This window comes from Flavobacterium sp. WG21 (genome assembly GCF_000335775.1).
GTDB classification, from domain to species: domain Bacteria; phylum Bacteroidota; class Bacteroidia; order Flavobacteriales; family Flavobacteriaceae; genus Flavobacterium; species Flavobacterium tructae.
This window is the reverse complement of sequence record NZ_AMYW01000007.1, coordinates 1-115,343: the sequence shown is the minus strand read 5'-3', so window position 1 is coordinate 115,343 and position 115,343 is coordinate 1. Positions and strand designations below refer to the sequence as shown.

At 35.9% G+C, this 115,343-nt stretch carries 98 protein-coding genes and 3 tRNA genes (1 of these 101 running past the window's edge); 34 read left to right on the top strand and 67 right to left on the bottom strand.

All coding sequences use genetic code 11. From position 1 onward, the window contains the following. The 10 genes from C245_RS0107905 to C245_RS0107860 all read right to left on the bottom strand — a co-directional run. Positions 1-308, bottom strand: the 5' portion of a protein-coding gene (locus C245_RS0107905; protein WP_017496050.1) for a DUF1772 domain-containing protein. The gene continues 199 nt to the left of window position 1, outside the view; the window shows 308 of its 507 coding nt (coding positions 1-308); it begins with the start codon at positions 306-308; its stop codon lies beyond the left edge, outside the window. Between the two features lie 113 nt (positions 309-421). Next, on the bottom strand, positions 422-1,003 hold the full coding sequence (locus tag C245_RS0107900) for a TIGR00730 family Rossman fold protein (RefSeq protein ID WP_017496049.1): 582 nt from the start codon (positions 1,001-1,003) through the stop codon (positions 422-424). Then, positions 1,003-1,530, bottom strand: coding sequence for a GNAT family N-acetyltransferase (locus tag C245_RS0107895; protein WP_017496048.1), 528 nt, complete (start codon positions 1,528-1,530; stop codon positions 1,003-1,005). Before C245_RS0107895 ends, C245_RS0107900 begins: the two co-directional genes overlap by 1 nt. 30 nt (positions 1,531-1,560) lie before the next feature. Beyond that, on the bottom strand, positions 1,561-2,091 hold the full coding sequence (locus C245_RS0107890; protein ID WP_017496047.1) for a GNAT family N-acetyltransferase: 531 nt from the start codon (positions 2,089-2,091) through the stop codon (positions 1,561-1,563). A gap of 29 nt (positions 2,092-2,120) precedes the next feature. After that, positions 2,121-3,227: an MBL fold metallo-hydrolase gene (locus C245_RS0107885; protein ID WP_017496046.1), complete on the bottom strand. Its 1,107-nt coding sequence runs from the start codon at positions 3,225-3,227 to the stop codon at positions 2,121-2,123. A 2-nt stretch (positions 3,228-3,229) separates the two neighbouring features. After that, positions 3,230-3,652, bottom strand: a complete 423-nt coding sequence (locus tag C245_RS0107880) for a DUF1801 domain-containing protein (protein WP_017496045.1) — start codon at positions 3,650-3,652, stop codon at positions 3,230-3,232. Between the two features lie 72 nt (positions 3,653-3,724). Further along, positions 3,725-4,093: an ester cyclase gene (locus C245_RS0107875; protein ID WP_017496044.1), complete on the bottom strand. Its 369-nt coding sequence runs from the start codon at positions 4,091-4,093 to the stop codon at positions 3,725-3,727. Positions 4,094-4,162: 69 nt separating this feature from the next. Further along, positions 4,163-4,843, bottom strand: coding sequence for an aspartate/glutamate racemase family protein (locus C245_RS0107870; RefSeq protein WP_017496043.1), 681 nt, complete (start codon positions 4,841-4,843; stop codon positions 4,163-4,165). 19 nt (positions 4,844-4,862) lie between these two features. Next, complete coding sequence (locus C245_RS0107865) at positions 4,863-5,285, bottom strand: hypothetical protein (protein ID WP_017496042.1); 423 nt, start codon at positions 5,283-5,285, stop codon at positions 4,863-4,865. 77 nt (positions 5,286-5,362) lie between these two features. Next, the gene (locus tag C245_RS0107860) at positions 5,363-5,851 is read right to left on the bottom strand and encodes an SRPBCC domain-containing protein (protein WP_017496041.1); all 489 of its coding nucleotides are present in this window, start codon (positions 5,849-5,851) and stop codon (positions 5,363-5,365) included. A gap of 263 nt (positions 5,852-6,114) precedes the next feature. Between C245_RS0107860 and C245_RS0107855 the strand changes: the two genes are divergently transcribed. Next, positions 6,115-8,622, top strand: a complete 2,508-nt coding sequence (locus C245_RS0107855) for a M14 family zinc carboxypeptidase (protein WP_026109943.1) — start codon at positions 6,115-6,117, stop codon at positions 8,620-8,622. 102 nt (positions 8,623-8,724) lie between these two features. On the opposite strand, the gene C245_RS0107850 is transcribed toward C245_RS0107855, so the two are convergent. From C245_RS0107850 to truA, 12 genes are all read right to left on the bottom strand, one after another. Continuing rightward, positions 8,725-9,156: a GNAT family N-acetyltransferase gene (locus C245_RS0107850; protein ID WP_017496039.1), complete on the bottom strand. Its 432-nt coding sequence runs from the start codon at positions 9,154-9,156 to the stop codon at positions 8,725-8,727. Next, positions 9,153-9,812 carry a DUF2306 domain-containing protein gene (locus C245_RS0107845; RefSeq protein ID WP_017496038.1) on the bottom strand — a complete coding sequence of 220 codons (660 nt, stop codon included), beginning with the start codon at positions 9,810-9,812 and terminating at the stop codon, positions 9,153-9,155. Before C245_RS0107845 ends, C245_RS0107850 begins: the two co-directional genes overlap by 4 nt. 65 nt (positions 9,813-9,877) lie before the next feature. After that, entirely contained in the window at positions 9,878-10,267 is a 390-nt protein-coding gene (locus C245_RS0107840) for a DUF1801 domain-containing protein (protein ID WP_017496037.1), read from the bottom strand. Between the two features lie 64 nt (positions 10,268-10,331). Continuing rightward, positions 10,332-11,240 carry an arginase family protein gene (locus tag C245_RS0107835; RefSeq protein ID WP_017496036.1) on the bottom strand — a complete coding sequence of 303 codons (909 nt, stop codon included), beginning with the start codon at positions 11,238-11,240 and terminating at the stop codon, positions 10,332-10,334. A gap of 136 nt (positions 11,241-11,376) precedes the next feature. Further along, entirely contained in the window at positions 11,377-11,562 is a 186-nt protein-coding gene (locus tag C245_RS24770) for a SymE family type I addiction module toxin (RefSeq protein ID WP_026109942.1), read from the bottom strand. Positions 11,563-11,763: 201 nt separating this feature from the next. Next, positions 11,764-12,255, bottom strand: coding sequence for a YgcG family protein (locus tag C245_RS0107820; RefSeq protein ID WP_017496033.1), 492 nt, complete (start codon positions 12,253-12,255; stop codon positions 11,764-11,766). A gap of 149 nt (positions 12,256-12,404) precedes the next feature. Next, positions 12,405-13,151 (bottom strand): DUF2314 domain-containing protein, encoded by a 747-nt coding sequence (locus tag C245_RS0107815; RefSeq protein WP_017496032.1) that lies wholly within the window; start codon positions 13,149-13,151, stop codon positions 12,405-12,407. Between the two features lie 461 nt (positions 13,152-13,612). Further along, the gene (lpdA, locus tag C245_RS0107805; protein ID WP_017496030.1) at positions 13,613-15,001 is read right to left on the bottom strand and encodes a dihydrolipoyl dehydrogenase; all 1,389 of its coding nucleotides are present in this window, start codon (positions 14,999-15,001) and stop codon (positions 13,613-13,615) included. 312 nt (positions 15,002-15,313) lie between these two features. Further along, complete coding sequence (locus tag C245_RS23640) at positions 15,314-21,157, bottom strand: T9SS type A sorting domain-containing protein (RefSeq protein ID WP_017496029.1); 5,844 nt, start codon at positions 21,155-21,157, stop codon at positions 15,314-15,316. Positions 21,158-21,372: 215 nt separating this feature from the next. Further along, positions 21,373-21,957, bottom strand: coding sequence for an NUMOD4 domain-containing protein (locus C245_RS0107795; RefSeq protein ID WP_026109940.1), 585 nt, complete (start codon positions 21,955-21,957; stop codon positions 21,373-21,375). Between the two features lie 143 nt (positions 21,958-22,100). After that, entirely contained in the window at positions 22,101-23,855 is a 1,755-nt protein-coding gene (locus C245_RS0107790) for an ABC transporter ATP-binding protein (protein WP_017496027.1), read from the bottom strand. Positions 23,856-23,925: 70 nt separating this feature from the next. Continuing rightward, positions 23,926-24,666, bottom strand: coding sequence for a tRNA pseudouridine(38-40) synthase TruA (gene truA / locus C245_RS0107785; RefSeq protein ID WP_017496026.1), 741 nt, complete (start codon positions 24,664-24,666; stop codon positions 23,926-23,928). A 309-nt stretch (positions 24,667-24,975) separates the two neighbouring features. On the opposite strand from truA, the gene C245_RS0107780 reads away from it, so the two are divergent. Beyond that, entirely contained in the window at positions 24,976-25,470 is a 495-nt protein-coding gene (locus C245_RS0107780) for a metallophosphoesterase (protein ID WP_017496025.1), read from the top strand. Positions 25,471-25,477: 7 nt separating this feature from the next. On the opposite strand, the gene C245_RS0107775 is transcribed toward C245_RS0107780, so the two are convergent. From C245_RS0107775 to C245_RS0107765, 3 genes are all read right to left on the bottom strand, one after another. Beyond that, positions 25,478-26,389, bottom strand: coding sequence for a sensor histidine kinase (locus C245_RS0107775; protein ID WP_017496024.1), 912 nt, complete (start codon positions 26,387-26,389; stop codon positions 25,478-25,480). Positions 26,390-26,415: 26 nt separating this feature from the next. Continuing rightward, positions 26,416-27,078: a response regulator transcription factor gene (locus C245_RS0107770; protein ID WP_017496023.1), complete on the bottom strand. Its 663-nt coding sequence runs from the start codon at positions 27,076-27,078 to the stop codon at positions 26,416-26,418. A gap of 166 nt (positions 27,079-27,244) precedes the next feature. After that, positions 27,245-27,661 (bottom strand): DUF4293 domain-containing protein, encoded by a 417-nt coding sequence (locus tag C245_RS0107765; protein WP_017496022.1) that lies wholly within the window; start codon positions 27,659-27,661, stop codon positions 27,245-27,247. A 183-nt stretch (positions 27,662-27,844) separates the two neighbouring features. On the opposite strand from C245_RS0107765, the gene rho reads away from it, so the two are divergent. The 3 genes from rho (at position 27,845) to C245_RS0107750 (ending at position 31,075) form a co-directional block, all read left to right on the top strand. After that, positions 27,845-29,749, top strand: coding sequence for a transcription termination factor Rho (gene rho / locus C245_RS0107760; protein WP_017496021.1), 1,905 nt, complete (start codon positions 27,845-27,847; stop codon positions 29,747-29,749). A 199-nt stretch (positions 29,750-29,948) separates the two neighbouring features. Further along, complete coding sequence (locus tag C245_RS0107755) at positions 29,949-30,530, top strand: TetR/AcrR family transcriptional regulator (protein WP_017496020.1); 582 nt, start codon at positions 29,949-29,951, stop codon at positions 30,528-30,530. 53 nt (positions 30,531-30,583) lie between these two features. After that, positions 30,584-31,075 (top strand): thioesterase family protein, encoded by a 492-nt coding sequence (locus C245_RS0107750; protein ID WP_017496019.1) that lies wholly within the window; start codon positions 30,584-30,586, stop codon positions 31,073-31,075. A 186-nt stretch (positions 31,076-31,261) separates the two neighbouring features. Here C245_RS0107750 and C245_RS0107745 read toward each other — a convergent pair whose 3' ends face one another. The 7 genes from C245_RS0107745 to C245_RS0107715 form a co-directional block, all read right to left on the bottom strand. Then, the gene (locus C245_RS0107745) at positions 31,262-32,284 is read right to left on the bottom strand and encodes a M28 family peptidase (protein ID WP_017496018.1); all 1,023 of its coding nucleotides are present in this window, start codon (positions 32,282-32,284) and stop codon (positions 31,262-31,264) included. 7 nt (positions 32,285-32,291) lie between these two features. Next, on the bottom strand, positions 32,292-33,269 hold the full coding sequence (locus C245_RS0107740) for a DUF3667 domain-containing protein (RefSeq protein WP_017496017.1): 978 nt from the start codon (positions 33,267-33,269) through the stop codon (positions 32,292-32,294). Between the two features lie 197 nt (positions 33,270-33,466). Then, positions 33,467-34,240 (bottom strand): dienelactone hydrolase family protein, encoded by a 774-nt coding sequence (locus C245_RS0107735; protein ID WP_017496016.1) that lies wholly within the window; start codon positions 34,238-34,240, stop codon positions 33,467-33,469. Positions 34,241-34,342: 102 nt separating this feature from the next. Next, positions 34,343-36,529, bottom strand: coding sequence for a penicillin acylase family protein (locus C245_RS0107730; RefSeq protein ID WP_017496015.1), 2,187 nt, complete (start codon positions 36,527-36,529; stop codon positions 34,343-34,345). 2 nt (positions 36,530-36,531) lie between these two features. Beyond that, positions 36,532-37,395: a cyanophycinase gene (locus C245_RS0107725; protein WP_017496014.1), complete on the bottom strand. Its 864-nt coding sequence runs from the start codon at positions 37,393-37,395 to the stop codon at positions 36,532-36,534. Positions 37,396-37,410: 15 nt separating this feature from the next. Next, the gene (locus C245_RS0107720; protein ID WP_081603524.1) at positions 37,411-38,904 is read right to left on the bottom strand and encodes a M20/M25/M40 family metallo-hydrolase; all 1,494 of its coding nucleotides are present in this window, start codon (positions 38,902-38,904) and stop codon (positions 37,411-37,413) included. 20 nt (positions 38,905-38,924) lie between these two features. Next, entirely contained in the window at positions 38,925-39,377 is a 453-nt protein-coding gene (locus tag C245_RS0107715; RefSeq protein WP_017496012.1) for an Lrp/AsnC family transcriptional regulator, read from the bottom strand. A gap of 284 nt (positions 39,378-39,661) precedes the next feature. On the opposite strand from C245_RS0107715, the gene rocD reads away from it, so the two are divergent. Beyond that, a complete protein-coding gene (rocD, locus tag C245_RS0107710; RefSeq protein ID WP_017496011.1) occupies positions 39,662-40,915 on the top strand; it encodes an ornithine--oxo-acid transaminase in 1,254 nt (417 codons plus the stop codon). A gap of 241 nt (positions 40,916-41,156) precedes the next feature. On the opposite strand, the gene C245_RS0107705 is transcribed toward rocD, so the two are convergent. The 11 genes from C245_RS0107705 to C245_RS0107640 all read right to left on the bottom strand — a co-directional run bounded on the left by C245_RS0107705 (position 41,157) and on the right by C245_RS0107640 (position 61,186). Next, positions 41,157-42,554 (bottom strand): RagB/SusD family nutrient uptake outer membrane protein, encoded by a 1,398-nt coding sequence (locus C245_RS0107705; RefSeq protein WP_017496010.1) that lies wholly within the window; start codon positions 42,552-42,554, stop codon positions 41,157-41,159. Positions 42,555-42,564: 10 nt separating this feature from the next. Continuing rightward, on the bottom strand, positions 42,565-45,573 hold the full coding sequence (locus tag C245_RS0107700; protein WP_017496009.1) for a TonB-dependent receptor: 3,009 nt from the start codon (positions 45,571-45,573) through the stop codon (positions 42,565-42,567). A 394-nt stretch (positions 45,574-45,967) separates the two neighbouring features. Beyond that, on the bottom strand, positions 45,968-47,905 hold the full coding sequence (locus C245_RS0107690) for a family 2A encapsulin nanocompartment cargo protein cysteine desulfurase (RefSeq protein ID WP_017496007.1): 1,938 nt from the start codon (positions 47,903-47,905) through the stop codon (positions 45,968-45,970). After that, a complete protein-coding gene (locus tag C245_RS0107685; protein ID WP_017496006.1) occupies positions 47,889-48,809 on the bottom strand; it encodes a family 2A encapsulin nanocompartment shell protein in 921 nt (306 codons plus the stop codon). The genes C245_RS0107690 and C245_RS0107685 overlap by 17 nt, the downstream gene beginning before the upstream one ends. A 684-nt stretch (positions 48,810-49,493) precedes the next feature. Next, positions 49,494-51,149, bottom strand: a complete 1,656-nt coding sequence (locus C245_RS0107675) for an arylsulfatase (RefSeq protein ID WP_017496004.1) — start codon at positions 51,147-51,149, stop codon at positions 49,494-49,496. A gap of 191 nt (positions 51,150-51,340) precedes the next feature. After that, positions 51,341-52,603, bottom strand: coding sequence for a YeiH family protein (locus C245_RS0107670; protein ID WP_017496003.1), 1,263 nt, complete (start codon positions 52,601-52,603; stop codon positions 51,341-51,343). A gap of 80 nt (positions 52,604-52,683) precedes the next feature. Next, complete coding sequence (locus C245_RS0107665) at positions 52,684-53,403, bottom strand: thioredoxin domain-containing protein (protein ID WP_017496002.1); 720 nt, start codon at positions 53,401-53,403, stop codon at positions 52,684-52,686. Positions 53,404-53,408: 5 nt separating this feature from the next. Then, positions 53,409-54,479: a sterol desaturase family protein gene (locus C245_RS0107660; RefSeq protein WP_017496001.1), complete on the bottom strand. Its 1,071-nt coding sequence runs from the start codon at positions 54,477-54,479 to the stop codon at positions 53,409-53,411. A gap of 195 nt (positions 54,480-54,674) precedes the next feature. Next, on the bottom strand, positions 54,675-56,594 hold the full coding sequence (locus C245_RS0107650; RefSeq protein ID WP_017495999.1) for an arylsulfatase: 1,920 nt from the start codon (positions 56,592-56,594) through the stop codon (positions 54,675-54,677). Between the two features lie 28 nt (positions 56,595-56,622). After that, positions 56,623-58,095: a RagB/SusD family nutrient uptake outer membrane protein gene (locus tag C245_RS0107645; protein WP_017495998.1), complete on the bottom strand. Its 1,473-nt coding sequence runs from the start codon at positions 58,093-58,095 to the stop codon at positions 56,623-56,625. 16 nt (positions 58,096-58,111) lie between these two features. After that, complete coding sequence (locus tag C245_RS0107640) at positions 58,112-61,186, bottom strand: TonB-dependent receptor (RefSeq protein ID WP_255348298.1); 3,075 nt, start codon at positions 61,184-61,186, stop codon at positions 58,112-58,114. A 1,326-nt stretch (positions 61,187-62,512) separates the two neighbouring features. Here C245_RS0107640 and C245_RS0107630 point away from each other — a divergent pair. From C245_RS0107630 to moaA, 16 genes are all read left to right on the top strand, one after another. Continuing rightward, a complete protein-coding gene (locus C245_RS0107630; RefSeq protein ID WP_017495995.1) occupies positions 62,513-63,988 on the top strand; it encodes a nitrate/nitrite transporter in 1,476 nt (491 codons plus the stop codon). 17 nt (positions 63,989-64,005) lie between these two features. Then, complete coding sequence (locus C245_RS0107625; protein WP_017495994.1) at positions 64,006-65,598, top strand: magnesium transporter MgtE N-terminal domain-containing protein; 1,593 nt, start codon at positions 64,006-64,008, stop codon at positions 65,596-65,598. A gap of 28 nt (positions 65,599-65,626) precedes the next feature. Continuing rightward, entirely contained in the window at positions 65,627-66,676 is a 1,050-nt protein-coding gene (locus C245_RS0107620; RefSeq protein ID WP_017495993.1) for a hypothetical protein, read from the top strand. Positions 66,677-66,753: 77 nt separating this feature from the next. Further along, on the top strand, positions 66,754-68,970 hold the full coding sequence (locus C245_RS0107615; protein WP_017495992.1) for a molybdopterin oxidoreductase family protein: 2,217 nt from the start codon (positions 66,754-66,756) through the stop codon (positions 68,968-68,970). Between the two features lie 19 nt (positions 68,971-68,989). After that, positions 68,990-69,559: a 4Fe-4S dicluster domain-containing protein gene (locus C245_RS0107610; protein WP_017495991.1), complete on the top strand. Its 570-nt coding sequence runs from the start codon at positions 68,990-68,992 to the stop codon at positions 69,557-69,559. Positions 69,560-69,568: 9 nt separating this feature from the next. Next, complete coding sequence (locus C245_RS0107605) at positions 69,569-70,081, top strand: Rieske (2Fe-2S) protein (RefSeq protein WP_017495990.1); 513 nt, start codon at positions 69,569-69,571, stop codon at positions 70,079-70,081. 24 nt (positions 70,082-70,105) lie between these two features. Beyond that, entirely contained in the window at positions 70,106-70,354 is a 249-nt protein-coding gene (locus tag C245_RS0107600) for a DUF6755 family protein (protein ID WP_017495989.1), read from the top strand. 133 nt (positions 70,355-70,487) lie between these two features. Then, on the top strand, positions 70,488-71,660 hold the full coding sequence (gene glp, locus C245_RS0107595) for a gephyrin-like molybdotransferase Glp (protein ID WP_017495988.1): 1,173 nt from the start codon (positions 70,488-70,490) through the stop codon (positions 71,658-71,660). Between the two features lie 250 nt (positions 71,661-71,910). Next, entirely contained in the window at positions 71,911-72,657 is a 747-nt protein-coding gene (locus C245_RS0107590; protein WP_017495987.1) for a sulfite exporter TauE/SafE family protein, read from the top strand. A gap of 111 nt (positions 72,658-72,768) precedes the next feature. Beyond that, positions 72,769-73,341 (top strand): molybdenum cofactor guanylyltransferase, encoded by a 573-nt coding sequence (locus tag C245_RS0107585; protein ID WP_026109936.1) that lies wholly within the window; start codon positions 72,769-72,771, stop codon positions 73,339-73,341. Between the two features lie 6 nt (positions 73,342-73,347). Next, positions 73,348-74,136, top strand: coding sequence for a uroporphyrinogen-III C-methyltransferase (gene cobA, locus C245_RS0107580; protein WP_017495984.1), 789 nt, complete (start codon positions 73,348-73,350; stop codon positions 74,134-74,136). Positions 74,137-74,138: 2 nt separating this feature from the next. After that, entirely contained in the window at positions 74,139-74,375 is a 237-nt protein-coding gene (locus tag C245_RS0107575; protein ID WP_017495983.1) for a MoaD/ThiS family protein, read from the top strand. Between the two features lie 9 nt (positions 74,376-74,384). After that, positions 74,385-75,449: a HesA/MoeB/ThiF family protein gene (gene moeB, locus C245_RS0107570; protein WP_017495982.1), complete on the top strand. Its 1,065-nt coding sequence runs from the start codon at positions 74,385-74,387 to the stop codon at positions 75,447-75,449. A 133-nt stretch (positions 75,450-75,582) separates the two neighbouring features. After that, positions 75,583-76,014: a molybdenum cofactor biosynthesis protein MoaE gene (locus C245_RS0107565; RefSeq protein ID WP_026109935.1), complete on the top strand. Its 432-nt coding sequence runs from the start codon at positions 75,583-75,585 to the stop codon at positions 76,012-76,014. A gap of 9 nt (positions 76,015-76,023) precedes the next feature. Further along, positions 76,024-76,938 (top strand): bifunctional molybdenum cofactor biosynthesis protein MoaC/MoaB, encoded by a 915-nt coding sequence (gene moaCB, locus C245_RS0107560; protein WP_017495980.1) that lies wholly within the window; start codon positions 76,024-76,026, stop codon positions 76,936-76,938. Next, a complete protein-coding gene (gene moaA, locus C245_RS0107555) occupies positions 76,925-77,932 on the top strand; it encodes a GTP 3',8-cyclase MoaA (protein ID WP_017495979.1) in 1,008 nt (335 codons plus the stop codon). The genes moaCB and moaA overlap by 14 nt, the downstream gene beginning before the upstream one ends. Positions 77,933-78,208: 276 nt before the next feature. Here moaA and C245_RS0107550 read toward each other — a convergent pair whose 3' ends face one another. From C245_RS0107550 to C245_RS0107525, 6 genes are all read right to left on the bottom strand, one after another. Beyond that, entirely contained in the window at positions 78,209-78,736 is a 528-nt protein-coding gene (locus C245_RS0107550) for a hypothetical protein (RefSeq protein WP_017495978.1), read from the bottom strand. Positions 78,737-79,204: 468 nt separating this feature from the next. After that, positions 79,205-79,828, bottom strand: coding sequence for a bifunctional 2-polyprenyl-6-hydroxyphenol methylase/3-demethylubiquinol 3-O-methyltransferase UbiG (locus tag C245_RS0107545; protein WP_017495977.1), 624 nt, complete (start codon positions 79,826-79,828; stop codon positions 79,205-79,207). Between the two features lie 3 nt (positions 79,829-79,831). Then, entirely contained in the window at positions 79,832-80,545 is a 714-nt protein-coding gene (locus tag C245_RS0107540) for an endonuclease/exonuclease/phosphatase family protein (RefSeq protein WP_017495976.1), read from the bottom strand. A gap of 136 nt (positions 80,546-80,681) precedes the next feature. Beyond that, the gene (locus C245_RS0107535; RefSeq protein ID WP_017495975.1) at positions 80,682-81,938 is read right to left on the bottom strand and encodes an alginate export family protein; all 1,257 of its coding nucleotides are present in this window, start codon (positions 81,936-81,938) and stop codon (positions 80,682-80,684) included. Between the two features lie 379 nt (positions 81,939-82,317). Next, the gene (locus C245_RS0107530; RefSeq protein WP_026109934.1) at positions 82,318-82,977 is read right to left on the bottom strand and encodes a response regulator transcription factor; all 660 of its coding nucleotides are present in this window, start codon (positions 82,975-82,977) and stop codon (positions 82,318-82,320) included. Positions 82,978-83,104: 127 nt separating this feature from the next. Further along, positions 83,105-83,689 carry a DUF4202 domain-containing protein gene (locus tag C245_RS0107525; RefSeq protein WP_017495973.1) on the bottom strand — a complete coding sequence of 195 codons (585 nt, stop codon included), beginning with the start codon at positions 83,687-83,689 and terminating at the stop codon, positions 83,105-83,107. Between the two features lie 268 nt (positions 83,690-83,957). Here C245_RS0107525 and C245_RS0107520 point away from each other — a divergent pair, with 268 nt between their 5' ends. Continuing rightward, complete coding sequence (locus C245_RS0107520) at positions 83,958-84,719, top strand: META domain-containing protein (protein WP_026109933.1); 762 nt, start codon at positions 83,958-83,960, stop codon at positions 84,717-84,719. A 272-nt stretch (positions 84,720-84,991) separates the two neighbouring features. On the opposite strand, the gene C245_RS0107515 is transcribed toward C245_RS0107520, so the two are convergent. Continuing rightward, positions 84,992-86,272 carry a DUF2130 domain-containing protein gene (locus C245_RS0107515; protein WP_017495971.1) on the bottom strand — a complete coding sequence of 427 codons (1,281 nt, stop codon included), beginning with the start codon at positions 86,270-86,272 and terminating at the stop codon, positions 84,992-84,994. A gap of 553 nt (positions 86,273-86,825) precedes the next feature. On the opposite strand from C245_RS0107515, the gene C245_RS0107510 reads away from it, so the two are divergent. Next, positions 86,826-90,509: a PKD domain-containing protein gene (locus C245_RS0107510; RefSeq protein WP_157495795.1), complete on the top strand. Its 3,684-nt coding sequence runs from the start codon at positions 86,826-86,828 to the stop codon at positions 90,507-90,509. Between the two features lie 112 nt (positions 90,510-90,621). Here C245_RS0107510 and C245_RS24520 read toward each other — a convergent pair whose 3' ends face one another. The 4 genes from C245_RS24520 to C245_RS0107495 are packed head-to-tail and all read right to left on the bottom strand — an operon-like array spanning position 90,622 to position 92,500. Further along, on the bottom strand, positions 90,622-91,107 hold the full coding sequence (locus C245_RS24520) for a zinc-binding dehydrogenase (protein ID WP_232424343.1): 486 nt from the start codon (positions 91,105-91,107) through the stop codon (positions 90,622-90,624). Beyond that, complete coding sequence (locus C245_RS24360; RefSeq protein WP_198288043.1) at positions 90,996-91,601, bottom strand: alcohol dehydrogenase catalytic domain-containing protein; 606 nt, start codon at positions 91,599-91,601, stop codon at positions 90,996-90,998. Before C245_RS24360 ends, C245_RS24520 begins: the two co-directional genes overlap by 112 nt. 12 nt (positions 91,602-91,613) lie before the next feature. Then, positions 91,614-91,892 (bottom strand): putative quinol monooxygenase, encoded by a 279-nt coding sequence (locus C245_RS0107500; protein ID WP_017495969.1) that lies wholly within the window; start codon positions 91,890-91,892, stop codon positions 91,614-91,616. 2 nt (positions 91,893-91,894) lie between these two features. Further along, a complete protein-coding gene (locus C245_RS0107495) occupies positions 91,895-92,500 on the bottom strand; it encodes an NAD(P)H-dependent oxidoreductase (protein ID WP_017495968.1) in 606 nt (201 codons plus the stop codon). Positions 92,501-92,688: 188 nt separating this feature from the next. On the opposite strand from C245_RS0107495, the gene C245_RS0107490 reads away from it, so the two are divergent. Next, on the top strand, positions 92,689-93,534 hold the full coding sequence (locus tag C245_RS0107490) for an AraC family transcriptional regulator (protein WP_017495967.1): 846 nt from the start codon (positions 92,689-92,691) through the stop codon (positions 93,532-93,534). 179 nt (positions 93,535-93,713) lie between these two features. Here C245_RS0107490 and C245_RS0107485 read toward each other — a convergent pair whose 3' ends face one another. The 4 genes from C245_RS0107485 to C245_RS0107465 form a co-directional block, all read right to left on the bottom strand. Continuing rightward, positions 93,714-94,187, bottom strand: a complete 474-nt coding sequence (locus tag C245_RS0107485; RefSeq protein ID WP_017495966.1) for an RES family NAD+ phosphorylase — start codon at positions 94,185-94,187, stop codon at positions 93,714-93,716. Next, on the bottom strand, positions 94,187-94,687 hold the full coding sequence (locus C245_RS0107480) for an antitoxin Xre/MbcA/ParS toxin-binding domain-containing protein (RefSeq protein ID WP_017495965.1): 501 nt from the start codon (positions 94,685-94,687) through the stop codon (positions 94,187-94,189). The genes C245_RS0107485 and C245_RS0107480 overlap by 1 nt, the downstream gene beginning before the upstream one ends. An 89-nt stretch (positions 94,688-94,776) precedes the next feature. Continuing rightward, a complete protein-coding gene (locus C245_RS0107470) occupies positions 94,777-95,538 on the bottom strand; it encodes a C40 family peptidase (RefSeq protein WP_017495963.1) in 762 nt (253 codons plus the stop codon). 68 nt (positions 95,539-95,606) lie between these two features. Further along, positions 95,607-96,785 carry an acetyl-CoA C-acyltransferase gene (locus C245_RS0107465; RefSeq protein WP_017495962.1) on the bottom strand — a complete coding sequence of 393 codons (1,179 nt, stop codon included), beginning with the start codon at positions 96,783-96,785 and terminating at the stop codon, positions 95,607-95,609. A gap of 239 nt (positions 96,786-97,024) precedes the next feature. Here C245_RS0107465 and C245_RS0107460 point away from each other — a divergent pair. From C245_RS0107460 to C245_RS0107425, 8 genes are all read left to right on the top strand, one after another. Further along, positions 97,025-97,108: transfer RNA gene (locus C245_RS0107460), tRNA-Ser, on the top strand. A gap of 14 nt (positions 97,109-97,122) precedes the next feature. After that, positions 97,123-97,197, top strand: a tRNA-Pro gene (locus C245_RS0107455). 30 nt (positions 97,198-97,227) lie between these two features. Then, a tRNA-Arg gene (locus C245_RS0107450) sits at positions 97,228-97,301 on the top strand. 370 nt (positions 97,302-97,671) lie between these two features. After that, positions 97,672-98,112, top strand: coding sequence for a DUF3592 domain-containing protein (locus tag C245_RS0107445; RefSeq protein WP_017495961.1), 441 nt, complete (start codon positions 97,672-97,674; stop codon positions 98,110-98,112). Positions 98,113-98,662: 550 nt separating this feature from the next. Beyond that, positions 98,663-99,565: a BRCT domain-containing protein gene (locus C245_RS0107440; RefSeq protein WP_017495960.1), complete on the top strand. Its 903-nt coding sequence runs from the start codon at positions 98,663-98,665 to the stop codon at positions 99,563-99,565. Positions 99,566-99,640: 75 nt separating this feature from the next. Then, a complete protein-coding gene (locus tag C245_RS0107435) occupies positions 99,641-101,392 on the top strand; it encodes a tellurite resistance TerB C-terminal domain-containing protein (RefSeq protein WP_017495959.1) in 1,752 nt (583 codons plus the stop codon). Continuing rightward, positions 101,389-102,702 carry an ATP-binding protein gene (locus C245_RS0107430; RefSeq protein ID WP_017495958.1) on the top strand — a complete coding sequence of 438 codons (1,314 nt, stop codon included), beginning with the start codon at positions 101,389-101,391 and terminating at the stop codon, positions 102,700-102,702. The genes C245_RS0107435 and C245_RS0107430 overlap by 4 nt, the downstream gene beginning before the upstream one ends. After that, positions 102,702-104,831: a DEAD/DEAH box helicase gene (locus C245_RS0107425; protein WP_017495957.1), complete on the top strand. Its 2,130-nt coding sequence runs from the start codon at positions 102,702-102,704 to the stop codon at positions 104,829-104,831. Before C245_RS0107430 ends, C245_RS0107425 begins: the two co-directional genes overlap by 1 nt. A gap of 449 nt (positions 104,832-105,280) precedes the next feature. Here the strand turns inward: C245_RS0107425 and C245_RS0107415 are convergent, their stop codons facing one another. The 9 genes from C245_RS0107415 to C245_RS0107375 all read right to left on the bottom strand — a co-directional run bounded on the left by C245_RS0107415 (position 105,281) and on the right by C245_RS0107375 (position 113,534). Continuing rightward, complete coding sequence (locus tag C245_RS0107415; RefSeq protein WP_017495955.1) at positions 105,281-105,679, bottom strand: hypothetical protein; 399 nt, start codon at positions 105,677-105,679, stop codon at positions 105,281-105,283. Between the two features lie 162 nt (positions 105,680-105,841). Further along, positions 105,842-106,396, bottom strand: coding sequence for a YceI family protein (locus C245_RS0107410; RefSeq protein WP_026109932.1), 555 nt, complete (start codon positions 106,394-106,396; stop codon positions 105,842-105,844). A gap of 5 nt (positions 106,397-106,401) precedes the next feature. After that, positions 106,402-106,797: a hypothetical protein gene (locus C245_RS0107405; protein ID WP_017495953.1), complete on the bottom strand. Its 396-nt coding sequence runs from the start codon at positions 106,795-106,797 to the stop codon at positions 106,402-106,404. 20 nt (positions 106,798-106,817) lie between these two features. Next, complete coding sequence (locus tag C245_RS0107400; RefSeq protein ID WP_017495952.1) at positions 106,818-107,660, bottom strand: DUF5777 family beta-barrel protein; 843 nt, start codon at positions 107,658-107,660, stop codon at positions 106,818-106,820. A gap of 17 nt (positions 107,661-107,677) precedes the next feature. Then, a complete protein-coding gene (locus C245_RS0107395) occupies positions 107,678-108,073 on the bottom strand; it encodes a hypothetical protein (RefSeq protein ID WP_017495951.1) in 396 nt (131 codons plus the stop codon). Between the two features lie 273 nt (positions 108,074-108,346). After that, entirely contained in the window at positions 108,347-109,222 is an 876-nt protein-coding gene (locus C245_RS0107390; protein WP_017495950.1) for a hypothetical protein, read from the bottom strand. 311 nt (positions 109,223-109,533) lie between these two features. After that, positions 109,534-112,041: a TonB-dependent receptor gene (locus C245_RS0107385; protein ID WP_232424341.1), complete on the bottom strand. Its 2,508-nt coding sequence runs from the start codon at positions 112,039-112,041 to the stop codon at positions 109,534-109,536. A gap of 27 nt (positions 112,042-112,068) precedes the next feature. After that, the gene (locus tag C245_RS0107380; RefSeq protein ID WP_017495948.1) at positions 112,069-112,968 is read right to left on the bottom strand and encodes a FecR family protein; all 900 of its coding nucleotides are present in this window, start codon (positions 112,966-112,968) and stop codon (positions 112,069-112,071) included. Positions 112,969-113,018: 50 nt separating this feature from the next. After that, the gene (locus tag C245_RS0107375) at positions 113,019-113,534 is read right to left on the bottom strand and encodes an RNA polymerase sigma factor (protein ID WP_017495947.1); all 516 of its coding nucleotides are present in this window, start codon (positions 113,532-113,534) and stop codon (positions 113,019-113,021) included. Between the two features lie 200 nt (positions 113,535-113,734). Here C245_RS0107375 and C245_RS0107370 point away from each other — a divergent pair, with 200 nt between their 5' ends. Continuing rightward, a complete protein-coding gene (locus tag C245_RS0107370) occupies positions 113,735-114,754 on the top strand; it encodes a hypothetical protein (RefSeq protein WP_017495946.1) in 1,020 nt (339 codons plus the stop codon). Positions 114,755-115,343 lie beyond the last annotated feature (589 nt).

Below are 115,343 nucleotides of genomic sequence, written 5' to 3'. Positions count from 1 at the left end.
AGAATAACACCTGCGAAATAGATAATCGCAGCACCGATCGTCAGACTTAAAACAATCGTATTTGATTTATTAAAATAAGCCGCTGCAAAAGAAAACAGGAAAGAACCAAAAAAGACCAGAAAGAACACCGGATTCTGTATGGTGCGATTCATGTTTTGAAAAGCCCTGAGATAATTGATGTCATCCAGTTTTCCAATTCCCGGAGTTACAGCGTTGCCCCAGGTTAAAAATATTCCGGCTAAAAGCCCTGTAAATAAGGTAGCCAGCAATAATGTAATTGTTTTAGTATCCACAATAAAAGTATCCATGATTTTAGTTTTTTGTTAATACTGTAAAATTAGAACTATTGATTGGCCGATATTTGTTCCGGAAGCACTATGATTTGTCTGAAAAGAATTTCGCTGCAACTATTTTTTAGATACTAGGATTGTGTTGTATCAATCCATTTTCCGGTGGTTGGCGGAACATAATTTCTCATTTGATGCAATAAATCCTCAATAGTATCGCTCACCAGAAGCATTTCCTGATTGACAGGCTTTAATAAACCTTTCTCTACCATAACTTTGGTTAATTCAATCAGAGAATCATAAAAGCCATTGATGTTCAGAATGCCGATTGGTTTTTTATGCAAACCTAATTGTCCCCAGGTCAGCATTTCAAAAAGTTCTTCCAAAGTTCCAAAACCACCCGGTAATGCAATAACACCGTCACATAAATCATTCATTTTGGTCTTTCTTTCGTGCATGCTTTCCACAACGATTAATTCGGTCAAACCCAAATGGGCAATTTCTTTTGATCTTAAAAAGTTTGGCAGTACACCAATAGCTTTTCCGCCTTCGTTCAAAATACCATCGGCGACAGCGCCCATCAGGCCTACATTTGCTCCGCCATAAACCAACTCTATATTTTGTTGGGCTAAAGTTTTTCCAAGCAGTGCTGCCTGTTCTTTGTAAATTTTGTCGGTTCCAAAACTGGAACCACAGAAAACAGTTATTCTTTTCATTATTTTTTTAATTCGTATACAAAATTATGACGCGATGGTTCATTGTAGTAGGCAACGTTTATTTCTTCTACTTTAACAGCACCCAGTTTTTCTATGGCTTTTTGTGAACGGTAATTTTCCGCTCCAATATGAAACTGGACTTTGTCAACTGCTCTAAATGCATAATCCAGCATCATTTTTTTTACCTGAGTATTAAATCCGGTGCCCCAAAATTTTCTTCCATAGAAGGTATATCCAATAAAAACAGCTTTGTTTTCAGGATCGTATTCATAAAATCGGGTGCTTCCTGCAATTTCTCCGGTTGATTTATCGATGATCAGAAAAGCACCTTTGCTTTCCATAGCACCTTCAAAGAAATTTTGAAAAACTTCTTTTTCATAACGGTTTTTATTCGGATGCTGTTCCCAAATCAAAGGATCTGAAGCCACTTTGTACAATTTTTCAAAATCATTTTCCTGAAGCGGCAGTAATTGAACCAGATCATCTTCCAGAATTTCAGGCTGCAGATTTAAAAGAGAGGTATTCATTTTTTGAACTTTTTAAGTAATAGGTTAATTTTAGGAATTAAGCGGTAAACGAAAGCCAAATACTGCGAGTTCACCCTGCATAAAGTCTAAGTCTTCAGATCTTTTGAAACCCAATTTTTCATACATTTCCCAGGCTGTTTTCATGGCTAAAGTCGAATGAATGATCAATTGAGTACGTTTGTTATCAGCCGCTTTTTGGATGCATTCCTGCGTTAGAAGCTTACCAATTCCTTTTCCGCGGGCAGTTGGCGCAACTCCCAGTAATCGAAATCCGGCTGAGTTTTGTTCCTGAGTAGCAATTCCGCCAGAACCGTAGTTTTTCATGTCGTTAAAATAGATTACAGCACCAAGAATTGTATTGTTTTCGTCAGCAGCGACTAAAAGTTCGGTTTGCGGCTGATGGGTAAAATCGCCAATATTGGCCAGCATTTTATAATAGTTGGGCTGCTCATTTTCTTTAGGAAAACCTTCTAATTGTGAATAAACACTAATGAGTAATTTTCCAATTTCTTCAAATTCGGAAGGGAGGGCATTGCGCAGGGTATAAGCTGAAGGAATCATTTTTTATTTTATTAATTGAAGTATGCGGGTCATTTTATGCCTTTCCACCACTGTTGGAATTGCTGTTTTTCATTTTTTAGTTCTACTAATTCTCCAATCATGGGAGTAATCAACGGAATTGGATTTTCCGATAAATTATTTAATTCAGTGACTTTATTCAAAGGTTCGTCCCAGGAATGAGGTGCCAATGAAAACTTAGAAGAATGCACCGGAAATACTCTTTTGGCATTCAGATCTTTCATGGCTTTGATAACATCTTCGGGTAAATTATGAATGTATTTCCAAGCGGGATTGTATTGGCCGTTGTCAATTAGAGCGATATCAAAGGGGCCAAATTGAGTACCAATTTCTTTAAAATGGGTGTCATAACCACTATCGCCACCCAGATACATTTTAAAATCTTTGGTTTCTATTACAAACGACGTCCATAGCGTGTTGCATCGTTTAAAACTTCTGCCCGAAAAATGCCTTGAAGGAGTAGTGTAAAGCGTTAAATTCTGATCGAGTTCTATTTTTTCAAACCAGTCTTTTTCAATGATATTTTCAGTTGGAAATCCCCAAAATTCAAAGTGAGAGCCTACCCCAAGAGAACAGATTATGTGTTTGGTTTTAGGCTTCAATTGTAAAATGGTTTCATAATCGAGATGGTCATAGTGATCGTGCGTGATCAGTAAATAATCAATTTCCGGAAGATCATCAACCGTGTAAATATCAGTTCCTTTGAATGCTTTTGTGGTACCGGGAATCGGGGAGGCATTACCGCTGAAAACAGGGTCAATCAAAAAGCGTTTCCCTTCAAGCTGGATGAGATAGGAAGAATGTCCAAACCAGATTAGTACCTCTTTTTCGGGCGAAAGTTCCAGTAAATTGGTTTTGATGGACGGGATTACGTCAGATGGAGTCTTTCTGTCTACTTTTTTAAGGAGAAAATCATATAATACCTGTGGATAGCCGTAACCTTCAGCCAATTCCGGTGTATGGTTTTGATTTTCGAATTTGCCATTTTTAAATTGAGGTGATTTTTGAATCAATGTCAATCTTTCTCCTGAAGGTGCTTTACCAAACTTTGGATGCTGTAGAAAGAAGTAAAGTGTAATGCCTAAAATCAGAATTATAATTAGAAAAGGTGTAATCATTTTTATTGAGGGGGATATAGTTCTTGTAAATGCTCAACTGACACGGAAATCATTTTTTTAAGAATTTCGAGGTCAATATCGCTTAATTTCTTGACATAGATACAACCTTTTTCGGCTTTGTGTTTTCCAAATTCGGAGAGTAGCTCCTCTCTTTTTTCAGGTGATGCGTACACATAAAGTGAAATTGCAGCTTTTCTTGGTGAAAACGCCACCAATGGGGCATCGCCTTCGCGGCCGCTGGCATATTTGTAATGATAACTGCCAAAACCTATGATACTTGGTCCCCACATTTTGGCTTCAAAACCCGTTTGTTCCTGCATCAGCCTGACCAATTCAAAAGCATCATTTTTTTTGGTTGTATCTTCGACAGTATTGATAAAATCGGCAACACTGTTTTCTGTTTCTATAGTTTTATTTTGTGCCATTTTTTACAGATTTAAGACATTACTTTTGATTTTTAGATTTTTGAATCTGAATTCGGAAGAATAAAGTTTTTTTTAGAACATCCCGTTTTCATTAATCATTTCGGTAGGAATGGATTGCCCTAAATCCCAAAATTCTACAATTTTATCCAATTCAAAACGAAGGATATGTACGACAGCAAAACCAATGTCAGCAGGAGTCTGTTTCAGGTGTGAATGTACGGCAACCAGATCTTTATCTTCCAGAATATGATGAATAGTTAAAGTTTTATTGGGATTTTTTCGGGTTGATTCTTCCATAGCCAACATCAGCGTTTCGGCATCTCCTTTAAAATAAGCATTGTGATGTTTGAAATTTTCGCCGGCATGAAGACGAAAAGCTTCGTGCGAATGTCCGTTTGCGGCGAGTTTTAAAAAGTCGCGGGCGATTTCTTTCTTAGTCATGGTATTTAAGTTTAATGAGCTAACTAAGTTATGAAATTAATTGCACTAAACTGGCTTAAGTGCTTAATTTTAAGATAGTATAAACTCTACGATAGCTTGAGAATGTATTTTTGTAGTGTCAAAAACAGGTACTGAAAAATCAGACTGATTTAACAGTAACGGAATTTCGGTACATCCGAAAATGATGCCTTCGGCACCTTGCAGAATAAGTTCGTTTGCAATTTGGATATAATTTTGTCTCGAATCGGGATTGATAATTCCTCTTCCGAGTTCTTCTTTTAAAACATATTGTATGTAGTCCCGTGTTTCCTGTTTTTCGGGTATCAGGACATTCAGTCCAAAACTTTTAAGACGATCTTTGTAAAAATCCATTTCCATCGAAAATGAAGTTCCTATAAGTCCAACGGTTGTGATTTTTTCTTTTAGAATGACTTTTGCGGTCTCCGTTCCGATATGAATTAGGGGCAGTCCAATTTCATTTTCGATTTCACGGGCAAACATATGTGCCGTGTTTGCACACAAAACGACAGCATCAACACCGCTGTTTTTTAAACTTAAGCAGGCATTCCATAAGAGTTCATAGGAATGAGCCCAAGTTTTTTCCTGTACATCACCAAAGTTTAGTGAATAAATCAGGCATTCCGCAAATTGAAGTCCACCTAATTTTTTATTTACTCCTTCGTTAATAAATTTGTAGTAATCTATAGTAGAAACCCAGCTGATTCCGCCCACAAGCCCAATTTTCTTCATTATTTTATAAAGCGGAGTTTTACGATTTAGAATCTTTTTTTGCAAACAATTTTACAGCCAGATACGCTGTTGGTATATAGGCAAAGAAAAGGTCTGTGATCGTAAACCAAACCGGTGAAGGCAATGAGCACACATTTACAATTCCCCCAAGTAAAAAGAAAGCACCAATAACCAGTCCTAGTTTTGTTTTATTACTGATTGCAATTAAAACAGTTGTTCCCGCACCTGCAAACGTACCTATTGCGTGCGCCAGAAAGGGAAAAAGAAAATGTTTGGGTTCAAACAAATGCATAGTTGCTTTTAGTCCTTCCATGGTTGTGACATCAGCACCATTGGGAGGCGGAATGACAGAACTGCTCATTAATATGATAGCCATATTGACAATGCTTCCAACAAAAAGACCAAGTATAACTGCTAATGTATTTCTTAAAATAGGGTTCATAGTCATCGTTTTAGTAAAACGAATGTATGAAAATTATAGTTGGTATTGCAATTAAATGATGCTTTCGGGTTTGTTTTTTATTCTTTTTCAGAAAGTTTTTTTTCGTTTTCTGTTTGTGGTTTTCCAGTTGCGTTTGGTTCTCCTTTTCCGGTTGTAATTAGTTTAAGCAAACTATTTCCGATATAATTGGTCCAGGCGCCTCTGCAAATTTCAAAACATTCATATTCTGGTACCAAACCCACATGAGTAAAACGAAGTTCCGTTTTGCCGTCTTTTTGCGAAATTTCAAAAGTAGGATGAGTTCCCGTCCATTCTGTTTTATCTTCTGTAAACTTGAAGTAATTTTTTTCCACTAACCAGACTATTTTCTGATTCGGAATTACTTCTGTGATTTTTACTTTACAACGATGGATATCTTCGTAATGGTAGTCAAATTCATCGTTTAGTTTCGCACTATTGCCTTCGATTTCTTCCGACCACCAACCGCGCACATTCGTAACGGCATCAAAAACTTTCTGTGGAGACTGATCTACTCTTATAACTGTGGTAAAATTTGTTGCACTCATTGGGTAAGGGTTTAAAAGTTAGAATACAAATTTAGGTTTTAATTATCAAGGTGTTAGGGGTGTGAAGAGACAAGATTGAGGGGTGAATCAGACAATTAGATAATTAGACAATTAGATTATTGGATTGTTAGATTGTTGAGTTTTCGGCTTGCATTTTACATTTCACAACTCACAACTCATAACTCATAACTTTTCCTCCTAATTTTCTAAAAGAGATGAAGTTAATTGTTATTTTTAACCAACCATCTAAAACCAAATTATTTATGAAGAAAATATTCTTTGTAGCAGTTCTGCTGTTAACCATTTCTTTTTCTGCCTTTGCACAATTAAAAGCACCTTCAGAATTTATTCCGAATTACGGAAAACAAATTAGTTATTACCATCAGGTCGAAGAGTATTTTAAATATCTGACGGAACAATCGCAATCGATCAAAAAACAAAAATACGGCGCAACCAACGAACAGCGGGATCTGAATGTTTATTATATTTCGACTCCCGAAAACTTGGCAAATCTGGAACAAATTAGAAACAATAATTTAGCCGCCATTGGACTATCAGATAAAAAAACGAGTGGAGTTGAAAATAAAATTATTGTTTGGCTGAGTTTTAACGTTCATGGAAATGAGTTTGCCGGAACCGAAAGTGCATTAACCGTGGCCTACGAACTTTTGAATCCCTCAAATGAAGCCACAAAACAATGGCTCAAAAATACCATTGTCATTCTGGATCCGTGTATTAATCCCGATGGTTATTCGCGATATGGAAACTGGCTGAGAGAAATCTCGGGAAAAAAAACACATCCGGGTTTGTATGACAGAGAGCATATGGAAGTCTGGCCGGGTGGAAGATACAATCATTATCTTTTTGATTTGAATCGCGACTGGGCATGGCAGACACAAATTGAATCGCAGCAGCGCATTAAATTGTACAACCAATGGATGCCACAGGTACATACCGATGTGCATGAAATGAGTTACAATTCACCTTATTTTTTCCCACCGGCTGCAGAACCTTTGCATGAATTTATTGAACAATATCAGAAGGATTTTTATACGGTTTTAGGTAAAAATATCTCGCAGAAGTTTGACAAGGAAAACTGGATGTACAATACCAGAGAGCGATTTGATTTGTTTTATCCGAGTTACGGAGATACCTATCCAACCTATAATGGCGCCGTAGGTCTTACGCTTGAAAAAGGCGGAATAGGAGCAGGACGTGAAGTAACCATGGAAAACGGCTCTAATGTTACTATAAAAGATCGTTTGACGCAGCATGCCGCAGCAGTTTTGACCGTAGTAGAAAGTGCCGCTTCACAGAAAGAAGTATTGCTGAAAGGTTTCAGGGATTTTCATATCAATGCCCGTAAAAAAGCAAAAGGGGTTTACAATACGTATGTTTTGAAAAATAATCCTAAGCTGGAACAGCTGGTGGAGCTGCTTCAAAAGAATGATGTTGAATTTAGTTACGCAGAGGCGCCCGGAAGCGCCTCCGGATTTCATTATCAAACTAAGAAGAACGAGAGTTTTAAAATTGAGCCTAATGATTTGATTATTAAAGCAGATCAGCCAAGATCGGTTTTAACACAGGTATTGTTTGAACCCAATCAGAAATTAAATGACAGTTTATCGTATGATATTACTGCCTGGGCACTTCCTTTAGCTTATGGTGTTGACGGTTATGCGGTTAAAAATAGTGTTCCGATTAAAACAAAGAATAAAATCGAGTCTGCAGAAAAAAACATACCGGAATCCGTTTACGCCTTTTATGTTCCGTGGAATAACAGAACGTCGGCTCAGGTTGTTTCTTTGCTGCATCAGGCGGGAATTAAAGTTCGTTCGGCCATGAAAAAAGCAGTTTTCGGAACCGTTACGATCGAGCCGGGAGGATTAATTATCAGCAGAGCCGATAATCCAAAAATTACAGATTTTGAAAAGACAGTCGGCAATATTATCAAAGTCAAAACCGATTTTAGTTTTATCAGTACAGGATTTTCGACTAATTCTAAAGATATCGGAGGGGAGAATTTTACGCTACTTAAAGCGCCAAAAATACTTATGTTGTCCGGAAAAGGAGTAGTTTCAACCGAGTTTGGAGCGACATGGTTTTATCTAGATGAAACAGTTGCTTATCCGGTGAGTATTGTAGAAACGGCAAATTTAAACAGAGTTAAATTGTATAACTATAATACTTTGATTCTCTCAGACGGTAGCTATGACCTGGCGGAAGATCAGAAAAAGCAAATCGATGAATGGGTGAAAAATGGTGGAAAAGTTATTGCCATGGCCAATGCAATTTCATTGTTTCAGGACCGTGACGGGTACGCTCTGAGTTTGTTTGCTAGTAAAGAAGATAAAGAAAAATCGGAAAAAGAAGAGAAAGAGATCGAACTTAAAAAACGTTTTCTGGACTTTGAAGGTTCAGAGCGAAGAGAAATTTCGGGTTCGATTCCCGGTGCCATCATCGAAAATAAACTCGACAAAACCTATCCAATGGCTTTCGGCTTAGGGAATACGTATTTTAGTCTTAAAAGTAACGAAAGATCATTCTCATTGCTAAAAAAGGCCATCAATGTGGCGTACATTCCGAAAGATTATTTAAGCTATGGATTTGTAGGTAATGATATTAGAAAAAAACTGAACGAAACGGTAAGTTTTGCTGTGGACAAAAGAGGAGATGGAACCGTAATTTATATGATGGATAACCCGCTTTTCAGAGGTTTTTGGGAAAATGGAGTTTTACTGTTCAGCAATGCTCTTTTCCTGGTACGATAAGAAACTAAAAGTTTTATTTCCGCTCCTCAAATCTTTTTGAAGAGCGGATTTTTTTTTTGATGGATGTCAAAAAAAGGTCAGGTAGCTATTTTCTTTCTCGTTTTATTTTATACTCTCTGTCAATTCAAACAGAATATAGGGGCCGTGTTCTGATAAACCTCTTTCTTTGATGGAGAAACCTTTTTGCTGATAAAAAATAACAGCTCTACTATTGTTTTCAAGGCATTTGAGTGTAATTGGTAAATCGGTTATCTGAATGGCAGCTTTTAATAAAGCGCTTCCAATACCTTTGCTTTGATGGTCTTGATCTACATACAGATGATGAATGAAACGACTTTTCATCCAGATCGAAATAAATCCAACGACAGTTTCACCAATTCGCGCGACTAAAATTGTTTCTCCTTTGGTTAAGGAGTCAAAATCTTTGAGTTGAAATACTGACGGATCAAGCCAATAAAAAGTAGATCGCCTTTCTTGCAGGAATAAGGTTCTTAAGATGCCATAATCTGTTTTTTCGGCCGGAGTTATTTTCATTCTAAATTTATTTTAGCCTGATTTTGTTTTTTATTGAGTTTTCTGATCCAATAAACAATATAGAATCCGCCAATTGTTCCCGGAATAAACCATCCATAAATGTTGGGAATAAACTGGTTTACTACAATAAAAGCAGTGGTGGCGGAGATATAACCGCCAATCATTTTTCCTAAATGTAATTTCAGCCAGACCTTTTGAAGATTAGTTTTGTTTTGGAATAGCAGAAAATCCCGGGTTGAAAAAAGGAGTCCGACAAGACCAAGCACGGTAAGGACAATATTGATTTTTTGATTTATAAGTGGATTGTATAAAATCATTAAAATTCCCGTGATGATCATTATTCCTGAGATAATTTTATCCGTTTTTAAATTGATGTTTTTGTTTTTGAATTGCAAAGCCCGATACCCTGTTATAGTGAAGTAAGAGCTAAACAGACCAATTGAAAATAAAAAAGAACTCTCATGTTTAGGCAAGCTTGAGATAATTAAAGCCGTTAGAGCCGATAAAAGCATAGTGTAGTAAAAGAGTTTTCCGGATTTTTTATGGATGCTTTTTCCTTTTTTAGATGCTAACGAAAGGAATCCCGAAAGTAGTGCAATACCGCCAAACAGAGCATGAAAATAGATGAATATTTGTATGAGTTGTTCTTTCTCCATTTAAAATTTAAAGAGTTTTTAGGATTGCTTTTTAATTTAAAGAGTGAATATAATACTTTTTTAAATTATTTCAGACGTATTAAAACTCCCTTACGCTTGACAATGTTTTTATAGTCCCACTGAATTTCTTTTGCTTTTGCAAGCCAGCGTTTTAAATCAGATGGGTTAATTTGGTCGACTGAGGTATAGCGAAATTCTGCCGCTTTGAAAGAGCCTTCATTGGCAAGTTGTTCTTCATCAAAAGACTGACCGCTCCAAAACAATAACCGAACATCATTTTTTAGTTTGCTGTAGCCTACAATAGGATTACCCTCTAAAAACCAAACCGGATGTGCGTGCCAGATTTTATTCTCCGCATCCGTAAGGTTTTCGTCGACTAAAGCAGCCAGCCGATTGCAGATTTCCCGATCAGTGCTGCTTTGTGCATTGTTATAATCTTGTACGGCTGTATTCATGATGATAAGAGGTTTTAAGTTTTATCGATGTAATGAGCTAAAATACGTTTTTTTTAAGTTTGGGTCAGGAGTTTAAGTGGATGTGTTGATTAAAAGTAGTCGAAAAGTGACTTACAAACTCTTTGGTGTATTGTCCGGTAGGATCGAGATCAGGATCTAAAATGGTAATTTCAAGCCCGGTTAATAAATTACTCTGAAAAAGCATTGAAGTTAGTTCATTAAATTCGGCATAAGTAAGTCCGTCAGGTGTTCTGCTGTCGACGCAAGGCATTATGGTGTCATTTAAAACATCAACATCAATATGCAGCCAGAAACCATCGAGATTCTTGTTTTCTATTTCCGAAAGAAATAATTGTACGCTTTTTAAAACACCTTGGTTTCGCAAGTGGTCCAGACTAAGGTACGTGGCAGAAGAGTTGCGAATTTCATTTTCATAGGCATCATCATATTCACGGTTTCCCACACACCAGAGATTTTCTTCTTTGATATAAGGACGCAGATTTAGAATATTGGTTAGTTTGTCTGTCCCGTTTCCGGTAACTATCGAGGCTGCCATTCCGCCAACACCTCCGGTTTCGGACAAGGAAATATTCATAAAATCGGTATGTCCGTCGAGATAAAATAGTCCGTAATTCCCTTTTTGCTTTAAAGCTATAGCAGTTCCTAAAAGTATACTGCAGTCTCCGCCTAAGATAAACGGAAATTTGTTCTGAGAAAGTAAATTGTTTAACAGATAAGCTTGCTCTCTGGCATAATCGATTAGTGAATTGCTGTTGAGAATTTGAGTTTCAGGATCCCGCTTATTTGAATATTTTGGAGGATCAAGTCTTACACTATTTTTAGGGTGAATGAGTTTATGAAGATGGTGTTTCCATAACCAGTCAGGTAAGTTTTTTACGCCCGGTTCTTTTCCGGGTTGAGGTTCTTTCAAACCCAGATTCGACGGAAATTCAACAATGCATATTTCTTTCATGACCCTTTTTATTTAGTGATAAAGTTATGAAAAATAATCGCGTGTAAAAGTTGGAAAGTGCCAAGTTTGTACCGTCTTTTTTTGAAGGAAAATAGTGCTTTGAAATGTATTTGATTGAAGAGTTTTATTCGCAAAATCATTCCTTGTGAACAGTAATTATCAATTTGTTTTTCCTTTGTTCTACATTTACCATCAGTCCTGCCATGAAGCCAAGACGACCAAGCCATTTGCCTTCAAGTATTATTTGTGGAATCGTTATGGTTTTTCTGTAAGCCCGTGCTTGATGCTTTCTATGAATTTTCAGTCGTCTTAAATTTTTCATTTTCCTTGTATCTGTATGTTTTTTTAATGAATATCCAGTAGAATACAAATGTCTTTTGATTTATGGAGAATGTTGTCATATTATAAATTGACAATCCATAATTTTATAGAAACGAGTACAAAAAAAAATCCGGCTTGGTTTCACAAGTCGGATTTACTATTTTTTTCTGATGAAAGCAGTAATCAATAAAGAGCACTTTTTTTATTCCAGTTTTTTAATAAGCTGAATAGAACCTTCCTGTAAGGCTTTATAATAATCGCCTTTTTTTAGTTCCGGAAGTACATAAGCTGATACGATGTCTTTAATTTCCTGATCGCTCATTTTTGGACGCAGTTTGTTAACACCCTGAATCTGAATTTGTCTCAATTGCTTGCTTAAAACGATTAAAATAGAGGAGTCTATTTTTAGTTTAGAAACCAGATACTGTTCAAGGTCTGAAGAATAATCGGTAAGATTAGTGTATGGTGCTATTGAAGAGAGGGTTACAATAGTAATTTTAGTTTTAGTTTTAGTTTCGCCGGCTTTCAAAAAGTCGCTCAGATTTTTGGTTTGGCTTGAAGTAAGGATTTTTTCAAAATCATTTACATAATTAGTAGATTTTGCAAAAACATCAGGCGTTTCGGTTTTGGTTTGCGCAATAATCATTGCAGGTAAAAGAAGAGCGAATGTTACTACGAGCACTATTTTTTTCATGGCAGATTTGTTTTGGGTGCCGCAAAATTAATGCTTTATTATTAAAAAAAGGTCTCTTAATGGTTACTATAAATTAATATTTATTTTCATAGAAATTTCAAAAAAAAAGTCCGATTTGCTGAGACAAATCGGACTTTAGATACTAAAAACTACAACAAAGGAATTAAATGTTCCCAGTTGAGTTGTTTTGCAAAGTCAAGGGCGGTCTTGCCATTGTTGGTCTTAACTTTTGTGTCTGCTCCCGATTCCAGTAAAACTTCAACAGAAGTTTTATTTCCTGCAATGGTTTCGCGATGTAAAAAAGTATAACCAAGCTCATCTGTCGCGCTAAGTTCTTCGGGATTATTTTTGACAAAATCAATAAGGCTTTCTTTCATGTTTTTGCTCATTGGGTGTTCTATGAGGTTTTCCGGTTTTTCTTTTTGATCTGAAACAACCAGAATATCGTTGTAATCTCCAAATTCTAAACCCCAGGCTTCGTCATGATCTTCTCTTTCCTCTTCACTCATTTCTGAACGCATGGCCTGTATCGTAAAGGCTCCGTAGGTTTTTCCCTGAGACGCATATAGCCAATCGCTTATTTGATTTACGGGAATTTGTACTTCATCGCCATTATTGACATTGGTTAAATCGTTAGGCTGATTTACTAAGATGCCATAAATGGTATCACCGTCAAAATTGATATCGTTAATCCACATGTGTTCGACTACAGTTTCACCATCAATTTCCTGAGTAAAGGCTAGTTTTACGCAGGCAACGTCAAGTCCCGGAACAATTCGGCGGTATTCCCACGATAATTCTCTCCAAAAATATTTAAAGGTTTCCTGTGCTTTTTGATAGGCTTCGATCATTTTTGGATTTTCTCCGTCAGCAAAGAAGGTAGGTGTGTTTTCCATTAGGTATTATTTTAATTAAGGCTGTAAGTGTATTTTAACTCCAAGATAAAATATTTCTGATAAATGGTTTAAAATTTAACAATAAAAAATCCGAATTGAGTTTTTGATACAAAGTGATGTTATTTAATTATGCCTTTGATTTTTCATTATTAATAATAAGTCTGTTTTTGCTTTGTTTGAGAATTAGAATTTCATCGTTAATAAAACTAAGTTTTTCAAGCCATTTGCCTTTATTTTTTAATTTCCTACAAGGTTTTGAAAACCTTGCAGGAGAACTTGGTTATACTGAAAACAATTTAGCGTGAAGGATGGAAGTGGCATCCTTTTATGGCGGGGTTCGCTATAAAAGATACAGCGGACAGCCTGACCCGGAGGGACACGCCATAAAAAAATCCGACTTGCTTTCACAAATCGGATTCTTTTAAATTGAAAATTATATGTAACCGTAAAACGGTATATTTTTACAAGTGAATTACTTCGCCGTAAGCATCAGCAACAGCTTCCATAACAGCCTCACTCATGGTTGGGTGAGGGTGGATAGATTTAAGAATTTCATGACCTGTAGTTTCAAGTTTACGGGCTACAACTGCTTCTGCAATCATATCGGTAACACCTGCACCAATCATGTGGCATCCTAACCATTCTCCGTATTTAGCATCGAAGATTACTTTTACGAATCCGTCTGGAGTTCCGGCAGCTTTTGCTTTTCCTGAAGCTGAGAATGGGAATTTACCAATTTTTAACTCGTATCCTTTTTCTTTTGCTTGTTTCTCCGTTAAACCTACAGAAGCGATTTCTGGAGTTGCATAAGTACAACCAGGAACGTTTCCGTAATCGATTGGGTCTACGTGTAAACCTGCAATTTTTTCTACACAGTTAATTCCTTCAGCAGAGGCTACGTGAGCTAAAGCTTGTCCCGGAGTAACGTCTCCAATTGCATAATATCCAGGGATATTAGTTGCGTTGTAAGCGTTTACTAAGATTTTATCTCTGTCAACAGCGATTCCAACTTCTTCTAAACCGATGTTTTCAATGTTAGTTTTGATTCCAACTGCCGAAAGTACAATGTCAGCTTCAAGAACTTCTTCACCTTTTGCAGTTTTAACAAATGCTTTAACTCCTGCACCTGTTGTATCAATACGTTCAACAGATGAGTTAGTCATTACTTTAATTCCGGCTTTTTTCAAAGAACGCTCAAATTGTTTTGAGATGTCTTCATCTTCTACAGGAACTACATTTGGCATAAATTCTACAATAGTAACGTCAGTTCCCATTGAGTTGTAGAAGTGAGCGAACTCAACTCCAATTGCTCCTGAACCTACAATAATCATAGATTTTGGCTGAGTTGGTAAGGTCATTGCCTGACGGTAACCAATTACTTTTACACCGTCTTGTGGTAAGTTTGGTAACTCACGAGAGCGAGCACCGGTTGCGATGATAATATGATCAGCGCTATATTCAGTAACTTTATTGTCTTTGTCTGTAACGTCAAGTTTTTTACCTGGTTTTAGTTTTCCAAAACCTTCAATAACGTCAATTTTGTTTTTTTTCATTAAGAATTGAACTCCTTTGCTCATTCCTTCAGCAACACCACGGCTGCGTTGAACCACTGCAGGGAAATCTTTGTCGAACTCAGAAACTTTCAATCCATAGTCAGAAGCATGCTTTAGATAATCAAAAACCTGAGCTGATTTTAATAGTGCTTTTGTTGGGATACATCCCCAGTTTAAACATACACCACCTAAGTTTTCTTTTTCAACTACAGCTACTTTAAAGCCTAATTGTGAAGCTCTGATTGCTGTTACATATCCACCGGGACCACTTCCTAAAACAATAACGTCGTATTTCATTTGTTTGGTTTTTAGTATTTATTACCGATAATGAAGTTTAATTCCGAAACTCATTTATCGATTTATTCTTTTGTTATTTGTGCTTGCGAATTTAAGGATTTATTTTAAAAAATACTTTAAAATTTCTTTTCACCCTTGCCGAATTTGATCTTTTCACACAGATATTGAGAAAAGTTATAGAAAAGAATAAAGTTTAATTGGTATTTTATTTTTTTTTAATAACAAAGTAGAGAAAGATGGATCATTAATTTGTTATAAAAAAAAACACATTTTATTTTTTAAAATGTGTTTTTTAGTGAAATAGGCGAATACTTATTTAATGATGATTTTTTTTACGGTATGTGCTTCAGGGTTTTCGATAAAGATGTAGTAAACTCCTTGGGCTATTCCTTTTAAATCGATGTAATTTTCCTGAGTATCTCCTTTTAAGGATACTACTTTTACAAGTTTACCCAAACTGTCATAGATCGTTGCTTTTGTTACTGAAACGTTTGTAATGTATAACTCGCCATGAGATGGATTTGGATAAATATTGATGTTGTTAAAAACCTGCTCATTTGTTTCTAAAGTACGGCAAGTTGATGAGTATTTTGCGATTTCATCTTTTGCATCTGTCCAGGTAGCAGTTGAGAAAGAAGGATTGTCAACTTTTATACAAGTTAATTGAGTATTGTTTTTTAAATTTAAGTTGACTAAAATACCGTTGTTGCCACTTTGTAAATTCAAATCGGTTAGAAGGTTATTAGAACAGTTTACTTCTATTAGATTAGTGTTTTTTGATAAATCAAGACTTGACAGCTGATTGTTCGAACAGTTAAGATTTGTTAGCAAAGTATTGTTCGATACATCTAAAGTTGTTAACCTGCTAAAAGTTGAAGTCGATTTTTTTAGAATAATTTGTATTCCATTACAATAAAATTCTTTTAATAATTTATTTTTAGAAACATTAACACTAGTCAGCGGATTGTTTGAGACGTCCAGATAGTTTAACTGAGTATTATTCGACATGTCAACTGTAGTAATTAAATTTCCTTTACAGATAAATTTCTCTAAAGCGGTGAAGTTTTCAATTCCTTTTAAATCCGAGATGTTTGAATTTGAAATGTCCAGAACTTTAATATTAGCAATACTGGAGGTGGCAACTTTTCCATTTTTTCCGTCAGTGTCAATACCTGCAGCAATAAGAAAATCTTCAAAATTAGAATCTGTTATCAAAGTACTATTGTTGCAATCTTCACTAAATTTTGCCTTTGGATCTTTTCTTGTTGACCATTTCTCGTTTGAATAATAAGCATCATCAACCTGAATACAAGTTAAATCAGGGTTGTTTCTAAAATCTATTCTATATAAAATAAAATTAGGATCAGAGCCTGGAAATGGATCAAACCTATAATTATTACCATTTTTTAGGTTTAGATTTACCAGTTTGTTGGATTCACATTCAAGCGACCTTAGATTTTTGTTATTAGAAACATCCAGGTTCGTGAGCAGGTTGTTAGCACAATCGAATGTGCCAAGCTTAGTGTTTGCAGAAACATCTAAAACGGTTAATTTATTATTGTCACAGTAAAGGAAGTTTAAATCTATATTTTTTGAAACATTAAGATTGGTGATTAAGTTCGAATTACAGTCAAATGAACTTAGTAACAGATTGTTTGAAATATCGATACTTGTTATCTTATTTTGGTAGACTAACAATCTTGTCAATGCGGTATTTTTGGAAACGTCTATTGATGTTAGCTGATTTGTATTGCATATTAAAGATGTCAAAGCGGTATTGTTTGAAACATCTAGTACATCATATTTATTGTTTCCAGCCCATAGTTCAGTTAATTTTGTATTTAAGCTGATGTTTAAGTTAGAAATTTGATTTGAGGTACAAGTTAATGATGTCAATTTGGTGTTTTGCGACACATCCAGATTAGAAACTAAATTATAACCAAGATCTAATTTAGTTAAGGCTTTATTGTTCGAAACATTAAGGTTTGTTAATTTATTTGATGAACATTGTAAAGTGGTTAAGTTTGTATTAGCACTTACATCTAAAGTGCTCAGTTTATTGTAATAACAATTTAAATCAACTAAAGCAGTATTTTTCGATACATCTAAAGTTGTTATAAGATAATTATTGCTACAGTCCAATGTAGTTAAATGGATATTTTTTGTAACATCCAGAGCTTTTAAAGTATAATTTGCCTGACATTTTAATGATGTCAAAGAGGTAAAGTCTTCTAGACCGGTCAAATCTGTAATGTTGCTTAGAGAGACATCTAAAGACGTTACGGTTTTAACACTGGAGGTTAATACTCTTCCGTCTGGAGTTCCTGAATCAATTCCCAGCTGAATCAGTTTCTTTTCGAAATTACTGTCAGGAATAAGCGTGTACAGGACAGTCTGACATTCATTTGAGTAATTGGCAGAAGCATCTTTAGCAGCAGACCAGTTTGCCGTAGAATTTACGGCATTATCAACCTGTATACAAGTTAAATTGGGGTTTTCCTTAAAGTCTATGCTTTGCGCTGCAATCAATTGGTTGCGACCGTTTTTTAGATTTAAGCTTGTTAAAGTCGAATTGTTACAAAATAGCCCAACCATTACCGGATTAGAGGAAATATCAAGTGCCGTAAGTTTTGTATAATGAGCGCTTAGGTAACGTAAAGTTGGAATTTTGGAAATATCAAGCTGTGTAATGTAATTATTGCTGATGTTAAGATTATCCAGTTTTGTGTTTTTAGAAACATTAATTGCGGTCAATTTATTAACGTTACAGCTTAAAGAAATTAGCAATGGATTATTGGTAACATCCAGATTTGTAATTTTGTTGAATGAGACGTCGAGAACAGTCAGTTTTGTATTTTTAGAAACATCAATCGTGGTCAATTTTCCATTTCCACCTGTATCCATGTGTCCAAAATTTCCATGACAAATTAACCATTGTAGTGCTGTAAAATCTTGTATTCCGGTTAGATCAGTAATGGTTGCATTGGTTCCTAAATCTAATTTTGTCACCGAAGAAACGTTTGAAGTCAGTACTTTTCCGTCCGGGACACCTGAATCAATTCCCAGGGAAATAAGAGCATTTTCGAAATTGCTGTCAGGAATAAGAGTATATGGGCCAGTCTGACATTCATTTGAGTAATTGGCAGAAGCATCTTTAGCTGCAGACCAGTTTGCAGTAGAATTTACGGCATTATCAACCTGAATACAAGTTAAGTTAGGGTTTTCTTTAAAGTTTATGCTTTGCGCTGCAATCAATTGGTTTTGTCCATTTTTTAGATTTAAACTTGTTAAAGTCGAATTGTTACAAAATAGCCCAACCATTACCGGATTAGAGGAAATATCCAGTGCCGTAAGTTTTGTGTAATCAGCGCTTAGGTAACGTAATGTTGGAATTTTCGAAATATCAAGCTGTGTAATATAATTATTGCTGATGTCAAGATTATCCAGTTTTATATTTTGAGAAACGTCAATTTTTGTTAGTTTATTTACGCTGCATTTTAGTGAAATCAGTAAGGGATTCTTGGACACATCTAAAGCTGTAATTTTATTGTATGAGATATCAAGAGCAATTAGTTTTGTATTTTTAGTAACGTCAATAGTAGTCAGTTTTCCATTTCCGCCTGTGTCCATGTGCCCAAAATTTCCATGACAAATTAACCGTTGAAGCGCTGTAAAATCTTGAATTCCGGTTAGATCAGTAATGGTTGCATTGGTTCCTAAATCTAATTTTGTCACCGAAGAAACGTTTGAAGTCAGTACTTTTCCGTCCGGAACACCTGAATCAATTCCTAAGGAAATAAGAGCACTTTCGAAATTGCTGTCAGGAATAAGGGTGTATGGACCTGTCTGGCATTGGTTCGAGTAAATGGCAGAAGCATCTTTGGCAGCAGACCAGTTTGCAGTAGAAAATGCTGCATCATCAACCTGTATACAAGTTAAATTTGGATTTCCTGTAAAGGTTATACTCTGCGGTACAATTAATTGGTTTTTACCATTTCTTAAATTTAAACTTGTCAAATCCGAACTTCTACAAAATAATCCAACCAATGCCGGATTAGAGGAAAGATCTAATGTGGTAAGTTTAGTAGATTCGGCAGTGAGAAAACGTAAAGTTGGAATTTTTGAGACATCAAGCGTAGTAATTTGATTACTGCCTACATCGAGATCATCCAGTTTTGTGTTTTGAGAAACATCAATTGCTGTTAATTTATTTACACTACATCTTAAGGAACGCAGTAATGGGTTATGCGTTACATCTAAATTGGTAAGTTGATTAAAAGAGCATTCAAGAATCGTTAGATTTGTATTCTTGGAGACGTCAAGTGTTTTTAGTTTTCCGTTTCCACCATCACCTGCGCGACCAGTATTTCCTTGGCAAACCAGCCACTCAAGGGCTTTGAAATCTTGAATTCCGGTCAGATCTGTAATGGTTGTATTGGTTCCTAAATCTAATTTCGTGACAGAAGAAACTTTTGAAGTCAGGATTTTTCCATCCGGAACTCCTGCATCGATTCCTAAAGTTATAAGTGCATTTTCAAAGTTGCTGTCGGGAATTATTGTAAATGAATCATTTACACATTCGGTTGAATAATTTGTGGCGGCATCTTTGGCAGCAGACCAGTTTGTAGTAGCATTTACGACATTGTCGACCTGAATACAGTTTAAATTTGGGTTTCCCTTGAAGTTTATGTCTTGTGCTGAAATTAATTGGTTACTTCCATTTTTTAAATTTAAACTTCTTAAATCTGAATTGTTACAAAATAATCCAACCATATTCGGATTAGATGAAATATCCAGATAGGTAAGTTTTGTGTCATCGGCACTTAGGTAGCGTAAAGTTGGGATTTTTGAAAGATCAAGTTGTATAATTTGATTACTGCTTATGTCAAGATTATTCAGTTTTACATTTTTGGAAACGTCAATTTTTGTTAGTTTATTGACGTTGCAATTTAACGAAACCAGTAAGGGATTATTGGTGACATCTAAATTTATAAGCTGGTTATAGGAGCAATCCAGAGTGGTCAGGTTTACGTTTTTAGAAATATCAAGAATTTTTAATTTTCCGTTACCACCGTTGATTACCTGACCTGTATTTCCATGACAAATTAGAGTCTGAAGTGCTGTAAAGTCTTGTATTCCGGTTAGATCTGCAATAGTTGTATTAATTCCTAAATCTAGTGTAGTTACAGTAGAAATGTTTGAAGTTAAAACTTTTTTGTCGGGAGTTCCTGAATCAATTCCTAAAGCAATAAGAGCATTTTCGAAATTAGTATCAGGTATTACAGTACAATTAGGGCAATCGGTAGAATAACTTGTTTGAAGATCCTTTACGTATTCCCAATTCGTACTAGAGTATATTACATTATCAACTTGTATGCATAACAATTGCGGATTGTGTGCTAAATTTAGATTATTGATATTTAAGGATGTATTGTTGCCGTTTTTTATATTGAGATTTACAAGATCGTTAGACTTCAAATTAACATTTTTAAGCTCTTTCTGTTTAGAAAGATCCAAAGTAGTTATTCGGTTGTTTTCGCAATATAAATCTATTAAACCAGTGTTATCGGAAATAGTAAGACTTTTAATCCTGTTATTATTGCAGTTAAGTTCAGTAAGTAATGTATTGCCGATAAGGTTTAAAGAATTCAGTATGTTATCTGAACAATACAGTCCCTTAAGTCTTAAATTTTTAGAAGTGTTTAAAGAACTCAGTTTATTTTTAGAACAATTTAACTGTGTTAGAAAAGTATTTTGGGATATATCCAAATAATTTATTTCATTGGATTGGCAGTCTAAATTTTGCAGGCGGGGGTTTTTACTAACATCTAAACTTTGTATTTTATTGGAATGACAAATCAAAGTAGAAAGTTTAGGATTATTAGGAAAGTCTAAACCGATTATTTCATTGTTGGAACAAATTAAAGTCTCAAGATTAGTAAAAGCATGAAGTCCTCTAAGACTTTTTATGGAACTGGAACTCACATCTAAAGAAGTAACAGATAAAATGTTTGAAGTTAGTACCTTTCCATCGAGAACGGTATCTAATCCGAGAGAGATTAATTTCTGTTCAAAATTTTGGTCAGGAATTAAAGTGGTTTGTGCAAAAGCAGATAAACTGAGTAAACACAGTAAGATAAGTAGTTTTTTCTTCATAAAATTATCCTTGAATTTGGTATACAAGTTTACAATTAATAAAAGTATTAATCCTACTATTCTGCCTTTTTTGACTCTGTTTTTTAATGTTTTGGCGTGAAATTATTTTAAACACTTAAAAATGAGAGGTTTGTTTGTTGGCGTTGGTGCAAAAAAAAAGGAGCTCTTTTTAAGAAGCTCCGGATAATGATAATAATAGAATGATTTTGTATGTATTAGACCTTTACATGGCCCCAATTTTCACCGCTGGCGATACGTCTGATTTGCATTTCGCTAACACCAAATTGTTTGGCAATCATTTTCAGACGTGTTTTTTGTTCCGGACGTGCGAGGATTTTTTTGATTAACATGACTTTGGTAGTTGTTAACTTTCTTCCGTCGGCTTTTAAATTGTGCTCGATCAGATTCTTTTTTGCCTGAATGACATGTGGACTTTTACGGCTGTGCGCCATCATTTCGGCTTTTGTTGCCCAGCATAAATTTTTTACATCGTCGTTGCTGCGGTTGTAATCCAGATGGAGTACATAAGTTTGTTCTTCTGATTCTTTCGGAATGAAATAATGAGCGACTAATTTGTACAGAAAAAGATATTTGTTGACAATTTTGTCACCATCTTTAACCTTAAATCTAAAAGTAGGATAACCATCGCTTAAACCGCCTTTTAGAATACGTCCGTTTTGAATTTCATCTGTAAAACTAATGAGTCGGCCTTTGTTTGAAATAGCATATTTAAGTTGTAATGAGGCGTTTATTTCTATTTCTTTGAATTCTTCGTTTGGATAAAATCTGTTTTGTGGCATTTTCTTTTGCATTTGAATTTTGTCTCTCAAAGATAAATAATTCAAAAAAAAAGACTGCTATCCTAAAGACTGTGAATCAGTAGATTTATGATTCTTATAACGCTATTTTAACTTTTTTAAGAACTTTTTTAGCATTTTGAAATCTAGTTTGCTACAGCAAATTGGGAGTCGTACAGGTTTTTATAATATCCGTCGGTTTTAAGGAGCAATTCCTGGTGCGTTCCCTGTTCTACGATCAGACCTTTATCCATCACAACGATTTTGTCGGCATTTACAATCGTAGCCAATCGGTGTGCGATAATGATCGAAGTTCTTCCTTTGGTAATCGTTTCAGTAGCGCGCTGAATGAGTTCTTCAGAATAGGTGTCTATTGAAGACGTTGCTTCATCCAGAATTAAAATACTCGGATTACTGACATATGATCTTAAAAAAGCAATTAACTGACGCTGTCCGGACGAAAGCATAACCCCTCGTTCTTTTACATCAAAATCATAATTATCCGGCAGACTCATGATGAAATCGTGCACGCCAATTTTCTTAGCAGCCTCTAAAACCTGATCACGACTAATTTCGGGATTGTGTAAAGTGATATTGTTATAAATCGTATCGGCAAACAAAAAAACATCCTGCAAAACCACGGCAATTTGTTTTCGAAGCGAGGCCAGGGTATAATTTTCGATATTATGGCCGTCAATGCAAATGGTGCCGCTGTTAATTTCGTAAAAACGATTCAGTAAATTGATAATGGTAGATTTTCCTGCTCCGGTTGAACCTACAATAGCGACAGTTTGACCTGAAGCGACAGATAAATCAATTCCTTTTATGACTTCTTCTTCCGGAATATAACTGAAACGGACGTCTTTAAATTCAATACTTCCTTCAAAAATTGGAGCTTCAATTGTTCCGGTATCCTGAATATGATCCTGAGTATCGATGATATCAAAAACACGATTGGCGGCAATCATCCCTAATTGCATCTCGTTGAATTTATCTGCAATCTGTCGTAAGGGATTGAACAGCATTCCGATAAACATGGTATAGGAAAACAAATCTCCAAAAGTTGTAAAATGATCTCCGTTCAGGATTTTGAATCCACCATAAACGACCACTACCCCTAAGGTAATAGAAGAGATAATATCGGCAATAGGGAAGAATATCGAGTTGTATAAAATAGTTTTGATCCAGGCAACTCTGTGTTTGTTATTGATTTCTTTAAAATTATCAGCTTCAATTTGTTCGCGATTGAAAAGCTGTACGATTTTCATTCCTGTAACACGTTCCTGTACGAAAGAGTTCATATTGGCAATCTGCGTGCGGACTTCTTCGAAAGCGACTTGCATTTTACGTTGGAATATTCTGGTTATGTAAACCAGAATCGGCATGGCAACGACTACGATCCACGTTAATTTCCAGTTCATGTAAAACATGAAAATAAGGACTACAAGCATTTTCATTAAATCACTAATGATCATAAAAAGTCCCTGGCTAAAAATTCGGGCAATAGATTCAATATCCGAAACAGATCTAGTAACCAATTGTCCCACCGGAACCAGGTCAAAGTACTTCATTCTGAAGCTTAGTATGTGTTTGAAAAGTTTGGTACGAATGTCTTTTACGATATCCTGTCCAAGCCAGTTGGCCCAGTAGACAAAATAGAACTGAGAGAAAACTTCCATTAAAAGAACTGCTCCCATTAACATGATATAAAGCAGTAAACCTTCTTTGTCGTGTGTCTTGATATAGCCGTCGACCGTTTGTTTTAGCAAATAGGGGCGAAGAGCTGCAAAAATAGAAAGAGATACAGCAAAAATAATAACGCCGTAGTAGCGCCATTTATAAGGTTTGGTATATTTTAAGATTCGTTTGAATAATCCGGTATCAAATGCTTTTGCTTTCATTTATTTTTTTTAAGCTTTAAGCTTTAGGCAATAAGCTTTAGGCAAAAGCCTACAGCCTACGGCTTATGGCCTACAGCGATAAGTAATCGTAATCAATTTCGGTTAAATACAATCCGTGTGCCGGCACCGAAAATCCGGCTTTTTCTCTGCTTTTGCTGGCGATGATCGTTTCAAAATCAGTTAGGGAAATTTTATGCAAGCCGATATTTACTAGTGTTCCAACAATTGAGCGAACCATATTTCTAAGAAAACGATTGGCCGAGATAGTAAAAATAAGCTTATGGTTTTCTTGTTTCCAATACGCCTCAAAAACCGTGCAATCAAAAGTATTGACATCTGTATTTACTTTGGAAAAACATTGGAAATCGGTATGGTTCAGTAGAATTTTTGCAGCTTCATTCATCAGATCTACATCTAATTTTTGATTGAAATACCAGCTCAATTCTTGTAAAAAAGGGCTTTTAACCGTGTTGATATGGTATTCGTAGGTTCTTTTAGTAGCATCAAATCGGCAATGAGCGTCATCGTGAACCAGAAGAATATTAAAAATAGCAATGTCTTTGGGTAAATAGGAGTTGAGTTTGTGTATTAAATTTGGAATATCCAACGGAGTTTCAATATCAAAATGCCCATACATCTCTTCCGCATGAACTCCGGTATCGGTTCTTCCGGCACCCATTACGCTTATAGGAGTGTTCAATAAAATGGAAAGTGCTTTGTTTAAAGTTTCCTGAACAGAAGAGGCATTGGGCTGAAATTGCCAGCCATGATAATTAGTTCCGTTATAAGCAAATTGAATAAAATATCTCAAGGTAAAGGTGCAAAGGTTTTTTTTAAAGGACAAAGGCTCTAAGGTACAAAGGTACAAAGGTTTTTTAAAAAAAGATGTTAAGGTTCTGAGATACTAAGATGCTAAGATTCTAAGGAACTAAGTTTTTTGTTTGATAGGTTCAAAGGAGCAAAGGGGAGAGGTTTCTTTGTTAAATAAGAATAATTGAAAGAATCTTAGAATAACTTAGTCTCTCAGAACCTGAGCCTCTTAGTCCCTTAAAAAAAACCTTTGTATCTTTGTACCTTTGTACCTTTGAACCTTTGAACCTTTGAACCTTTGTACCTTTGAATGAAAAAAATTCTTCTCCTTTCCGATACCCACAGTCATATTGATGATACTATTTTAAAATATGTAGCTCAGGCCGATGAAGTCTGGCATGCTGGAGATATTGGAGATCTGAATGTTACGGATACAATCAAAAAGTTAAAGCCTCTGCGGTGTGTATATGGTAATATTGACGATGCACAGGCGAGATTAGAATTTCCTTTGCACAATCGGTTTTTATGTGAGGATGTTTCCGTGTGGATTACACATATTGGCGGATATCCGGGAAAGTATAATCCCAATATAAGAGAAGAGATGGCGTCGGATCCGCCTAAATTATTTATCTGTGGACATTCGCATATACTGAAAGTTATGTTCGATAAAAAGAATAATCTGCTGCATATGAATCCCGGAGCGGCCGGAAAAAGCGGATTTCATCAGGTTAGAACAATGTTGCGATTTGTAATTGACGGTGATAAAATAAAGGATCTGGAAATAGTTGAAATTGGTAAAAAGTAAAGCTAAATTAAAAGGGCAACGGAACCTTAATTTTGACAGTGGTTCCTTCGTTTGCCTTTGAAGTGATTGAGATACTTCCTTTGTATTTTTTGATTCTCGCTCTGATTCGGTTAATACCAAAACCTTCAAAATTGTTTAGTCTTTGGGTTTCAAAACCCTTTCCGTTGTCCTGAATTACTATGATAAACTGATTGTTTTTTTCGGATAGGAAAATCTTGGCTTTCTGGGCATCACTGTGTTTTACAATGTTATTGAAAAGTTCCGAAACAATAAAGTAAAGCTTCATTTCAAATTTTTCGATGTATCTTTTTTCTGTTGAAATGGTGCTCGAAAATTTAAAATTTATATGAGAATTTGAGTTTCTTTCGCATAGATCTTCCAAAGCATAAATTAACCCAAAACGAACCAGAAGCGTAGGAACCAAGTCGTGTGACATATCTCGCAAAAGATCGTGTGCTTCCTGTAGAATCGATTTTGCTTTCTGAATTTCATCTGATTTTATATCGTTTAGTGTTGTGAAAGTTTTTAAATGCAGTCCAACAGAAGATAATAAAGAATTAATGTTGTCATGTAAAAACGATGCAATTTTTTTACGTTCAACTTCCTGGCTGTCAATGCCGGCATTAATCACATTTAGTAATATTTTTTGCTTGGCATCTTTCCGTTTAATCTTTTGTCTTAGTTTGTTGTTTTGGTAGAAAAAATAAAACAAAAAAAACAAGAGGATTATCATCACGAATGATAAGCTTATAATTTGTTTGTTTCTTATTTGTTCAGGAAGACAAGTATTGTTTTTTTCTGTATTTCCGACAACTGCATTAGTGTTGTTTTTTGAAACTGTTTTTTCTTGAGCAACAGTAGGATAGCTGGTGAAAGTGGTTAAAAGAATGAAAAATATAAAGTATCTGAAAAAGGACATAGCAAAAGGTGTTTTTCTTAGAATGATCAGGAATTTATCAGATTATTTTTCAGAGCATATTTTACCAAGCCAATAGAACCTTTTATCTGCAGTTTTTTCATGATGTTTTTTCGGTGTGTTTCGACCGTGTTTGTACTGATAAAGAGCTGTTCACCAATTTCTTTTCCACTGTATTCTAATGCAATTAAAGTGATAATTTCGATTTCACGGGCGCTTAGAATTGGGTTGTCTACTTTGATGTTTTTATTGAGTTTTGGATTGTTATGAGAGAAAATATTAAAGATTTTTTCTCTAACGGCATCGCAATAATATTCCTGTCCCTGATAAACGGCTTCTACGGCTTCTATAATATTTTCTCCCGCACATTTTTTTGTGAGATAGCCTTTTACCCCCAGTTTCATTACTTCTTTAATAATTTTCAGATCGTCGTAGCTAGAGAGAATGATGATTTTACATGGGATGTTTTTTTGTTGAAGTTCTTTAACTACCTCGATCCCGTCTTTTTTAGGCATACTAATGTCCAGAATCAGGATATCGGGATTGTTTAGAATAATATCTTCATAAACAGTATCACCATCGTATGATTTGCCTACTACTTCAAAATTTTCAACCGTCTGCAGTAAGTTACTAAGGCCATCAATAAGTACCTGATGATCATCTGCCAGGTGTATTCTTATTTTATCTTTCATAATTATTCGGGGAACTGAAATGCAAATAAATGAAAAAATATCTTACAAAGTTTCTTTTTAAGTTTGTTTTGACTGTTATGCAGCAAATTACGGAGAATTTAGAGCACAAAAAAACCCGAATTTAAAATTCGGGTTCTCTTCGCACAAAAAATTTAAGTTTATAGGTTTACCTCAAACGGTCTACAGATTTTACAAGATCTTCATCCTTTTTGATGGCCTTATTAGCTAAAACTAATAATACGATAGCAACAATAGGTAGAAACATCCCAATACCTTTCTCTGATACAATGGTAGTAGTATCTCCAGATAAATTTAGAGAACGATATACAAATAATCCCAATAAAATTAAATTTAATATTATGTTCAGTCTGCCCATTACAAACTGATTTTGTCTTTTTTTGTATGAAATAATACTAATGATAGTAAGCATTGTACTTAGACCTAATAGTACCGTGTAAAACTTATCCTGCATAAAGTAAAAAGGCTTACCATTGTTTAAGGTCCAAAGCGGAGTGAAAAACAGTAATACCCCCGTAATTAAAAAGGTAAGAATTAAATATACAGTCTGAATTCGTTGTATCATGGTCTAAAATTGTTTTACAAAAATATATTTTCTTTTTTTAAAATACTATTGTATGATTAAATTTTATTCGTATTATTGCATCATAATACCGTAAGCACTTCATACTGCGGTCAATCGAAAAAAAATATCTACCTATTCTTTTTACAATATTTCCGTTAAAATAATTAAATTCATAGAACATTCATGTTTGATATTTCTGCATTAAAAGAAATGAAGCTTTCTGAGCTTCAAGAAATAGCTAAGTTAGCTAAAACTATAAAGTTTAATGGCGTTAAAAAAGAGACTTTAATAAGTCAGATTTTAGCACATCAGGAAGCGACTGTAGCGCCGCCGGTTCGTCCTGTGGCAGAAGCGGAAATAGTTGATGAAAAACCGAAAAGAGCAAGAATTGTTCCGGCAAAAAAAACGGCAGTAAATAAGAATGCACCGGTTCTGGAATTTGATAAAGCAGAGGAAGCTCCTGAAAAAGCGGAAACTCCGATAGCAGTAACTAAAACTCCGGCTATTAAAGCAAATCCTAAAACAAATCCGAAGATAAAAGGGAATGCAGCAGCAAAAGAAACAGCAGAAGTAAAAAGCGTTGAAACAACACCGGAAGTTCAGGAAAATATTGAGAATACTGAAAGTACTGAGAATACTGAAGATGCAGCAATAGAGAAAAAAGGACCAAAAATTGTAAAGTTTAGTAAATCGGCTTACGAGAAAAAGGTTGCTTTGAAAAAAGAAAAGGAAGCTACTAAAGATGTAGTTCCGGAAAATGAAGTTGTAGCAGAAGTTGCTACTGTTGAAAAAACAGAAGCGCCGGTTCAAACCAAGAAGATTAATCCGAACCAGAATAAAAATCAAAATCAGAATCCCAACCAAAACCCAAATCAGAATCCAAATTCTAACCAAAACGGGAACGGAAACAACGGGAATCAAAATCCAAATCATAAAAATAAAAAGAGTAATTTCAGAGATTCAGACTTTGAGTTTGACGGAATTATCGAAAGTGAAGGTGTTCTTGAAATGATGCCGGATGGTTACGGATTTTTACGTTCATCAGATTATAATTATTTAGCCTCTCCTGATGATATTTATTTATCAACGTCACAAATTAGATTGTTCGGTCTTAAAACCGGAGATACTGTAAAAGGAGTAGTTCGTCCTCCAAAAGAAGGCGAAAAGTTTTTTCCTCTAGTTCGAGTACTTAAAATTAATGGTCATGATCCGCAAGTTGTTCGTGACAGAGTTTCTTTCGAACATCTTACCCCGGTTTTCCCTTCTGAAAAATTTAAATTAGCCGAAAAAGGCAGTTCAGTTTCAACCCGTATTATCGATTTGTTTTCTCCAATAGGAAAAGGGCAGCGTGGTATGATTGTCGCTCAGCCTAAAACGGGAAAAACAATGTTACTAAAAGACATTGCAAACGCTATCGCAGCCAACCATCCCGAAGTTTATCTTATTGTTCTTTTAATTGATGAGCGTCCTGAGGAGGTTACGGATATGCAGCGTAGTGTAAGAGGAGAAGTTATTGCTTCTACTTTCGACAGAGAGCCGCAAGAACACGTGAAGATTGCAAATATCGTTCTTGAAAAAGCAAAACGTTTGGTAGAATGCGGACACGATGTGGTTATTTTACTTGATTCGATTACCCGTTTAGCGAGAGCATACAATACTGTTCAGCCTGCTTCAGGTAAAGTTTTAAGTGGAGGTGTTGATGCTAATGCATTGCAAAAACCAAAACGTTTCTTCGGAGCTGCCAGAAATGTAGAAAACGGCGGTTCATTAAGTATTATTGCAACTGCATTGACCGAAACAGGTTCTAAAATGGATGAGGTAATCTTTGAAGAATTTAAAGGTACCGGTAACATGGAACTTCAATTGGATCGTAAAATCGCTAACAAACGTATCTTCCCGGCTATCGATCTTACTTCGTCAAGTACACGTCGAGATGATTTATTACTGGATGAGAAAACATTACAAAGAATGTGGATCATGCGTAAGTACCTGTCTGATATGAATCCGGTAGAATCTATGGATTTTGTAAACGACCGCTTCAAGAAAACCAGAAACAACGAAGAGTTTTTGATTTCAATGAATGACTAGAAAAGGGACTAAGATTCTGAGGAACTGAGGCTCTAAGCTTTTTCTTCTGAAATCTCTATTATATAAGAACAAAAAGGGATGAGTTTTATTTAAACTCATCCCTTTTTTTATGTTTAGAAGAAAAAAAGCTTTAATATGAAATACCGATCGGTATTTGTGTTATATTTGTTTGACGAATAATTGTTCAAACTGGAAAATAATGAATACTTCTGAATTTATATTGGATAAAGTAGCACCTGTTTTTAACAGACAGGGATATGTGGGTACCAGTCTTACGGATATTACCAAGGCTACGGGACTTACCAAAGGGGCTATTTACTGCAATTTTGCCAATAAAGAAGAGTTAGCTTTAAAGTCTTTTCAATTGAATGTAGATGTAGCTATCACACCTTTATTCAAAATACTGGCTTCTACTACAGGAAGTTTAGAGAAACTTTACGCGATAACGAAATATCAAAGGAGCTATTATGAGGTAGTCAAAGACAGGGGTGGTTGTCCAATGCTGCGTGTAGGGGTAGATACTAAATATATCAATCCACTGTTATTTAAGAATGCTCAGAGTTTGTCTCAGAGGTTTGTTACCGGACTTTCCAATATTATTAGTGAAGGTATTAGTAGTGGAGAAATTCAGGAGAATATTGATCCGCTGCAATATGCAAAGCTGTTATTGTCTTTAATTGAAGGAAGTTCTCTTTTGGCCTTTACACATAATGATGAGAGTTACATAACTGCAGCAATGGACTTTATAGATAGTACAATAATTAATAAAATAAGGAAATAAAATTTTTTAACCCTTCAGATACCGATTGGTATTTGATAAAATAGATTCAAAGAATGGAAAAAGTATTAAAAACAAAAAAGAAAATCAGATTTCAGGATTGTGATCCTTTTAATCATTTAAACAACGCAAAGTATCTGGAGTATTTTATTAATACAAGAGAAGATCAGATTGCAGAACATTACGATTTGGATATCTTTAAATATCTTAAGGAAACAGGGCTTAGCTGGGTAGTAGCAACTAACCAGATTAGTTATATGCGGCCTGCTTTTACAATGGAAACGGTATTGATTGAGTCGCAATTGGTTCAGTATAGCGATAATTTTCTGTTGGTTGAAATGAAAATGTGGAATGAAAATGAAACAGAATTGAAAGCAATTTTGTGGATTAAGTTCTTTCATTACAATACTCAGAGCGTAAAACGTGCCTCACATTCTGATGATTTGATGAAATTATTCGACTCGGTTGTTGTTCCAGTCGAGGAATCTGTTTTTGAAAATAGATGTTTGGAAATTGTACAGAAATTAAAATCAGGAGTACCCGCTTAAATAAGAAATCATTGGGATGGCTTATTTAAAAGTTGCTCTATGATGCAAGAATAATCTTTAAGTAAATAGGAGAAATAAGTGAGGCTGTCTAAAAAGACAGCCTCCTAATTTATAGAATAAAGTGATAACTTAGTTTCTCAGCACCTAAAAAATCTTAGAGCCTTAGTATCTTAGTACCTCAGTATCTTATTTAATCGGTTTATCAACTACTGGACGATCAGGCCTATTCGCTAATTCCCAGGCAATGGAGAAAGCTAATTTTGTTCTTTTAGTCAAAGCATCGTATTCGATTTTCTGAGGTTCGTCACCTTTTCTGTGGTAGTCTTCGTGAACTCCGTTAAAGAAGAAAACGGATGGAATTCCGAATTTTGCAAAGTTATAATGATCAGAACGCTCGTAAAAATGATTTGGATCTTTAGGGTCGTTGAATTTAAAATCTAAGTCAATTTTAGTGTATTTTTCGTTTTGTGCCACAACAATATTATGTAAATCAGTAGAGAGTCTGTCGGCTCCAATTACATACACATAATTGTTTGTTTTTTCGTGTTCTACATCACGACGGCCAATCATATCGATATTAATGTCGGCAATGGTATTGGCGATTGGGAATAAAGGATTTTCAGAATAATAGCGAGAACCATGTAGACCGTGTTCTTCTCCGGTAACGTGCAGGAACAGGATAGAACGTTTTGGACCGTGTCCGTCTTTTTTGGCTTTTGCAAATGCTTTTGCCATTTCCATTACAGCAACAGTTCCGGAACCATCATCATCAGCACCATTATAAACGTCGCCATTTTTTACTCCTACGTGATCGTAATGTGCTGAAATAACCAAAACTTCATCCGGTTTTTCAGATCCTTCAATATAGGCCCAGATGTTTTCTGAATCGGGTAAGTTTTCATTTCGTCTGGCATTTAAAAATGAAGCAGGAATATGCTGGTAATAATCGGTTGCGCCTTTAGGAAACGAAATTCCATGTTTTTTGTATTGCCCGATCATGTAAAGGCCTGCTTTCTTTTGTCCTTTCGATCCGGTTTCTCTACCTTCCATTTCGTCAGAGGCTACAACATAAAGCATTGTTTTTAGGTCTTTTTCAGAAATAAAGTCGATGTATTTAGACGGATCTGAATTGTCTTTTAAGGTAACTGATTGTGTGTTTTTACACGAAAATGCAGTACCAATTAATAACAGGATTATGATTTTTTTCATATGTTGTTTAGTGTAAATTGATAAAGGTATAGAAAATGTAGAAAACTAATAAAAATAAGATGACAGTAAAGTTTATAAACATCAATACGATGCTTTTAAAGAAGGAAATCCATCTTGTTTCTCCGTAAAAACGGTGGTGTGCCGGAAAAAAATAGTAAAACATCCAGAGACCTCCAAAAAAGTCAGTTATACTTGAAATAAAAGATAGTGGGCTTTCTTCTCCAAATAACCCAACCAATCTCCGGATAATAAATAAGATGGAGGTTACGAGAAGCAAAAATGAAAAATAATGTAAGGTGAATATTCCATGATCAAAATAATACCATCTTTTTTTACCGTGAAAGAGCCATAGAATGAAGGCAAATAGCGGCATTATAATGAAAAGTACTTTTGGAATGTTATGTACAAAAGACTCTGTAAACTTGCTAATGAGTTCTTTTTTGGTATTGTGCTCTTTTACATATTTTACTTTTTGAATCATCCAGTAACTAAACGAATCTAATTTTTTTTCCTCCGGAGCATATTTTTGAACGGAATCGACTTCTCTTGTAAATTTGTCAAAACCATCTCCGGGTTTTAAATCATTAAGATCTCCTGTGAAAATATTTTTTGGAACTTCTTTCTTGCGGCTTACGTCGAGATTAAAATCAGCTGGGGTTTCTTTTGAATGGCCGGGAAATAAGGCAATCATTAAAAAAGTGACAAAACTGATAAAGATGTATAAGCGTACAGGTGCCAAATAGGATAAACGTTTTCCGGCTAAATATTCTGAGGTTAATGCAGAGGGTTTAAACAAAAGGTATCTGATAGTACGCCAGAAAGTATTTTCATAATGTGTCAGATCTTCAAAAAAGTGAACGAACAGATAATGAAATGTTTTTCGGGATTCGGTGTTTTCCTGTCCACAATTGGGACAGTATTTTTGTTCAACAACATGTCTGCAGTTTAAGCAGGTTTTGTCTTTTCTAATCGGACTGTGTGACATTGATTGTAAATGGTATTGGTTTGGTTTTCTTGGTTTGTTTTTTCTTGCCACGAATAACGCGAATTTCCGTAAATTTTAAAAATAATTATTCGGGTTAATACAGGTGTTTTTTTTGCCGCGAATTTCATGTATCAGCCAAATTTTAAAACCATATAGTTGAAGTCCGTTTTATTCTTTGGAAATCACAGTTTTAAAGCTTATTTTTTCAATACTTCGTTCAGGAAAAGCTGCAAATGCTCAAAAGATCTTTTTGCTGCAACCGCGTTATATGCTGCTCCTTTTGAGTTGTCGTTTCCTGCTTCAGGATTGGTGAAAGAATGTACAGCATTAGCGTAATAAATCATTTGCCAATCGGCTTTTGAATCCCTCATTTCCTGTTGGAAAGCTGTGATTTCTTCTTTTGATTCATAGGGATCGTCGGCTCCGTGACAAATTAATACTTTAGTTGTAATGGGTTCGATTTTGCGGGCGGCATCTCTGGCTAAACTTCCGTGAAAAGAAACTACTCCCTTTAGGTTTAAATGTCCGCGTGCAGCTTCAAGAACGCCGGTTCCTCCAAAGCAGTACCCGATGGCTACAATATTGTCAGCGTTGGCTCCTGATTTGATCAATTCCTGTAATGCGGCATTGATGCGTTTTTGATATATTTCAAAGTTATTTTTGTAGTAACTGGATTGCTTTGCTGCTTCGGCGGTGTTTGCAGGTTTGTTTCCTTCGCCATAGATATCAGCAATGAAAACATGATAGCCTAATTTGGATAAGTTTTCTGCAATATCTTTAGAAGCTTTGTCGATGCCAAGCCAGGCCGGAATCAATAAAATCCCCGGATTTTGAGTGTTTTTTTTAGCAGATTTTGCAAATAATCCACTTAGAGCCTGAGAACCGTCAGTGTATTTTACAGCTTTTAGTTGCGCATTTATAGCGTTGGAAAACAATATGGTAGCAAATAAGAGAAAGGCCGAATTTTTCATAAGAGTACAATTTTTAACAAATATCAGAAATATTACGATACAAAAAAACCTCGGATTGTTTTTCTTCCGAGGTTTTTAAACGTTATTTTCTTACAATGAAAATCATTCACCGGGATGATAGGTTTTCTCGGCATTTTTGATCACATCATCTTTGTAAAACAAGACTTCTTTAAAACTTCCTTTTCGATACATTTCACTTTGATCGTTAAAATGTTTGGAGTCAGGATTTCCGCTATTACCTCCGGCTAACAATGATTTTGCTTTTATTTTTGGACCAAATTCTACAGCACATACAAAGCTGTTGCCATTGTAACCGTATCGTTTTTTGGAGTCTTTCTGATAACTGCTTTTAAAGGAAGGTAAACTTCCCCAGGAGCCCGGTCCAAAAGCGATGGGTAAACTCGGCTGAGCATCGTCATATTTTAAATCGATGTCGCCGGTTGAACGTTGAAAACGATTTATTTCTCCCCAGGCTACTTTCCAGGTTCCCCATTTTGAGTTCAGTTCTTTTAAAACGAACTGTAATTGCGGAAGCATTTGAACCGCGGTCGCATTCGTTGCAAATTTTCGGGTATTCTCTACCTGATCCGGTTCTCCTTCATCGACGTATGCTTTCAGTATAATCGGATCTAATTTGTACGCCCATTCGACTGCCAGAGTGGTCGCTACTGAATTTTCTTTGGCATAATAATCCCAGTTTTTGAGTGTCGAAATGACTTCGTTTAATTCGGGATATGTTGTTTTGTTTTTTTCGTAAACCGTAATCAGGCTTGGGATTAAAATTTCAAAAATCGATAATTTAGTATCATATCCGTCAGCAATTACTTTGTCTAAAGTATACTGACTGCCTTTGCTGAAAATTCGAACGGCATTTACTCCTCTAAAATTTTCTCCGTCAGGCGCCATATAAGGCAGGTAGTTTTCTCTTTTCGGACTGTTTTCTCCCGCAACAGTGTAAGGTGTTGAGTTACAGTTTTGGAGCCATCCGTTTGTTGGATTATACAGATGAACGGTTTCGTTTACATTATGCAGACCTTTCCATTGCGTAGAAGAGATCGATCCGTCAATGACTTTAGACCAATTAAGGTTTTTATCTCTGATTGGGATAAAATTTCCATGCCAATAAGCGATATTTCCTTGGTTGTCTGCGTAAACGGTATTGTTTGAAGTATTGGCTTTTAAGTCCATCGCTTTTTTGTAATCTTCAAAACTGGTTGATTTGGTTCTGACCCAACTCTGAATTAAACTGGTCATCGAGCGGTTATTTGATTTTAAACTGATCCATTTTCCGTCACGTTTGGCCATAATCGGACCATTATTGGTGTGGTAGGTTTTGAATTTTTTAGGGATTAATTTCCCGTTTTCCGTGTAATGTATTATAATTTCTTTTTCGATAACCGGGATTAGTTTTTTGTCGAATTCATAAAAGAATTTACCTTTTTTATCGACAATTTTTTCGGCATACATATCGGCAACATCAACGTTGGAAGAGGTGTGCATCCATCCGCAATGCTCATTGAAACCCTGATAGACGAAAAATTGCCCCCAGGTTACCGCTCCATAAACATTTAAACCTTCTTCGCTGGTGACTTGCACTTCGGGTCTGAAATAAAAGGTGGTATGTGGATTGATGTACAAAATAGCATTGCCGGCAGCCGTTTTTGAGGGTGCAAATGCAAAACCATTAGAACCTGTCTGTACATTTTTCTCTCTTTCAACATACGCCACTTTGTCGCCATTACCGGAATAAAAAGCTTTTAATTCTCCTGTTGTTAAATCGGCGGTACTGATGGCTCCGATACTTCCGTCGGTCCAAAGCAAAGGAAACCAGGGTTCAAAATGAGTTAAGAGCGCCGGTTTTACTTCGGGATGTCTGTAGAGGTAAAAGTTAATAGCATCGGCATAACTGTTTAATAATTTTTTGAGCCATAAGGGAGCTTTTTTATAATCGGCTTTGGCTTCTTCAGTGTCAATTAATAATTTAATTTCTAAATCATTGTATAAAACGGCTTGCCCTTTTATTTCTGAAAGACGTCCCAATTTTTCAATATAGTTCATTTCAATGCGTTTAAAATCATCTTCGCATTGGGCGTATAATAATCCAAAAACAGCATCAGCATCAGTTTTTCCATAAACATGTGGAATACCCCAGTTGTCTCTGATAATACTAACCTGTTGGGCTAAATTTTCGAGACGAGCGGCTTCTTTTGAATTGATTTTTTGTGCAGAAAGAGGAAGACTTGCGCAACAAAGTACAAAGGCTAATTTTATAGTTTTGGTGGTAAACATGTTTATTGGATATTAAATTTTTGTCCGGCAGTATAAATGCTCATGTGAAGATTTTCAATCGAAATGAGATTATTCTTTTTAGATTTCAGAATTCCTTTTGGGTTTTTCACTACGATCACTTCACTTTCACCCGCAACTTCAATCTGATTGTTTCGGACAATGATGGCAGTGCTTTCGTCAATTCCGATTCCGGTTAAAGTAGGGAACTCGACTAATGCGGAAAGCAATCGGTTATAACGATTTCTCTTTAAAAAATGCTGATCGATAATAGCGGTTTTGAGTAGTCCAAGACCTTCGGCAGTTTCAAGATTGTCATAACGGATGTTATCAAAGGTTCCGGAGTATTCTTTTTGCAGTTTCTGATTTCCGGTAATCATTTTTTCAGACATTACAGCGGCACCGGCGCTAGTCCCGGAAATGGTGCTTCCGTTTTGATAGGCTTTTTGAATCGCCATTTGAATTGGAGTATTTTGTACTACATTCATAAAACGGGTCTGATCTCCACCGCTTATGAAAATCAGTTTTGCTTTTTGAAGTGAATCCGTCAGTTTTTTGTTTTGAGCAGTTTCTTTATTGAAATTAAGCATCACAATTGGATTCGGAGTTAATTTTGCCATTTGTGTTTTGAAAAAAATAAAGGAACTGTCCGGTTCTTCGCTGGACATGGGTAGAACGACAATGAAATCTTTTTTGGTCAATTCAGAAACACTTAAAACTTGTTTCATCAAAGCATCAGACCGATCGCCACCGCCTATGATGAAAAGTTTGCCTTTGGGACTTTGTGCCTGAAGCTGACTCACTGTAAAAAGCAGTATAACGATCAGGATTTTTTGATACGAAAAATGGGAGGGAAGTTGGTTTTTCATCGTTTTTGAATAGAGTTAATGCAGCTGGTTTATAAAATTTAAAAGAGAGGTATTGACGATAAAGAGAACATCTTTTATTTTATCTAAATCTACTTTTGAAACGGTATCTCTGGTGGAGTGGTAATCGTCGTGAAAACCACTGAAGAATGTCATAATAGGAATTCCTTTAGTTGTAAAAGAAGCGTAATCACTTCCGGTATGTCCGTTAGTTTCCCAGAGATCGAGTGTAAAAGGTTTTGAAAGTTTTGTATTGCTGAGATTCGCAATTTCTTTTAGATAATCGTTTTCCTTTTGAGTCCCAATGCTTAGCATTCGATGCGTTTTGTCCTCGGGAGCACTTCTCGAAATCATGTCCATATTAATAGCGAGCAGTATTTTTTGCTTTTCGGAATCCAACTGCTGAGCAAAATAGTCACTTCCCAAAAGTCCCATTTCTTCGGCAGTCCACGAAGCAAATAAAATAGTGCAGGGAGGTTTTGTTTTGGCTTCGGACCATTTTTTGGCCAATGCCAGCATTCCGGAAACTCCTGAGGCATTGTCGTCGGCTCCATTGTAAACAGAATCGTTTAGGATGCCTAAATGGTCGTAATGAGCGCCAACAATAATAGTTTTAGTAGTGTCTTTCCCCGGAATCATTCCTAAAACATTGCGAACCGGAAAGGTTTGGGATTGCAATTCTATAGCGAAACTAATCTTTGTTTTTTTCAAGAGAGCAGAAGCAAAGGATGGTTTTTGCGCCGCTTTTTTCTCTATAAGTTTTAATGAAATGTTACTTCCGGAAAAAAGTTTTTCGGCAGCTGATTTACTTAGTTCAAAAACGGGAATCGAAGTGATGGCTGAGTTTTCGAGGGAATGGAAGGCGTTTTCTTTTTTTAATTTGCCCCATTTTTTACAATCAATAATAATCAATGCAATGGCTCCTTTACTGATAGCGGTTTGAAGTTTGATTTCTTCCAGGTTGTTTTCTTCAGGATAGTACTTTTTGAATTTTTGATACGATACCGATGTACTGTCCAAATGTCCCGGGAAGCCTTTTAGAACGACAACAATTTTATCTTTTGTATTCAGGTTTTTATAGTCATCATAGTTTTCTTTCGGTAGATTTAATCCGTAACCTGCAAAAACGACTTCGGTTTCTTTTTGTAACGATTGTGCGATAGGGGTAACCTGAAAGTCGGTATGTGGAGAAAGGGGAAAAGTTTCTTTATTGTTTTTTTTTATTTCAAGTGCAGCCTTTTTTATAGTGTGTTCTTCAATTTTGAAATTCTGATAGTATCCTGATTTTGTGTTGTACGGAACTAGTTGGTAAAGTTCCATCATTGAAGCAATATATTCAGAGGCCAGCAAAGCCCCTTTTTGCGTAGTTCCGCGCCCCTTCATCCAATCGGAAGCTAAGAAAGAAAGTGTCGGGGAGAAATCACTTTTTTGCGGACTGGGAACAACGATTTGCGAAAACAGCATGCACTTACAGCAAAACAAAGTAAGTAAAAGCAGTTTTCGTAACATCATGGTTTAAAATTTAAAAGTAATTATAAAGAGATATTTCGTTTGAACGCGCAGCCCAGTTCAATAATCGAATCGGTTTTGGCAATACCCGGAATACCATCGATTTTTTCATAAAGGATTCGGCGCATGTGTTCGTGATTTTTGGCTATGATTTTAATATAAAGTGTAAAGGATCCTGTCACGTAATAGCATTCTGTAATTTCCGGAATTTTTTTTAATTCTTCAATAATCCGATCTGAGTCAGAATCTTTATTCAGGGTTATTCCTGTAAAAGACGCCCAGTCATAACCTATGTTTTTTTCCTGGATGATAGGTTTGATTCCACCAATTACACCTTGTTCGATCATTCGGTTAATACGCTGATGCACCATGGTGTTTGAAATTTTCAAATTAGCAGCGATTGCAGAAAAAGCCATTCTTCCGTCTTTTTCTAATTCTTTAATGATGCTAATATCAAATTCGTCTAATATATCCATTCTTATAAATTGTGTTTAATCTTAATGTTTCTGTTATTGCAGCTGTTCTAAAAAAAACTCTAAATAGGCGACAATAATTTCGCATTCATAAAAGTAACTATTTTTTTTAATTAACAAGGGATTGAAAGGGATTATAAAGCAACTAAAATTGATTTTTACAACCTTTTAAATCTTTGTTTTTGACTTTTAAAAAGACTTTTAAAGTCAAAATTGGTGTTTTTAGAGGGTTTAATGAGAAATTTTTAATACTTTTGATTTTTAGAAAATTTTAAACAAATAAGATCATGATTCATACTGAAAATGCCCTGTCGTCAAAATCAGAGGTTTTGATTGAAAAAGAAAATAAATACGGAGCACATAATTACCATCCACTTCCTGTTGTTTTAGAAAGAGGAGAAGGGGTTTATGTATGGGATGTAGACGGAAAAAAATACTTTGATTTTTTATCTGCTTATTCTGCCGTAAATCAAGGACACTGTCATCCAAAGATTGTGAAAGCTATGGTCGATCAGGCTCAAAAACTTACGCTGACTTCGCGTGCTTTTTACAATGATAAATTAGGTAATTATGAGGAATTTGTAACAAAGTATTTTGGTTTCGATAAAGTATTGCCTATGAATACCGGTGCCGAAGCAGTTGAAACGGCTCTTAAAGTGTGTAGAAAATGGGCTTATGAAGTAAAAGGAATTCCGGAAAATCAGGCACAGGTAATCGTGTGTGAAAACAACTTTCACGGAAGAACCACTACCATCATTTCGTTTTCAAATGATGAAGTCGCACGCAAAAATTTCGGACCTTTTACAGAAGGATTTATAAAAATAGAATACGATAATCTGGCTGCTCTTGAAAAAGCATTGGAGTCGTCAAAAAATATTGCAGGGTTTTTAGTAGAACCAATTCAGGGAGAAGCAGGAGTTTATGTTCCTTCTGAAGGATATTTAGCGAAAGCCAAAGCATTGTGTGAAAAGCATAATGTTCTGTTCATCGCAGATGAGGTTCAGACAGGAATCGCACGTACCGGAAAATTATTGGCCGTACAGCATGAAAATGTACAACCTGATATTTTAATTTTAGGAAAAGCAATTTCAGGCGGGGTGTATCCGGTATCAGCAGTTTTGTGTAATGATGAAATTATGAATGTAATCAAACCGGGACAACATGGATCAACTTTTGGAGGAAATCCGGTTGCAGCTGCGGTTGCGATAGCTGCTCTTGAAGTAATCAAAGAAGAAAATCTTGCCGAAAATGCAGAACGTCTGGGAATTATTTTAAGAAAAGGACTAAATGAAATTGCAGAACGCAATAACCTGATCACACTCGTTCGTGGTAAAGGATTATTAAATGCAATTGTGATTAATTGTGGCGAAGATTCAGATTTGGCGTGGGAAATTTGTTTGAAATTCAGAGATAACGGATTATTGGCTAAGCCAACTCATGGAAATAAAATTAGACTGGCACCGCCTTTGGTGATGACCGAATCTCAAATTCAGGAGTGTCTTGAAATTATTGAGAAATCACTGGATGCTTTCAAGAATTAGTTTTTTTAAGTTCTGAGGTACTAAGGTGCTGAGATACTAAGGTTTTTAGGTTTTTTTATAGAACTTTAGAACTTTCAAACTTTGTCAAAGTTTTAAACTTTGACGAAAAACACAAAGCAACAAAGGTGCAAAGTTTCATTATAAAACTTTGCACCTTTTATTTTTAAGGAACTTTTTAAAGCAGTCCGGAAAAAAAAATCTTAGATTCTCAGCATCTTAGTTCCTGAGAATCTAAGTAATTTTATTTACTGTAACCCGGGTTCTGGGTGATTTTTTTGTTGGCATCCATTTCCAAGATCGGAATAGGAAATACCAGTACATCCGCATCATAAGATAATAATTCAGATCCGTCACCGTCGACACTTACATCAATGGAGCCTTTTGTTCTTCGGATATCGTGAATGGAAAAGCCTTCCATCGCTAATTCGAATTGGCGTTCTAATAAAATGGCATCAAGTGTTACTGCGGTTAGTTTTTGTGCGTTGGCTCTTGTTCTGATGATGTTGATATCGTCAATCGGAGTGTTGCCTACCACTGTTCCGGCGCGAAAGTTGGCTTCGGCTCTGATGAGGTACATTTCAGCCAGACGAATAATCCCCACATTAGCAAACTGATCGGTAAATTTCAGGGTTAGTATTCTGTCATTTACAGGGTTTACATAATTGAATTTTGCACGATCGTCGTTAGGATCTGTAAATTTTTCCAGATAAGGATCTCTGATCGCAATGTCACCTCCGCGTCCTCCATTATTCTCAGCTGAATAAAAGGTATTGGCGTCGTTTACTCCGGTTTGTTTTGTAATTTGGATAGCAAATACATCTTCAGCCTGATCGGTATCATGATTAAAGGCATCTGCATATTTTGTAGACAATGAGTGTCCGCTGTTTTTGATGACATCATCGGCAGCGTCTCTTGCCAAAGCGTAATTGCCTTGTTGTAGATATACTCTCGCTAATAGGGCTTTTGCAGCATATTTATCAGCATAAAAACTATTGTCTTTTGGAAGATTGGTGTAAGCAAGATTTAATCCGTCAATGATTACTTTGTATACTTCGGCAACCGTACTTCTTTCTTTTGATAAATCGGTGTTGAAATCATAAATGGCTTTGTCTCTTATTACAATTCCTAATTGATTATTAGCCTGACCGCTAACGTATGGTTTTGCAAAAAAGCGCACTAAATCAAAATAAGCAAGTGATCTTAAAAAATTAGCTTCACCAATCATTCGGGCCTGTTTGGCAGGATCTTTTACTTTGCTGATATTGTCGATAACGGTATTAGCAGCGTTTACGATTTCGTAACATCTGGAGTAAGTTCCGGTGATGATTACGTTGTCAGCAAGCATTTGTTTGATATACATTTGTCTTAATTCCCCGAAACTTCCTCTGAATCTAAATTCAGTAGTGGCAGTTGCACCTGTAGCTCCCAGTAAATCGGCGTAAACTAAGATTCTTCCTCCGTAAGCATTTCCTCTTGCAGCAAGAGCATAAGTTCCGGTGAGTACATTGGTAACCCCTTCTTCTGTACTTAACGTTACAGAAGCGTCTTCTCTTTGCTTTGGTTCTATGTTTAATTCATCTTGACAGCTTGTAAAAAAGACTGCAAAAAACATAAATAATAGTATAGTGTTTGATTTCATCTTGATCGATTTAAAAATTGATATTTACTCCCATCGCAATTGTTCTCGCTGGCGGAGCCGAATAAAATTCCTGTCCAATATTAGGATTTGCTCTTGTGATATCGTCTCTTCGTGACTCAGGATCAGAACCTTTATAATTGGTAAAAGTCAATAAATTTACAGCGGTCATGTATACTCTTAAATTGCTCATTCCCATGTCGCTTACTGTCTTTTTAGGTAACGAATATCCTAAAGTCAGGTTTCTTAAACGTATGAAATCTGATTTGCCCAGATAGCGGCTCGAATTTTGGGTACCGTTTGTACCGCCAAATCTCGCCTGAGGAACATTGGTAATGTCTCCCGGTTTTTGCCAACGGTCTAACTGATCCAGAGTCTGGTTGTCAAAATAATCGGCTGCTGTCGACTGATAAATTCCTGCAGTGTTGTAAATACTGGCGCCCCATTCTCCCTGGAAAGTAAATGAAAAATCAACTCCTTTGTATAGAATCGTATTGGTAAGTCCTGACATTAAGGTTGGAAACGGATTCCCAAGAATGGTTCTCTGTGCTTCACTATAGTCATTAGTGGTACTTCTGTCAATGCTTCCATCGGCATTTTTTGTGTTTTTTACAAAAAGTGCATCTCCGTTTGCGGGATCAACCCCTGCGTATTCTACCAAATAGAAAGACGAAATGTTTTCACCAACTCTATTAATGGTATAACTGCTTATTACATCGGCATTGTTGTTGGGTAACGATTTTACTTTAGATTGATTGGTCGTTAAATTGAAACTTGTTGTCCAGGTAAAATTTTCGGTGGTGATATTTTTGGTGTTTAAAGTGAATTCGAAACCACTACTTCTGATTTTTCCGATATTTTTGCTAATGGTTCCTAAATCGCCACCACCGGCACTTTTAGGAAGCGGAACATCAAAAAGCAATCCGTCTGTGTCTTTTTGGTAGTAATCGGCCTCGAAAGTAATTTTATCTAAAAAGCCCAGTTCGGCACCAAAATCAATTTGTGTCGATTTCTCCCAGGTTAAATTGTCATTTCCGGGCTGATCAAAGGTAAGTCCTGATTTTAAATTATAGGGATTTGTCTGATACAATTGGCGTGAAGCAAAGTTTCCAATTTCGGCATTTCCTAATTTACCCCAGCTTCCTTTTATTTTCAAATACGTTAAAACCGGATTTTCTTTTAGGAAATTTTCCTTTGATATTACCCAACCGGCAGAGAGTGCAGGGAAAACACCATAGCGTTCGTTTTTTCCAAAACGGGAAGAGCCGTCACGACGAATACTGGCTTTAAACAGGTATTTGCCATCAAAAGCATAGCTTAATCTTCCAAATTGAGATACAAATGCATAATCGATTTCCCTACCGTGTCCTTCATTAATTTCGGCTCCTCCGTCGATCGTCTGAAAACCGTCGTTAGGGAAGTAGATACTGTTTACATCCTGATATCTATTGTTGTACTTGTTAAGTTCCATACCGGCAACAAGATTCAGAGCGTGTTTTTCTGCAAATGTTTTGTCGTAGGTAAAGTAGTTACTGAAAATATAATTTTCGGTATTTACTGAGGTTGCAAATACAGCACCGTCAGTTGCCATAAAAGGAGCATTTTTTCCCTGCCAGTAGTCTTCTGTCTGAGTCATGTAGTCATAAGAAAAATCAGAATTGAACTTCAGACCTTTTACTATTTTAAGTTCGCCAAAAACTTTTCCGGTAAGTCTGCGCATGATGGTTTTCCAGAAAGTATTGTCTTTTGCCAATAAATAGTTAGCATATTCTGTATTTGGGTTTGCCGTTCCATCTGCCAGTCTTGCCTGTGATATTGGAGCCTGCGCTACGGATTGTAAAGGTGATGTAAAAGAGTTATCATCCTGCACTCTGTTGATGATGGCTCTTGAAAAACCAATGTTCATTCCCACAGTAAAACGATCTGATAGCTTGTGAGATAAGTTAGATCTTCCGGTTATTCTCTCCAGACTGTTACTGTCGATAATTCCGGTAGTGTTGTTGTAAGCTCCTGAAAAGAAGTATCTGGTTTTGTCGTCTCCGCCGGAAACCGAAAAATCAGCATCGGTGGTATATCCCGTTTGAAAGGCGATATCCTGCCAGTCCGTATCAATTTCTCCATTTCTCCAGTCAGTTCCCTGAGCCAGACGATCTAGTTCTTCTTCTACCGAGGCCAAATCGTCAACATTTTTTCCGGCTTCGCGTATTAATTCAACATATTGTTTTGCATTAAGCCACTTTCTCTTGTGAGTAGCTTCGCTAACACCTTGCGAGAAATTAAGAGAGAAAGTTCCTTTTCCGTCTTTTCCTTTTTTGGTAGTGATGATTACTACTCCATTAGCTCCACGTGCACCATAAATCGCTGCAGAAGAAGCATCTTTCAAAACGTCAATAGACTCGATTTCATTCGGGCTCAAAGTTAGTAATGGATTTGTCGGCGCTCCGTTGCTGGATTCGTTGTCTGTAATCAAGGGAATTCCATCTAAAACGTATAGAGGCTGCGTTCCCGCACTAATACTGGCAGCACCACGAACTCTGACATTTATACCACCTTCAACTTTACCATTTGTCTGAGTGATTTGTACACCGGCAAGTTTACCCACCAGCGCATTTTGAACGTTTGAAACAGGTATTTGCTGGATATCTTTTGCCGTAACGCGGGCAATATTGTCCGTTAAATTCTTTTTGGTCTGTGTTCCGTAACCAACGACCAAAACGGCTTCCAGTTCATTTTGTGTTTCGACCAGTTGAACGGTCATTAAATTGGAGGCAGGGACGTGTACAGTTGCAAAACTGACATAACTTACTGTTAGTACGTCTCCTTTTTTTGCTGTTATTTTAAAATTTCCGTCAAAATCAGTTTGAGTACTGACTTTTGTTCCTTTTACAAGAATGTTAACTCCCGGAAGCGGAACTCGTTTTGAGTCAGTAACTTTCCCTGTAATAGATCCTTCCTGCGCATTGGCTATTTGCATAAATAATGTGATCAATAGCCCCAAAAAAAACTTAAAGTTGATTTTCATTTGTAAATATTTTTGGTTAGTTTTTCAAATGTCTTAATTTTCTGTTAATAAGTAGTCTTTATTTAACATTTAATATCACTAAAACAATTGTTTTTGTGACATTTGTAACAAAATGGTTTTAATTTACTATTTTTAGAAAAAAATAAAACACTTTGTTGCTTATTGTGTAATTAAATTACTATTAAGATGTTTTAAATCTTAATATTTAGCTAAAATTGTAATTTTATGTTTGATGATTTACGTTTTGTTTGATTATTTTTTAAAGTTTAATTTTTCAAACAAAAAAAGCGATTGTGTTGAAACAATCGCTTTTGGAAATAACTACTCAAAATATTAAAAAAAGTAATTATTTTTTTTAAAGAGCTCTAACTTGTTATTTCTCGATGTTGTTTTTTTAAAATTTAACTTTTTTAAGTTCCCATAAGGTTTTGATAAAAGTATCAACATCCTCAGTGGTATTGTAAAAAGCAAGAGACGGACGAACAGTAGTTTCGACTCCCATTCTTCGCAAAATAGGCTGCGCACAATGATGTCCGGTTCGTACTGCAACACCTTCTTTATTTAAGGCTTGTCCCACCTGATCGTTTGTGTAGCCTTGCAAATTAAATGAAAGAACGCTTGCCTTGTTTGCTGCTGTACCGATCAATCGAACGCCCGGGATTTCTTTTAGCAATTTTGTCGCATAGTCTAACAACTGATGTTCGTATTGGCCTATCGCATCTATTCCTAGTTTTGTCACATAATCTATTGCTGCCCCAAGGCCAATTGCATCGGCAATATTTCCCGTTCCGGCTTCGAAGCGATTGGGCGCTTTGTGGTATTTTATTTCCTCAAAAGTGACATCCTGAATCATGTTCCCACCAGATTGGTAAGGATGCATTTCATTTAGTAATTCTTCCTTTCCGTATAAAGCGCCAATTCCGGTTGGGCCAAAAAGTTTGTGTCCGGAGAAAACCAGCCAGTCCGGATTTAAATTCTGAACATCAACTTTCATGTGTGAAACCGATTGTGCGCCATCAATTAGAACTTTTGCTCCAACGGCATGAGCCATTTCGACAATCTTTTTGGCCGGGGTTACAGTTCCCAGTGCATTTGATACCTGAGTAAAAGCAACCAGACGTGTTTTTGAATTCAGCAATTTTGCATATTCATCCAGTAAAAGTTGACCATCATCGTCAACCGGAATTACACGAAGTTTTAATCCTTTTTTATCTGCCAAACGTTTCCACGGAACAATATTCGCGTGATGTTCTAAATTGCTGACAATGATCTCGTCACCAGCAACTAAATTATAATCGCCCCAACTTTGTGCTACAAGGTTAATACCTTCAGTAGCACCACGAACAAATACAATTTCGTTTACGGAGCTGGCATTCAGGAACGTTTTTACTTTTTCGCGGGCAGCTTCATAAGCATCCGATGCGCGGGCAGCCAATTCGTGAGCAGCACGATGGATATTCGAATTTTCATGTTCGTAGAAATAGGCAATACGATCAATAACCGACTGCGGTTTTTGCGTCGTAGCAGCATTATCAAACCAAACCAAAGGTTTTCCGTTTACGGTTTCTCTTAGGATAGGAAAATCTTTTTTGATGCGGTTAGCATCAAAATGAGAACCGGAAATACTACCAAAATCTTGTTTTTCAAAAGTATTCCCAACGATTAAATTCGAATTTCTCTGATCAAAAGCAAACGGATTTTGCTCTAAAAAGTAATACGAATTTGATATCTCATTTCCGTTTAATGGAAGGTGGGCACGTTTTGTAAATTGTGTATCCACAAAAGCCAAAGCTGCTTTTAATTCTGTTTCAAACGAAGAACCTTGGGATTGAAAAGGCAGGTATTCATTATTTAAAAACAATTTCGAAAAAAAACTTTCTTCATTTAGCTGAGCGGCTCCGTTATTCCCAAAATTTTCGTCATAAAAACCGGTTTGCGGATTGTTGACATTTACATTATTTCCGTGTGAAATTCCCAATGGAGAAGTTTCACTTTGAGGATCAAATCCGGCTCCGGCATTTGGATATAAAGCCGAAGCTCCTGAGCCATAATTAGCAACCGTTGGCGCTGCTCCAAATCCGCTAAATGCTGGTAAAGCAGTTGGTGAAGCTGGCGCATCCTGCAAGGGCAGGGCTGCCGGGTTGTGCCCGCTGAAGTTCCCCGTATTCAGGAAGGTTTCTGCAACTTTTGTGGCACGGGGATGTTCATTACGATCAGGACTTAACGAAATCTCTTTGGGAAATTCGTTAGGTAACGCACTGAACAATTCGTTAGCCAAAAGCTGCAAATCCTCAATGTTGGGTAAACCGTTGTTGTTAGTATTTATACTCATGGTACTTTCCAATTTCTACATCTTCAAGAACGGCAATGGCATCGTCTACCAATACGGCCAGTGAGCAATATAGTGATACCAGATAAGATGCAATTGCTTTTTCATTTATTCCCATAAAACGAACTGATAATCCCGGTGATTGTTCGCCTTGTAATCCTGGCTGAATTAATCCGATAACACCCTGACGGCTTTCTCCTGTACGCAATAAAATGATTTTTGATTTTCCGTCTTTGATAGGCAATTTGTCGGATGGAATAAGCGGAATTCCCCTCCACGTTAAAAATTGAGATCCAAACAAAGAGATAGTAGGAGGAGGAACACCACGACGCGTACATTCACGGCCAAAAGCTGCAATTGCCAAAGGATGTAGTAAAAAGAATCCCGGTTCTTTCCACACTTTTGTTAGTAGTTCGTCTAAATCATCCGGAGTCGGTGCACCGGTTCTGGTTTTAATAATTTGCGAAGGCGCAACATTGCTGAGCAAACCATAATCTTTATTGTTGATTAATTCGCTTTCCTGACGCTCTTTAATGGTTTCGATCGCCAATCTAAGTTGTTCAGAAATCTGATTGTATGGTTTACTGTACAAATCTGAAACTCTTGTATGTACTTCAACAATCGTTTGAACTGCCGCCAGATTATATTCTCTCGGATTATCGATATAATCGACAAAAGTATTGGGTAAAACTCTTTCGTCTCTTGCTGAACAATCTACTTCAATGTGACTTCCGTCTTTTACTTTATTCAAACGGAATACACCCGATTCTACTGGTGTCCAGTGCAAAAGATGCGTTAACCAACGTGGTGTAATTGTTCCAATTTGAGGAACGGTACGTGTTGCAATTGCTAATTGTCTTGCTGCAACATCTCCTAATGCTGTTTGTTGTTGTTTTGTTTCAGCCATGGCTTAATGGTTTAATGGTTAATTTATTTTTTGCTGTAGTATTTTAAGAACTTTCATTCGTAAAAAAAACAATTTTATCGTACTAGTAAATTTAGCTTAAAACTAAAAAACCCCGAAATAAAAACCGTTTAATTTACAGTATAATAATATCTAAATTGTTGAATCATAAGGTTTATCAAGGCAGAACCTGCTTTTAAGCGAATGATATTTTTGCTTGATAGGGTGATCTGGTTTCGTGCCCGTTACCAAAGAGAGGACCTGTTTGTGCTTGGGGATGACTTTCGATTTTAGGAATGAAATCGAGTCAAAACGAAATAATGGAAGAATTAACGACAGAAGCACATATAACAAAAAGTGTTATAGGTATATTTTTTTGGAAGGATATAATTCGATGTACTTGCAGTGGTTTTCAAAATGTAGTTTTTTAAAATTTAATCTCTACTAATTCTATAGACAAAGTTATGTTTAAAATAATAAAATCCAAAAGTTTTTTAAAATTTATTCAGATGAGTGCAAGAAAACAGGTAAAGTATAGAATAAGGGTTGTTTTAAAGTGCTGATTTATAGATGTTTGGTTTTGTTGGTTTTCGAATATAAAAAAAGACAGAAAAAGAAGTAAGAGTTGTTTTTTACTTATTTTTCTGTCTTTTTAAATGCTTTATAAAATGTAAAAAGAAGCTTCAATTACTTTTTTAAGGCAGCGCCTCCAGGCATAACTTCCTGTTTTAGTTTGAATTTACTGTATTCTACAACTCCGGTCTGATCGGCCCAATCAAAATAGGCAGCCGATAGTTTATTGACAATACCGGGATTCTGTTTGGCTACATTATTGGTTTCACCGCGATCTGTTTCGATATCATAGAGTTCCCACTCGTAAGAGGGGTAAATCGATACCAGTTTCCATTTTCCATCCCGTACCGCTCTGTTTCCTGCTCTTTCCCAAAATAACGGAGCTCCTCTGTTGACCTCGGAAGCATTGTCAAATAATACAGGAAGGAGACTTTTCCCTGCCAACGGGTTCGATTTGGCACCGTTGTATTCTTTTGGATATTCAATTCCGGCCAATTCATAAAAAGTAGGGGCAAGGTCAATAATGTGCCCGGTACCTTTATCAATGCGGCCTCCTTTTATTTTTGAAGGAAACCAGGCAATAAATGGAGAACTGAAGCCGCCTTCGTGCATATTGTTTTTGTATTGTTGTAAGGGAGTATTTGATAAATAGGCCCAGTTTTGTTCCTGATAATCGAAGGAACCTGAAGTTCCAATTGGACCATCATTTCGGACTAAACCTCTGCCTAACGGATTGTAGGTATTGAAACCGCCCTGCGCACCATTGTCTGAAATAAATATAATGAGGGTGTTTTTATCTTTTTTTAGTGCTTTTAATTTATTCAAAACCTTACCCACATTCTGATCCATATTGTCTACCATTGCGGCATAAACTTCCATTTTGGCTTTCCAGAATTGTTTTTCGTCATAGGTAAGTTTATTCCATTCCGGTACTTCCGGATCTCTTGGTGATACGGTTTGATTGGCAGATAAAATGCCATTTGCTTTTAGCTTTTCAATTCTTTTTTCTCTTAAAACATCCCAGCCTTCGTCAAATTTTCCCTTGTATTTGGCAATGTCTACCGGTTTTGCTTGTAGCGGCCAGTGCGGAGCGGTAAAAGCTAAATATAGAAAGAACGGCTTATTTTCTTTGTTTTGTTCGTCGAGAAAAGTCACCGCGTTGTTTCCGATTTCATCGGTAAAATAATAAGAATCGTCTTTAGGATGGAGTTCTTCATTGTTTCGAAGTAATTTGACAGGATAAGGTGTTTTTCCGAAAGGCAAAGGTTTGCTGTCGAAATAACTGGAAGCTCCTTTTAAGATGCCATAAAATTTATCAAAGCCTCTCTGGTTAGGCCATTGCGACTGATCTTCGGAACCCACGTGCCATTTTCCCGAAAGTAAAGTACTGTAACCTCCGGAACGAAAAACTTCTCCCAATGTCAAAGATTCTTTGTTGAGGTATCCCTGATAAGCAGGCAAACCCAGATTGATATCAAAAAAGCCCATTCCGGCTTTGTGCTGGTATTGTCCTGTTAACAATGAGGCTCTGGTTGGAGCGCAAATTGAGTTGTTGTAGAATTCGCGAAGACGTAAACCTTCACTGGCTAGCTGATCAAGATTGGGTGTTTTTATTTCGGAACCATAATTACCTAAATCAGAATAGCCCATATCGTCGACCAGAATCAGGATGATGTTTGGTTTTGAAGAAGGGGTAGTGGTTTTGTTTTGTGCGGAAACGAAAAGTACTGTCGAAAATAAGAGGTGGAGTGTGAGAAGTGTTTTTTTCATTTTAATTTATGTTGTGAGTTGCTGAAACTGGTTTTATCTTTTGTTGAATCGGTTTAAGACATATAAACATAGCTTTAAAAAAGTAGAGTAAATTATGGTTTTTTAGAACAACTCTGCGATTTATTTTTAATGAAATGTGTTTTAGATACAATAAGTTACGCTTTAAAGTGTTCGAAAAATGATTTAGATTGTTATTCTTTAAAAAGTAAAAAAGCAATGATCAGCGTGATAATGATATTGAACAATTGTGCTATTAAAAAGGCATATAAAGGTTTTCGGCTGGTATTGCCCAGTAAATCTTTAAATTTGGTTTCCAGTCCGATACTGGTAAAAGCAAGGGCAAACCAAATGCCTTGCAGGTTTTTTAGGCCGTCTTTTACTTCGTCTCTCACTTCGGCAGTCAAAAAAAAGGAAAAGAGGAGTGAGGCGGTAATAAATCCAATGACGAATTTTGGAAAACGTTCCCATATAACAGCTAAGGTTGGTTTTGATGCTACAGCTTCTTCCGATTTGTTCTGAGTGTAAGTCCAGTAAACGGAAATGGCAAAAGCAGCTAATCCTAAGAGTACATTTTGAGAGAATTTGACAATTGTACTAATTTTTAAAGCGGTTTCGCCTACCAAGGAGCCTGAAGCGACAACGGCTCCCGAAGTATCAATACTACCGCCCAGCCAGGCTCCGGTTACCTCTTCAGGAAAGTTGAAATGTTTAGCAATTATGGGCATGAAAATCATCATGGGTATTGCGGTGACCAAAACAATAGAAATCACGTAAGACAGTTTTTTTGAGTCGCCTTTGATGGCACCCGAAGTCGCAATTGCAGCGGAAACTCCGCAAATCGAAACCGCGCTGGAAATCATCAGGGTTAATTCATCGTCGACTTTTAATTTTTTGCACAGCCAGAAGGCAAAGTACCAAACCGAGAGTACAACTACTAAAGCCTGAATAAGCCCAAGTGAACCGGCTTTTAGAATGTCTGAGAAAATAACAGTGGTTCCCAGTAATACCAAGCCAATTTTGACAAATACCTCTGTTGAAAGAGACGAACGAAACCACCTTGGAAGGATGAAAAAATTACCGAGACAGAGACCTATGATTAAACTAAAAATCACCGCTTCGAGATTTAGACCTTTGATGGTGGTATTTCCGGAGATCACCAGGGCAAAAATGGTTAACACATAAACGATGGGAAAACCCAGTAGAAAGTTTTTGACTGATTTTCCAATTAAAAAAGCACCAAGTGTTCCAATCGCAGTCAGATATATAAATTGTAAGCCAATGATTTTCAGGTTTCCGAAATTAAACACGTCTACTACTAAATCTGTTCCGGTTGACCATTTGAAAGTTGGAATCTCAGGAAGAAAAACAAAAAGAGAAATTCCGATGATGATAAATCCAAGAACGACGACAGTCCAGTCTTCGTGAAGGGTAAATTGTTTGGTTTGGGTTGACATTTTTAAGGGTTGTTTTTACTGGATTAAACCCGACAGGTTTTTGAAATCTGTCGGGTTTGTATGCGATTATTTAGCGGTTTTTATTTGGAAGCCAAAGCAACATCGACATCATTTTTTAAATCTCCGAGACCTTCTTTTTTGAAAACAATTTTGCCTTTTTTGTATAAGATCAAAGTAGGGAACACTTTTACTGTTTTTAAGTCGGCGATTACCTGAGGGCTGTCTTCCAAATCAATTTCCACGATTTTTAAATTAGCTCCGTATTGTGCTCTGATGGTTTCTAAAACAGGTTTTACCTTTTTGCAGGCGCCGCAGTAAACAGAACCAATATCAACGAGAACATCATTGTTTTCTGAAATGATTTTATTGTATTCGACTAAGGTTAGTTTGCTTTTTGAATTGGAGTAAAAAGGTTTTCCGTTTCCAATCCAGTTGGCAATTCCGCCTTCTAAACTATAAGCTTCTTTGAAACCGTTTTTAAGTAATTCATCTGCGAGCCAGACACTTCTTCCTGCACCAATAGAGTAGGTAAAAACCGGTCTTGTTTTATCTAAGGCAGCAATGCGTTTGGCATAATCTTTCGATTCCAAATTAAAATTTTGTGCTCCATTGATATGATTAAGAGCAAATTCTTCAGGACCGCGTGCATCAATGATCTGTGGTTTTTTTTCGCTTTGAATTTTAGCATAAAAGACGTCTAATGAGACGGTGTTGGATGCTTTTTGCTGTGCAAAACTAATTCCGGATAAAAACAGTATCACAATGGCGATACTGTTTTGGATTGTTTTATTTTTTATCATGATTTTTAAGATTGAACCTGCTCATAGTAAGCCTGATTGGGTACTGTTTTTTCTACTTTTTGGCGTATTGGAACAGCTAACACTCCTTCAGCCAAAGCACTTCCTTCTTTTTTGGATTTGAAGATGGGCCAAAGAAACTGGGCGTACCATTCTTCTTGTTTGTAGGACTTCATTCCGTACGATTTTGGAAATTTTCTGGTGATTAAACCTGTTCCGAAGATCATATCCCAGATAAAAAACATATTACCAAAGTTCCCTTTAAAATGTCCTACACCATCACCGCTGGTATCCGCATGATGTGCGTGATGAGTTGCAGGAGTCGAAATTAAACGTTCTAAAACCCATGCAATTGGATGTAAAACTTTGTATTTGTAAAAGGGTTTGTCCCAGGCAATACTGGAGTGAGCGCCTAAAGTGATAAAACTTTTGATCACTAATACAAACAATGCAGGTAATCCTAAACCTAAAAATGTTAAAGTTGCCGTTAAGTAAATCTGCGAAAAGAAAACCGTATAAATAAAGTTTTGTCTGGAAGCCATCGCCATGCCCATGTACGGAGCGGAGTGGTGCGTTCGGTGAAAACGCCATAAAAAAGGAACCTGATGGTGTAAGCGGTGGTACCAATACTGCGTTAAATCATCGGCTACTGCGATCAGGAAAAAACCTCCCCAAAACGGAACCCATGAAAGCGAGTTGGCAAGATTGGGAATTAAATACGGTAATGCAGTAAGACTGAAAAAAGCAATTACCGGAGGCAAAAGCAATTTAGGAGCCAGAAAACAAATGATATCTACTTTGCGTTCCTGACCCGTCCATTGATCGTCGTATAAACCTGCTGTAAATTCGATAATCCCCAGAATCACCATAAAAGCGGTTAATCCCCAGGTTCTGATGTTTTCGAAAGCCGGTTTGATAAATTCTAAAAATGATGGTAAGGCAATATGTGATTGTGCGATCGCACCATTTGTTAGTTTGAAATACAGAAAGATTGCCAGGACAGGCAGTGCATAAAGGAAGAGACTAATACTTAAATCTCTGGTTAGTTTACTTTTTGAATTATAAGCTGTTGCTGCCATGATTTTTATTTTAAAAAGTTGCTAATTAAAGTTAAACCTCCCGCCAGAATGAGTAGCGGAACTAAAAAAACAATCGCACCCACGAGTATTTTTTTTCCTATAATTTCATAATCTGTTTTTTTCATGTGGATTGGAATTGAAAGAGATTCAGGTCTTTAATACATTGACAAAAGACCTGAATCTTTATTGGGTTAATTATTTTGAATTTCCGGGTCTGGTAGCCTGTTGGATGAGATCCTGTAATGTTTTTCCTTTGTCGGCTGTGGTGTTGTGTATTCTTCTGTTGTACACGTCCTGCCAGTCAATCAATGGATAAACATTGTTTTCTTTGGCTTGTTCATCAAACAGTTTTTTAAGTTCGGCTAATTTTTCAGGATATTTTTTAGCCAGATCGTTACGTTCGTTGAAATCTTCGTTCAGGTTGTACAATTCCCATACGTCTGTGTCAAAATTACTTTCGGCCGGTTTTTCGTTTTTACCCAATGATTTTTTTACCGCAAAAGAATCCGGGAGGTGAGCTGCTCCCGCTTTCCAACCGTCTTTGTAGATGGCTCTGTTTCCGAAAATATAGTAGTACTGAACGGTATGCAAAGAAGGTGCTTTGGCATCGTTTAGCGAAGCAAAAAAAGTAGACCCCTGAATGGTATCCTGTTTTATTTCTCTGATATATTCCGGAGCTTTAATTCCGGCAATGTCTAAAGTTGTCGGCAGCAGATCGGTTACGTGGCTGTATTGATTTCTGATTCCGCCTTTGTCTTTAATTCCTTTCGGATAAAAAACGATCAACGGATTGCGCGTTCCCCCTTCCGATTGTGCATCTTGTTTCCAGTTTTTAAACGGAACATTGGTGGCCTGAGCCCATCCCAACGGATAATTGGTATTGAGTCCTTTTGCCGTTCCGATTTCACCAATGTTGTTTAAGTTTTTCTGAAGATTTTCTTCATCAGATCCACCCTGAGCAAACAGACTTTGGTTGATGGTTCCTTGTGTAGTACCTTCTTTACTGGCACCATTGTCACCAATTGCCACAAAAATTAAAGTATTATCGAGTTGATTGGTTTGTTTTAAATGCTCGACGATACGTCCAATTTCATGATCAGTATAGGTAAGATATCCGGCATAGACTTCCATGAATCGCGCGTATACTTTCTTTTGATCGGGTGTTAGTTTTTTCCAGTCGGTAATCAATGGGTTACGCTCCGGCAATACAGCGTTAGCAGGAACTACACCTAATTTTTTCTGGTTGGCCAGTACTTTTTCGCGATAAGCATCCCAGCCTTCATCAAATTTTCCTTTATAAGGTTCGCTCCAGGATTCTGCCACCTGATGAGGTGCGTGAACAGCGCCCGGTGCATAGTACAAAAAGAAAGGTTTGTCCGGTGCGGCTTTGTGCTGTTTGGTGATATAGCTAATGGCTTTGTCTGTAATCTGATCAGTTAAATGTCTTCCGTCAGGAGTAACATGTGCGTTGTCTTCTACCAAATCAGGTTTGTACTGATCGGTTTGTGATCCTAAGAAACCGTAGAAGTGTTCGAAGCCTTTCCCGGTAGGCCATCTGTCAAATGGTCCGGCATCAGTCGCTTCTTCATCAGGAGTCAAACCGTATTTTCCTACAGCAAAAGTATTGTATCCTTTGTCTCTCAGGATTTCGGCAATCGTACCTTTATCAGATGGAATTCTTCCGTCCCAACCAGGGAAACCGGCCGATAAAACGGTGTGAGAGAACCCGCTTACATGTACTTTTCCCGAATTTCTTCCGGTTAAAATAGCAGAACGGGTAGGAGCACAAATGGCTGTAGTGTGAAAATTGGTGTAGCGTAAACCATTATTGGCCAGATTGTCAAAAGTGGGCGTTTGAATAAGGCCTCCAAAAGCACTAGAGGCACCAAATCCAACATCATCCAGTAAGATCCAGACAATATTCGGGGCACCCGTTGGTGCTTTTACAGGCTCAGGCCAATATTCTTTCGAATCGGCTAAAGTTTTGCCTATAACGCCTTTAAAATCAGCATTCGGATTGTTTTGCGCAAAACTAAATTGTGCTGCAAGCAACGCAGTAAATAAAAGTCCTTTTTGCGGACTTTTAATTTTACTATTGGGTTTTAAATTTTTCATAATCTATTAGTTTTTAGGGTTGTGTTAATTAATATCCGGGGTTTTGTGGTAATCCGATTGGATCGATGTTTCTTTCGCTTTGTGGAATCGGGTATAAATTATTTCGTTCGGAAACAGAATTTTTAGCCAGTACTTTTTTGACTTCGGTAACCAAAGTTCCCCAGCGAACCAAATCAAACCAGCGTTGTCCTTCCTGAACAAATTCTTTTTTGCGCTCTTCCTGTAGGGCAGCCCTGAAAGACGTTTGCGTTAATCCGGTTAAGTCAACCGTAACATCCGGTGTGTTAATTGGTTTTCCGAAAGCTCTTCTTCTTACCTGATTGATTAACTCGTAGGCCTCGGGAGTTGGTGCTCCCTGTTCGTTTATGGCTTCCGCTAAAGACAATAAAATGTCGGCATAACGAATTATCGGAAAATTGATGGCTACGTTGGATGGTGTGGCCAGATTCGTTAAATCCAGATACTTTTTGAAGATCGGTTTCGGAAAAGTATACACGTTTGCGGTACCGGGAATTGGTAATTGTTTGGCATAACTTACATCTCTTCTGGTATCGCCGGCAGCATAAATATCATAAAACAAAGCAACATCCGAAATAATATCGGCAGGTTCTGTAGCCGTGAATCCTGTAAAAGAAGTGGCTTGAAAAGTACTTCCGCTGGAGCCGTTTCCAGCTTGGTTGGGTTCAAACTGAACGGAGAAAATGTGTTCTTTCCCGTTCTTTTTGGTTTTAGTAAAAATATCCTGGAAATTTTCAAAAAGCGCATATCCATAACCGCCATTGATGACTTCTCTGGCTTTTATAATAGCATTCGGATAGTCTTTTCTGGTAAGGTAAACCTTTGTTAGAATGGCTTTTGCCGCTCCCGATGTAGCACGTCCTGTATCTGTTGCAGGATAAGTGGATGGTAAAGCTTCAGCATCTTTTAAATCTGAAATAATCTGGGTATAAACTTCCGCTACAGTGGCTCGTTTCGATTTTAAACTTTCCAATTGAATAGAAGTAGGCTCGTGCAACACAATTGGAACTCCGCCCCAAAGACGTACTGCCTGAAAATACAATAAGCCCCGGATGAATTTAGCCTCGAGAATCAATCTGTTTTTAACGGCGTCTGAACCGGCTACTTTTGGTATATTATCGATAGCAACATTGGCTCTGTTTATTCCGGCATAGATTTGACGCCACGCCACCTGAACACGATCAGAAGTTGCATCATGAGTTAGGCTGCTTAAAGCTCTCACCTGCGGATTGGTTGCAGAAACTCCCGCTGCAGCATAATCAGATGCCATGTCAGTCAGGAAATATAAATTTCGACCAAATAAACTCTGCTCTCCCGGATCAAGGCTCAATGAAGCATAAACAGCAGTCACACTAGCAAGGGCATCGTCCTGAGTTTTAAAATAATTGTCTTCGGTTACAAATGAGGTAGGTGTGACCTCTAGATCAGTGCACGATACCAATAGTCCGGCACTCAATAGGAATGTTATAAAAATCTTTTTCATTTTATATTTTTTTTACTTAAAAAGTTACGTTCAGACCTGAGATGAATGTTTTTGAATTGGGATAAGCGCCAAAATCAATTCCCGGGTATAAGTTGTTTTGTTCGTAGGAGCTTACTTCAGGATCGTATCCTGTGTATTTGGTCCATGTGATTAAGTTTTCGGCAGAGACATAAAATTTAACGCTCTTAGCACCCAGTCTTTTGGAAAGGCTTTTCGGTAAAGTATACCCCAAAGTGATTAGTTTTAATCTTAAGAAAGAAGCATCTTCAATATAACGTTCTGAAACAATCCCCAATGGAGAACTGGTGGCTCTTGGAACTTCGTTGCTCGGATTTGCTGGTGTCCAACGGTCGTCTAAAGTTACATTCGCATTGGTACCCAAAGTCGAAATTTCCAATTGCTGATTTAAAGCGTTGAATACTTTACCGCCATAAGATCCCTGAAAAGAAAAGTTAAGATCAAAGTCATGATAGGAAATTGTGTTGCTAAAGCTTGCGACAAATTTTGGTTGTGAACTTCCAAGATTTCCTTTGTCAAGAGCTGTAATTACACCATCTCCGTTAGTATCTACATATCTTCGGTCTCCAATTTTTGTATTGGCTAAACTGTTGATTTTAGGCTGAGTATTGACTTCTTCCTGCGTCTGGAAAATGCCATTGGTTTTGTATCCCCAGAAAGTTCCCAGAGGCAATCCTACTTTTACAGTTACGGGTTGCTGCTGTAATAAAGATCCGTTTGGTACTACCGGAAAAAATTGATCCACTCCGTTTCCGATAGCCACTACTTTGTTTTTATTGGCAGAGAAAACAAAGTTAGAATTCCATGAAAAGTTTTCTGTTTTTAGATTTTCCGTGATCAGACCAATCTCGATACCTTTATTTTCAACACCCCCAATGTTTTGTAATACAGAAGCATATCCTGAAATCAGCGGAACAGGTACATTGATTAGTAAATCGTTTGTTTTTTTGTAATATACATCAAATACAAAATTGATTTTGCGGTCTAATAAAGACAAATCCAATCCTACATTGTATTGATTTGTTTTCTCCCATTTCAAATCTGAATTGGCCAGTCGGGTAGGAGCTAAACCAGTTTGCAGTGTTCCTCCGAAAGCATAATTTACAGAACCCATCTGAGCCAGAGAAAGGTAATTTCCAATTTCCTGATTACCGGTAGTTCCGGCAGTTATTCTTAGTTTCGCTTCCGTTAAGCCTTTAATATGGCTTGCGAAAGATTCCTCTGTGATATTCCAGGAAAATCCAGCTGATGGGAAATAACCCCAAAGTGATTTTGAACCAAATCTTGAAGATCCGTCCGCACGGCCGGAAAGCGTAAAGTTGTATTTTCCTTTGTACGAATAATTGATTCTGGTCAGCCAGGATTTTAAGACACTTTCGAAAGCATCTGTAGAAGGTTTTACCGGAACACCGTCTTGTAAAGCATTGTAAGTATTGGCATCGTTTACAAAGAATTGAGCTCCTGCATTCACCACTTCGCCTTGTGTGTACTGAAGCGTATACCCGCCCAAGGCTGAAAATTTATGATTATCGCCAAAATTAGTGTTATAGTTTAAAGTGTTTTCATTCAGTACAGAGCTCACCAATCGGTCTCCAACAGAACCAAAGCCTTTTGTTCCTGCACCGGTAGTGGTGGTTGCCGGAGCGTAGTAATTTTGCTTGGTATTCATGACATCACCACTGACAGCAACTTTTGCAGTAAGCTTTTTGGTGATTTTATATTCACCGAATAAACTAGTCAGAATCCTGTTGATTTTAGTTTCGTTGGTCGTACTCACAAGATCATTTATCGGATTGGCAATTATTCCGTTTACAGCCGTTGCATAGGGATTATTGGTCAGGTTATAGCTTCCGTCAGGATTTTTGATCGGAACTACGGGTGGCTGATACAAAGCAACCACTAACGGATTAGGTTGCCTTCCGGCAGAAGAACCGCCATTTGTACCAATACCATTTGCAACCGAATTGCTGTAGTTGGCATTCACACCAAATTTAAAATTGGGAGAATAGTTTCTTTCGTAGTTGACACGTAACGAAATACGCTTAAAATCAGAGGCAATTACAATTCCATCCTGTTGAAAATACCCCGCAGAAATTGCATATCTTGAACGATCATCACCTCCCGAAAACGACAATTGATGATTTTGAATCGGCGCGGCAGTTCTAAAAGCTGCCGATTGCCAGTCGTATCCTCCTGAAGTTTTTAAAGCTTCGATCTGAGCAGCAGAAAAAGAAGGCGCCTGACCAATACTGGCCTGAACATCATTACGTAAGCTGGCCCATTGGCTGGCATTCATTAAGTTCAGCTTTTTCGAGACATTCTGAAATCCAATATAGCCCTGATAAGAAATGTTATCCTGACCTTTTGTTCCCTTTTTAGTAGTGATAATCACCACGCCGTTTGCCCCGCGTGATCCGTAAATAGCAGTTGCAGAAGCATCTTTTAGTACTTCAATAGATTCGATATCACCGGGATTAATCGTCGACAGGACATTGACAGTAGCTCCTGCATTGGCAACTCCGGCCGTACTGTTGTTATTGTCATTATAGATTAAAATTCCATCCACCACATAAAGCGGTTCGTTACCGGCCGTAATTGAGTTTCCACCCCTAATTCGAACACTGGAGGAAGCACCGGGACGACCCGAACTTTGCGTGACTACCACTCCCGGTATTGCTCCCCGAAGTAAGTTATCTGCCGATGAGGTCACCTGACTTAAATTGGCTTTTGGAACTGAAGCGACCGAACCTGTAATGTCTTTTCTTTTTTGAGATCCGTAGCCAACAACTACCAGTTCATCCAGTTCCTGACGTTCTTCTTTTAAATGAATAGTGATCGGATTCTTTTCGACTATAATCTCTGATTTTTTGTATCCGATGTAGGTTACAATTAAGGTGTAAGGGAATTTCTGTCCCGTTTGAAAATAAAATTTTCCTTCGGCATCCGTCTGAACGCCGTGTGTAGTTCCTTTAATCACTACCGAAGCACCAATAATAGGCTGGTTGGTGATATCATCTACGACCGTTCCGTCGAGTTTCGATTGAATAAGAGGTGTTGTATTTTGGGCATTAATTCCCGCCGATAGGAGCAGGAGAAATAGGAATGAGTATATTTTTAATTTTTTTTCATTTCTTTGTACTGGTTTAAGTAATTAACAAGAAGCCCTGAAAGTTGAATTTTCAACTCTCTGATCGTATTCTTGGTTTAGTGATAAATATTCTTTAAGCCTTGCCATTTCTGTTGCCGCAGAAATGGCTTTTTTTATTTACAGCAACAGCTATGCATGTTTTTCATTTTGTTTTTTTTAATGGTTAGTCATTTTTTTTTAAGATATAGGTATAGTTTCAGTGCTCTTTTTGATACAAACGAATGTGTCAAATAGACTTTGAAATTTCAATATGGAATCTTGTGTGTATTTAAAAATTCGTTTTTAAAACGATTCGATGTAAAAGAGAAATCGAAGGCAAACGAAAAAAAGGACAGAGTTTTAGCAACAGAAGCACATATAACAAAAAGTGTTATAAGTATATTTTTTAGGAAGAATGTAATACGATCTGCTTTCGGTTGTTTTCAAAATATGATTTTTTTGGTTTCAAATATTATTTTAAACTCTACTAATCCTATAGACAAAGTTAATTTTAATATAATAAAAACCAAAAATTTGTTTATTTTTTTTGAAAAAGATAGATGCATTTGGTGTTTTTTATTCAGGAATTAAGTTTAACTTATTGATTTTTAATAAGTTGTTGTTTTTTGTAAGAGGTTGTAAAAAAGTATGTGCTTGTATTTTTACCATTAAAAAATGTAGTACTTTATACTTAATTTTCTAATTTTTAAGGTCTTATCTCATTTTAAAATAAAGAAAAAACGTCAGCAAAAAGTCATTTTAGTTTACAAAAGAAGATTTTTATAAAAAAGTTACCATATGTAGATAGGGCTTCAATATAAAAATATTGGTTCGGAAATGTATTTTTTGTCTTGAAATGTGGTATTGAAAGAAAGATATTGTATAAATAATTAGTAATTAAGTTTTTAATGGTAAAATTTGTATATTTTTATTGTGTTAATTTTTTACTCAAAACCTAAAAAGGCATCTTTTTTCGATTAATGAAAAAGAGCTGGTAAAAGAAAGAGCACTGTTGTTTTAGGGCGGTAAAATGAAATCAATTTGATAGGCAGATTTCAATAGACAGCGTCTCTAATTTTTTTGGTAGAGCGGTTAAGCTGTTTTTTATAGTATAAGTATTCAGGTATTTTTTTGTTTTTTAGATTAAGGATGGTATTGTCTTTTATTATGATATATGTCATAGTTTGAGAGAGTCTAACGGTTTAATTTTGTATTTAATTGAGGAAGTGAGTACTCAATGTAATCAAGAATTGAATATTTTAATATTTCTATATGAATAATCTATCTCAATCCCACCGAATTTTATTTTTAAATACACTTGCGTTTACGATTTGTTTTGCATGCTGGACCTTAAATGGTGTTTTAGTTACGTATCTAGTCGATAAAGGAATATTTAACTTCACCGTTGTAGAAACAGGATGGCTTTTAGGAATTCCAATTCTTTCAGGTTCTGTCTTTCGTCTTCCAATAGGTATTTTGACAGACAAGTACGGAGGAAAAATAGTATTCTCAATACTGCTGCTATTGTGTTCAATCCCATTATTTTTACTGCCATTTGCAACTTCATTTTGGAGTTTTGCGGTATTAAGTTTTCTTTTTGGATTAGTGGGGACAAGCTTTGCTGTAGGAATTGGGTATACTTCAATCTGGTATCCAAAAGAATGGCAGGGGCGTGCGCTGGGAATTTTTGGAATGGGAAATGCCGGAGCTGCAATTACAACTTTTGTTGCGCCTACATTACTAAACAATTTATCTGAAAATGATCCTGTAAACGGTTGGAAAACACTTCCGGTTATTTATGCTATAACACTTGTTGTTATAGGGATACTTTTTATTGTTTTTGCAAAAAACAAAACCAATATAGGAGTTTCAAAAACAATGGGCGAACTATTGTCGCCTCTTAAGAATGTCAGGGTTTGGCGTTTTGGAGCGTATTACTTTTTAGTTTTTGGTTTTTTTGTAGCCTATTCACAATGGCTTCTTCCAAATTTCATGAACGTCTATCATACCACTTTGGTAATGGGAGGAATGTTTGCCACTCTCTTTAGTCTTCCATCAGGAGTAATTAGAGCTTTTGGCGGTTATTTGTCGGATAAATTTGGAGCGAGAAAAGTGATGTATTGGGTTTTAGGATCTTCAATAGTGATTAGTTTTTTACTGATGTTTCCCAAAATGGAAATCTTAACAGCAGGTCCCGGAGTTTTGGCATCCAATAATGGCGTAGTTACTGAGGTTTTGTCAGATGCAGTCGTGGTAAATGGGAAAGAATATAAAATAAATAAAAAAGAAACTTCAGACAATCATGATGCCGCTATTTTCCCCGTAAAAAACTCCTGGCAGGAAATTGTAGTCAAACAAAATCAGGAAGTCAAAAAGAAAGAGCTGCTGGCGCAGGGGATTACTCAAATTAAGTTTAGTGCTAATCTTTGGGTGTATGTTGTTTTAGTCATTTTTATTGGTATTTCATGGGGAATTGGTAAAGCCGCAGTTTACAAACATATCCCGGAATATTTTCCAAACGAAGTAGGTGTTGTTGGCGGAATGGTTGGTTTAATTGGTGGACTTGGTGGTTTTGCCGGACCCATTATCTTTGGCTACCTTCTTAATTATACCGGACTCTGGACCAGTTCATGGATATTTATCTTTATCGTCTCAGTGCTTTGCCTTCTTTGGATGCACCGAACAATCATCAATGCAACCCGATCTAAATTACCCAATTTTACCAGAGAAATTGAAAACAATCATTAAAATTTAATAACAGATATATGAAAACTTGGTTAGATAAATGGAGTCCTGAAGATGAAGCATTTTGGAATGCTGGCGGAAGTAAAATTGCCTGGAGGACATTAACGATTACAACGCTAACTTTAATTTTATCATTTGCCTCTTGGTTTATGATGAGCGTAATTGCAGTAAAATTACCCGGATTAGGGTTTAATTTTTCTAAAGATCAGTTATTCTGGTTAACAGCAATACCGGGATTAGCTGCTGGTTTTTTAAGAATTATTCACACATTTATACTCCCCATATATGGAACACGTCACGTAATATCCTTTGCAACAGCCATTAAGTTAATACCTGTAATAGGAATTGGTTTTGCTGTTATGGATATAACCACACCATTTTGGGTTTTTGCTGTTTTAGCATTCACAACTGGTTTTGGTGGAGGAGATTTTTCGTCTTATATGCCAAGTACCAGTTTGTTTTTTCCCCAAAGACTAAAAGGAACCGCCTTAGGAATACAGGCGGGAATAGGGAATTTTGGAGTTTCGGTTGCCCAGTTTATTACACCGCTTGTTATTAGTGTAGGGATTTACGGAGCGTCGACTGTATTTACAAGTATAGATCATAAAGAGGCGATAACCGTTTTTCAAAATTCAACCCATGAAAAACAAAAAGAAGTTTTTGGAGCGCTCGATAGTGAAGTGCAAACAAAAATACTGGCAAACGTAAAGAAAACTGTAATTGATTCAGTAACGACAGCTGTAAAATCTACAGATAATACCGTCGTATTTACAGCATTACCGTTGAAAGCAAAAGCAAAAGCAATTGCCAATGCAAATCCTAAATTAGCAGAAAAGATATTAAACAATATCAATCCCGAAAATACGGCAGTTAAAAATACTCCTATTTATTTACAATCGGCGGCATTTTGGTTTGTACCATTCTTAATAGTACTGTCATTTGTAAGTTGGTTTTACTTGAGAAGCATACCCATGCAAGCTTCAATTAAAGAGCAATTGGATATTTTTTCGAACAAACATACCTGGTATTGTACCATAACATATGTAATGACATTTGGAACTTTCGCAGGATTGTCTGCTGCATTTCCCTTAATGATTAAATTTTTATACGGAGATTTTCCAAATGCACCAGATCCGTTAGTATTTGCCTTTTATGGCCCATTGATTGGTTCCGCAAGCCGAATCGCTTTTGGATTTGTAGCTGATAAAGTAGGAGGTGCGATTTTAACCACCATTACAGGTTTGGGAATTTTGGCCGGTGCAATTATATTGGTGACACAAGGATTAGTCGCTCCAACAAGTATGGATCAATTTCCACTTTTTGTAACGGTAATTTTTGCAATGTTCTTTTTTACAGGAATTGGAAATGCAGGTACCTTCAGACAATACCCAATTATTTTTAAAGAAAATCAGCGTCAGGCAGCAGGAGTTATCGGCTGGACAGCTGCGATTGCCGCATTTGGACCTTTTATATTTTCTAAATTAATAGGTAATAATATTTCGGCTAATGGTACTGTAAATCAGTTTTTTATTGGTGTTTCAATTTTCACTATATTAGCTACAGGTATCAATTGGTGGTTTTACAATCGTAAAAATTGTGAGAAACCAAGTTAATTAGTAATCATTAAATTTAAAATTAAGGATGAAAGATAAAACGTTTAATACCAAAGCCCTGCTCGTTGCAACTTTAGTGTCTTTACTCACCATAATATTAGTGTTTTACGGATCCAGACGACTTCAAAATTTTGATGCAGCTTTAATCACCTATTTATTCGGAACCGTATTTGCTTTCTTCGGAATTGTTTATCGATACACCGTTTGGTTGCAGCGTCCACCTACATGGATGTATTTTAAAAGAAGTATTAAATTTCTTTTTACTGGAAAAGTATTCTCTCATCTGTGGTTTTTAGGAAAAGAGTCCGTGCAGAATATTGTGGTTCAAAAGTTCATTTATCCGCGTAGTAAATACCGTTGGTTTGCTCATTTTTGTATTGCATTAGGCTGTTTGTCGGCCTTTGCGATTACAATTCCGCTAACTTTCGGATGGATTCACTTTTCATTGGCACCCAATTCTATTTCGATTTATGAAGCCAATTTCTTCGGATTCAAAATGATGGAATTTGAAATTGATTCTTTCGTGGCTTTCTTGATTTTCCATGCTTTAAACTGGTCGTCATGGCTTGTTATAATCGGGTCAGTGTATTATTTAAGAAGAAGATTAACCAACCCGGGATTAATTGCTACCCAAACTTTCGAGGGAGATTTATTACCGTTAATATTACTTATTGCGATATCGGTTACGGGTTTATGTTTAACGTATTCGTATCAGTTCATGAAAGGATTTGCCTATGATTTCTTAGCCGTAATACACGCTGTAACTGTAATTATGTTTTTAATCTGGATTCCGTTCGGAAAGTTTTTTCACATTATCCAGCGTCCAGCGCAAATCGGAGCCCATATTTATAAACAGGAAGGAATCAAAAAAGGGATGGCAGTTTGTCCGCATACCGGAGACGAATTTGCAACACAGCTTCATATCAACGATTTAAAAATCGTAACGAAACAATTGGGTTTTGACTTTACCCATGAAGACGGAACTTCTCATCTTGATCTAAGCCCGGAAGGAAAAAGATCGCGTTTAGCACAAGCACATTTAAAAGCCAGATTAGAAGGCGGAAATTTATTTGGATAGAAAAAATAGTTTCAAGTTTCAAGTTCCGCACAGAGCGTGAAACCTGAAACTTGAAACAAAACAAACAAAAATTAGACATGGCAAAATTACCTGTATCAACTGAGAAAATTATTGAGGCTTTTGGCCCCCATTTAAATTATGCGCCAAAAGATGGATACAATGGAAGAGACGAACCAGATGAGGTGGTGAAAACACATTGTTGTTTTTGCGGAATGCAGTGTGGGATACAATTGTTGGTAAAAGAAAATAAAGTTGTAGGTTTTGAACCCTGGATGGAATTTCCTTTTAATGAAGGTCGTTTATGTCCAAAAGGAGTGCAGCGCTATTTGCAAAATAATCATCCGGATCGTCTTTTACATCCAATACAAAGAGTAGAAGGAAAAGGATTTGAAAAAGTGACCTGGGATGATGCTATGGATAAAACAGTTTCTGAAATAAAACGCATTCAGGAAAAATATGGCAAACATGCGTTTTCGATGTTATCGGGAGTTTCTTTAACGAATGAGAAAAGTTATTTGGTTGGCAAATTTGCACGTGTTGCCTTAAAAACAAGAAATCTTGACTATAACGGAAGGCTTTGTATGGTAAGTGCCGGAGCCGGAAACAAAAAAGCATTTGGTTTAGACCGGGCTTCAAACAATTATTCTGATTTAGAATATGCCGAAGTAATTATTGTGACCGGAGCAAACATCAGTGAAACGTTTCCAACGTTAACCCACTGGATTTGGAAAGCAAGAGATCGCGGAGCAAAATTGATTGTGATTGATCCGAGAATGATTCCGCTTGCAAGAACAGCAGACATACACTTAGATGTGAAGCCGGGAACCGATTCTGCTTTATATGGGGCGATGCTCAAATATCTGGTGGATCACGATATGTTAGATCATGATTTTATTGATAATTACACTTCAGGATTTCAGGAAACTATAGATGCCGTAAAAGACTACACGCTTGAATGGGCAGAAGAAGTTACCGGAATTGACAAAGGAAAAATCAAAGCAGCAGCCGAATTATGGGGTAAAGCAAAAACAAGTTTTTTACTGCATGCCAGAGGAATTGAACACCATTCAAAAGGTGTTGACAATGTTTTAGGCTGTATTAACTTAGTACTGGCAACAGGAAGAATTGGAAGACCTTATTGTGGTTATGGAACAATAACCGGGCAAGGAAATGGTCAGGGAGGACGAGAACACGGACACAAATGCGATCAATTACCCGGTAACAGAGATATCGAAAACCCGGAGCATCGAAAATACATCTCGCAAGTTTGGGGAATTGATGAAAAAGATATGCCCGGAAAAGGACTTACCGCCTATGAAATTATCGAAGCAATTCACAGGGATGAAATCAAAGGACTAATTTCGATTTGTTTTAATCCGTTGGTTTCTTTACCCAATAATAATTATGTGCGTTCCGCCTTAGAAAAATTAGAATTCTATGTTTGTATTGATTTCTTTTTAAATGAAACCGCCCGTCATGCCGATATTGTTTTGGCCGGATCGCTACAGGAAGAAGAAGAAGGAACCACAACTTCAGCAGAAGGAAGGGTGATCAGAATCAGACAAGCTGTAACGCCTCCGGGTGAAGCCAGAACAGATACTTCGATCTTGTTAGAATTAGCCAAACGATTAGGCGAAGAAGATAAATTTACATACGATGATAGTGAAGCTATTTTTAATGAGCTTCGTGTTGCTTCAAAAGGAGGAACAGCCGATTATTTTGGAATATCCTATAAAAAAGTGGAGGACAATATGGGTGTTTTCTGGCCATGTCCTACAGATGATCATCCGGGAACTCCCAGATTATGGGAAGATAAAAAATTTAAAACCCCAGACGGTAAAGCGCATTTTAATCCTGCACCCTATAAACTACCGGGAGAAATTACAGATGAAGAATATCCAATAACACTCACTACAGGACGTGTGGTTTCACAGTACTTAAGCGGTACACAAACACGTCGAATTGGAAAATTGGTGGATCAATTTCCGGAGCCAATGTTAGAAGTACATCCCGAGCTGGCTGAAAAATACGGAATTAAACAACGTGAATTGGTACGAGTCGCAACCCGAAGAGGAGAAGGAATATTTCCGGCAAATATTGTAGAAACCATTAGAAAAGACACCGTTTTTATTCCTTACCACTGGCCAGGAAGTAAATCGGCAAATCAATTGACACCCGGGACTTTGGATCCAATTTCGAAAATACCGGAGTTTAAAGTTTGTGCCTGTCTTTTAGATCCGCAGGGAAAAATAGCACCTCCCTCTACAGAATCAGATGCTTATGCAAGTGTTTAATCTATAAAAAAGTGAACTTATGAATTTGACAAATTTTAATACAAGTGAAGAATTTTTTGTAGACATGCAGCGCTGCATTGGATGCAAAGCTTGTGAAATGGCCTGCGCCGAATGCGAAACAAATGGACAGCAGACTCTTATAAGCGTAAATTATGTAGATCGTGCTTCAACCATTCAAACGACTGTTCAGGTTTGTATGCATTGCGAAGACCCGGTTTGTGCGAATGTATGTCCGGCAGATGCAATTTCGCAGGATGAATTTGGAGTAGTGCATACAGCAAGTACAGAAAGATGCATAGGTTGTTCCAATTGCGTAATGGCTTGCCCCTTTGGTGTTCCGAAAAAAGTAGAAGAATATGATTTGATGATGAAATGTACCATGTGTTACGACAGAACAAGCGTTGGTAAAAAGCCAATGTGTGCAACAGTTTGTCCTAGTGGAGCACTGTTTTACGGTACAAGAGAGCAAATTGAAGAAATGAGACCAAACAGTTCTCCTATCAATAATTTTATTTTTGGACAGGAAAGAGTAACCACAAAAGTTAATATTATGATGCCGAAAGGCACTACTGAATTACGAATATATTAAATCGGAATCATGTCAAAAGAAGATAATTTAAATCAAAACTGGAAGAAAGATTTCCCCATAAAAAAGCAGGAATCAACACAGGTTAGCCGACGCGATTTTGCTAAGTTTCTAACCTTTGTTTCCGGCGGATTAATGGTTGGAAGTGGATTTGTAACAGCCAAAGCATTTTTATTGCCGAAAGAAGAAGTACAGGGAGAACATTTTATATGCAACAAGGAAGATGTTCCTGTAGGCGGAACAAGAGGATTTGTATTAGAAGGAAGCACCATTCCGTACATTTTAATACATCTGGAAAGCGGAGAATTTAGAGCTTATGAGCAAAAATGCACCCATTTGTCGTGCTCCGTATTTTATAAACCGGGGACAGGAATCATCCATTGTCCTTGTCATGAAGGATCATTCGATGCTAAAACCGGAGATGTAATTGCCGGTCCGCCGCCAAGAGCCTTGCCACAGTTAGAAGTGGTTTTTAAAGAGAACGCCGTTTTTGTAAAAGCTTATATCGAGCACAAAGAAAGCTAGTTAGTATAATTTAAATTTATCCATATGAGTACTTTTAGACGCAGCCAGAACCGATCCAATCCAAATAAGCTAAACAATATTCTTTCAACGCTTATTTTTATTCTGATCTTGAATGTCAGCATTCAAATTTGGCTTTTGTATGCCTCACTAAACAATGCTTTAGAAAATAATAAAGAAATATTGATTCCTGCATTTATTGCCTCAGCGGCACTGTTCTTTATCGGCTTTGCCTGGTTGTATTATCTTCCAAAGGGAAATTTCAGGAATAAATAAACTAAAACCTATTTGCCTTTTTAAGGGAGTATTCCAAAGAATTAAGCTAAATTTATATTCTAAAAAAAAGATAAGAAAGACTCGCTTGACGTAAATTTACAATAAGTGTTTTTTGCTTAAAAAAACAATCACTATGATTAAAGTTGAAGAAGCATTACAAACAATTGAAGCCAACAGTACCAAAATGTCCACGAAGCAAATAGCGGTAAATAAAGCATTGGGGTATGTTTTGGCCGAAAAGGTGATTTCGCCAATCAATATGCCTCCATTTCGTCAATCGGCGATGGACGGTTATGCTTTTATTCATAGTATAAAACACCAATATGATATCGTAAGTACATCTCAGGCAGGGGATCATTCCAATTTGAAATTAAAGGCAAATGAAACAGTCCGCATATTTACAGGAGCTTTTGTACCTGATAATGCTGATACAGTAGTCATGCAGGAACATGTCATTGCAAATAAAGATTCTATTTTAATTGCTGTTATGCCTCAAAAAGGTATAAATGTTCGCTTAAAAGGAGAACAAATTGCGAAGGATAATGTTGTTTTTGAAGCGGGCACTTTAGTAACTCCTGCAGCAATTGGTTTTTTAGCGAGCTTAGGAATCACAGAGATTGAAGTATATAAAAAACCGAAAGTGGCTATTTTAGTAACAGGAAATGAATTGGTAAAACCTGGTGAAAAGCTAAAAAAAGGAAAAATCTACGAAAGTAATTCCGTTATGCTTCAGGCCGCTCTTGAAACGGTAGGAATAAGTAAAACAAAAGTCTATCGTGTAAAAGATAATTTGAAAGCTACAAAAAAGGCATTAAAAGATATTTTAAAAAAGTATGATATGGTTTTGGTGTCCGGTGGAATTTCAGTAGGAGATTATGATTTCGTTAAAGAAGCTTTATTACAGAATGATGTAGAAGAGCATTTTTATAAAATCAACCAAAAACCTGGAAAACCAATGTTTTTTGGTTCAAAAAATAAAACCTTGGTTTTTGCTTTACCCGGAAATCCGGCGTCATCACTGACCAATTTTTATATTTATGTGTATCCGGCAATTAAGAATAGAATTGGATTTTCTGAAATTCACAGAACAAAAATAGTACGAACATTAAATTCAGATATTAAAAATAATACTGGTAAAACATTGTTTTTAAAAGCAAGATATAACGAAACGGATGTCACAGTACTGGACGGACAAAGCTCTGCAATGCTTAATACATTTGCTGTTGCAAATAGTTTGTTAATTGTTCCTGAGGATGTTGAAGTATATGAAAAAGGAGAGTTAGTGACCTTATTGCCGATAGATTAGAGGAATGTTAGATTTTAGAAGCAAGAGAATAGAATAAAGAGAATAGAATAAAGAGAATAGAATAAAGAGAATAGAATAAAGAGAATAGAATAAAGAGAATAGAATAAAGAGAATAGAATAAAGAGAATAGAATAAAGAGAATAGAATAAAGAGAATAGAATAAAGATTTTAGTTGTAAAGAGATAGAAAGCGGTATATAAATAAAAACATATAGCAAACCTGAAACCTAAAACAAATAAACGATTACACAATGACCTTACTAAGCCCCGAAAACCTATTACTATTTAGCTTTGCCTTAATTGTTATTGCATTCTTATATTCTAGTGTTGGACATGGCGGGGCATCGGGATATTTAGCTTTGATGACGATTTTTGCTTTTCCGGTTGCGATTATGAAACCTTCAGCTTTGCTGTTGAACTTGTTTGTTGCAAGTATTTCGTTTTTCTTTTATTATCGGAAGAACTATTTCAGGCCAAAGTTGTTTTATCCATTTGCAATAGCGTCTATTCCGGCAGCATTTATAGGCGGGTTTGTCACATTAGACAACACTATTTATAAAGTAGTTTTAGGTTTAGTCTTGGTTTTTGCAGCGTTAAGGTTGTTTGGAATTTTTAATTTTAAAGAAAAAGAGGCTGTTAAAATCAACCTTCCGTTTGCATTAACGATTGGTTTTGCAATAGGATTATTGTCAGGAATGTTAGGAATTGGTGGAGGTATAATTTTAAGTCCTATTTTATTGTTTTTAGGATGGGCATCCGTAAAAGAGTCAGCGGCGATTTCGAGTCTGTTTATATTTGTGAATTCCTTTGCAGGAATGTTAGGTTTTTTAATGGGAGGAAAAACAATTCCTGTGGAGAGTTTTTATTTAGTGCCCATTGCAGTCGTAGGAGGAGTTTTAGGAGGATTTTATGGAAGCGGTTATTTCTCGAACAAAACTTTAAAAGTAGTTTTAGGAACCGTAATTTTAATGGCAAGTGTTAAACTGATTTTTCCTTAGTAATTGAAAAATAAAAAGATAGAATGTAATCTCGATCTTTTAAAGTTAAACTTTCTCTCATTTCAACCTGAAACCTGAAACAAAGAAAACCTGAAACAAAAACTAAAAACAATGGAAACACTAACAGCATTTATTCTTTGTGGAGGAAAAAGTTCTCGAATGCAATCAGAGAAAGGATTGGTTTTGTTTCGGGGAAAGCCATTTATAGAGCATATAATCAAGGCGATTTTACCTATTACGGCAGAAATTAAATTAATTACTGCTTCAAAAGAATATGATTACCTCCCTTATCAAAAAGTACCGGATGTTATTGCAGATAAAGGGCCATTAGGTGGTATTTATACGGCTTTGTTGCATTCTGAAACCGAATTTAATTTGATTTTGAGCTGTGATATTCCGTTAATTTCAACAGAATTATTACAGGAGTTAATATCGAAACATACGGAAGAAGCGGGAATTACCGTTTTTGCTTCTGAGAGCCGAATGCATCCATTGATAGGGATTTATTCAAAAAAGATGATCCCTTTTATTAAAAATGCTATTGATTCGGGCGAACTAAAAATGATGAATTTATTGGCCCGAATACCACATCAGATTATTAATTTGGATGAAAGTGAAATTTTTCCTTTAACCAACATTAATTCGGCTGATGAATTGAATGATTTGAATGCAAGTTTAAGTTGAAAGAGTATGCAAAGTTTAAAAACACCAAAATTGACGATTGTTGGCGCAGGTCCGGGTGACGCTGAACTGATTACGATGAAAGCGATAAAAGCTTTAGAGAACGCCGATGTCGTTTTGTACGACGCTTTGGTCAATGAAGAATTGTTGGAGTATGCATCAAATGCCGAAATTATTTTTGTTGGAAAACGAATCGGGTGTCATGCTTACACGCAGGATCAGATTAACGAACTGATAGTTTCAATGGCAAAGCATCACGGACATGTGGTTCGCTTAAAAGGAGGCGATCCGTTTGTTTTTGGAAGAGGAAGTGAAGAAATCGAATTTGCAGAACAATTTGGAATCGAAACAGTAATTGTTCCCGGAATTTCATCAGCTCTGGGAGTTCCCGCCTCGGTTGGAATAAGTGTAACACAGCGCAAAGTAGCCGAAAGCTTTTGGGTTATTACAGGAACAACCTCAGATCATAAGTTATCGAAGGATATTCATTTGGCTTCTAAATCGGATGCGACCGTAATTATTTTGATGGGAATGCATAAATTAGAGGAGATAATTTCAATTTATCAGCAGAATAGGATAGATAATCTTCCAATTGCTATTATTCAAAACGGAACAAAAAAATCAGAACAAAAAGTGATCGGTACTATTAGTACAATTGTTAAATTGGTATCTGAAAAAAATATAACATCGCCAGCCATTATTGTCATTGGCGAAGTAGTAAAAAATACTTCAAGCTGGATTTCCTATTTTCAGGAACATTTTGATGATGAATTTATTTTTCAGAATTTAAATTTATAAGAATGATTGAAATTAAATATTTTGGAGCTGTTGCCGAAAAGACAAAATGTGAATTCGAAAAAGTACCTTTTTCTGAAGTTTCGCTGCAAGATCTATTGCGCGATTTAGACGAGAAATACCAATTGAATTCGCTTTCTTTTAGCGTAGCGGTAAATCAGAGGATAGTTTCAAAAACGATAGACTGTACCTTGCAAACAAGTGATATTGTTGCTTTATTGCCACCATTTGCAGGAGGATAATTGAAAAAAATGAAGATATCAGACCGTTATAACAGACAAATAATTCTTCCGCAAATAGGAGATGAAGGCCAGCACAAATTATCGGAATCGAAAGTTTTGGTTATTGGTGCAGGAGGCCTGGGTGCTGCAATTTTGCCTTATTTGGCAGCAGCTGGGGTTGGTCAGATTGGGATTGTGGACGATGATGTAATAGAGATTTCAAATTTACACCGACAAGTGATTTATAAAAGCTCGGCTGTTGGAAAATCAAAAGCAGAAGAAGCCAAACGTATGATTCTGGAATTAAATCCGGAAGTAAAAGCAGATGCTTTTGTAGAAAAATTATCAGCGAAAAATGCCGTTTCGTTATTTGAAAAGTATGATATTATAGTTGATGCAACCGATCATATTGCAATTAAATATCTTATAAATGACGCCTGTCTGCTTACTAACAAACCGATGGTTTACGGATCTATTTTCAGATTTCAGGGGCAAGTTTCGGTTTTTAATTATCAAAACGGACCGACATACAGATGTTTGTATCCAAATGAAAATAGTAATTCATTAAATTGTGAAGATGCCGGAGTAATTGGAATCTCAGTCGGAATTATTGGGATGCTTCAGGCAAATGAGGTTTTAAAAATGATTCTGGGAATTGGAGAAGTTCTAAGTGGAAAAATATTGGTTTATACTATTTTGAACAACGAACAACAAAAGTATGATTTTGATAAAAGTGATATTCAGCCTATAAACAGAGAAAAATTTGAAGCAAAATACAGTACAGTAGAAAATCGGGTACAAGAAATAGATTTTCAGGAAATTGCTGAAGAAATAAACAAGGATGAGGTTTTGTTTCTGGACGTTAGGAATGAAGACGAATTGCCGAAAATTAATTTAAAATACAGTATTCAGATTCCCTTAAACAATCTGGAAAGCGAAATAGAAAAACTAGATAAAAATCAACTGATTTATGTTTTTTGTCAGTCGGGTATAAGAAGTAAGATAGCTGCACAGTTATTTCAAAAATATCAATTTAAAAATATAAAAAGTATTGCCGGAGGTGCTTTAGCGATGAAACAGCTGTTAAAAGAGTAAATAAAAATAGAGCGTGAAAAAAACATACAGGTTTATTGGCTACGAATTCACAAATTATTTTTTTTGAATTAGAAAATTCATGAATTCGTGGCAAAAAAAATCTTTTAATCTGTGGCCAAAAAAAATAGAAGTAATGAGTAAAAATGTATTTGTAGAGGGACCAATTAGTCCTGAGTTTATAGCCGAGTCGATTGCGAAACACCAATCGAAACATACAATTGGGGCACACAATATTTTTTTAGGACAAGTTCGTGCCGATGTGATTCATGACAATACCGTTGTAGCTATAGATTATTCGGCTTATACGGATATGGCCAACGAAGCTTTGTACGCCATTCGCGAAAGAGCGTTTGCTAAATTTGATTTGACTTGTATGCACATCTATCACAGTTTGGGTGTTGTAAAAGCGGGCGAAATTTGTTTGTTTGTCTTTGTCTCGGCAACGCGGCGCAAACAAGTTTATGAAGCAACAGAAGCCATCGTAAACTGGATTAAAACCGATGTGCCCATCTTTGGTAAAGAAATGTTTGAAAACGATACATTCACCTGGAAGCAGAATTCCTAATAAGACACAATGGTAGATATTACGCATAAAATAAGTACATTAAGAAAAGCAACCGCAACCGCAATTGTAAAAGTAAGTAAACAAGAAACAATTGACGCGGTGGAAAATAATTTAGTGCCAAAAGGAAATGTACTCGAAATGGCAAAAACAGCGGGATTGTTTGCTGTAAAAAATACCCATTTATCGATTCCCGATTGTCATCCTATTCCGATTGAATTTACCTCGGTCGAATATGAAATTAAAGGTCTGGAGATTCACATCATCTTTACGGTAAAAACCGTTTATAAAACCGGAGTTGAGGTAGAGGCGATGCATGGAGCATCAATTGTTGCTCTGACGATGTATGATATGCTGAAACCGATTGATAAAGAAATCGAAATTTCGACCATAAAATTGATTGAGAAAGAAGGCGGGAAGTCGTCTTTTAAGAATAAATTTCCGAATACAATAAAAGCAGCTGTTTTTGTTTGTTCCGATTCTATTTTTGCGGGTGATAAGGAAGATCGTTCGGGAAAAATTATAGTCGAAAAATTAAGTTCGTATGGTGTTGAGGTATCACATTATGAAATCATACCTGATGAATTTGATAGTATTCAGGACAGAACAAAAGCATTTGCGAAGGAACATCAATTAGTGATTTTTACTGGAGGTACAGGCTTGTCTCCAAGAGATGTTACACCGGAAGCTTTATCGCCAATTTTGGAAAGCAGGATTCCCGGGATTGAAGAAGCAATCCGGGACTATGGACAGCAAAGGATGCCTTATGCAATGTTATCGAGAACCGTAGCCGGTACTTTAGGTAAGAGTTTAGTTTTGGCTTTGCCAGGTTCGACAAACGGAGCAAGAGAGTCTATGGATGCGGTTTTTCCGCATGTTATGCACGTCTTTCATATTTTAAAAGGAAAAAATCATGACAGCCTTTAACACTATTTTGACGGATGGTTTTGGACGCAGACATAATTATCTGCGCATTTCGCTGCTGGAAAAATGCAATCTGCGTTGTACGTACTGCATGCCGGCGGATGGAATCGCGCTTTCTCCAAAAGGCAGTTTAATGACTGCCGACGAGATTTTTAGTATCGCCCAGACTTTCGTGCAACATGGTGTTGATAAAATAAGATTAACTGGCGGTGAACCACTTTTAAGAAAAGATTTTCCGGAAATAATTTCAAAACTGTCTGCTCTGGATATTTCAGTTTCGATTACTACAAACGGAATTTTGATCGATCGTCATATTGATGTTTTAAAGAAGTTTAAAATTAAGAAAATCAACTTAAGTCTGGATACGCTGGTTTCGTCAAAATTTAGTTCGATAACGCTTCGAAATCAGTTTGATAAAGTTGTCGATAATTTGCATTTACTTTTGAATCATGATTTTCAGGTAAAAGTAAATGTCGTTTTAATAAAAGGTTTTAACGATAACGAAATTGTTGATTTTGTTAAACTAACCCGGTTTTTGCCCATTTCGGTTCGATTTATTGAGTTTATGCCTTTTGCGGGAAACGAGTGGGACCGGAGTAAGATGATTTCGCAAAAGGAGATTCTTTCTTTGGTAGGAAACCGTTTTTCACAGCAGGAAATTATCAAGCTCAAAGACGAAGATAACTTCACGGCAAGAACTTATAAAATAAAAAACTTTCAGGGAGATTTCGGAATTATAAGTTCAATTACAAATCCGTTTTGTGACAGTTGTAACCGAATTCGCTTAACTGCCGATGGAAAAATAAAAAACTGTCTTTTCTCTAATTCAGAAACCGATCTTTTAACGCCTTTTAGAAAGGGAGAATCGATAACTAATTTAATTTCAGCAGCTGTTCAAAGTAAAAAGAAAGTCCGTGCCGGAATGGTAACGATTGATGAAATGAATGATCCTGCCAAACATTTTGATAACCGAAGTATGATTGCGATCGGGGGGTAAATTGTTAATTATGAAAAAGCCATTCTCTTGAAATCTGGGATCGCTCAGGGAGATATTCGGTTTGTTGGGCTGAGCAAATTTTAAGCCTTTTAAGTGCAAAAAAAAGGTTCAACTTGTATAAAGTCAAACCTTTCGTAAGTATTATTTTTTCTTTTTGGCTTTTGCCTTTTTTTGAGCTTTTGCTTTCTTTTTTGCAATTTTTTTTAGCTTTAGCTTTGTCCTTCGCTTTTTTAGTCTTTTTCTTTTTTCTTAGCTGCAGCTTTTAGTTTTGCTTTTTTAGTCTTTTTCTTTCTTCTTATCATTTTTAGCTTTCTCTTTTTTCTTAGCCAGTTTCTTTTTGGCTTTGTCTTTTTCTTTGTCTTTCACTTTTTTGGCTTTTTTAGCAGCTTTATCTTTTTTAGTTTCTTCGATTTCAACTGCCTGATTAGTATTTTCTTCTTTTGATTTAGCAACAGCTGGTTGAGTAACTGTTTTTTCTGCTGGTTTAGCAGCGGGTGTTACTGTTTTTTTTATCGGTGCTTTTGCTACTGCTGGTTTGGTTGTAGTTGGAGTCGCTGCTGCGGTTTTTACAACCGCCTTAGCAGGTGTTTTTGCTGTAGTTGTTGCGGCTTTTGTAACAGAAGCAGCTGGAGCTTTAGTGGCTACTGGTTTTGCCGCTGTTGTTTTAACGGGTGCCGTTTTACGCACGGGGGCTTTTTTAACAGGAGTGTTGGCAGGTTTTACATTTTCTGTAGCTGGCTGAACAACTTCAGGTTTTACAGAATCGATTTTGTCCGGTGTGCTTTCTTCGGGTTTGTTTTCCATATTTTATGTGCTTTTAGGTAAGGTTATCGTCAGCAATGTAACTAAATTGTTAACTCATAGTTAAGTAAAGATAATTATAAAACATGGTATTCAATGTTAAGTTTTCTTATAAAATTTAAGGTTAAGTGTTTGAAAGTGAATTATTTGTTTTTTTAGCCGAAATATAAAACCGAAATCTCTTAACAATTCTACATGGAAAATGGGAGGAGTTGATTGTTAATTGTTTATTGTGAAATGTGAAATGCAAACTGTACACTGAGCTCATTAGCCCAGATGGGAGTGACATCCTTTTGTACCGGGGTTCGGGACAAAAGATACAACGGACAGCTGGAAACAGCTTCTTATTCGGAATATTGTTTTGAATATTTTTCAGTTGTGATCGGAGATAGCTGAACACAATTGTTTGAGAGGGGAGAAGTGCGGTGTAGAGACGCATTGTAGCGCCTCTACAAATGTTTGTAAAATGAATTACTTTTTCTTTCCAATAAATCGGATTACGGAACCTTTTCCGTTGTGGAAAAGACCTTCATTGAGTTCAATTTCTTTTTCTTCCAGTGTGATGATCTCATAATTTGGAAAGTCAGATTTGATTTCTTCAATGGAAAACAAAGAAGCAATATCTTTAGGTCCGCCAACTTTATCATTTATTGCGAGATAGTCTAAATGCTTTTTGCTGAATGCTTCAAAAATGATACAGCCGCCTTTGCGCAGGTATTGATCCAGTGTTTTGTGCATTGCCGATTTAATTTCTGCCGGAAAGTGTGCATAAATTAAAGCAATGGCATCAAATTGTTCCGGTTGATAGTGTAAGGTTTCTAGTTCTCCAATCTGATAGTCCAGAATGACATTTTCGGATTCGGCAAGTTTAAGGGCTTTGTTTTTCCCTTCTGAACTAATATCAAATGCCGAAACTTTCCAGCCTAGTTTAGCAGCAAAAACGGCATTTCGGCCTTCACCTTCAGCGGGAAAAAGAATAGTCCCGATGTCTTGTTTTTCTAATGATTCTTTTAAATAATTGTTGGGTGCGGTGCCGTAAGCAAATTCTTCGGCGCTGTAACGGTCGTTCCACCGTTCGGTCCAGGAGTTGGTCATGATTTAGATATTGAAATTAATTATTAAAGGTTTGTGATCGCTAAGCATTGTCCAGTCTTGATAAGTACCAACTTCTACACGCTCTAAAACGTTCATAAAATCTTGTGAGGCAAAGCAGTAATCAAGATGATAGGGTTTGTTTTCATGGCGGTAAAGATATAAAGTAGGGTGTTCTTCTTTGCCCTGTTCCTGTTTGAAATATTTATGATACGTACTGAAAATCTTTTTTTCGCCCAGTTTGTTTACAACGGTTGTGTGATTTCCTTCTCTTCGGGGTTTGTCCCAAATCGTGTTGCTGTTGAAATCTCCAATTAAAATGGTTTTGTTTTCTTTGATCAGATCTTCATAATAATTGATCGCTTTCCAGACTTGAGTTACATATTGTCCATCTTTATCCTGGGGATTATTGGCCCAGATTGCAAATAAAGTAAAATCAACATTTCCGCCTGTAACCGCTATTGGTAAAATGTTTTTGAAAAGAGGATTATGACAGTCTAGCAATTCAAAACTATAATTACTATAGGAGAAAACGCCAAGTCCTTTGTGCGGATTGGTTCCGTACCATAGAATGTCGTTTGGCAGTTTAGCATCGGTTTGAAATTTTAAATTTTCGGGATTTTCACATTCGGAGATTACGGCAATATCAGCATTATAAGCGTCAAGAAATGTTGCTTTTTTTCTGAATGCCATATTACAATTCCATGCTATAATTTTCATAAGCTGATTTTCCTGTCTGAGAAAAGATAGTCTCAAATATACCAATTTAAAAGGTGTTATTAGGGAGTAGGTATAACAAAAAAATGCCTCTTTTCATTTTGAAAAGAGGCAGATTATATAGTGTGTTTTTGAAGAACTATTTTTTCCAGTTAAAAATTCTTGGATTGATGGAAATCATTAACCAGGCCCAATTATTGGTACGTCCGGCGTCTCCGTTTTTTAAAAATTCTAAAGTTTTAGTGCCAAACATTTGAGAGTATCCTCCTGTAAGTGTGATGTCTTTTTTGAAATTGTAGTTGGCTGTAAAATCGACCTCTGTTCCTAAATACGAACCTAATTTTTCGTTTAATGGCGTTATTACATTAGCAGGGGCGTTAAAAACATGGGGCATTACATTAAACTGCCATTTTTTTACATTGTAGCTTAGTTTTAGATAAGCATCCTGAAGACCTACGCTGTTTTGATGGTTTCCCACATAAAAATAATCCATAAAACCATTAAAGGCATGATTTGTTCCAAAAAGCGGATTAAATGATTTAATTACCGTACTGCCATCGTTCATGTCTTTTCCGGATAAATATTCATACCCCAGACCGGCTTTAAAAGCATCAGAAATGGCATATCCCAAATAGGCTCCGGCATACCAGGCGCTGACTTGTTTATTAGTGCTTTTTCCGGTTTGACCGTAAAGCCCCAAGTTGCTGTCTATTTTTTTTGTCTTATACGTTAAATACGTTCCGAAAGTCTGTTTGTAGTCAACTAATAATTTGGCGTCGGCATTAGCATATTCGTAGCCCGTATTTAGCGCCAGTAAACTCATTGTTAAGTTGCTGAATGTGGTGTGGTACCAGGCGTATTGCAGTGCTTTGTAATTTGCTACCGTATAAGGGGTCTGCACTAAATTTTCGGCATTGGAGTTGTAAGCAACTCCCATGTCGAGCTGTTGGTTTTTAGGACGAAAAGTGACCATTGCAGCATCGTGGCTCTGACCTTGCTGCAACCAGTCGATTTCTCCCATAATACGCTGGTTGTCGTATGAAAGTACCTGACGGCCTAATCTGGCACTCCATTTTTCGGTAAAATTGTATTGTGCCCAGGCTTCAAAAACGGCTACACCATTTTTGTCTGCCGTTGTCGTTGTGGGAACATCACCCCAGGTTCTGATGTTTTGCAGAGTCAGCTTAACGGTCAGATCATCTTGTTTAAAATTCAGATTTAAACGAGAACGCTGTGATATTTGCGAGGTTCCTTTTTGACCTTCAGGCAGGAGTGTCTTATATCCGTTTCGATATTCAAAACGTGGTCGAAGTTGTAGGGTGGCATCTAATTCCTGGGCCTGAATTTCAAAGCTCATTCCTATCATGAGTATTAAAAGTAGTTTCAGATTTTTCATAAATTATCAAAATTTTATTCATGTAAATTTATAAGAAATAGATGCAGGTTTGTATGATTTAGATCATGTTTGATGTTTTTTTTATACTTTGTTAAAGTATTGGTTCTTAAATTCTTATTTCAGTAGAAGTTGTTTTTTTGTTCAGGATTCCAACAGTTGTAAACAGCATCCGTATTATCACTGTTTCTTAAAAAAAACAGGGTGGAAATTAACAAATTATAATGGAGTCCGGATGCAGTTTGTAAATAGAATTTTGTTAAACTGTAATGATGAATTTACAGTTTAACAGAGCAAATGGTTTTTAATAAAAGGGAGTAGTACCTCTTAAAAAAGATCAAAACGTAGTTTTTGGAAAGAGTTACGTAATTGTACGTAATTTTTACAACAAAGAATACTCAGTTGCTTTGTTTGAAAGTTCCATCAGGTTTTTTACTTTTAGTTTTTTCATTAAGTTAAAGCGATGAACTTCGGCAGTACGCTTACTGATTTTAAGGGTTTCACCAATTTCCTTATTCCCTTTTCCGGATAATAAAAGTGAGAGAATTTCTTTTTCTCTCTTGGTAATCGTGATCTCTTCAGCTAAAGCTTGTTTACGTCCTAATGAAACAGTACAATGCACAAAGTGATGAATCAAAATTCCCGATACATCACCGCTGTAATATTTCCCTCCGTTTAAAACCGTATGTAAGGCTTTTAAAAATTCTTCTTTGCTGGAATCTTTTAGTAAATACCCTTCGGCACCTGCTTTCAATGCACCTAATACATATTCTTCAGATTCATGTGTGGTGAGTATAATAATCTTAACCTTATTATTTTCACTTCTAAGTTTTTCTACTACTTCAATACCGGTTAAATGCGGCATACGTATGTCTAGTATAAGTAAGTCTGGCTCACTTGCAGCAACAGCTTCGAGTGTATCGATTCCATCTGTAGCTTCGCCTACAACTTCTATGTTTACTTCGTTTTCCAACAAAGATTTTATTCCATCCCTTACAAAAACATGATTATCCGCGAGGACTACCCGAATCGTTTTACTCATTATTTATTTAATTGTTACTTCAAGACCCTACGTATATTGGTCTAAATTGTCTACGCAAATATACGTAATAGGAATGAAGAATTACACAGAAGATACCGAAAGGAATTAACCTTAATTTAAAATTAAGTTAAAGACCTAAAGAGGCTTTTATCAGATTTAAGTTTTCTTCCGTATAATTAATCTTTAAGGCTTCCTGATGCCCTTTGTCAGACATTTTATCCCAGGTCTTCTTAATGATGTTTTTGAGTTTCTCTTCATCGTGTTTGTGCACAAACGGATCCAGATAATATTCTAAGAAAACCAAACAAATTACATCTTCCAACAGTTGCGTTTCGGCATCTTTTTTTAGAAGTTTCTTTTCAATTAAAAAAGAAACCCGATCGATAAATTCAGAAGCATAGCCTGCTTTTTCCAGAATTCCGGCCGTGGTTTTTGCGTGAAATTTTTTAAGTTCTTCCCGCCATCTCAAATATCCAACACGATCCATTGGATACGATTCGCGCGCCACTTTCCATCGGCAGATGTGTTGTGCTTTAGAGGCAATCTGAATAGCTTCTGAAGCTTGAGGTTCAAACTGCATCAATCGTTTGTACATCCGATCAGAATACAATAATTCTTTTGGGTACTCTGTATTTTGATCGATTTCGAGATTAGGATCCTGAGCATTCTCAGCATCAATCAACTGGCTGGCTTTTTGAAAAGGTGTATTCATTTTTTAGTAAAATAATAGAGTTCAAAGATACAGAAATTAGTTGTTTCGTAAATTTTTTCCGCAAGGAGAGAGGGATTTGTTTTTACTCCGCATTATAAAAAGGTAATGTCTGGCAGTATTTTTTAGGCATTAAGTTTATTTTAGCAATTGTATTATTTTTCTTAATTTTAATACCAGGCTCTGCTTAAAAAAATCATAAAAAACGGGCAGTATTGATTTTTGGCTCGGTTTTTTCTAGGGTGAAGTCATAATAAAAAAAATTAATGATATGAAAAAAGTACTTTTACTATGCGCCCTAATGTCTGTGATCTTAAGTTGTAAGTCGGTTGCAGTTAAAAAAACAAACACGAAAGAAACAACTTCTCAAACCACTTCAGAAGAAGATCTAGATGTTTATTTTAAAGCTACTGGAAATGAACCATTTTGGGGATTGAAATTTGGAAAAGATAAAATTGTTTTTACATCATTGATCGAGGGAATGGAGTCTATTAGTTTTGATGCCGTTGAACCAATCAGAGCAATGGATGCTAATGTAAAAATGTATAGAGTAAAAAGCGGAAAAACAGAGGCTACTATTACTGTTCAGCAATTCGAATGCACGGATTCAATGTCAGGTGCCGTTTCGCCTTATACAGTTAAAGTAGAAATGAACGGTAAAACTTTAAACGGTTGTGGTAAGTATATTACGGATTATCGTTTGCATGATATCTGGGTTTTAGAGGAGTTGAATGGAAGAAAACTAACTTCTTCTGACTTCCAAAAAGAAATGCCACGTATCGAAATTAATGCTGCTGAGAATACATTTTCAGGATTTGGAGGCTGTAATAATATCGGAGGGAAAATTTTCTTCGAAAAAGGATTGTTGAGATTTTCGGATGTAATTTCGACTTTGATGGCTTGCATGCCGGCGAATAAAGAAGGTGAGTTTGTAGAAACATTGCAAAAAACAACTACTTATTCAATTGAAAATTTAAGATTGACACTTTCTAATCCTGATGGGAAATTATTGGTTTTTAGAAAAGTAGACTAAATCCCATTTTATAAATAAAAAATAAATTTGCCATTCCGATTGCGATGAATTTCCAAAGATTAATGCTGAAATAAGCAGTATTGTTCAGGAAAATTCGCTGATTGGAATGGCAAATTGTTTTTGGATAATAATCCGAAGGGTAAAAAATACACAACTTGTGTAAATTATATCTATTTTACTTGTATTTCAGTCCGATTTTTTTTCTGATATAATGCCGATGTAGTATGAAAATAGTACAATGTAATTGGACTATATTGAAGATACAATCGATATTATTCCAGTTCTTTTGTTTTCGGTTCTTCTTCGTCTTCAATAAAATCAAGTTCTAAAGCTCTTACGGTCTGAACTGCGTTTCCGGCAATACCACGAATCGAGCCGTACATTCCCAGAGTATTGTGCACTACTTTTTCAATTTGCTTTTCGCGTTGTTTCCAGATACGCTGCATGGCTCTTTTTTCAGATTCCAAATCACTTTGCATTTGCGTAAAACCCTCGACAATTCCTTCTACTTGTAAGCGGAATTCATTGCTGGTTAAAAAATCATAGAGCATCGACATTTTATCTCCTTTGTTCTCCTGTGCCTGAACGGCCTGGCTAACTTGTATGAGCGATTGACGTAAAACAGCACTTAGTCCTTTAAATTCCTCATAAGTACAAATCCAGATCCCGTCGCGCATTCCCATACGATCCATTCCGGCAGGCATCACCTCAGTCACTAAAACCCCAATATTGGCCTTTTTGGTTCGGATATCATTCTTGAATTTCTCAATCCACGCAGGCTGGAAAGCTTTAGTACGCTTACTTTCATAATAAATAGAACCACAATTTTGTACCTCTCGGGTGTTTACAACCTGAAGACAGTCGGCTCCATTAGCTCCCTTTTTTACTTCATCAATAGTATCTAACGGAAAATTACTGGCCAGCCATTCCTCAATCGCAAGTTCCATGACTTCACCCTGCAATTGCATGGAGCCTTGTTCCTGCTTGCGTTTCATTTCCTCAATCAGCTTTTTCTGATCATCAGATTGTTTTTGGTATTCTTTTATTTTTAGTTCGTTTTTTTCCTCTTCCTGTTTTCGGATTTTGTCGCGTTCCAGAATCAAAGTAGCGTTAAGCTGTTTTTGCGCTTCCGTTTCGATAGCCTCTTTCATTTCGAGTTTTTCACGTTGAAGTTTCGCAATTTCACCTTCCATTTTATTAAGTTCACGAAGTTTCTCTGATTTCTCCGAAAGTTCTTTTTCCATCAGAAGCAAACGATCTTTGTTTTCTTCTTCGAGTTTGGTTTTTAATTTCTGAGAAATTTCTTTTTCGGCTATTTTTCTTTCGCGTTCCAGTCTTTCGGCAAAAAGTTCGTTTTCCTGTTTTTTCTTGGCCTCAAATTCAGCTTTTGCTTTTTCGAATTGCTCGTTTTTAAGTTCCAGTTCTTTGGACTGAGCGCTGGCTTTTTGTTGAAATTCTTTACGGATACTATCTTCCAATTGATGTTTCAAAACATCATTTACATCGATTGGTGTGCCGCAATTTGGGCACTGGATTGAAGATTGCTCAGCCATTTTTTGTTGATTTTATTTAGGATGGTAATATTCTGCTAAGATATTTAAAAAGGAGGTTTTTTTTGCTACTAAATTTTATGAATTTTCGGGAAGAATATATTTTTGAAAAAAACAAAGAAATTAAGATATAGGAATCTTTGTTTTGGGTATTGGAGTGATTTTGCGTCTAAAGTAGCATAAATCTGATTCATTCAGACGATTCTAAATTCAGTAGTGCAATAGTAGTTTTTTTCTTAGTTTTTAAAATAATGTATTCGGTTACTGAAAGAGTTCTTTTACTTCTTTTTCAAAACAGTTCCGAATTGTGTAAAAAACACATTTTTAGAATGATATTTTTTCTTTTTTGGATTAGTCAAAACAATAAAAACTAGATAACATACAATTATTTTACAATAAGATAATATCTTTTTTCCAGTTGTTAATTAAATATTTTTATAAAAAAAACTATCAAATATAAATAATTGAAGATTGATTTGTTTTAAAAGTTTATCTTTTTAACAGATTTCTTGTTGATTTTGTGTTTGAAATAACAATTAACAAAAAGACCATTATTTTGAAAAAAAACTACTTTATTGCTGCAGTTTTTCTGCTTCAATGTTGCATTTCCTTTGGACAAAAACAGAATCCAATTGGTTGTGGAACTCAATTATCTCAAAAGGAAGAGACTGCATTTGTGAAATCGCTTTCTAAAATTAAAACCTGGAAAAAAGGAAATACAAAGAAAGCTGCTACTGTTCCTTATATTATTCCGGTCGTGTTTCACATTCTGGCCGACGGAACGAATATTAATAATGTTTTTACCAAAGAGCAGATGAAATGCCGAATCGACGATGCGCTGTTAACGGTGAACAAGGATTTTAATGGTTTGTTTCCGGGGTATGCTATGACCGATCCTCGTTTTGACGCTGTTAAAAGTAAACTGAACATTCAGTTTGTCTTGGCTACCGTAGATCCCGAGGGCAATCCTTTAGAAATTCCGGGTTTAGACTGGCATCCCGAGGCACACGTTTCAGACGGCTATGATGCTAAAATTTATGACTACATCTGGTACGGTAAAAACAGCAGATATTATCTGGATGTTTTGGTGGTTGATGAACCCAATACAGGACAGGGGTCTACCGGTTCAGGACATGCATTTTTACCCATTCAGGATGCAATACCGCGCGTGACTTTCAATCACAGGTACATTGGGAGTACCTGCGGATCACATGCAAGTGCTACTTTTGCAAAGGTAATGACACATGAGTTTGGCCATTATTTTGGATTAAAACACACTTTTCAGGACGATTGTGATCCGGTAAACGACGGGATGGCTGATACTCCTCCTACGAAAGTTGCTGAAGGCTGTACCAGAAATGTGCTAAACAGCTGTGGAGTTTATGCCAATGCCGAAAATCACATGGATTACAATACGGAATGCCAGAATATGTATACCCGCGATCAGACCAATGCAATGACCTATTGGCTGGAAGATAAAACGGTTGCCAAATATCCAAGAGGGGTATTATGGGATCCGGCTAATCTTAGTGCAGTAGGGGTTATTGAAAGCAATCCGACGGCTAATTTTAGCAGCAGTACAACCGCTATTTGTTCCGGAAAAGTAATAGCTTTTAAAGACGTTTCTTTAGGATTGCCTAATTCAAGGGTATGGACATTCGAAGGAGGAAGTCCGGCAACCTCTACAGATCAAAATCCGACGGTGACATATAACACATCAGGAAAGTATAAAGTAACTTTAAAAGTAACCAACTCACAGGGAACAAATACGAAAGAAGTACCCAATTATATAGAAGTAGATCAAAAATCAAATGCAAATTATACGGAAAGTTTTACAGGTATTTTTCCTCCGAGAGGATGGGAAGTGACAAATCCGGACAAAGGTCTTGGCTGGGAAAAGCGAAAAGGAGTGGGGCATAATGACAGTTCGTGTATGATCATGAACAATGCTGATAATTCGGTATTGGGAGCTTTGGATTATATTAGATTGCCTTATTTCGATTTTACAGCCGGACAAAACAGTCAAATGTATTTTGACGTAGCATATACCAAGTTTGATGATGTAAGCCCTGATGTTTTAAAAGTACAGGTCTCGACAGATTGCGGACAGACCTGGAATGATGTTTATTCGAAAACGCACACGGTTTTACAAACCACAGCTGTTCCTACCGCTCAGGCCAATAATTGGATACCGGTTACAGATGCCAATTGGCGAAAAGAAGTAGTCGATCTTACTGCTTATATCGGGAACAGCAATGTTTCTATCCGTTTTGTAAACGTATCGGGCTACGGAACGCGAATTTGGATTGATAATGTAAACGTTGCTGTTACACAGGCTGCTACTCCGGTTTCTGATTTTGCATCCAGCATGAGAGATACACGTTGTACAAGTCTTACGGCTCCATTTGTAGATGTTTCAACAGGAAATCCAACGTCCTGGAACTGGTCGTTTCCTGGAGGAACACCGTCAAGTTCTACAGATCAGAACCCAACAGTAATCTATGAGGTACCGGGATCTTATGCCGTAACACTAGCTACTAAAAATGCCAATGGTAGCGGAACAATAACGACTAAAAACAATTTTATAACCATTGTTGATCCTTATAAAACTTCTTTTACCGAAGGCTTTGAAGGTTCTTTTCCACCAACAGACTGGGAAATTATTAATCCGGACAATAAATTAGCCTGGGAACAACGCATTGGAGTAGGGCGTAACTCCTCCTCTTGTATGGTTATGAATAATGCCGACAACGATAAGGTGGGTGAGGTAGATGAAATTATTCTGAGACCAGCTGATTTATCAGTTGGAGTAACCGATTTTTCATTCGATGTTGCCTATGCTAAATTTGATGCCGTGAGCCCGGATGCTCTGGAAATTCTTGTTTCAAAAGATTGCGGACTGACCTGGGAAAGCATTTATAAAAAAACGCATATGGAACTGGAAACATTTGAAAGCGCCGATGCCAACAATTGGATTCCGTCTTTAGACTCACACTGGAGAACTGAGAGAGTTACTTTGTCCAGATTTAAAGGAGAACAGAACGTTTTATTTAAATTCAAAAACACTTCTGGATTTGGCGCAAGAATATGGATTGACAATTTGAAGTTTAATTTTGATAGCAAAGAAACTCCATTCTCAGAATTTGTTTTGAAAAGTGATAAATTGTGTAGCGATCTTCCAATTGCATTCAAAGATAATTCAACAGGAGAACCTACGGCATGGGTATGGTCATTTCCGGGAGGTACACCGTCTTCTTCAACAAGCAAAGAACCTACCGTGGTTTATGATAGCCCGGGAACTTATAATGTAACTTTAACAGCTTCTAATGCTTATGGAGCAGGAACTGTGATGACAAAAAACGGTGTGGTGGTCGTGAAAAGTAAAAACAGCCTTCCGTTTTTAGAAAATTTTGAAGGAAATTTTCCTGTTCAGGATTGGCAAGTCATTAATCCGGGTGAAGATGCTATTACATGGGAAAAACGTTCGGATGTTGGTAAAGGAGATTTATCCTGTCTGGTAATCAATAATGCCGACAACCCGGCAGCTAAGGTCGACGAACTTGTTTTAAAAGCAGTTGATCTTTCGTCAGCTGCAACACCTTATTTGTATTTTGATCTGGCTTATACTCAATATTTAAGCGTTTTTGATCCTGAACCAGCTCCCGATAAGATTGATATTCTCGTATCTTCAGATTGTGGTGTGACGTGGACGAATGTCTATTCTAAAAATCAAATACAGCTACAGACTGTTTCACCTCCAATTCAGGATGATCCTGCAACCACTACATCAAACGAAACAAACGATTGGACTCCAACCAAAGATTCTGACTGGAGAGCCGAAAAGATCGATTTAGGTATTGTAAAGCAACAGAAAAATGTTTTAATTAAATTTAAAAGCACTTCAGGCTTTGGAACCAGAATCTGGTTTGATAATTTAAAAGTTGACAACGGTCCTAATTTGGCGGTAACGAAACCAAGGGAAATAAACAACCTGAAAGGGGTTCAGGTTTATCCAAATCCGTCTGCTAATGTTTTTCATGTAGTAACGCCATCATCGGCGGATAGTTATACTGTTACAGTGCATAGTGCAGAAGGAAAAATGATTCATACCGAAACTTTTTCTGGAGGGAATAACACAGAAAAAACAATTAATTTATCGGGGAAAACAAGAGGGGTATATTTTCTCAATGTAACTTCTTCAGCGAAGAAAACTTTCACTCAGAAAATCATAAAGCAGTAATTTAGGCTGTTATAAAAAGAGAGAGACTGTGTCCGTTGGGATACAGTCTCTTTTTTATGTAATGATTTATCAGAAAATTGACCCTCCACAAAAAAAGGATCAAATTTTGAAATTAAACGATATCCACAACAATTTTTCCAACAGAAGAACTATCACTAACCGCTTTATGAGCGTCCATAGCAGTATCTAAAGTAAAGTTTCTGGGATCAATAAGGGGTTTTAATTTCCCTTCTTCTATAAATTTTGCAGCTTCTTTTAAAATATCTCCATGATGTTTTCTGCCCTCACCACTAATCATCGGGTGTAAAACAAAAACACCATGTAAACTTGCAGATCGAAGTGATCCCGTCGCCAATGCATGCGTTCCAAAAGCATAGCAACTGGCAATCTGACCATAATGACGGATAGCAGCAAAAGAATCATCCAAAGATTGACCTCCAACCGTATCGTAAATAATGTCAAAACCTTTTCCGCCTGTAAATTGTTTTACATAATCTTCAACTTTTGCTGTCTTATAATCAATTGGAGTTGCTCCATATGATTCAACGATGGCGGCTTTTTGAGGAGAAACAGTCGCATAAACATCAGCACCAAAAATGCGGGCCAACTGTACGACCATGTGTCCAACACCTCCGGCTCCGGCATGAACCAAAACCTGATCGCCTTTTTTACTTTTGCCCTGTCAATTAGACCCTCCCAGGCTGTTAGCAATACAAGCGGAACGGCTGCAGCCTCTTTCATACTTAAATTCTTTGGTTTTACAGCGAGTAAATCGGCGTCAACAGCAGTGTACTCTGCTAATGTTCCCTGAAGTCCCAAAACACCTCCGGCGAGCCCGTAAACTTCATCACCAACTTTAAAATCGGTAACGTTTTTTCCAACTGCTTCAACAACACCGGCAAGATCAGTTCCTAATATTGCTGGTAAAACGGGCGAGGCATAGGGTGAAACCCCAATACGAATTTTGTTATCGATAGGATTAACACCACTTGCGTGAATTTTGATTAAAACCTCTCCTTCTTTTGGAGTCGGTTTTTCTATTTCAGTACTTACAAAATCAGATTCGTAAGTAGTCGTTAAAAGTGCTCTCATTGCTAACTTTGATTATAATATTTGTGCTGTTTTGTAAACCTGAATGGGCGAGGAGATTAAACCTTCACTTTGTTTAATAAAATCCTGCAGATACTGTTGATTGTTGTGAATATCAAGGCCTGGTTGGTCTTTCCATTCTTCCCAAATAATAAAAATATTTTCGCTGTGATGCAGGTCATATCGAATACAAGCCTCTTCTTTTCTGGTTTCAGTAACCAAATGGTTTAACATGTTTTTGATTTGCGCTGTATTTTCCGGTTTACTTTTTAAAATAGCGGTAATTGAGATCATAGTTATAAAGTTTTAAAGATTTGTTCTAAATGGTTGGTATAGTTCACCTTAAAGATACCAATATTTTCTTCAGTTGCCCCTTTTTCTACATCATGAAAATGGAAACCGTCTAATTTCTCCATTCCTACAAATTTATTCATTTTATGGAAGCCAAACATAACCCCTTCATCTACAGTTGTTTCTTCAAAAAATTCTCCCGGAAGCGTGAAAGCCGTTGCAGGGGCATTCCAGCTTGTGGTAAGCATGTATTTTCGTCCGTGCAAAAGTCCGCCTGTACCGTAATTGATATCCGGATTTGTCCTTGTTCTGCCGTCGTTTTTGTAAATTCCTTTTTGATGCCCGGCAGTAAAAACGTCATCAATATATTTTTTAAAAAGATTTGGTAATTGAAACCACCAAACAGGTGTGTGATAAACGACTACATCTGCCCAAACGAATTTTTCGACTTCTTCGTCTAAATCGAATTCTTGTTTTATATCAGTTGTTTTAATTTCAAATTGCTTGCTCTTTGTTAAGTATTCTATTGTCCAATCTGTAACGGTTTGATTGAATTTTCCACCTGAATGAGCAAAGTTTTGCCCGCCGTTGATAATAAATATTTTCTTCATTTTGTGAATGTTCTTGTAAATTTTGTTTGCGTATAAATTATTGTAATAGATTAAGGCATGATTTTTTTAACGTTTCAAAAAAGACGTTAAAGAATTATTTGGCAAAATTATACCATGTTTAACGATATCGAATGGTATATATTTGTGTTTTTTAGGTATATTTGCAACGGTAATAAATAATAGGCAGTATGAAAAAAGAAAATTTATATGAACCGTTCAGTGTTTCTTTTGAGACTTTAGAGGAATATCCGGATGTAGGAGATCGTCATAACTTTTTTGAATTGGTTTATGTTTTGAAAGGAACGGGTTTGCAGTGTATTAATAAAAATGTTTTTGAATACGATGCGGGACATTTGTTTTTGCTTACACCTGAAGACTGTCATAATTTTACCATTGAGACCAAAACAAATTTTTTCTTTTTGAGATTTAATGATATTTATCTGAAAAATTCAAGTCTTCAAAATGAAAACATTCAGCGTTTAGAGTATATTCTACAAAACGCAAATCATCAACCGGGCTGTATTTTAAAAAATGTTGCCGATAAATGCCTCGTAAAAGTTATGGTGGAAGCTATTATTCGGGAATATGAAGATAAGGATGTTTATAACAAAGAATTGATTCAGCAATTGGTCAACACCCTAATTATCGTGGTAGCAAGAAATATTGCAAAGTACTTGCCGGAACAGGTAAATATCGGCTGTGAGGCAAAAGCAATGGATATTTTACAATACATTCAAAACAATATTTATTATCCTGAGAAAATCAAAGCAGAATCGATTAGTGACTTTTTCGGAATTTCAAGTACCTATTTAGGGCGTTATTTCAAGAAGCATGCAAATGAAACCATGCAGCAGTACATTAGTAATTATAAAACAAAATTGATTGAACATCGTTTGCAGTTTAGTGATAAACGAATCAATGAAATAGCCTATGAATTTGGTTTTACAGATGAAAGTCATTTTAATAAATTCTTTAAGAAACAAAAAGGAAATAGTCCTTCCGAGTTTAGAAAAACAATCAGGATCAGTGCTTAAACACGGATTACACTAATTGTTACTAATTTTTTTGCCACAGATTGGAGCGATTAAATAGATTTTTACTTCGTGCTAATTCGTGAAATTGGTGTTTCAATAGGAATTACACGAATTGTCACTAATTTTTTGCCACAGATTGGAACGATTAAATAGATTTTAATTCGTGTGAATTCGTGAAATTAGTGTTTGTTTTGAAATCTCGAATCAAAATTCATTCGGGTAGTACTGGTAACCTTGATCTTTTTACTGTCCGGATGAGCGGGATTTATGAGGTAATTGAATTCCTGCGGTACAATGCAACTGGGAACTTTTAAAATAGCAGCTTCATTGTAATCAATAAAATCATCGCCAATGGTTTGTGTTATCAGGATTGGTGGTTTGGAATTCCAGTCTTCCGGTAAATCTTCCAGACGAACTTCCTGAATAGTGATTTCATCTGGGATTTCGATTTCCACATAAAACCGATCCAGAGGTAAATCTTCACTTAAATCTAAATGAACAGATACTTCAAGTGTGGCGAGCGCTCTGCTTTCAGCTGTGTAAACCATACGGGTGTTGAGGCTGTTCCATCGGAAACCTTCAGACATCGAGGCTCCGATTCCTGCTAAAGTAGTGGACAGGTATTTTTCTCTTTCGATTCTAAAAACCTTCATTAAGCTAAGTTTCCGTACTCTAATCGGTTTAAGCTAAATTTCACCTCGTTAATTCCTGTTACGGTGTCCAGCATGTTTTCAGGAGTACTTCCTCCAATAGATAAATTAGGCTTTTTAAGCCACCTTTGAAATTTTTCTTCTTCATTATTGAAAACTTCCAGGCCGTAATCGATCAGTTCATTGATTAAAATAACCAATTCACTGTCTCTGCTGTCTAAAAGTAAATGCTCGCTTTTTTTCTTGTTGTAAGTGGTTTGAGGAATTCCCACAATTGCCAGCATAGATTTTACAGGGTTGTTTAATCGCCTGCTGATGACTTCAATTGAATCATAAGGAATACCGGATCGGATAACCCCAACACGTTCCATTTTGTTGCTCCAGCTGTATTCTTTCCCGTCAGAACTTAGAGTTGATCTTTTAATAGAGATTACTTTCCCGGAAGCATTTCGAATGCTTCTCTTAGTATCAAAAGGTTCTGTATTTTGTTTTATCTTTTCCATGATACAACTATTTTGTTATAAAGATACAACAATTCTGTTGTTCATGTCAAAGTTTGGAGAAAAAATATTTTCGATTTACAAGGATAGAGTTAAATGATCTTCTTAATTACACGCAATTTGTGAGTGTGTTTGTTTGTTTCGGGATTGTAGATTCCTAAGTGATCCAAACGATCAATGCGAACTTTACCGCTGGCATGAATGATGTAATTATTGTCCATAATAATACCAACATGCGTAATATTTCCTTCGTCGTTATCAAAAAAGGCTAAGTCGCCGGCTTCGCTTTCTTCTATAAAGCTCAAGGGTTCTCCGTCAAGAGCCTGTTGTGAGGCGTCACGATGAATTTTATAGCCGTTTAACTTGTAGACCATTTGAGTGAAACCCGAACAGTCAATTCCAAAAGGAGTTTTACCTCCCCAAAGGTACGGTGCGTTAAGATACATAAAAGCAGTACTTATGATAGCACTCTTAGGCTTGATACCGCTGGTTTTGGTGCCTTCAAAATCAAAATTTGAGATATTGATTTCACTGTTATTTAAAAAAGACAAAGAAGCGCCAAGCGGAATTGGCAGTAACAAATTATTTGAAGAAGTGATGTAGTCAATCAAGTCGGCATTTAGGATAATAGCTTCACTGCTTAATTGATTGAAATTTGCTTCAGAGATAATCTGGTATTGTTTTGAATCTACCCAGCCTTCATAGTCGTCGTATTGAATTCTTATTCGGGCCCATTGATTTTGACGTTCCAAAATCTCGATATGTTCACCAAACAAAAGTTGAGTAACGATTTCACTTCTGTCACTTGGCTCAGCTCGTACGGGTACTATGGCTAGATTGCAAATTCCGAACATTTAGGGTAGTTTATAAGTTAAAAATTAGGAGTTATCTGGAAAACAAATAACTCCTAACAGAATAGTATTTAGGCTCTCTCGATAACAATTGCCGAAGCACCGCCACCGCCGTTGCAAATTGCTGCAGCTCCGGTTTTAGCATTGTTTTGTTCTAAAACACTTAGTAAAGTTACGATGATTCTTGCTCCCGAGCATCCTAGAGGATGTCCTAATGAAACAGCTCCACCATTTACGTTTACTTTGTCGTTATCAAGACTAAGGATTTTTGAATTGGCTAATCCAACTACCGCGAATGCTTCATTGAATTCGAAATAATCAACATCACTTATTGAAATTCCTGCTTTGTTTAAGGCTTTTGGTAATGCTTTTGCCGGGCTTGTTGTAAACCATTTTGGTTCCTGAGCGGCATCTGCATAACCTTTTATGTACGCTAAGGGTTTTAATCCTAATGAGATTGCTTTTTCTTCAGACATTAAAACTAAAGCGGCAGCTCCGTCATTGATAGTAGAAGCGTTGGCAGCTGTAACTGTCCCGTCTTTAGTGAAAACAGCTCCTAGTGTAGGGATTTTGTCTAATTTTACATTGGTATATTCTTCGTCTTTTGAAACGATGATTGGTTCACCACGTCTTTGTGGAACTTCTACAGGAACAATTTCATTATCAAATTTTCCGGCATCCCAGGCTTTTGCACTTCTTTCATAAGATTGAATAGCAAAATTATCCTGTTCTTCACGGCTGATGTTGTATTCAGACGCACATAAATCAGCGCAAACTCCCATTGCGTTGTTATCGTAAGCATCTGTCAAACCATCTTTCTGCATTCCGTCAAGCATAGAAGCCGGACCAAATTTAGTTCCGTTGCGCATTTGTACATAATGTGGAATCAAGCTCATGTTTTCCATTCCTCCGGCTACTACAATTTCAGCATCACCACAAGCAATAGCCTGTGCGGCGAACATAACAGCTTTCATTCCTGAAGCACAAACTTTGTTTACGGTTGTAGCAGCAACTTCTTCAGATAAACCGGCAAAAAGCGCAGCCTGACGTGCTGGTGCCTGGCCAACTCCGGCCTGTACCACATTACCCATAAATACTTCATCAACTAATTTTGGGTCAAGGTTAATTTTTTGAAGTGCGCCTTTTATTGCGGCAGCACCTAATTTAGGGGCAGGTACGGTAGATAAACCTCCCATGAAACTTCCGATAGGCGTTCTAACGGCAGAAACGATAACAACTCTTTTGTTCATTTTCTGTTAATATTAGTTAATCAAGCAAATTTACTCTTTATTTAAATAAATTCAAATTTTGTGTCAATTCGATTGAATTTTAAATTTAATGTGAATTTTTAGTTAATTCTATTTGTTTGATTGTGAAGTGTTTTGAAAAAAAGATTAAAAAAACTTAAAAAAAAGCTCCGAAATAGTTGTGAGATATGGAATGTTGTCTTACATTTGCAACCGCAAAACAGAACACGTTTCTTGAGCTTGGAGAGGTGCCAGAGCGGTAATGGAGCAGATTGCTAATCTGTCGACGGGTAACCGTCGCCAGGGTTCGAGTCCCTGTCTCTCCGCTTAGATTTTGCCTCGGGGTGTAGCGTAGCCCGGTTATCGCGCCTGCTTTGGGAGCAGGAGGCCGCAGGTTCGAATCCTGCCACCCCGACAAGAACTTTGTCGGAAGTTTAATGAAAATGGACGCATAGCTCAGCTGGATAGAGCACCTGCCTTCTAAGCAGGCGGTCGAAGGTTCGAATCCTTCTGCGTTCACAAAAAGCCACTCAAATAGAGTGGCTTTTTTGTTTTGTAATAAATTGAGATTTGGGTGCAAGCGCAGTTGAATGGAGTATCTCGATTTTTATCAGGACGGTCGAAGGTTTGAATCTTTCTGTGTTCACGAAAAGCTACCCAATTGAGTGACTTTTTTTATGATGTGTTAGATTGGTTTTTTTTTGATCTGCATCGGATTAAGGGGAAATCTAAAAATGATGAAACTTTTCATTATCAAAGGAGCGTTGATGGTTCGCAAATAACAGGTTGAATTAGAGAGAATGAATGTATAGTCATTTTTGATAAAGCAATTAGTAATAACCTGTTGGGCAATGCGGGACAACCATTATTTTTAGTAATAAAATAAATTATGAATAAAAGACAAATTCTTGCGGTTATTTATGTTTGTTTTATACCTGGTTTGACTCTATTAGTTGGGGCATTTTATCTTTTTCAACAGAAATTAAATTTTATTGAAAAGGCAACTATTGTTTACGGTACAGTTATCGAATCGATACCTCTTGCTGGCAATAAGAATGGATCACTCTATTATCCACATGTTTCATTTGTTACAAAATCAGGTAAGCCAATAGATTTCACTTCTAATGTGGGGACTTCTCTTCCGACTTACATTGCAGGAAGTCCCGTTAAGGTTTTGTATGATCCAACTAATCCGAATAAAGCGGAGATTGACGGGATTTACGGTTATATTGTAGATCCAATGCTTTTGGGAGGTCTTGGTGTATTTTTCCTTTTAATGGGTTTAGTTGCTATTTTATACAAGTATCAAAAAAATAGGAAAACGGACTGATATTGAGTTTTCAAGCCTAAAAACTATTTCATAGTAATCAATAGAATGTTTTTTGATGGTGGATTTTTATTTTTCTTTATTGTTTTATTAAGTCTTCTCCATTCTGGTCTGTTGAAATTCTTCACAGAAAATTCCCTTCATCTTTATTTTTTTTTCACCCCACTTACTCTGAGATTGAAATAAGCATTTTCCGTAACAAAAAGCATGTAGAGATTTCTCGATTTGCCTTTGCCAGGAAACATTTTCAGATAGCTCAATTAGTTTGATAAATTTATGAAACAGTATTCTTCCTCATAAATGGACTAATACATGTTTAGTAATATAAAAGATTAAATAAACAGGTATAAATACTTGGTGGTTGATTTTTGTGAATCGATATATTTGAGAGGACAATATGGTTTTCCGTAAAAAAGATTGATGTTAAATGATAATATTTGCATCTAGAACTATAAATTATTTGTAATAAATTGATTTATAGTGGAATGTTAATGGATACTTAAATTAGAGTTATTAGGCAGGTTATTTAATTTAATAAGAGACAAAAATTAATATGAGTAACATAGATCAGGAAATGTTGAAAATTTACACTTCAAAATCTCAAGCAGACAAAGCAATTGGTTCTCTAAAAGGATTGTTACTAGGCATTCAGGCTGATGAAGAAGTGAATGAAAAAGAAATAATTGAGCTTAGAAAATGGGTTTCGAAGCATAAACAATTGGTTAACCGAAACCCTTTTAATGAGTTCATGACCATTATTGAAGAAACGATTTCAAATAAAATGCCTCCTAAAGAAACAATCGAAGATTTGTTTTGGCTGTGTCAAAAATACGAAAGTGATAGTTATTATTATAACGCAGTAACTACTGATCTTCAAATTTTACAAGGTATTTGTCACGGTATTTTAGTAGATGGGATTATTACTGATAAAGAAATTTATGATCTTCAAAAATGGCTGGATGAAAATGAACATTTAAACACCTATTATCCTTACGATGAAATAAGGAGTCTGGTACTTTCTGTTCTTTCAGATAACAAAATAAATGAAGAAGAAAAAGTTGTCTTAATGGCTTTTTTTAAGCAATTTGTACAAATTCAGGATGATGAAGTAAGCCAAAAGATACAGGATACTACCATAGATGTAAATATTTTTGGTCTTTGTACAAGTGAGCCGGAAGTAATTTTTGAAGGAAAGACTTTTTGTATAACGGGTGTTTTGCAAAGAGGAAACAGAGAGAATCTTCACAGAGATATTATTAAATTTGGCGGAATACCGACAGATAGCATTACAAAGAAGACTGATTACTTAATTGTTGGTGACAATGGGAACCCCGCTTGGGCTTTTTCATGTTATGGAAGAAAAGTTGAAAAAGCTATTAACTTAAGAAAAGAGGGACATACTATTATGCTAATACATGAATTCGATTTTTCGGATCTTATTGACGATTTATTATAGAAAAGTTTATATTGATAAATGTAATTTTATAGTAGTAAATTTTTCGATTGTTTAATAAAATCAAATTCGCGAAGTATGGATAATTCAATTATTGATATTACAGGAGAATCTTATAGCCTTTCAAATATTTCAAAAACTTCAAACGTACCTTTTTGGGGACATCAATATGTATATTCATATTCAGAAATAAATTCGGCGACAAGCCAGCAACGTGTTTTCTATAAGACTTTTAAATTTAATTTTTTAAATGGTATTTGTACTGATCTTGATGGGAATGACAATTATGCGTTTGTTTTGCTTTTTGACCTTTTAAAAGAATTTGATACTCATAAAAATATTGCTCGTTTAGAGAAAGAATTAAACGAATTAAAAATAAACTATCCTAAAACAAAAACGTACTGTGTTTCTCATCTTGTTAAAAAATTAGAACAACATGATTTAAGGAAAGATTCAGAGAGAATTCGCCGACAGGAAAATTATTATGATGATTATTCGGGATATGATCAGTTAAAATTAGGATTTCAGTTTAGAATCAAATTAAATCTAAATGATGAAGATGCAGTGCTTTTAAACAACATTTGGAATCCAGCTAATAATTTTTTTAATATTGAGTTTTGCGCTGTCGAAATCATGAAATTTTATTTGTCTGTAATTAAAAGATTAGATGAAAGATGTAAAAAAGACTCCTCTTCTTTACAAGAAGAACTTACTACTGTAGCTGATATTATTGCACAAAAACATTATAACTATAAGCCAGGAAGTAATAACTACAAATACTCTATAGAAACGGTTATAAATGAACTTCATTCTAATATTTTCAAATACTGTGAAAATACTGTTCGTGAAATTTTTGGGCACAAAAGAAAACTTAATGTAGATCTAACCTATATATCGAATGTTGTAAAAGAAGAATATAACGAGCGAATTATAATACGCTTGAATAAAATATTACAGATTTATGCACCAACAATTAATGAACCAGATGAGAAAACGGATTATGAATTAAATATCCAAAATACAACTCGTTGGAAAATTAAATTTGATGAATTAACTATTAATTTCAATAAAGATTCAGACACATTCATAAATCAGATTATCAATCTAGGAAATTTAAATAAAGACAATCCATCAGTAGAAAATATTTTTTACGATGCTTCAAAATTTATCGCAACTCATAGTAAAGAAGCAGCACTTGTATTATACATTTATTACATTCATTATGATTTAAAATCGGTGAAATTTGATCAGAAACCACTAGGTGTGACAGTCCAGAAAACTTTATTTAAAAATGGCGATCAGTTCGATGATTTTCAAGCAATAATCAATGAATTTATACAGGATAAAGATTTAGAAAAGGCTCTTAAAGCGGTAAAAAATGTTTATACAGCTAAACGAAAAAAAATTCAATTGGATAGAAATGCCATTCAGCAAGTTCATGAAAAACACTCGGGAACAGTTGAGCTTCTTAATGAATATCTTAGAGATGAAGATGAGCAGGAAGATTTAAAAACAGAATTGGTCATTAATCGAGAACCAGAGAATCAGACTGTTTCAGAATACAGCACGATCGATACATCTCTTTATGACAGCTTACTCAATTTTACAAAAATACAGCAAGATGTTCTTGATTCTTTTTCAAAGGCAAATTTTTCTGTTCTTCAGACTGATTTTGAAACTTTTGCAAAATCAAAAGGAATGTTTAAAAACCAATTGATAGAAAGTATTAATGAAGTATGTTACGAGACATTAGATGATGTTTTAATTGAAGAAGAAAATGATTTTTATATTATTAACGAAAACTACTATAACCGAATTTTAGCAAAATGACAGAAAACATAAAACCTAAAGAAGCCACAGCAATTATTAATTCATTAATTGGAGGTGTAGTTCCTAAAATTGGTGTTCAACATATTACTGTGGGACGCTCAGAAGAAATTGATGCAGTTGTAAGCGCATTAGAAGATGTGAAAAATGGACACAGTATGGTTAAATTTTGGATCGGAGATTTTGGGTCCGGAAAATCATTCATGTTACACTTGCTAAATACGGTAGCACTAAAACAAAAGTTTGTGGTGGCAAATGCAGATTTTACGCCAGATAACAGACTTTATTCCAATGATGGAAAAGGAGTAGCATTGTATGCTGCTATTATGGACAATGTCGCTATTCAGACTAAACCTGAAGGTGGAGCATTACCAACTTTAATGGAAAAATGGATAGAGCAAGTGGTGATGAAAACGGCAGAATCGAATAATATTCCATTAGAAAATATTAGAGAAGAACAATATTTGAGTCTTATTCAGAATAACATAATGAAAACCATCAACGAAATAACTGAAGTTGGAGGTTTTGATTTTGGAACAGTTGTAATGAAATATTACGAAGGTTATATTAAAGATGATGAGCAATTAAGGAGAAATGCCTTAAAATGGTTAAAAGGAGAATATAATACTAAAACGGAAGCCAAACAAGATTTAGGCGTTAGAGAAATCATTAACGACTTAAATTATTACGATATGCTTAAAAACTTCACTAAACTGTTTGTAAGTATGGGATATAGTGGTTTTATGATCAATCTTGATGAGGCAATAAACCTTTATAAGATATCTGTTTCTGCAACAAGAGAAAAAAATTATGAAAAGATTCTGGCAATATATAATGATTGTTTCCAAGGAAAAGTAAGTAATCTCTTTTTCAATTTTGCAGGAACTAAAGAAGTACTTGAAAATGAAAGAAGAGGTTTGTTTAGTTATCATGCTTTAAAATCACGATTAGAAACAAACAAGTTTGAAACTGCAGAAATTAGAGATTTTGCGCAGCCTGTAATTAAATTATTACCGCTAGATCATAACGAAATTTTTGTGCTTTTAATAAAGCTTAAAGCAATATTTGATTATAATTATAAAATATCCACAAATGTTTCTGATGAAGATATACAAAACTTCATGGAGGAAATGTTTAATAAACCTGGAGCTTCTGAATTTTTAACGCCAAGAGAAGTTATTAGGGATTTTTTAAATATTCTAAATATACTAAGACAGAATCCTGATTTAGATAAAGCAAAACTATTTGGAGAAATTGAAATTTCTGATGAAAGACCAGATACTGTTTTAATGGATAGCATAGAAGAATTGTAATGTCATTTGAATTATTATCAGAACCAATCCGAAAATATATTCGTGATAAACGATGGGAACAATTACGTCCCATTCAAAATGCAGCAATTTCAAGAGTTTTAACAACCGATAACCATTATATTTTGGTATCCAGAACTGCTTCGGGAAAAACTGAAGCGGCTTTTCTGCCTATTTTATCTCAGGTTAATTTTAACGAAAAAGGAGTTCAGGTTTTATATATTTCACCGCTTATTGCATTAATTAATGATCAGTTTTATCGCGTGGAAGAATTGTGTAAAAACTTAGAGGTTAATGTCGTTAAATGGCACGGAGAAGCAAATAGAACTTTAAAAGAGAAATTAATAAAAGATCCATCGGGGGTGGTTTTAATAACGCCCGAATCTCTGGAAGCTATGCTTTCAAACAAACCTTTTAACGTAAAGCATCTTTTTTCGAACCTTAAATTTGTTGTTATTGATGAAATTCATTCTTTTATTGGATCGGGAAGAGGCGTACAATTGAAGTCTATTTTATCAAGATTACAGGATTTAAATGAAAATCAATTTAGGCTAATTGGACTTTCAGCAACGTTGGGAGATTATGACGAGGTCAAGAAATTTGCTGGTACCACCGTGCCCACAATAGTTTTGAGAGATAAAGCATCAAAAGAAATTGAAGCTAAATTTAAATATTTTAAAAGCACAACACCTGAATTACCGCTAGATTTATTAAAGGATTTATATCTTGAAACAAAAGATAATAAAGTTCTTGTTTTTCCTAATAGCCGTGGATTAGCAGAAGAAGTAGCGGTTAAATTAAAAAAACTTTCTGAAAAGCTAAACGGTCATGTAAATTATTTTTCGCATCATTCATCTGTTGATAAGGAAGTTAGAGAATATGTAGAATATTTTGCAAAAAGTAACAACAGACAGAATTTTTGCATTTCCTGTACTTCAACTTTAGAACTCGGAATTGATATTGGTTCTGTTGATCAAGTGGTGCAAATAGATGCAACGCACAGTATTGCATCATTAATACAGCGTATAGGAAGAAGTGGTAGGAGAGATGGTGCAAAGAGTTTACTCTTTTTATATGCTACAAATGAATGGAGCTTGTTGCAATCACTAGCTTGCTGGGAATTGTATAAAGAAGGTTTTATTGAGCCAAAAGATCCAATGACTTTAGCGTATGATCTTTTACTACATCAGGCATTATCAATAACAAAAGGAAAGTCAGGTATTAATTTTAATGAATTAGTAAAACTATTAAAGGAAAACTTCGCATTCAATGATATTGAGAATGTAGATATTGAAGCGATTCTAAACCATTTAATTGCTATTGATTTATTCGAAAAATTAAGAGATGAGGTTATTATAGGAGTTGAAGGAGAAAAAATAGTAAATAACAGAGATTTTTACAGTGCCTTTACTATTGAAGATAATTTTAAGGTTGTAAATGCAGGAATAAAAATAGGTGAAATTCCTTGGAGTACACAAATTATTGAGGATGAAAATATTTTATTAGCAGCTAAAATCTGGAAAATTATTTTTGTCGATTTCAAAGCAAAAAAAATCGAAGTTAAACCTGCAAATGATGGTAAAAAACCTAAGTTTTCAGGTGGAGGAGGTATTGTACATCAAACTATTAGAAGTAAAATGTTTGAAATTTTATACGATAATCAAGTTTTTACAGAGCTTTATGAAGAAGCTTCAGACGAGTTAGATGAGATGCGAAGTGATTTTTCTGTTTTTGATATCAAGGATATAGAGCTGGAAAGACCATTGTTGATTTCAGAAAAAAAACTCGTATTCTACACTTTTACAGGTACTAAAATAAATAGAACATTACAATTTCTTTTTAAATTTTCTGAAATAAAAAACTCATTAGATGATAACATAAGTTCATTCGATATTTATGAATCTAAAGATGATTTTTTGGATAAATTAAATTTCATAACTTCAAATGTGGATGTTATTGAGGAAATTATAACAGAAGAATTAGAAAAAAATCCAGATTCCTTAATTACATCAAAATGGGGTATTTACTTACCAGTGAGATATCAAATAGAATGGATGAAGCAAAATTATTTTGACATAAAACAGACTCAGGAATTCTTACTTAGTGTTAATAGAGTTGTAGACAATTTGTAATGATGTATTTTACAGTAAGAAGGAAAATTTAAAGATTTATATTTATCATGAAGTGAAAAGGAATTTGATTATAAATTTGAGAGATTGAGAAATTATGGAATATAAAAAGTGGTTAACCTATTGGAAAAAAAGGTTGTCTGATTCTTTGAAAGTACATATTGATAAGCTTCAACATTTTGAAATTGATGGTTTCGAAATTGAAATTAAGTAAATATAAGATTTAATCAATGTAAGTAACTTGATCGATTTTGATGAAATGTCATTAATAATGATGATGATTGTTCATGTCCTGTAAGGGCGAAAGCCTGCGCCCAAAATCTTATCTTGTTTTAATATGATATTTTTCAGAGCAAGTGAGTTTTATTAAAGCCTTTCTATTAGTTGTAGGGCTACGTTTAAGCTATTTTGAAAAAGAGGTAATGAGTCGGATCTTTGTGGATTCCGAAATTTTACGGGTTACTCGCATTAAAATGCTTTAGAATTTTCTTAGGTGCAGTGATGACTTCTTTACGAATAGAATCAAACCATTCTACTTCTTTAATGAGTTCAGCGCAGCATTCGTTTTTGGAATTAAAAAAGCAACTTTTAATATTGATTTTGTCATTCATTAAGCAATATTTCATCTCAACAAAAAAATGTTCCGTAAACATTAGGTTTTTATGACAGACCAGCGCATATTTCCCTTCTTGTAAATCGAGTTGTAAAGAATTTAGCTTTTCTCTTGAAAATCCATTTTGAAATAAAAAATGGTATAGTAATCGTAGTGTATAGGAGTTGTATGCGGTCTTCTCCATGACCATGAGATCGTTTACGTCCTCGCCTGTAACAATATAATTTTTGCAGATCATTTGAAATTTTTTAGGTTAATAGAAGAAGAGGCCAGCTAAGTATGAAACTGACCTCTAATCAATAGTCATATTTAATAATCTTTTAAAGCAAAAGTTATTAGGTTAGTAAATGTTAAATTGGTAAATTCTACTTACCAATTAAGCCTTATTTTTAAAAATGGATTATTTAACTAACAGAAAATTGTAACTAATCTTAATTTTGTCAGCAATTTTCTTTCTGACAAGACTTGGTATTTCGATATCAAAATCTTCAGGTTTGACTTCAAATGAACCTATGGTACTAAAACCGTTGGCTGCCTTGGATATTTTGACGTTTACTATAATAGGTTTTGTTTTTCCATGAATGGTAAGATCGCCTTTTAGAGTGAAATTTTTAGGGGTATTGGTAATTTTAGAAATATCAAAATCTTCTAATTTGCCTTTTAAAGTTGCTTTTGAAAACTTTTCAGACTCCATATAATTTTCGTTGAAATGTTCCTCCATTAAAGCAACCTTAAATCGGAAACCTTTTATCAGAGCCAGAGCTGCGAAATCTCCTGTAGATTGATCCAAAATTGCAGACACACTTTTGTTTTCAGCAGCAACTTCTTCATAGGAAGGCACAGTAGCCTGAAATTTTATAGTGCCTGTTTTTGTGATTACTTTTTGTGCATGTCCATTGGTATGTATCAAAATGAGTAAGAGCACTGCAAAGAAATTAAGAAACGATTTTTTCATAATAATTAGTTTTCTTTTAGTCCGTCTGTATTCCATTTCACAATCAAATCGATATTGGCCTGAGACATTCTTCCTGCCTGAGGCATAATTCCTTGCTGACCATTTTGTAGTTGAATTCGGTTCAGTAAACCGGCACCTTCAGTGGCTGTTTTTACCTCGGCATAAGTGGTCAATGGTCTGAAACCAGCGGATCTTCCGTTTTGATGACAGCCTACACAATTGGCATCAATAATTGCTTTTACATTTTTAGAATAACTAATTGCAGTGGTTGGTGTTTCGGGTCCCGGAGTAGGATTGTCTGTAACCGGAGGAGTTTCTATGTCTTTGTAAGTATCAGAATCACTACAGCTTGTAAGTGTTAGTGAAGCTGCTAAAATTGTAAATGCTAATGTTTTTTTCATGGTTTGCTTGTTTGTAGTTATTAAAATACTCTGTATAAGTTAAATCCGAAAAAGAAATCTCCTTTCCCCCAGTTTCCGGCGGCATTGGTAAGGTATCCGCTTTCACTCATAGCTTGTGAATTGGTGAAAATTAATTGAAATACATGCCCTCCGGTTTCGACATCGAGACCAACGGACAGTGGGTTTTCATAAAAATTAGGTTTATTAAAGTTGTGCATGTATTCTAAATTGACAGATAATCTCTTGGTGATTTTATAACGTCCGCCACCGCCAAAAGAAAATTGGTTGTCTCTCTCTAAGTCCGGATTGTAAAGATTTCTATGCACAAATGAGGGTACTAGTTCTAATGATAGTTTTTCATTGACTTTTCTGGATATTAGTAATTGTTGCACAAAAGTTATGCGATGCTTAAATTCTAAACCAGGATATTGATCTTTTTCCAGAAATGTATTGATATCCGCAACACTGTAACCAACAATGTCTACGGGAAAGCTATTACTTTGTCTTATCATTCGGTATTTTGCTCCTGTTTCATACAGTTTGTTTAAAGTATGTCTGGACAGGCTTACGGATAGCCAATCTGTAACACCATAAATACCGCCAAGTTTTGTAGTGGCATTATCAAGGCCAAAAAAACTGTCAAAACCATCTTTAACACTGCCAAAACGATGAGAGACTACAAAATAGAATTCTTTTTTTGCAGGCATTTTTGTGGTCTGCAAGGTGACCAGTTGTAAGGCTTTAAAAGTTGCTGTAGGAAAGTTTTCCTGTACCTGAGTAGAGTCAAGGCTGTTTAGTAAATCATCTTGCGAATAAGCTATAGTAGCCAGGAAAAAGCAGATTGGGACTAAAATTTTTTTCATAAATTGATTAATTGATTTTATTGATTAATGGTGCACTGGTCTAGTTTGACTTCTTGAAACAATTCATCAAAACCAATGCATTTGCCTTTAACGGTTACTTTGTTGTTCAGTAATTTGTCTTTTGCTTTTTTGGTAAACAAGCAAAAAATGTTGTTTTCAAGTATTACAACAGAATCGGTTTCTTTGGTTACTTTGCCGGTTATTTCTATCGTTTTATTGAGATATAATGAATCTGCTTTTTCTGTATTTGAGTTATAATCATCAAGCAATTTTGTTGTTGTTATGCTAAACTCAGGTATTTCAGATTCTATATTGCGTGCTTCCTTAAAGAGAAAACCGTAATAAAAATAGAGGCCTGTCGAAATCAATACTAACGAGGCTGCAATTGCAAATGCGATTCTTTTTCTGTTCATTTTTTATTCTTTTTTTGATAGGGTTCAATAGTAAAACAGCTTTAATGCGGATTACCCTACTTAAAAAGTGATATTTTTCAAAAAAAGTACGAGATTTATTAAAATTCTGTTGTTAATAGAGTGAGGATGAGGTCTTAAGGTCTGGGTTCTTTAGTTGTTGTAAGGTTGGAAAACAGATGAAAATTCAAGTTAGCCCAACTGAAAGTAGAACTAACTTGAATAATAGTAGGTTAAGGGAGTGTATAAATGAATTGGAGAGAAATGTTATGCTCTTTAGATTGCCAGTGGAGAATCTTTTACGGGTACTGGCCAAACAGCAGGACTCGGAAAACTAATTCCTTTATTGGCACCTCTTACGTTGGCATCTTGTCCAAAATAATACAAAGGCCAGCCATTGTAAACCAATTGAGATTTACCAAATACCGTAATAACAGAAAATTTAGATTTGTCAAGAGTAGAAGGAATAACTATTTTGTCTGTTTCATAGATAGGCCAAACGGCATTGTTTGAAAAATCTGCTTTTGTAAAATTGTTTTTCTTGAAATTATCATTCTTAAAAGTATACAGTGTCAGTCCTTTTGCATCTGTAAAGTAGGTGGTCAGACCATCGCCGACAGTGTAATCAGATTTGTAGTTTTTGCCGTCATGTCCAAGAAGCTGACTTCTGACTAACATAATCGAATAGTCTGGTTTTGCTATAAACCAAACACCGCCAACACCATCTCCTGTTGTTTGTCCGGCAGTTTCCGGTGTATTAGTTCCGTTTATACTTGGCGCATAGTAATACAATGGCCATCCTTTGTAGGTCAGCTGTTTTTTACCTGATGTGGTAGTTATGGTAGCAAAATCAGTGAGTGTTAATCCGCTACTTAATTTTTCAGCAGTTAAATTATCTACATAAAATGGAGGCCAAACAGCTTCGCATCCGCCTGTACATGAGGCTTGACCCTTTGCGTCTGTTGCGAAAAAATATAAAGATTTTCCATCTTTATCAGAAAGATAAGAACCTAATGTGGTACTTGTTGAAAGTGCAATTTCTTTTTTTGCTTCCGGAGTAACGGTAGTGTTATCCTTGTCATTGCTACAGCCAGTAAGAAATAGGATGGCCACAAGAGCAGTAAAAGCTAGTTTAAATGGTTTTGATTTCATGGTTTTTTAATTTAGGTTATGTGAAGTGGGAAATGTGCTTTACCTATTTAGTAAAGTGTTTTATTATAATGTCTAGATATCAGCAAGAGGTACTTGCTTTTGATCGGTAATTCGTGCGATGAATTCGAGGTCTATGAACTGTCATAGAAAAAATACGCTAAAGGGTATTGGATGAAGTTGTTTACTAAAGTCACTTTTTATTTGGATAAGATTCAATAGTAAAACAGCTTTGATAAAGGTTACCCTACCAAAGAATTGTTGTTTTATTAAAAAAAAGAAAAGTAATTTTAGGTAAACCTTGTAGAATAAGGCTAAAATGAAACTCTAAAACTCATGTTTGGAGTTCTTTGCAGCGAGAAAGTTTCAACTTCTTCTATAGAATTGGTTAAAGAACTTACTCTGTAATATTCACTGATTTCATTTTTTCTGTTTAGGATATTCAAAATAGACAAACCAAGTTTGTATTGAATTCCATTTGCGGTTTCCCATTTGTAAGTAGAGGAAATGTTGACTTGTGAAAAAATATGTACATTGGTATTGTTTGGTTTGTTGTACACCAATACAGGATCTGAGAGATTAATTTGCGAAAAATCAGGCGAGGTTTTTGGTCTGCCGGAAGACCATTTTGTACCCAGAGCTATTTTGAAATTGTTCTTTTCATAAATTCCTGCCCACGACACCGTATGCATTACCTCAAAATTGTTGGGAAAACTTGGAGGTTCAAAATTAAAGAAATAGTAATTGTTATGGTTGTAGGTATAGCTCAACCAGGTGAGAAAGTGGTTCATTTTTTTCTGAATCAACATTTCTGTTCCCAGAACTTCATAGTCGCCAGTCATTCTGACAAATTCTAATTGGTTTTGAAAGCCCTGACTGGATGTTATGATTCCGGATACTTTTTTATAAAAATTTTCTATATCCAGTAGCCAGTTGTTCTTTTTGTAAAATAAGTTTAAAGATATTTGTTTGCTCCTTTGAATGGGAATGGTTGTATTATTAGACACGATCCAGCGCCTTTTTTCAATGCCGAAATAATCTTTTTGTAAATCAATAATTTGCTGTGAATTTTGGCTTTTTAACTCAGCCAGCAATTCTAAATTTAAACTTTTGTTGATGCCATAATTAAATTGAACGCGAGGTTCGATATTGTATTTTTTAAATTTTTCAATATAATTAATACGAGTTCCTGCTTTAAAATAGATTCGGGAAAGTGTGTCGTTGTATTTTCCTTCTAAGATTAGAGCATGAGTTTTTAGTACATCTTTTACTTTACGATAAAAATCAGGATTAGTTACTCGTTCTAAATTAGTAATGCCAATTTCATTGAACTGATAGCCATTGCTTAAACTAAATTTAGAGCTGATAATATGGTGGTTTTCCATATTAATTCCATTATTATTAACCGTGTTCTCCTGAATCACGATTTGATCTCCAAAAGTAGTTTTTTGGTCGGCCAAAAGTTCATAAGCCGAATTGTAGACATTAATTTTGGTTGTATTAAAGTTGTTCCAGTTTCTTTTCCATGACAAATTTCCACCATAATTTTGTTGACGCAAAACATTGTTTTCCGATTTATTTATGTCGTATACGGTGGCGCTTTGAAAAACTTCCAGATTATCTTTAATCGTGATTAAATCGAGGATAATTTGATCTTTAGCGCCTATTTTGCGTGCATATTTTAAGGTAGCATCATAAAAGTCAAATTTTTTATCACTGCGATAATTTATATTTTGTTTTTCTGAAAAGTCGGTGATGGTAGTGTTTTGAAATACTTTATTAAAATATTCCTTATAGGTTGGGGTTTCTACAAAATCGGTAATCGATTTACGTGCTGAAATTTCGATAGAACTCTTTTTGCAAAGATTGTACTTGGCATAAATGTCAGCGTTTATCATATTGATTCCGGCACTAAAAGTATTCTTTTCAGATGTTTCAGGAGTAGAAGAAATGGCTACTACGCTAGACACGCTCTCACCGTAAAATGCAGAGCTCCCATTTTTGTAAATGGAAATGGTATGTGCCAAATTGGGATTAAAAACAGATATTAAACCAAAAAAATGTCCGGTTTGGAACATCCGTATTCCATTCCATAAAAATAAATTCTGATCGTGAGTGCCACCACGTACGTTGATGCTGGAAACACTTTCATCAAGACTGTTGACACCAGGAATTTGTTGCATGGTTTGCAAAGCATCAGGTTCTATAAGTCCCGGTAGAATACCAAATTTCTTAGGTTTAATCTCAAAAGATCCATCCGGGCTTTTTGAAATCCCTGAAGCCAAAATAGCATTGGCTTTAATTTCCTGAAGCTCCGTTATTTCAGACTCTAATGTTATTTGCAGGCAATTTTTGGAAGACGAATTATTAACTACAATTTTTTTGGTGATAAAGCCAACATGACTGATCAAAAGGGTGTTTTTACTATCTTTTCTAAACTCAAAATAGCCATTGGAATTGGTTGTGACTTGAGTTTTGTTAAGCAGATTAACATTAGCGTTTTCAATAGGTTTTTTATAGTCATTAGAGAAAACATAACCACAGATCATTTGTGATTCACTATCATTTTTATAAATATTAATGAATTGGTTTTCAATATTTTCAAATGACAGATTGGTTTTTTCTGTAAGATATTGTAGCTTCTGATCTAAAGTAAGTGATTTTTTAGGAGGAGATATTTGTAGATTGGTAATATTATCTTCTGTATAATTAAAACTTACATTATGTTGTTTTTCAATAGCTGCTATAATTTTTTTAAAAGGTACAACTTTCCCCTTATCTTGAGAGCAAACATTCAGGACAAGAAAAAATATAAAAAACAAAAAATGAAACCGTTTGGAGAATGACATTTATTTCTCGTCAAATATTATCTTATTTTTGGAGACTTTTTTGGCCTCTAAATGATAGGTTGTACTAATAATTTGTATCGCTGTATTTAAATCCTTAGCGGGTAATTTTCCGGTAAATAGAGAGGTAGTATCTTTTGTGTTTAGTTCGATTGTAATGTTGTATTGTCTTTCGACTTCGTCTAGTATCGTTCTAATGTTTTCTTGGTAGAAATATATTTGATTGTCAATCCATTCGGGTTTTAACGAGTTTATAGTGGTGTTTACCTGTTTGCCATTTTCAAAATTAACGCTTTGTCCGTGAGTTAACACAATTTGAGTGTTTGCATAATTCACTCTTACACGTCCTTCATAACAAACGACATCAAACTTGTTTTTTCTCACCTTAACATTAAATTGAGTTCCTAAAACGGATACTTTTCCCAGACTGGTCTGTACTTCAAAACGTTGACCTTTGGCAACCTTAAAATAAGCCTCTCCCTTTAATTCAAGGTGCCTGTTGTTGGCCCAATTCCATTTTTTGTAACTTATTTCAGAACCTGAGTTTAGGACCACTTCAGAATTATCAGGTAAGGAAAACGTGGTTTTCTCTCCAAAATTTGCGATTTGAGTCTGAGGAATCAGAAGTTTCATAACAAGCGTAATTCCGAGTGCCAACACAAAGACCGCGGCAGCTCGAAACATCCAGTTTTTGTGTAAGGGAATTGCTTTTGGAGTTCCCGTTTTCTGATTCAGGATGTTAGATAACATGGCATTTTCATCCAAATCACCTACTTCTAAGTGAGCAGTATAATTCTTTATTTTTTGGTATTTTTCAAAATCGGGACTTGCTTCAAATTCAGCTAATTCATCCTGAGATAAATCATTGTTAAGCCATTTTGCTAATAAGCGATTTTTTTTCATTATACTGGTATTATGTTGTTAAAACAATTGAATCTAAATTTACCCTACTTCTATAAATCAATTTCTTTGCGTAAACTCAGTAAAGCAAGATGTATGCGTTTTTCAACTGCCTTTACGCTAATATTTAACGCTATGGCAATTTCACTGTATTTTTTTCCGTCAATTCGATGCATCAGAAAAGCGATACGTTGTTTTTCGTTTAAATTTTCGATGGCTTTCAAAAGTTTGGCTTGAAATTGTTTCTCCTCCAGAATATATTCCGGATTTTCATTTGTTTTATCTAAGCCGGTGAAGTTTTTCTCATACCTCAAAACAACTTTTTGATGTGCAATTGCATTGAGACTACTGTTATTTGCAATAGTATAAAGATATGATTTTGCTTTTTCCAAAGGTACTGAAGCACAGTTTTGCCAAAGTTTTATAAATGCCTCCTGGGCTAAATCTTCCGCCTGATTGATATTGCCAAATTTGTAAAAAAGAAAATTACGAAGTGCTTTTACCTGACTTTTAAAAAAAGTCGAAAAGATTATTTCGTCGCAAGTATTGGATTGGTCTTTTTGTAGCATTTCGTTTTTCAGTTGTTACCTTGCAAAAGTATTTGTTTTTGGTTTAAGTAGGGTAAAAGCGAAGCTGATTGTTTTATATAAATAGGAAATGTTGTTTTTTGTTGATAGTTAGTGTTTTAGGTAAAAATGTGAGTCCTTGAAGAGGAGTTATTAAAAAAAAACAGTTTCTTTAATTTTGTTACCTTTGTAAAAATATAAATATGTTCCCTTTAAAAAAATATTTATCAATAGTGGCTTTCTTGCTTTTACTTTCTTGTCAAAGCGAAACAGACGAGAAAAACGATACGGCACAAGGAACAGTCACAAATGTTTCGCCGCTTACTACTTATCTGCAAAGGGTTGCAATGGTTCAAACCGTGCAGGATAATGTGATCGACGGATCTAGTTATTGTACCATTAGGCTGCCGTATACCGTTACAGTTAACAATGTAAAAATTGCTATAAATTCTACTGCCGATTATAAAAAAGTTACGGACAATATAAATGCAAATACATACGATGATGATATTGTAAAAATTGATTTTCCTGTAATGATGGTGTATTATAATTATATTGAAAAAAATATTCCAACTGAATCTGACTTTAAAGCTTTAATCGACTACTGGAATCTTTATCCAGATTTGTTGTCTAAAATTAATGGACTAAAGATAAACTACCCTATAACGATTAATATCTATAACAGTGCAAATCAAATAGCAAGTTCTGTTTCGATTGTTAGTGATCAGACCTTCTTTAATTTTATAAAAAATTTGAATAGTAGTCAGTATATTTCATTAAAATATCCAATTTCGATAGCAGATTATAATAATCAGACAAAGTCAATCTCTAATAATTTAGAGTTTGAAAATGCAATAAAATATGCAATTGACAATTGTCCTGAAAATAATATTGTGACACTTGATTTTCCGCAAACTATAACAAAGGGAACTTGGGAGATACCTTATTTTTTTGATGACTCAGAAAAGACGTCCACTTATATAGGTTATTCTCTTGTTTTTAAAAGTGACAAATCTGTAGTGGCTACAAAAGGAGCGACCTCACAAACTGGTCAATGGGAAAGTACTTTGCAGAATGGGGTTAAAGAAGTTAAAATAGAGTTTAATTCAGAACCGCTAAGTAAATTGAATCGAAACTGGAAGTTGTTTGAGTTTAATAATTCTCAAATTCGATTACGTGATATCACTACTACTACAGATTATCTTTATTTACAAAAACAATGATACTTGAAGAACAATGTTTTCGTATCAACCAGACAATCGCATATACTCGTATTACAAAAGAAGTTATTGATAGTTTAAATTAAATACCTACATATATATAGTATACAACCCGACAGGTTTTCAAAACCTGTCGGGTTTGTTTTTACGACCTATATATAAGGAATGCTTCTGCCCAGCTGAGCGAAAATGCAAGAAAAGTAGTTTCTGTCCGGCTGAGCGAAGTCGAAGCTTGGTATTTGAGATTCTATACTATAATATAAGAGTAGTTTTTCTGTCCAGCTGAGCGAAGTCGAAGCTTTATCCCGCTATCCGCTGCAATCTTTTGCTTTTTAAAGGAAAAATCAAAAGGATTTCCACTACTATCGGGGCTAGGGGATGGGTTTTCAAAGGAAATAAGACAAGAAAAACAAAAACTTCGCGCCTTTGCGTCTTTGCGAGATTAAAAAGAAACCAGTAAAAACGGGGCTTTGTATCTAATAGTTTCATTTGAATGAAGAAAAACCTTTCAAACCTGAAAAAAGTTTAATTTGTAAAAGAGGTGTTATCAGGGTGTTAAGATAAAGTTTCGAAAAAGATTAAAAATAAGTTT

What these genes read in the sequence shown, in the direction of transcription:
- C245_RS0107900 (WP_017496049.1), bottom strand. Translation starts at nt 1,003, where the DNA reads ATGAAAAGAATAACTGTTTTCTGTGGTTCCAGTTTTGGAACCGACAAA.
- C245_RS0107895 (WP_017496048.1), bottom strand. Translation starts at nt 1,530, where the DNA reads ATGAATACCTCTCTTTTAAATCTGCAGCCTGAAATTCTGGAAGATGAT.
- C245_RS0107890 (WP_017496047.1), bottom strand. Translation starts at nt 2,091, where the DNA reads ATGATTCCTTCAGCTTATACCCTGCGCAATGCCCTCCCTTCCGAATTT.
- C245_RS0107885 (WP_017496046.1), bottom strand. Translation starts at nt 3,227, where the DNA reads ATGATTACACCTTTTCTAATTATAATTCTGATTTTAGGCATTACACTT.
- C245_RS0107880 (WP_017496045.1), bottom strand. Translation starts at nt 3,652, where the DNA reads ATGGCACAAAATAAAACTATAGAAACAGAAAACAGTGTTGCCGATTTT.
- C245_RS0107875 (WP_017496044.1), bottom strand. Translation starts at nt 4,093, where the DNA reads ATGACTAAGAAAGAAATCGCCCGCGACTTTTTAAAACTCGCCGCAAAC.
- C245_RS0107870 (WP_017496043.1), bottom strand. Translation starts at nt 4,843, where the DNA reads ATGAAGAAAATTGGGCTTGTGGGCGGAATCAGCTGGGTTTCTACTATA.
- C245_RS0107865 (WP_017496042.1), bottom strand. Translation starts at nt 5,285, where the DNA reads ATGAACCCTATTTTAAGAAATACATTAGCAGTTATACTTGGTCTTTTT.
- C245_RS0107860 (WP_017496041.1), bottom strand. Translation starts at nt 5,851, where the DNA reads ATGAGTGCAACAAATTTTACCACAGTTATAAGAGTAGATCAGTCTCCA.
- C245_RS0107855 (WP_026109943.1), top strand. Translation starts at nt 6,115, where the DNA reads ATGAAGAAAATATTCTTTGTAGCAGTTCTGCTGTTAACCATTTCTTTT.
- C245_RS0107850 (WP_017496039.1), bottom strand. Translation starts at nt 9,156, where the DNA reads ATGAAAATAACTCCGGCCGAAAAAACAGATTATGGCATCTTAAGAACC.
- C245_RS0107845 (WP_017496038.1), bottom strand. Translation starts at nt 9,812, where the DNA reads ATGGAGAAAGAACAACTCATACAAATATTCATCTATTTTCATGCTCTG.
- C245_RS0107840 (WP_017496037.1), bottom strand. Translation starts at nt 10,267, where the DNA reads ATGAATACAGCCGTACAAGATTATAACAATGCACAAAGCAGCACTGAT.
- C245_RS0107835 (WP_017496036.1), bottom strand. Translation starts at nt 11,240, where the DNA reads ATGAAAGAAATATGCATTGTTGAATTTCCGTCGAATCTGGGTTTGAAA.
- C245_RS24770 (WP_026109942.1), bottom strand. Translation starts at nt 11,562, where the DNA reads ATGAAAAATTTAAGACGACTGAAAATTCATAGAAAGCATCAAGCACGG.
- C245_RS0107820 (WP_017496033.1), bottom strand. Translation starts at nt 12,255, where the DNA reads ATGAAAAAAATAGTGCTCGTAGTAACATTCGCTCTTCTTTTACCTGCA.
- C245_RS0107815 (WP_017496032.1), bottom strand. Translation starts at nt 13,151, where the DNA reads ATGGAAAACACACCTACCTTCTTTGCTGACGGAGAAAATCCAAAAATG.
- lpdA (WP_017496030.1), bottom strand. Translation starts at nt 15,001, where the DNA reads ATGAAATACGACGTTATTGTTTTAGGAAGTGGTCCCGGTGGATATGTA.
- C245_RS23640 (WP_017496029.1), bottom strand. Translation starts at nt 21,157, where the DNA reads ATGAAGAAAAAACTACTTATCTTACTGTGTTTACTCAGTTTATCTGCT.
- C245_RS0107795 (WP_026109940.1), bottom strand. Translation starts at nt 21,957, where the DNA reads ATGCCACAAAACAGATTTTATCCAAACGAAGAATTCAAAGAAATAGAA.
- C245_RS0107790 (WP_017496027.1), bottom strand. Translation starts at nt 23,855, where the DNA reads ATGAAAGCAAAAGCATTTGATACCGGATTATTCAAACGAATCTTAAAA.
- C245_RS0107780 (WP_017496025.1), top strand. Translation starts at nt 24,976, where the DNA reads ATGAAAAAAATTCTTCTCCTTTCCGATACCCACAGTCATATTGATGAT.
- C245_RS0107775 (WP_017496024.1), bottom strand. Translation starts at nt 26,389, where the DNA reads ATGTCCTTTTTCAGATACTTTATATTTTTCATTCTTTTAACCACTTTC.
- C245_RS0107770 (WP_017496023.1), bottom strand. Translation starts at nt 27,078, where the DNA reads ATGAAAGATAAAATAAGAATACACCTGGCAGATGATCATCAGGTACTT.
- C245_RS0107765 (WP_017496022.1), bottom strand. Translation starts at nt 27,661, where the DNA reads ATGATACAACGAATTCAGACTGTATATTTAATTCTTACCTTTTTAATT.
- rho (WP_017496021.1), top strand. Translation starts at nt 27,845, where the DNA reads ATGTTTGATATTTCTGCATTAAAAGAAATGAAGCTTTCTGAGCTTCAA.
- C245_RS0107755 (WP_017496020.1), top strand. Translation starts at nt 29,949, where the DNA reads ATGAATACTTCTGAATTTATATTGGATAAAGTAGCACCTGTTTTTAAC.
- C245_RS0107750 (WP_017496019.1), top strand. Translation starts at nt 30,584, where the DNA reads ATGGAAAAAGTATTAAAAACAAAAAAGAAAATCAGATTTCAGGATTGT.
- C245_RS0107745 (WP_017496018.1), bottom strand. Translation starts at nt 32,284, where the DNA reads ATGAAAAAAATCATAATCCTGTTATTAATTGGTACTGCATTTTCGTGT.
- C245_RS0107740 (WP_017496017.1), bottom strand. Translation starts at nt 33,269, where the DNA reads ATGTCACACAGTCCGATTAGAAAAGACAAAACCTGCTTAAACTGCAGA.
- C245_RS0107735 (WP_017496016.1), bottom strand. Translation starts at nt 34,240, where the DNA reads ATGAAAAATTCGGCCTTTCTCTTATTTGCTACCATATTGTTTTCCAAC.
- C245_RS0107730 (WP_017496015.1), bottom strand. Translation starts at nt 36,529, where the DNA reads ATGTTTACCACCAAAACTATAAAATTAGCCTTTGTACTTTGTTGCGCA.
- C245_RS0107725 (WP_017496014.1), bottom strand. Translation starts at nt 37,395, where the DNA reads ATGAAAAACCAACTTCCCTCCCATTTTTCGTATCAAAAAATCCTGATC.
- C245_RS0107720 (WP_081603524.1), bottom strand. Translation starts at nt 38,904, where the DNA reads ATGATGTTACGAAAACTGCTTTTACTTACTTTGTTTTGCTGTAAGTGC.
- C245_RS0107715 (WP_017496012.1), bottom strand. Translation starts at nt 39,377, where the DNA reads ATGGATATATTAGACGAATTTGATATTAGCATCATTAAAGAATTAGAA.
- rocD (WP_017496011.1), top strand. Translation starts at nt 39,662, where the DNA reads ATGATTCATACTGAAAATGCCCTGTCGTCAAAATCAGAGGTTTTGATT.
- C245_RS0107705 (WP_017496010.1), bottom strand. Translation starts at nt 42,554, where the DNA reads ATGAAATCAAACACTATACTATTATTTATGTTTTTTGCAGTCTTTTTT.
- C245_RS0107700 (WP_017496009.1), bottom strand. Translation starts at nt 45,573, where the DNA reads ATGAAAATCAACTTTAAGTTTTTTTTGGGGCTATTGATCACATTATTT.
- C245_RS0107690 (WP_017496007.1), bottom strand. Translation starts at nt 47,905, where the DNA reads ATGAGTATAAATACTAACAACAACGGTTTACCCAACATTGAGGATTTG.
- C245_RS0107685 (WP_017496006.1), bottom strand. Translation starts at nt 48,809, where the DNA reads ATGGCTGAAACAAAACAACAACAAACAGCATTAGGAGATGTTGCAGCA.
- C245_RS0107675 (WP_017496004.1), bottom strand. Translation starts at nt 51,149, where the DNA reads ATGAAAAAAACACTTCTCACACTCCACCTCTTATTTTCGACAGTACTT.
- C245_RS0107670 (WP_017496003.1), bottom strand. Translation starts at nt 52,603, where the DNA reads ATGTCAACCCAAACCAAACAATTTACCCTTCACGAAGACTGGACTGTC.
- C245_RS0107665 (WP_017496002.1), bottom strand. Translation starts at nt 53,403, where the DNA reads ATGATAAAAAATAAAACAATCCAAAACAGTATCGCCATTGTGATACTG.
- C245_RS0107660 (WP_017496001.1), bottom strand. Translation starts at nt 54,479, where the DNA reads ATGGCAGCAACAGCTTATAATTCAAAAAGTAAACTAACCAGAGATTTA.
- C245_RS0107650 (WP_017495999.1), bottom strand. Translation starts at nt 56,594, where the DNA reads ATGAAAAATTTAAAACCCAATAGTAAAATTAAAAGTCCGCAAAAAGGA.
- C245_RS0107645 (WP_017495998.1), bottom strand. Translation starts at nt 58,095, where the DNA reads ATGAAAAAGATTTTTATAACATTCCTATTGAGTGCCGGACTATTGGTA.
- C245_RS0107630 (WP_017495995.1), top strand. Translation starts at nt 62,513, where the DNA reads ATGAATAATCTATCTCAATCCCACCGAATTTTATTTTTAAATACACTT.
- C245_RS0107625 (WP_017495994.1), top strand. Translation starts at nt 64,006, where the DNA reads ATGAAAACTTGGTTAGATAAATGGAGTCCTGAAGATGAAGCATTTTGG.
- C245_RS0107620 (WP_017495993.1), top strand. Translation starts at nt 65,627, where the DNA reads ATGAAAGATAAAACGTTTAATACCAAAGCCCTGCTCGTTGCAACTTTA.
- C245_RS0107615 (WP_017495992.1), top strand. Translation starts at nt 66,754, where the DNA reads ATGGCAAAATTACCTGTATCAACTGAGAAAATTATTGAGGCTTTTGGC.
- C245_RS0107610 (WP_017495991.1), top strand. Translation starts at nt 68,990, where the DNA reads ATGAATTTGACAAATTTTAATACAAGTGAAGAATTTTTTGTAGACATG.
- C245_RS0107605 (WP_017495990.1), top strand. Translation starts at nt 69,569, where the DNA reads ATGTCAAAAGAAGATAATTTAAATCAAAACTGGAAGAAAGATTTCCCC.
- C245_RS0107600 (WP_017495989.1), top strand. Translation starts at nt 70,106, where the DNA reads ATGAGTACTTTTAGACGCAGCCAGAACCGATCCAATCCAAATAAGCTA.
- glp (WP_017495988.1), top strand. Translation starts at nt 70,488, where the DNA reads ATGATTAAAGTTGAAGAAGCATTACAAACAATTGAAGCCAACAGTACC.
- C245_RS0107590 (WP_017495987.1), top strand. Translation starts at nt 71,911, where the DNA reads ATGACCTTACTAAGCCCCGAAAACCTATTACTATTTAGCTTTGCCTTA.
- C245_RS0107585 (WP_026109936.1), top strand. Translation starts at nt 72,769, where the DNA reads ATGGAAACACTAACAGCATTTATTCTTTGTGGAGGAAAAAGTTCTCGA.
- cobA (WP_017495984.1), top strand. Translation starts at nt 73,348, where the DNA reads ATGCAAAGTTTAAAAACACCAAAATTGACGATTGTTGGCGCAGGTCCG.
- C245_RS0107575 (WP_017495983.1), top strand. Translation starts at nt 74,139, where the DNA reads ATGATTGAAATTAAATATTTTGGAGCTGTTGCCGAAAAGACAAAATGT.
- moeB (WP_017495982.1), top strand. Translation starts at nt 74,385, where the DNA reads ATGAAGATATCAGACCGTTATAACAGACAAATAATTCTTCCGCAAATA.
- C245_RS0107565 (WP_026109935.1), top strand. Translation starts at nt 75,583, where the DNA reads ATGAGTAAAAATGTATTTGTAGAGGGACCAATTAGTCCTGAGTTTATA.
- moaCB (WP_017495980.1), top strand. Translation starts at nt 76,024, where the DNA reads ATGGTAGATATTACGCATAAAATAAGTACATTAAGAAAAGCAACCGCA.
- moaA (WP_017495979.1), top strand. Translation starts at nt 76,925, where the DNA reads ATGACAGCCTTTAACACTATTTTGACGGATGGTTTTGGACGCAGACAT.
- C245_RS0107550 (WP_017495978.1), bottom strand. Translation starts at nt 78,736, where the DNA reads ATGGAAAACAAACCCGAAGAAAGCACACCGGACAAAATCGATTCTGTA.
- C245_RS0107545 (WP_017495977.1), bottom strand. Translation starts at nt 79,828, where the DNA reads ATGACCAACTCCTGGACCGAACGGTGGAACGACCGTTACAGCGCCGAA.
- C245_RS0107540 (WP_017495976.1), bottom strand. Translation starts at nt 80,545, where the DNA reads ATGAAAATTATAGCATGGAATTGTAATATGGCATTCAGAAAAAAAGCA.
- C245_RS0107535 (WP_017495975.1), bottom strand. Translation starts at nt 81,938, where the DNA reads ATGAAAAATCTGAAACTACTTTTAATACTCATGATAGGAATGAGCTTT.
- C245_RS0107530 (WP_026109934.1), bottom strand. Translation starts at nt 82,977, where the DNA reads ATGAGTAAAACGATTCGGGTAGTCCTCGCGGATAATCATGTTTTTGTA.
- C245_RS0107525 (WP_017495973.1), bottom strand. Translation starts at nt 83,689, where the DNA reads ATGAATACACCTTTTCAAAAAGCCAGCCAGTTGATTGATGCTGAGAAT.
- C245_RS0107520 (WP_026109933.1), top strand. Translation starts at nt 83,958, where the DNA reads ATGAAAAAAGTACTTTTACTATGCGCCCTAATGTCTGTGATCTTAAGT.
- C245_RS0107515 (WP_017495971.1), bottom strand. Translation starts at nt 86,272, where the DNA reads ATGGCTGAGCAATCTTCAATCCAGTGCCCAAATTGCGGCACACCAATC.
- C245_RS24360 (WP_198288043.1), bottom strand. Translation starts at nt 91,601, where the DNA reads ATGAGAGCACTTTTAACGACTACTTACGAATCTGATTTTGTAAGTACT.
- C245_RS0107500 (WP_017495969.1), bottom strand. Translation starts at nt 91,892, where the DNA reads ATGATCTCAATTACCGCTATTTTAAAAAGTAAACCGGAAAATACAGCG.
- C245_RS0107495 (WP_017495968.1), bottom strand. Translation starts at nt 92,500, where the DNA reads ATGAAGAAAATATTTATTATCAACGGCGGGCAAAACTTTGCTCATTCA.
- C245_RS0107490 (WP_017495967.1), top strand. Translation starts at nt 92,689, where the DNA reads ATGAAAAAAGAAAATTTATATGAACCGTTCAGTGTTTCTTTTGAGACT.
- C245_RS0107485 (WP_017495966.1), bottom strand. Translation starts at nt 94,187, where the DNA reads ATGAAGGTTTTTAGAATCGAAAGAGAAAAATACCTGTCCACTACTTTA.
- C245_RS0107480 (WP_017495965.1), bottom strand. Translation starts at nt 94,687, where the DNA reads ATGGAAAAGATAAAACAAAATACAGAACCTTTTGATACTAAGAGAAGC.
- C245_RS0107470 (WP_017495963.1), bottom strand. Translation starts at nt 95,538, where the DNA reads ATGTTCGGAATTTGCAATCTAGCCATAGTACCCGTACGAGCTGAGCCA.
- C245_RS0107465 (WP_017495962.1), bottom strand. Translation starts at nt 96,785, where the DNA reads ATGAACAAAAGAGTTGTTATCGTTTCTGCCGTTAGAACGCCTATCGGA.
- C245_RS0107445 (WP_017495961.1), top strand. Translation starts at nt 97,672, where the DNA reads ATGAATAAAAGACAAATTCTTGCGGTTATTTATGTTTGTTTTATACCT.
- C245_RS0107440 (WP_017495960.1), top strand. Translation starts at nt 98,663, where the DNA reads ATGAGTAACATAGATCAGGAAATGTTGAAAATTTACACTTCAAAATCT.
- C245_RS0107435 (WP_017495959.1), top strand. Translation starts at nt 99,641, where the DNA reads ATGGATAATTCAATTATTGATATTACAGGAGAATCTTATAGCCTTTCA.
- C245_RS0107430 (WP_017495958.1), top strand. Translation starts at nt 101,389, where the DNA reads ATGACAGAAAACATAAAACCTAAAGAAGCCACAGCAATTATTAATTCA.
- C245_RS0107425 (WP_017495957.1), top strand. Translation starts at nt 102,702, where the DNA reads ATGTCATTTGAATTATTATCAGAACCAATCCGAAAATATATTCGTGAT.
- C245_RS0107415 (WP_017495955.1), bottom strand. Translation starts at nt 105,679, where the DNA reads ATGATCTGCAAAAATTATATTGTTACAGGCGAGGACGTAAACGATCTC.
- C245_RS0107410 (WP_026109932.1), bottom strand. Translation starts at nt 106,396, where the DNA reads ATGAAAAAATCGTTTCTTAATTTCTTTGCAGTGCTCTTACTCATTTTG.
- C245_RS0107405 (WP_017495953.1), bottom strand. Translation starts at nt 106,797, where the DNA reads ATGAAAAAAACATTAGCATTTACAATTTTAGCAGCTTCACTAACACTT.
- C245_RS0107400 (WP_017495952.1), bottom strand. Translation starts at nt 107,660, where the DNA reads ATGAAAAAAATTTTAGTCCCAATCTGCTTTTTCCTGGCTACTATAGCT.
- C245_RS0107395 (WP_017495951.1), bottom strand. Translation starts at nt 108,073, where the DNA reads ATGAACAGAAAAAGAATCGCATTTGCAATTGCAGCCTCGTTAGTATTG.
- C245_RS0107390 (WP_017495950.1), bottom strand. Translation starts at nt 109,222, where the DNA reads ATGAAATCAAAACCATTTAAACTAGCTTTTACTGCTCTTGTGGCCATC.
- C245_RS0107380 (WP_017495948.1), bottom strand. Translation starts at nt 112,968, where the DNA reads ATGAAAAAAAATCGCTTATTAGCAAAATGGCTTAACAATGATTTATCT.
- C245_RS0107375 (WP_017495947.1), bottom strand. Translation starts at nt 113,534, where the DNA reads ATGCTACAAAAAGACCAATCCAATACTTGCGACGAAATAATCTTTTCG.
- C245_RS0107370 (WP_017495946.1), top strand. Translation starts at nt 113,735, where the DNA reads ATGTTCCCTTTAAAAAAATATTTATCAATAGTGGCTTTCTTGCTTTTA.